This is a genomic window from Lysinibacillus sp. NPDC047702 (genome assembly GCF_050272555.1).
Classification (GTDB): Bacteria; Bacillota; Bacilli; order Bacillales_A; family Planococcaceae; genus Lysinibacillus.
Genome location: NZ_JBNNMG010000001.1, coordinates 122468 through 228406, shown reverse-complemented (window position 1 = coordinate 228406; position 105939 = coordinate 122468). Strand labels below are relative to the sequence as shown.

The window sequence follows — 105939 nt, the reverse complement described above, 5'->3', positions numbered from 1 at the left end:
GACCCTGGAGCGAGCAACGCGAGTGAAGCGGCTCATCGGACGCCCCCAGGAAAGCACTCAGTCGGAACGGAGATCAACCCCTCGTTTTGAAAAAGAGCTATATTTTTTTATTTGTCACCTTGATTTCATTGACATAATAGTATTTCAACAACATGAAAAATCGTATTTTCCCTAATGGAAAATACGATTTTTTAATACTAGATATGAAGCTGTAATTCAATTGGACAATGGTCGCTTCCTAAAATGTGCGCATGAATATTCGCCTCTTCTATGCTATCTTTTAATCTCTCAGAAACAATAAAATAATCAATGCGCCAGCCAATATTGCGTTCACGCACTTTATTCATATAAGACCACCAAGTATAGCGGTCTGTTGTATCACGATGTAGGTGACGGAAGGAATCGATAAAACCACTTGCTAAAAGCTCCGTCATTTTGGCACGTTCTTCATATGTAAAGCCAGAATTTCCAATATTCGATTTTGCATTTTTTAAATCAATTTCCATATGTGCAACATTTAAGTCTCCACAGTATACGATAGGCTTCTTGGCATTCAACTCCTGTAAATATAAAGCTACTCGGCTCTCCCACTCTAAACGAAAAGATAATCGAGCTAAATCACGCTGAGCGTTTTTGTACAGAAAGCGGCGTATGCTTTGTAAAAATAGCCGTTCCCGAGTAGCCCTTCTTCTGTGCGTAGTTCCAATATTGCTCATATCCTTCAAGAGATAGCTCAACTTGTCCTGCCTGACACTTCGTTTCTTGAATACAGAAAAAATCAGCATCCATGCTATTGAAAAAATCTAAAAAACCTTTGCCTATACAGGCTCTGATCCCATTGACATTCCAAGAAATAAATTTCATTTTCTTCTCTCCCTTCAAAAAAACGCCCCCCGCCATCAGCGAAGAGCGTAGTATGCTATAAGTCATCACCAACTATTTTTACTTCTGTCTCCAAATCAATACCGAACTTTTCCTTAACTACCCTCTGTACCATTTGGATTGTTGCGATATAATCAGAAGCTGTGGCAGTGCCTTTATTCACAATAAAGCCTGCATGCTTCGTTGAAACCTCTGCACCGCCTACACCCTTTCCTTGTAAGTCGCTATCTTGAATAAGCTTACCTGCAAAGTGACCTGGAGGGCGCTTAAAAACACTCCCAGCAGATGGGTATTCTAATGGCTGCTTAGATTCTCGTTGAAACGTTAAATCTGCAATTTTAGCATCAATTTCTTCCTGTACACCTTTAGCTAACTGAAATTCGGATGACAGTACATAGTAACCCTTTTTAGCAATTATACTTTTACGATAACCTAGTTCAAGCTCTTCTTTGTTTAATATTAAAACATCTCCTTCTTTAGTTAACACTTTAGAGGAAATAATAATATCCTTAATTTCTCCACCATAGGCTCCTGCATTCATAGCCATCGCTCCACCAATTGAGCCTGGAATACCACAAGCAAATTCAAAGCCTGTTAAAGTAGCAGCAGCAGCTAATTTAGATACGTCCTTTATGAGTGCACCGCTTTGCGCGTAAACATGGTCATCATCTATATGAATTTCATCTAAATATGAAAATGTAACAACAATCCCTCGATGTCCGCCATCACGAACGACCATATTGGACCCATTACCTAACATTAATAATGGAATATTATTTATGTGTGCATAGCGAATAACTGATATCGCTTCTTCTTCTGTTTCAGGTAAAACAAAAACATCTGCCTTACCGCCTAATTTAGTCATCGTATATTGCTGTAAAGATTCATTTAATTTAATATTGGCTGGATTTATGCTTTGTGCTAAATCCGATGCCCATTGTTCTTTTGTCATGAGAGCTAATTCCTTTCTAACATCCTTCTTACTCTACACTAGTATGGATTTAGAACCTCGATTTGACAAGTAAAATGAAGGGTATTTTATCTCGTTTTCATGGGTTGCAATACACCCTGTGCAGAGATGTTGAATATTATAAAGAAAATTCAAGACCATTCCAAGAAACATATTTAGCCAACTTCCCTTAAAGCCAACTTGTTGCCCATGATTCGATATTGCGAATAGCCCCTTCTAACGCCTTACCCTTATCAGTTAACGAATACTCAACACGTACTGGAACTTCTGAATAGACTTTTCGCTCCACCAGTCCTTCTTTTTCCAGCTCCTTTAAGCGTTCTGATAACAAACGACCACTTACTGGTAATGCAGACTCAATTTCATTAAATCGCTGCGGTCCATCTAATAGTTGATATAAAATTAGTCCTGTCCAGCGTTTTCCAATTAAATCCATTGCTTTAGCTAAACGAGGACATAAAGTTGTCTCATTCATTTTTTTCACCTCTTATGTATTCTATTGTAACGATTATTTTTACAAAAGTAAATTTGAAGTAACTTATTTACACCTAGTAATTTATTTACTGATATATATTTAATTACTAAAAGTAAGTTTAAGTTGAATTATGTATTATTTAAGTTAATGTACAGAAATTTACATTAACTTAAATGATTAACTATAACCTTCTCTTAACCCTGGTCTCAAATAAACGTTTAGTCACAGTAGTCGAAAAACAATCATGTACAAGACAACTCACTATATGCCTGCACTCTTCACAATATGAATATTTCAAAAGCCAAGACTTTCTCAATTAACGTCAAATAGAAAGCAGACATTCATACTTTCATGATTACTTTTCTTATAATAATTTTAAATATTCACAATTTACACGATTATTCATAGTATTTTTGCTAATTTTTACGAGTAATCCATTGAATCATTGAATTTTTTACTCTATCATTCGTTGTAAGATACTGTTTTTAGGGGGATTTTCCAGTGAAAAAGTATACAATTGATTTCAGCCATTCAACGATTGGTTTCTCAGTGAGACATATGATGATATCAAAAATACATGGTACATTTGAATCGTACAATGCAGAAATAGCATTACCAGATATTGAACAAGCAGAAGGTGGAAGCATTTCATTTACCATTGCAGTTGCTAGTGTTTCCACAAAAAATTTCGATCGAGATGTTCATCTTGTATCTCCTGACTTTTTCGATGCCGATGTTTATCCTAAAATATTATTTACATCTACAGAAATCAAAAAACTTGGAGAAAAAAAATATGCTATTCAAGGTGATTTAACTATTAAAAACATAACGAAGCCCATTATATTTACTACAGTATATACCGGAAAAGGCATAAATCCTTGGGCACAGGAAGTATATGGCTTCCAAGCAAAGGCACAAATTGACCGTCGAGAATTTAATTTAGTGTATAACACGTTACTTGAAACAGGTGGTGTATTAATAAGTGATGAGATTGATGTTGTTGTCGACCTTGAAATAAATCCTATATAACAATTTTGTTTTTTGTAACGAGGTAAGGAGGACCTTATGCTTTGGGTTAATGATTTTTCATTTGCGTCTATGTTTATTACAATAATTTTTATAATTGTTATTGGGGGTATCGTGTTCACTGTTTTTAACGGCATTTTACAATGGTCAAAAAACAATAATTCACCTGTTTTAACAGTACCAGCTCAAGTCGTTACGAAACGATCCAAAACTAGTGGAGGTTCTGGTAACTCTAGTGCCCATACATCCTATTATGTAACGTTTGAGGTACAAAGCGGTGATCGGCTAGAGTTAAAAATGAATGGTCGTGATTTCGGACTACTTGCAGATGGTGACTTTGGATTACTAACGTTTCAAGGCACACGATATCATACATTTGAACGGCAAAATAAGAAGAGCAGCGATTAACTCGCGCTCTTCTTTTCAATTTTATTATTGAATTAAATATTTACCGAAGCCGCCTTCAGTATCTCCTAGATATTTAATAGAGCTACCTACTGGGATAACCTTTTGAGCATCCTTAGCAGTTTGGTAAATAACCTTTGTATTTGCTGGGAATGGTACAAACGACCAGTTATTATCCGCAGCAGGATTAATTGTTTTATTGTCCATAATGTAATCAATAACAGCTTGGCGATTTTCATACGCATAGTTCGTTACATTAGAGCCGTTAGCATTTTTGAATGTTGCTCCATACGAGCCGCCAACACGGTAATTATTTGTAATAATGATGAATTCTTGTTTTAAATCAATCGGTTTACCAGCGTACTGTACATTTTTAATACGGTTTGCCTTTTCATCAGCAAGATTGCCACGACGGTCATATTTTGCTGGCGATGTCACATCAATTTGATAAGTTAAACCATCTAGCACATCGAAATTATAAGAACGTGCTTCTGAATCGATAATATTTTGCTCTTCCGTTTTATTTGGATCAATTGTTGCAAAAATACCTGCAGCCATCTCTAACCATTCAATGGCTTGAGCACCTGTCACTTTAATTGTTGCGACAGTGTTGTCATAATGGTAAATATCCGCCATATTTTTAATCGCAAGCGGACCTACGGGAATATTTGTATAATCGGCAGGATTATTACGAGAGCCTGCTTTGAAAGGTGCACCAGCAGAAAGCAGCGGTGTCTTTTCATCAGCAGTACCTTTTAATTCTTTTTCAATAAACCATTTTTGCGCTTGCGTAACAATTTGAATAGAAGGATCATCTTGTACCATTGAGAAGTAACTATGGATTGGTGCAGTTGTCTCACCAACAGGTTGACGAATATACTTTAATGTACCTTCATGGGCATCCTTAATCGCATTTAAAACTGTTTTAGATGGCTGTAATCCCTCTTTTTTAATAGAACGAATAGAACCTTGTCCATCCACAACAACCCATTTTGAGCCCTGTAGCTCTAGCTTTAAGTCAATAACACCAAGATGACTACCGTAGCTACCTGCCATAACAGTAGGTACACCATTAATTGTCCCTTTTTCTTGATCTACATTTTTTAAATCCTTATAGTCACCTGGGAAAGTTAAATGAGAGTGACCTGTAATTAAAGCATCAATTCCTTCGATATCAGCAATTTGATAACCAACGTTTTCCGCGCCCTCCACATACGTATCTTCACCAATACCTGAATGTGAAAGAACGACAATTACATCTGCGCCTGCTTTTTGCATTTCTGGCACAACTTCTTTTACCGCTTCAACAGGTTCTTGCATATCAACTTTACCTGCTAAATGAATCGCATCCCACTCAACAATTTTTGTAGGTACGATTCCTGTAACACCTATTTTAAGTGTGTGCTTTTTACCTGTATGATCAACAACCTCTTTATCTATAATGACATAAGGCGTATACATATGTTTTTTTGTTTTAGCATCATAAGTGTTTGCATTTATGACTGGATATTGTGCATCGTTTAATACTTCATCTAAAAACGCTAAACCGTAGTTAAATTCGTGGTTACCTAACGTACCGCCATCATATTTCAGTGCATTAAGTGCTGCGATAGCTGGATGAACTTCACCAGGCTTTAATACGTTTTCTAACGCCTTATAGGAGCCTAATGGCGTTCCTTGAATTAAATCACCATTATCGAACAATAATGTGTTTGGATTCTCAGCACGTGCTTGCTCAATTAATGCGGCAGTATTCGCTAATCCTACATCGGCTGATTCAGCATCTAAGTAATAATTATAATTAGCAAGGTTTGTATGGATATCTGTTGTCCCTAAAATTTGTAGATCCATGGTAGTCTTAGCTACCGGTAATTTATATTCAGCTGTAAAACGTTCTACGATACTTTGCATTTGCTCCGATGTCACATAGTCACGAGGGCGAATTGTATTATCATCGAAGCCTTGTAAAATATTTGCTGCAACAGCATTTGCTAAATCTTGTTTATGGGTCTTAGCAATCAAATGGGCATCCTTGAATTTATCCAACACCGAAAGTGAAGCGTTCTCATTAACTAGTCCACGGGCAGATATAACAAAAGCCTGTTGACGTGTTAATTTATCATTTGGTCCAAACGATGTGGCACTTTTACCCTTAATCAAGTTCAGTTCCACTGCTTTTTCCACATAAGGGGCTAAATCCTTTGGAACATCCGTGAAGGACAATTTAGAACCATCACTAAGCTCAACGTTTAATTTCTCTACTAATTCTTTCACATAGTCCCCACGTGTCACGTCATTTGATGCAGCATTTGCAGACAGCCCAAATGGTAGCAACGTGAATAGAATAAGTAACATCGGTAAGAATGTAGCCATTAATTTCTTATTCATGTAACAGCCTCCTTAAAAGTCTAATATTTTCCTACGATTTCTATTATATTATACTAATTAATATATTTACCGAATAAATAGACCTATTTGTATGTACTTTTGAATGATTAATAAGGAACTTTACTGAAAAAGCATAAATTAATACCACTATCACTTATTCTTCACCACATGATGTTATTTAATGTAAATTAAAAATAAGTGTATAGCATCAATATATCAGATCACTATACCACTACCATACCTCTGCTATACCAATAAAAAAAGTTCTCCCAGATTTGAGAGAACTTTTTTTAAAAACTAAATGATTATGCATGGACAGATTGTAAAGATTGAGCTACTTTTTTAACTTCTTCTAGACCATTTGCAATAATTTCTTGAGCTTTATCTGGTGAAGCATTGTGTCCTTCAATAACAACTTCTTCGATAATTTCCATACCAAATACACCGCCAGCAATATTTTTAATATAGTTAACTGCCATTTCCAATGGTTGAGCTTCTGGTGAAGAGTAGTAACCACCACGAGCATTTAAAATAATTGCTTTTTTGTCTGTCATTAAGCTGACCATTTGACCTTGCTCATTATATTTGAATGTGAATCCAGCTTGATATACATAATCAATGAAGGTTTGTAATGTAGCTGGAATTGTTAGGTTCCAAAGTGGGAAAGCAAATACAACTACATCAGCTGCAGTTAAAGCATCCATCGCTTTTTGCTTTGCAGCTAAAAGACGAGATTCGATGTCAGTTAACTCTCCACCATTTTGTACTTTACCAAAAGCATTGAAAAGATCTTGACCAAAATAAGGCATATCTTCTTTATACACGTCAAAAGTTGTGACATTAACACCTTGTACATTTTCCATAAATGTCTCATACATTTTTGTTGAAATACCATCTGGTCGATTGTTAGCTTTTACTACTAAAACGTTCATTATATAAAATCTCCCTTAAAAATCATAATTTAATATATCTTGATTTCGAGATATATGACTTCCTTAGTCTAAAAAAATTTCAGTCAAAAGTCAACACTAATAATCTCATACTTTTGACTGAAATATTTATATAGCATATTGATGTATGACTACCTTAATTTAAAACTTACAGCTTTCGTCTGTACATACACCAGTTTCGTCAGTGCTGGCCATTTTTAATGCCGGTTGTAAGCCCTCTTCCTGTGCTACTTTACGCAAAGTATCTTCAAATACTTCCTGAGGTTGTGCGCCAGAAATACCATACTTACGATTAAGAACGAAGAACGGAACACCACGTACACCAAGCTCTAGTCCTTCTTGAATGTCCGATTCAACCTCACTTTTATACTCATCAGTCACAAGAATCTTCGCAGCTTCATCACGATTCAGACCTATCTGTTCAGCAATATCGACTAATACATTATCCTGCCCAATCCGTTTTGCTTCGATAAAATAGCCATGTAAGAGTGCTTCCACAAGTGGTGTTGCATCTCCTTGCTGCTCCGCCCATTTCACTAGACGATGTGCCTTTAATGTATTTTCTTCCATTAGCTTATCGAAATTATAATTTAGACCAACCTCTTTTGCCCTAGTAGCCACACCTTGTGTCATTTCCTTTGCTTTTTCTAAAGACATCCCATATTTCTTCGCTAAAGCTTCATACGTGGATACATTTGTATCGACAGGTGTTGTTGGATCAAGTTGATAGCTTTTATATACAAGCTCCACCTGTCCTGCAAACCCTGTATCCTCTATTGCCTGCTCCAGCTGTTTTTTTCCAATATAACAAAATGGACATACATAATCTGACCATATTTCAATTTTCATAAACTAACACACTCCTTTTTGCTACATTGTAGCTATAGTCCTTACAGCAAGGCAATTTTTATGCTTCTTTGCATAAATTTTCAAACCAATCTACATACTGAACGTAAAAACAATGTGAGGGTTTTATGTATGACACAATCTCTTTGGCTCGCAACATCTGATTCCATCTCCTTAACATCTCTGAATGCTTCTACAACTTGTGATGTATGCATTATCGGCGGAGGCTTGACGGGTCTCTATACTGCCTATGTCTTAGCTAAATCGGGTGTTGACGTAGTCTTACTTGAAGCAAATACACATTTAGGCCATGGTACAACTGGTCATTCAACAGGTAAATTAACTGCTCAGCATAACTTAGTTTATTCGGAAATTATTGAAAAGCTATCAGTAGAAGAGGCCAAGCTTTATTACCAGCTCAATCAGTTGGCTATTGAAAAGGCGATGCAATTACTTCCAAAGAATAATGTTCAGCAAGTAGATTCATTACTCTATTGCCAAACAAAAACAGGATATGCACAGTTATTGAAAGAATGGAATGCCTATAAAGTTTTAAATATCAAAGCAAAGATTACTTCTGAAACAGAGCTTCCTTTCCCAATTACAAAAGCACTTAGTATGTCGCAGCAGGCACAAATAAATCCAGTGGAGGTCTGTAATTTCCTTACAAAAGAAGCAGTATCAATGGGTGCAAAACTATATACAAATACCCGTGTGCAACAATTAAACATATCACAAAATAATTTACATACCGAAAATAATATGTCGGTTCAATATAACAAACTTATTTTGTGTTCACACTACCCCATTGAAGCCTTTAAAGGGCTACAGCTTTTTAAGCTTTCAAATAGCCGTTCATATATGGCTGCTAGCAAAGTTAATGATACGATGCAAGGACAATATCTCAGCGTGGATTTCCCATCTCGTTCAATTCGTACCGCAACCATTAACAATGAGCATTATTTAGTGCTAGGTGGCGCTAACCATATTGCAGGTGGAACAGCGAATACAGAACCCTATTATGAGGCCATTGAAGGAGAAATGAAGGCACATTTCGATCAAGAACCAATCTACCGTTGGTCCGCTCAGGATATTGAAACACCTGACATGATTCCTTATGTAGGAAGAATTACAAAATCGTTGCCTAATGTCCTTATTGCAACGGGTTACCGTAAATGGGGGATCTCCAATTCATTTGTAGCTGGAGATATATTATCTTCCTTAATTACAGGTTCAAGGAGTGAAGACGGTGCAATTGCTCTCTATTCACCAGCACGTACAAAATTTGGTGCTCAATTTATGCAAATGCTTAAGGTAGGAGGATATGTAGCCAAGGAATTTGTCAGTGGCTATCTTAGACATGCCAATGCACCAACTTGCACGCATTTAGGCTGTAAAACAAAATGGAATGAAGCTGATGAAACTTGGGATTGCCCTTGTCATGGCTCCCGCTTTAGTGCCAAAGGAGATGTTCTTGAAGGTCCCGCTGTACAACCATTAAAATTAGAATAAAAGAGGCTGTCTTTTTTAAAGACAACCTCTTCATGTTGTTGAAATACTATTATGTCAATGACATCAAGGTGACAAATCAAAAAGTATAGCCCTTTTTCAAAACGAGGGGTTGATCTCCGTTCCGACTGAGTGCTTTCCTGGGGGCGTCCGATGAGCCGCTTCACTCGCGTTGCTCGCTCCAGGGTCTCATCTGTGACGCTGAATCCCCGAGGAGTCACTCAGTCTACACTCCAATCAACCGTTGCTCATAGTATTTTCTATTGGCAATTCACACAAATATATAGTGATAATAGTGATAAATTTGAAGTCTTAGCCATCATTTATATTGTGCACTTTTACTTCACTTTACTTTTGAGGGAAGAAAATATTTAAAGTTCTACACTATTGTGGGATAGCGAGACAGACAAGAAACTGAGGCCAACACGATGTTGGTCACGAAGGCGTTGTTGCTGTCGCTACGCTTTCGCACAGATAAATTGTCACAGGACGTGACGCATTTAGTCTTCGTTCCTCCAGCGCAGGAAGCGGCTCGTCGCTCGCCCACAGGAAGCCCTTGCTCTGCGCGAAAGCGAAGCGTCAGCGGCAAAGCGAGTAGCCTGGAACGGAAATCACCTTCATTTGAATTAGTAGTGTTCACAAAGAGTCCCTTGACCATTTAGTTTTTCAACACTATGAAAAGAGGCTGTCTTTTTTAAAGACAACCTCTTTTCTTTATTATTTCAATGCGTCCGTTAAAACTGGTACAATTTGTTTTTTACGAGATACTACACCTGGTAAAATAACACGATTACTTACTAGCTCAGCTCCAAATCCTTTTGCTGCTGCCTCCGCTACTTGTCCAATTGCAACTGCCGTTGAATCATTATTTAAAATATCTGTCACAACAAAGAAGAATAAATCTAATCCATTTTCTGCAACGTTTTTATTTAATAAAATTTCTAATTCCTCTTGGCGTCCAAGCACATCATTCATATCAACAGCGTTCACCTGAGCAACTACAGATTTATATTCCCCAAACTGGAACTCTTTCGCATCTAATGATAAAAGATCCTCTAATGATTTATCTGAAAGGTCAGCACCTGCTTTCAACATTGCTAATCCGTACTCCGCAATGTCAACTCCTGCAATCGCTGCTAATTCATTACCAGCTTTTATATCTTGCTCTGTGCAAGTAGGTGATTTGAATAGTAATGTGTCTGAAACAATAGCAGAAAGCATTAATCCTGCAATATTTGCAGGTATTTCAACACTGTTTTCCTTGAAGATTTTATTTAGAATTGTAGCAGTACAGCCAACAGGTTCTGCACGGTAGTATAAAGGATCAGCTGTTTGGAAGTTTGCAATACGGTGATGATCGATAACCTCTGTAATTTGCACTTCTTCAATGCCATCAGCAGATTGTTGGAATTCATTGTGGTCTACAAGAATTACTTGTTCTGCTTCTCCTACTACTGTTGAGATGGAACGCGGTGCCTCAAAGTCGAATTTATCTAAAGCAAACTGTGTTTCGTTATTTACTTCTCCTAGACGTACTGCTTCTGCATCTACCCCTATTTGTTGCTTTAAGTATGCATAGACAATAGCAGATGTAATTGTGTCTGTATCTGGATTTTTATGACCAAAAACTAAAACTTTACTCATTAAAATTACTCCTCCTAAATAGCAATAACATTTATTTTATTTTATCATACCCTATGAACTATCGTGATAGAAAGTAAAACTTTGTCTATCAGTGCTTGCAATATATTTGTATTAAAAATCCATCTGATATTTTTTGTATATTAAAATAGCTTCAATCCATCAAATATCATACTTTTCCCATAGGTTAAAGAAGATAAAACTATGCATCTATAAGGTAAATATTATCCTCAACAACTATATTATTATCTTTTTTTACCATCCTATTTTTAACATTTATTATTAATAATAAATACTTCATTAAAAATAATTGCAATAAATAGATATATAGTTGCGTTTTTATATTTAAGAAACCATAAATTTATGCTATTATCAGATAGTCTATATTTTAGGATATACAGGAAATGGGGATTACAATGACAAAGAAGATGGAAAAAAAGTATATTCCTTTAGCAAATTATTTTGAAGTAGCTTTACAACAAGAAATTACTTTATCCTTTAGCGAACTAGAAAATATTATGGGACAAGCCTTACCAAATGCAGCTTACCTGAATAAAAGCTGGTGGAAAAAAACAAAGCCTCCTCTTACACATTATTTGTCATGGACAAATGCAGGATACTACGTCATTGATATTAAACTTGGAACTAGTGTAACCTTCTCACGTACACAAATGAAGGCTACAGCAAATAATATCTCTAAAGATGAAGACATTCCATCTGCATACATAATCCGAGCAATAGAGGCTTCCGATGCTAGATCTTTTATACATCTACAGGAAGAGATTTTTGAGCAAACTGACTTTATGTATAACGTTCAAGATGAATTGGATTTAACTGTACAACAGCTTCGAAAAAACTTAACCTACTGGAAGCAACTAAGAAACAGAACAATTTTACTTTGTGTATTAAATGGCAGTTTTGCCGGCTATGCAGTTATCCATGGCTACAAGCATTCTAAAAATAAACACGTTGCATCTATTCACCTAGCTGTTAAGGAAGAGTATCAAGGAAAAGGGATTGGTTTGGCACTTATGGAGGCAGTTGAGAAATGGTCTAAACAGCGAGATATTTCACGCTTAGAGTTGTCCGTTATGGAGCATAATGATATTGCCTTAAATTTATTCAGAAAATTAGGTTTTCAGCAAGAAGGTATTCGAAAAAACGCCATTAAGTTAGATGGTCGCTACATGAACGAATACAGCTTAAGTAAAATTTTATAAGCTTCTTTTCAAGGTGTCTAAAACTTATTTGGGCATCTTTTTTTATCTCCTTTCTCAAAAAAAACGCATAGATCAGTAACAAATCTACGCGTTGTAAAGCCTTAGAAAACTTGCTTTTCTCTTGCAGCATCTAGGAATAATAAATTATTTTCTACTTGTTCATAGGATTGCTGATATTTCTCATACTGCACTTTATCTTGATTGACCATTTCCTCAATTAACGCATGTAGAAACGAAAATAAAACGGGAACAATATCCAGAGACGTTTGATTCTTCATACCAAGCGCAAATATTGCACTTGCATAATCACGAACAGGCGACAACGCTGATCCAGTAATAGCAATAATCTTTACCTTCTTCATCTTTGCAATTTCAACGATCGTTTTTATATCGTTTGTATGCTTATCACAAGAGAAAACGATTAACGTTGTATGCTCTCCCATACTATTAATTTGTTGAACAATATCATCGGAATCTGAACGAAGCTGCTTAACGTTAGAACGTAAAGTTCTTAGTGTGTATGATAGCCAGTTAGCAATAGATGCAGCTTGACGGGTGCCTAAAATATAAATATTATCAGCCTTATGCATCCATTTTGAACTTTTCTGTAACATACTATCATTAATTAGATGGATGGTATCTTGAATATTTTGACTATCACGTTGCATAACCTTGCCAAAGCTTGTGTTTTGTTGCTTATTTGAAGTATATGTAGGTTGAAGAGTTGTCCCATTTTGAGACATTAAATAACCTCTAATTTCTTCCTGAAGCTCTACATAACCCGATAAATCCATCGCATAGCAAAAACGGATAACAGTCGATTCACTGACATTTGCTTGCCTCCCGACCTCAGCGGCTCCGTTACCAATCACAGCTGTGGGGTTGTCCATAACAAATTGTGCAACTTTACGTTGTCCCTTTGATAGCCTTACAAACCTTCTTTTTATTTCTTCATTAATGCTCATCCCTAACAACCTTTCTTTCAATGAAATTATCACGAATGGAGATTGTTTACTACTGACTCTAAATTCGATTAAAAATACAGTATCACGATTACAATTTGAATACAATGACTTTTCAGAAAAATCTTTAGCGCTTCAACTTGCTAATATGATAGTTCGCAATAAATTGACATAAAATCGTTATATTTTCACTAACCCCAGAATCTTTATCAACTTAATTTATTGGAAGGAAATATATATTGATTTGTTATTTTAACAGATTCAAGAAAATAATTGTATAAAAATTAACAAAAACTAATTTTTATGTATTAAAAGAGCAATAATTAATAGCTTTTCGTTGCAAGATAGCACCACCTTACTTAACCAAAAATTAAATGTCTTGGACTATTATTAATCCAAGACATTCCTAATTTTATTAGTCTAATTCGATTTGTTTGGTTTCTTTTCCTAAAAATAGCACTCCTAGAACACCAATAATGATTGCTCCACAGAAAATTGTAAAAATAAAACCAATATCATAACCTGCTGTTAATAACGAACCTACAAGCAGAGGACCAAAAATACCACCGATACGACCAACAGCTGCTGCCATCCCTGCACCTGTACCACGAATCACAGCCGGATACTGCTCAGGGGTATAAGCATAAAGAGCACCCCATGCTCCTAAATTAAAGAACGATAAAAACATTCCAGACGTTAACAAGGCTGTCAGCGTCTCAGCATTCCCAAAAATGAAAGCACTTACAGCTGTTCCAATTAAATAGGAAACAAGTACAAATTTCCGACCAAATCTTTCTATAAACCACGCTGCTGTAAAATAACCTGGCAGCTGAGCAAGTGTCATAATTAGCACATACTTAAAGCTAGAGATCATATCAAAGCCTTTACCAACCATTACACTAGGGAGCCATAAAAACATTCCATAATATGAGAATACTACCGTGAACCATAGCACCCACAGCATAAAAGTGGAACGCGCATATTTCTTCGACCATACTTCCACAATATTTTGTCTTATACTACGTTTCTTCGATTCTGCTTTTACAGTAAACTGAGGTGAATCTGGTAAATGCCAGCGAAGATAAATTGCATATACTGCTGGAAGCGCTGTTAACAATAAAGCAACACGCCATCCCCATGTAGGAATAACAAAATATGATATCAATGCAGCAATTAACCATCCTGCTGCCCAGAAGCTTTCTAGTAAAACAACTACTCTTCCTCTTTCCTTAGCTTCAACACTCTCAGAGACTAATGTTGAGGCAACAGGAAGCTCTCCTCCAAGCCCCATGCCTACTAAAAAGCGCAAGGCCATAAATCCAAATAAAGTAGTTGTAAATGCGGACAGACCGCTTGCAATTGAAAACAATACCAATGTCCACATAAAGATTTGCTTTCTGCCCACTTTATCTGCAAATACACCGAAAACGAGTGCCCCTACAGCCATCCCAATAGAATTAATGCTGCCTATCCAACCTGATTGATTTGGTTCCAGCCCCCAATCAGCAGCTAAGGCTGCAATGACGAACGATAAAATTCCTACATCCATTGCATCGAAAAGCCAGCCAACGCCCGCTACCCCTAAAAGCTTGTTACGTGAGATAGATTGTTGAGGCTTATTTGTTGTAACCCCGTTTGTTGTCATTTAACCACCTGTCTTTACACTTGACTTTACATTATGTGTATACTATACAGTTGTTTCAAGAAAGTGACAAGCAATATTCAAATTACCGAATTGTTTCGACAATTTCTGAAATGCTATTGAAAATATAGTACGATTTGCGTTAAAATGTCTTTTATATAAAAACAACTGTTCTTTCTATAAGAACAAAAGGAGATCGTAAACGTTATGTGGAAAGGCCTAATTGAAGAATATAAACAATTTTTACCCGTAACAGAAAATACACCTGCCCTAACTTTAAATGAAGGTAATACACCTCTTATACATTTGGTAAACCTATCTAAAGAACTTGGGATTGAGCTTTATGGAAAAATCGAAGGGGCAAATCCAACAGGCTCATTTAAAGATAGAGGTATGGTATTTGCCGTTGCAAAGGCAATTGAAGATGGAAGCAAATGCGTAATTTGTGCGTCTACAGGTAACACTTCAGCCGCAGCTGCTGCTTATGCAACGCGTGCTGGAATCCAGTCTATTGTAGTTATTCCTAAGGGCAAAGTAGCTCTAGGTAAGCTGGCACAGGCAACAATGTATGGTGCAAAGATTATCGAAATCGACGGAAACTTTGACGATGCCTTAAACATTGTTCGTCAAGTAAGTGAAACTACTCCTGTAGCTCTTGTAAACTCAGTAAATCCATATCGCATTGAAGGGCAAAAAACAGCATCATTTGAAATAGTAGATGCTTTAGGTGCAGCACCAGATTATCTATGCATCCCTGTTGGTAACGCAGGTAACATTACTGCATACTGGAAAGGCTTTAAAGAATACAACAGTGCAAAAAACTGCGGTCTTCCAAAGATGTATGGCTTTGAAGCAGAAGGTGCCGCTGCCATTGTAAAAGGAGAACCAATTGCTGAACCAGAAACTGTGGCAACAGCAATTCGTATAGGAAATCCTGCAAGCTGGAAATTAGCAGAGGCGGCTCGGGATGAGTCTGGCGGCATTATTGATTCCGTAACAGACGAAGAAATTGTCGCAGCCTATAAATTAATTGCTGGTACAGAAGGCATTTTCGTTGAACCTGGTTCTGCTGCCTCTTTGGCCGGTGTTATTAAATCCGTTGAAAATGGTAAAATCGCTAAAGGCTCGAAGGTTGTTACAGTATTTACAGGTAATGGACTAAAAGATCCCGATACTGCCATGAATGTTTCAACAGTAGAGGTTGTTTCTCTTAAAAATAATGAAGAAGAAATTCGCCAATATATTGAGGGCGTACTATGAGTAAAATGTGGCAAATCTCAGTTCCTGGGAGCACAGCCAATCTAGGCCCTGGCTTTGATTCAATAGGACTTGGCTTGTCCCTTTACTTAAAACTAACTGTTTCTGTTCAAGAAAACTGGGAAATTATCCACCTCGATGATAATGGTCCTAAAGAGTTTGAGTTAGAAGAGCATTTACTATACGTAATTGCCAAAAAAATTGCTGATCAATTCGGTAAGCAGCTCCCTGCCTGTCGTGTAGAGATGGCAAGCGAGCTTCCATTAGCCCGTGGTTTAGGAAGCAGCGCGGCCGTTATAGTAGCTGGTATTGAGCTTGCTAACCAAGTTTGTGAGTTAGGCTTATCTGTACAGGATAAACTTAATTTATCCTCACAAATCGAAGGACACCCAGATAATGCAACTGCCTCAGTATTAGGCGGCTTAACCATTTCTTCAATGGATGAGAATGGCGTTGTCGATACATTCCATGTCAATGATATTGACACTGCCTTTGTTGTTTTTGTGCCTGATGTTGAACTAAAAACAAGTGAATCTCGTTCTGTGTTACCAGAGCAATTTGATCGCACATATGCAGTGCATGCTTCAGCAAATGCCAATATGTTAGCAGCTGCATTAATGGCACGTGATTTCGAGCGGGCAGGCCGCTATATGGAAGCTGACTTATTCCATGAGCCATTCCGTGCAAAATTAATTCCAAACTATACAGAAATTCATGAAGCGGCGAAGGCGAATGGTGCTTTTGGAACAGCATTAAGTGGGGCAGGACCAACGCTTATTTCTATTATTCCAACCACAATTGCTGACGATTTTGTAAAGATTATGAAAAATCAATTCCCAGAACATCAAATTATCTTAACAAAAGCCGATGAACATGGTATACAAGTAAAGTAATGTATTAAACGTCTACTGAAAAAGTAGACGTTTTTTCTTGAAGGAGGAAGTAGCTTGAAACCAATTATTTTCTGTGATTTCGATGGCACTATAACAGAAACTGATAATATCGTCTCACTTATGATTCAATTCGTACCAGAGGATTCTGAGAAAATCGCAAAAGCAATGATGGAACAAACCATATCCTTTAAAGAGGGTGTTTCAGCAATGTTCGAGCTATTGTCAAGTAACCAAAAAGAAGCTGTAATCGACTATTTATTAGATACGGTCGTTTTACGTGAGGGTTTTGGGGATTTTGTGAACTTTGCACAGGAAAATCAGATTCCATTTTATATCGTTAGTGGTGGAGTTGATTTTTTCATAGAACCACTGTTAGAAAAATATGGACCATTTTCAGGCATATATTGTAATAGCGCTGATTTTTCGGGGCAGCAAATCAAGCTCGTCTTTCCAAACAGTTGTGATGAGGATTGTTCTAAGTTTAATACGCAGGGTTGCGGCTGTTGTAAGCCAAGTGTCATGCGTAAGGTTACACAGAGTGATCATTTTAAAATTGTGATTGGAGACTCCCTATCTGACTTTGAAGCTGCTAAACAGGCAGATTTAGTACTTGCGAGAGATCATCTTATAACACGCTGTAAAGAGCTTGATCTTCCCTATAAACCATTCGAAACATTTCACGACTGCTTAAAGGTTGTAAAAAAGCTTATTGGGGTTGAACAAGCTGTTTCCTTATCATGAGCTGCTTAATTTCTATACAGCAAAGGGAGCTATGCTTGTTAAGCTAGCTCCCTTTTCTACATGTTATTTTTGATTTCTTTGAAAATATCGCTTACGACGTTCATACCAAAACATACAAATGATGAACCAAGTATAGCCCATGCTCCAGCCAGCTAACACATCAGAAGCAAAATGACGCGCACCAGCAACTCGAGACAAACCAATAAGAACAGTTAAAATGATTGCGCCAATCCAAAGCAATATTTTACGTCCTTTACTATTGTTTTCCGATAAAATATAGGCTGTTGTGAATAAATACAAAATTCCCGTCATAGAATGTCCAGATGGAAAACTGAAGGATGTTAGTTGATCCTCGATTTCAGGTCGGGGACGTTGCACCCATTTTTTTAAAATTTGATTCAGTACATTACCACCCGCTACCGTTAACAATACAAATAAAATCCCTCTATAATTTTTTGCCTGCCAGGCTAAATAAACAATTAAAACAAGGGCTACAGCAACTACAAATGCAGGCTCTCCAATATAATGAAAAAATTCAATAGGACGATTCCCGAAAAGTAGCTCTGCCATTTGTGTATCGAAATTTTCAATAGAATTACTTTGAAAAGTAGCTTGTAGCACACAGTAGATAATTAGTGTTAATAATGCTAATGGATATACCAAAGTTTTCATATCTTACTTCACCTCATATTGCTATTCCTGCTGTTTTATTTTCCACATCATATCATATTTTAATTAGCAAGAGGTGAATATCCATTTGTCTAAATCAATGAACAATTGCTTTCGTTTCTTGAACCATAACAAATGTTATTATATCAGTTTTATTGAGATAATTAGAAATAGCTAATGCAGCGATAAACAAGATTGCAATGATAGGTATTATTTTTCTAAACAAAATAAACACTTCCTCACCTTTATATCATTGTCAGAGAGCTTATTTTAATAGTACAGGGTCAAATAACCAATCTCTAGGTCCAAAGTTTTTATCCTTCTCGCCCCTTACCTCACGAGAAATATTGTTTTTAATAATAATTTCTCTGAACTTTCTACTAAACAAAGTTTTTCGGTACAAATATCTACCATCATGACTCCATTCTGCCGAGTAGAATATATCACCAGTCAGATCCTTCAAATCTTCATTCTTGTATATATCTGGACCATTAATAACTCCACTTAACCCACATCGACATGGAGGTTGCTCTGTTGCAAAATATAACTTCACTCTTTCATTACTACATTCAGGCAATACTTGTGTCGGAATAATTTGAAATGCCTTTTGCTTACCCTTCTCTGGTCCTTGATGAATTACCTCAAGAATCTCATAGCCTTGAATGTTCTCTTGCTTAATTAATGCTACTAATTCCTGTGAAGCTATCCAATATCCGCTCACATGTACAAGATGGCGATCTTTCATTTCTGTTGTATCAATAACAATTGGTGAAAGCTGCTCTTTTTCCATTAGCCCACAATGCTGGCAATGAGTACTTATAGAAAATAAAGTTCCCTTATCATCTAAAAACATATCAGGAGAATTGCCTGTTGAATTTAACGTAAACAATGGTGCTTGTTCATATTCACTATCTGAAAAATCAAAGTAAAAGCGTTCTCCGATAGAAACAATCCCTAATTCGCGCTCCAAAGATTTATATAATGCAGCCACCTGTTCATATGTCACTTCCTCATTTAACGTAAAAATAGGATTAAATGATGCCTTTAAATTTCTTTTTCTAATTTCAGGCGCACCGATAAAAATTCCATAGCGATTATAAACTTTAATGACTTGATCTTGATTAGATTCATCTATAGAAAATAAATTTTCAAGTTCTACTTTCAAAATACACGCCTACCTTTATATAAAGTTTTATGGTGAAGTACGTTGACTAGCTAGTAACTTTAAAAAATCTACAATTTCTACTTTATTTATAGATAGCAAGGTTACCTATTTTCACTAAATTTTCTCATCTATCATTACTTACTGCAGCAAAATTTACTTAACCACGATTAACTTAAGCGTACCAGTACTTATACCGCCATTTCAACGTTAGGTTTACGCCAATTTCATGGCGGTCTTTACTCAAATATTCGGCGTGATTTGGCGTATATATAAAAAACACCGCCATTTTTTGGCGGTGTCAATAGAAAAACATAGGCACTTAGCATTGTTTATAAGGAAATATTACCTAAGTTAATATATGGGAGTTTAAAACTACCTAATGTCTCCCTTTTTATTGAAATATATACCAGTACCATTTTAGTATAACATATAGTTGAACTAAAGTAAATTCATTCTTTCAGCAAGATTTACAGCCTCCGTACGCGAGTCAACATTTAGCAAAGAAAACAACTGTGTTAAATATCTTTCTGTTGTTCGCTGAGGGATATTTAACTCAATTGCTATTGCCTTATTCGTATGTCCTTCGGCAATTAATCGTAAAATTTTCTTTTCTTTTTCATTTAAATGAATATCAAGTTTAGCATCTTGCAATTTAAATCTATTATCAAGAAAGTCTAAGAAATTTTGAGGTAAGACGATTTCTCCATTTGCAATAGCTCGTATAGTTCGTAATATTTGTTCCTTGGATGCTGTTTTCGCCAAAATTCCTTCTATTTTCCGTTCTAAGATAAGTGGATAATAATCCGTAATATCATCACCAGTATAAAGAATAATTGAAGCTTTTGACTGAATAGCTTTAATGTTACGAGCTAAGTTTATACCATTTTCTAATGGCATATTAATATCTATTAAATAAATATCATGGGGATTATTTCTAATTCTCTGGATAACATTTGTTGCGTCGCATTCTGTATCAACGATAATGTCTTCATTTTCTTGAAATAAATTTTTTGTTCCCTCTAACACAATAGGGTGATCATCCACTATGAGCATCGTAATCAAGTGTGTCACTTCCTTCTTTTACTGTAATTCTAATCAACATCCCTTCTTCAATTTGCGAATCAATATAAAAATGCCCATTAAAGGCTTTTACACGCTCTTGCATACCCCGAATTCCCATTGACTCTGCAATAATAATATCATCAACATTGCATCCTACACCATCATCTTTGTAAAAAATTTCAAATCCATCGTTTGTCTCTTGAAGGTGGATTTCAACCGTTCTCGCATAGGAATGTTTTAAAGCGTTATTGAGTATTTCTTGGAAGAGTCGATAGATCATTAAATTCATGCGTTCATCCTCTAGGTAAAGGCGATCTATCGTATAAAGTAACATAAAATTAGCTCTCTCTGTTACTTTTCGAATCAGCTTCTCTAATGCCGCATTTAATCCTAATGTATCAAGTAATGGAGGCTTCAAATTTTCACAATAGGTTCTCAAATCATGTAAGGAACCAACCATTTGCTTATGAATCTTTGCAAGCTTTTGCTGAATATCTTCTGTCATATCCTTTGCATTGACAAGGACGTCAACCTCTCGAGCAATATGCAGCTGCTCTTGCAAATTGGTATCATGTAATTCCTGCGCTAATTGATATTTTTCTTCTTCAAAGCGTAGCCATAGTAGTTTGTTTAACCAAGGTAAATGACTATTGTCTGCCTGCTTCATATGCTTTAATTCCTCTATCAGTTCTTCCACCATCTTTGTATTTTCAATAAAATTATTTACATAGAGCAGTAGCAATTCAAGCCATAAAAGCTCTTCTTCCTTTAAATGAATCGAATTGTTATGTCCCAATACTAAGGCTCTTTTACAATGAGCATCCTGATGGAGAAAGGCTATATAGACTTTATCAATTTTTCTTATCTCTCCCAATTTTAAATCCTCTATGACTATAGGATCAAACGGAAGTCCTCCCTCAACTGTTGAAGTAAATTGATGTATGTCATAATCATAAGTTAGTACAAATACATGCTCTAGCTCAAGATGCAGCGAAATCTCTTGTGCAAATTTCTTTAACAATTCATCTATTTTAATAGTTTTACCAATTCGATCTACTGCAGTATATAGCTGATGTATGTAATCTCCTTTTGTTGAAAATAGGATTTTTCGTTTTCGATAATCAACCTTTTCTTTTATGTAAAAAAGTACAACTAAAGATACAAAGGTAAAGAATGAGACACCTGATATAACAGACATCGTTAAGTATTTACCAGCAATCCAGTATAAGCCAGCTGTAGACCACACAGTAAACAATAATGAAAAAATCACATAATAACGGAGTCTTGTAATATGGTATTCAATATCAAATAATCGTTCAGCTAGCTGTGTAAAGATAAAACTAAAAGGAATTAATAATAAAAATAGAGCACTAATTTCAGCTGAAAGAATGTATTTGTGAAATAGGATGTTAGGGAATGCATAGAAAAATAGGAATGGTAGAAAAGGAATCATTATACTACTCAGCAACATCTTCAACTGAGGCGATTTATATTTGAAATAGCTTAGCAATAATATACTAAGTATGGTAATAAGAAAAATGAAGAAAACAGCTAATACAACATTAGAAAGTAAATTATGAGTAGATGGATATACAATGCCTATACAACCCAAAACCATGGCTATCACGGGTAGTAAATAAAGTAATTTAATATTGTTAGAAAGCAACCAGTTGGTTTTTAAAAATGTATAATAATTTCTTAAAAAGTGTAGTAATAACACTAGGCATAGTAACATGCTTCCACGGTTAATGACGATTCCAAGCTTATTTAAACTACCAGAAGACCCTATGCTAACATAAGCCATTGAAACAGTTAGCATAAATAATGTAAGTAAGCTTAAAAGAAATGTATTCTTCTGTTTTTTAACTAAATAAATTACAATTATTAAAGTTAAGAAATAAAAACAGGCTGGTATTACTAGGACATAATATACTTGATCAGGAATATCTTTATTACTTATTGGTATTTCTATAATTTGCCCATCAGTTTTCTTAATGGTTAATAAGCTTGCTGCTCTAATTATAAAATCATGCTTAACATTTGGTACATCTTCGGTTGGAATGCCATCCACAGTTAAAACAATATCTCCTACCGAGATATTCTGCCCATTCCCCCATTGTTTATAGTACGAATTAGTAACAACCCAACTTCCACTATCCTCTTTTAAATCTATACCCAAATAAGGCTTGCTATAAGTAACATAGAGCAGGTAAAAACCTAGCCCTATGTAAGCACTTACAGCAAGCAGAAACCATTTACGTTTTATTAAACTTAATTCCAAAGGCCACTTTGTACGCATAAGTCTTCTTCAAATGAATCAAGTATTGCTTTTTGTTCCACAGCTGAAATTCCAATCAATGAGGCTTTCTGTTCCTTCAATAGTGTAACTAGGGATGGGTTTTGTTCTAGATACTGAATTACGTTCATCATAATAATCTCTCCTCATTTCATTAGTTTTTTTAGGTATTCTTTACCTACTTCGTTTATAGCTACATTTTCAAGATAACTCAATGCTTTAAACTTATAGACATTTTTAATGGTAATGGCATAACGTATTGCACCGCCATTTGTCAACTCGTTTTCTGTAGCATTATTATCCAAAACTGCAACTATATCATCATTATAATAGTTTTTTACAGATTTTGAAACATCATTTTTTTGTGATAAAAGATAAATAATAGGCAGTGAGTATCTTTTATTTAGCAGATCATTTTTTGGACCCCAAGTTTTTAAACCTTGAATATCATTTTTGATTTGTTGAATTATGCCTATGTATTTACTATATTCCTTCACCTGAGAAGTGATTTCGCCTTTCGCTAGCACTTCCCCTATTAAGCAGCTCAGTGCTGTTAATGAGCCTGATTTTTGTTCAATCATTTGTATATATGACTGCTCATCTCTACAACTATTGAGCAAGTCAAGCTGTTGTCCATTAATACTCCCTAATGCGTGCTCTTCAAGGATTTGATTAGCCTTATTTTTGTGTTCAAAAGAGGTTTCACGTATTATTTTAGAAGTCATAACTAACATAGCTAATGCAACATTTAATGATAACTCAGGTGTTTTACTCCAACTATTATCTGAATCCTTATCTTGCAAGTCATCTATAATATCAAAGGACAAAATTAGAAGCTCAATAGCTGCGGCTACTTTATATATGTCCTCATCGAAACAATCTGTAAATGCCTCATAATGCAAAACACAGAGTCTGCCAAATGAATAGCCTTCCGTTCTTTTTTCTTCTTTAAAGCTTTTTAGCATCGATTTTAAATCATAGCCCATCAAAGTCTCATTTTCCAAAAGAATGTCCAATGATTCATTAATATGTTCATCCAACCCCTTCAATAGTCCCTTCCCCCTTTAATTATATTACTAAATATTATACATTTAAATGGGAAATAATACTACACAGTTCAATTTTTATGAAATATTTTCCACTCTATTTTGATGTAAATACCGCCAAAAAATGGCGGTATTCGTAGAGACCACGCCATTTTTTTGTTAAGAATTAGTAAAAAAGTGGCGGTGTTGTATGATTGACCGCCATTTTTTGGCGTAAACTCACCATTGAAATGGCGTCCTTACTGATGTTACGCTTAAATTAAGCTACGATTAAACATTTGGGCATATGGTATGTAATTTTAAGTAATCAATATTTAAATAAAGGAAGAATTTAAGTCTATTGAAGATTCTCCGAAACTGGGAGTGATTGAAATGAAAAATGGAGTAAATGAAAATGTTTTAATCCTTACGGCTACTTTTTCTTGCGCAATTTCTGTCTCAGAAGAAGAAATTATCATCAAAAAACCTTCACATGAACAACACAGTATTGAACAGATTATCATTAAAGCCGAGCAACAAGCTTACCTGGAAACCTTGGCAGAATATAAAAATAATACTACATTATCAAATTTCATTAGTGAGATACCTGGATTTGAAGATACTTTTCAACAGAGGTTGGACATGTTTATCGAACCCTACGGAATTATAAGAGTTTTTGAAGAAGGCTCCTCCGTTTCACCTTTAGTCATTCCATTTACTTCTGGGCTGAATATTAATGCACCAATTCTATATACAACTGCATATTGCACCATTATTAATGCAAGAGGTGCATCTATGACTAGTGACGACTCCAATACTTCAATTATTGGCAAGGCGGAGAATTTAATTGGCTCCTCCATCTATCATAGTAATACTGATGTAGCAATCGACATCTCCTCTTCAGGGGATTTATCAACAGTGAAGGAAACGAATTGGACTAACTATCACTCTACTGCCAATTTAGCTGGCGTTTCCATTAATGATAGTGGTATTTCTTTTAATATTACTAAGGCCTTTAATACATGGAATAGAGCATCAATAAAACATTAATTTATTTCTAAATGCTAGATTGTACGATTCATCAAAAATCCGCAAATTCCTCGATCTCTTATCAGTCTATGGGAAGGAATCTTGTTGCCTTCCCTTTCTTCCCCTCTTTTACATCAAAAAAGGTGCCTCAAATTACTTTGAAGACACCTTTAAATATTAACCTTTTACATAGTAAACTTCTTGCCCGCTTTCAATAACGTATTCAGGCTTCGGCTTTCCTGCACTTGCCTTGTGACCTGCAATATGCTCGGGACTCTTCTCCCAATTTTTCCATGCTTCCTCTGATTCCCAACGAACCATGATTAGCACTTCCTCATCACCACGGCGCACTTTTTTAACAAGGACTTGCTTATCAACAAAGCCAGGTTGTCGCTCAAGCAATGATGGCCCGTCTGGTTTAACGCCAAAACGTTCCACAACCTTATCCGAATTCCCTTCCGTCACTACGATACGTTTAATTTGTACAAACATATTAATTAAACGCCTTTAAAACATCTTCTACTTTTTGTGTTTCAGAAGTTAATCCGCCACCTGATAAATACCATACTTGTGGATCAAGATAGAAGATTTTGCTGTTTTTCGCAGCGTTAGTAGCACTAACGATTTCGTTTTCAATTGCAGCTTTTGTACCTGACTCACCTTCTGGGTTAACTGCGGCGTCACGGTCAACTACAAATAAAATATCTGGGTTTGTATCACGAATATATTCAAAGCTTACATTGTCACCATGAGTATCAACTTTAATGTTTTCATCAGCAGCTTTTACACCAAATACATCATGAATCACACCAAAGCGTGAGCCAACACCATATGCAGATAATGAGCCTTCAGAACCTAAAACGATTAAAGCTTTCTCTTCTGATGCAGCAGTTTTTGCTTTTACTTCTTCTACTTTAGCTTGGTATGCAGCAAATGCATCAGCAGCTTCTTTTTCTTTACCAAAAATTTTACCAGCTAATTCAGTATTCGTTTTGAATGATTCTACAAAATTAGCGTTATCTACACCAACAAATACTGTAGGTGCGATTTTAGAAAGTTCCTCATAAGCTGAAGCTTGACGACCAGAAATGAAAATAATATCAGGAGCCATTGAAGAAATCGCTTCGAAATCAGGCTCTTTTAAAGAACCAACGTTTACGTAAGTTGTATCAGTATATTTGCTTAGATAGCCAGGAACTGATTGTTGAGGAAGACCTGCAACTTCTACTCCTAAAGCATCTAAAGTATCAAGGAAACCGTAGTCAAATACTACAACGTTTTTTGGTTGTTCTTTAAGTGTTACTTCTTCAAATGTACTTTCTCCACTTGTGCTACCTGGAATTGTGATTGGGTAAGCTGAAGCTTCTCCTTTTTGTTCTTCCGCTGGTTTATCAGTTGTCGTACCTTTATCTTCTTCTTTAGCTTCTTCCTTAGAACTACAAGCAGCTAATACTAATAGCATCATCGCCATTAATACAGTAAGTAATTTCCAATTCTTCATTGTAAAATTGCTCCTTTAAAATTATAATTTATAGTTTAATGATGGTTGAACCATCTATTACTACTAAGAGTTAAAATACACGCATATACGACAGCCATTCTGCTCTTGAACAGGGATATCCATATCATAGATTTCCTTCAAAGCGTCTGAGTTGATGATGTCGTTTGTTGGTCCGTCTTTCACAACACGTCCATTTTTTAAAGCTACGATATGATCGGAATATACAGATGCAAAGTTAATATCATGCAATACAATAACAACCGTTTTACCTAGCTCATCCACTAGCTTTCGTAAAATTTTCATGATTTGCACAGAGTGCTTCATATCTAAATTGTTAAGTGGTTCGTCAAGTAATATATAGTCTGTATCCTGAGCAATAACCATAGCAATAAATGCACGCTGACGTTGACCACCTGATAATTCATCTAAATAATTGTGCTGCATATCATCTAAATTCATATATTGAATAGCTTCATCTACCTTTTGCTCATCCTCTGGCTTTAAATTTCCTTTTGAATAAGGGAAACGACCAAATGATACAAGCTCACGAATGGTTAGACGTACATTCATATAGTTTGATTGCTTCAAAATAGAAACACGTTTCGCAAAGTCATCTGATTTCCAACGACGTACATCTGATTTATCGAGTAATACTTCTCCAGTATCTGCATTTAGTAAACGGCTTACCATTGAAAGTAATGTTGATTTACCTGCACCATTCGGTCCAATAAATGATGTAATCTTCCCTGGTGCAACGTCGACACTGACATCTTGAATGACCGGTTTTTTACCAAAAAACTTGGAGAGTTCCTTTACTTGGATCATCCTGCTGACCTACTTTCCTTCAATAATAAGTAGATGAAGTACACGCCACCTACAAAGTTTATAATAACGCTAAGTGTTGTATCAAAGTTGAAAATACGTTCGACCATCCACTGACCACCGACTAAAGCAACAATACTCATCACACAAGAACCCGCTATTAACACAGAGTGCTTGTACGTTTTGAAAAATTGATACGATAAATTCGCTACGATTAAACCAAAGAATGTAATGGGTCCAACAAGAGCAGTAGATACTGCAATTAATACCGAGGACAGTATAAGCATACGCTGTACAAGCTTATCGTATGGCACTCCCAAGTTAATAGCTGTATCACGACCAAGGGACATCACGTCTAATTGGCTCACATGACGCCAGCCATAGATAAAGGCAAGGACAATTGCAATAGCTGCAAGCCACACTAAATCCGAATTCACATTATTGAAGCTTGCAAACATTTTACTTTGTAAGCTTAAAAATTCATTCGGATCAATTAATACTTGGAAGAACGTTGTAACGCTGCCTAAAAACGTTCCTACTATCATACCAACAAGCAGCAAAAAGTAAATTGGACGCTTTCCCTCTTTGAACAATACACGATAGAAAATTAACGCAAAGACAACCATTGCTGAAACAGCAAGTAAAAAATTGTATTGAGCGCTAATCACAAATATTGACATTGAACCAAAGAAATAGTAGATGATTGTTTGAACCATCATATATAACGCATCGAGTCCCATTACACTTGGCGTTAAAATACGGTTATGTGTAATGGTTTGAAAAACTACTGTAGAATATGCAATAGCTATTCCTGTTAATGACATCGCTACAACCTTAATAAGGCGGCGAGGGAACGCATAATGATAGTTTCCATTTAGTTCATAAAATACATACAGTAAGATAGAGGCTACTGCAAGACCAATTAAAATCAACATCTTTGTATGGTTACGCATATGCTTTCCCCCTAAACAACATAATTAGGAAGATCGCACTTCCGATGACACCAACTGTCATACTAATTGGAATTTCATAAGGGAAAATTAGCACACGCCCTAAAATGTCGCATAATAATAAGAACGACATCCCTAGCAAAGCTGTATGTGGTAATGTTTTAGCAAGATTATCCCCCTTGAACAGCGAAATGATATTTGGAATGATTAAACCAAGGAAAGGAATCACACCAACGGTAAGCACCACAGTTGTTGAAATAAGGGCTACTAGCACTAAACCAAAATTCACTACGAACTTGTAGGAGAGACCAAGGTTTTTAGCAAAGTCCTCACCCATACCAGCCACTGTGAAACGGTTTGCATAAATGTAAGCTAAAATCAGCACGGGTACACTTATGTATAAAAGTTCATAACGACCTTTCATCATTAATGAGAAATCTCCTTGTAACCATGCAGAAATGTTTTGGATAATATCTGCCTTATACGCAAAGAATGTCGTAATAGACGAAAGGATATTCCCAAACATCAAGCCAATAAGCGGTATAAAGATTGCATCTTTAAATTTTATTCGATTTAATATTTGCATAAATAGTAGTGTGCCGGCTAAAGCAAATATGAAAGCGAAGGAAATTTTTTGAAAGTACGTGACATTCGTAAAAAACATCATCGAAATCAGCACACCCAGCTTTGTGGCATCTAAAGTACCTGCTGTTGTGGGTGACACAAACTTATTCCTACTTAAGCTTTGCATAATTAAACCAGCAATACTCATACCTGCACCTGCCAGTAAAATGGCTACAAGTCTTGGTACACGACTAATTAAAAATAGTCTAGTTTCTTCTGATTGGAAGTCTAATAGATCACTCGGTTTAATATTCACTACCCCGATAAACAGTGACACAATTGACAACACTACAGTTGCTGTTAAAAGATATCTTATTTTCATTGTAATCCCCGGTAGATTCATTTTAGCTCGTAATCCATTCTCTAGTGAAAATGATTATCATTACTCACGATTCTCATTATAAGTGTGTTTTCATTCTCAGTCAACCTATAAATGAGAATTGTTCTCGTTTTTATGAGAATCCTTTAAAAGCGAGCATAAATAACAAAATAGCAACGCCTTCTACTATTTCACAAATTAGAAACTTTCAATTATTCTTCAAATTTCTTATACAAAGTAAAAAGGTAATTGAGAATAAAATACTTATCTTCCCTCAATCACCTTTTTAATTAAGCTATACGTTGATTTCTTCTGAGCCATGCAAAAATAATAAAAATCACTAATATAAAACCAACATATCCCATTACAGCATATAGCTTTGCCACAAGTGTCGTAAATCCAGCAAGGCTTGCAAAAAAGCCCAAGATGCCAATAATGATGCTTGCTACCTTAAAACTTGGCATGTTAGGTTTAAAAAAACGTACCATGAAGGAATAGAACATTCCTACTGCAGTATTATAAATCATTCCTAATAGAGAGAAGGACATTAGAAGACCAACGAATGGGTGAATTTCATTTGCCAATGCTAGCATCGGTATGTCAATTCCTACTATGACATTCATTTTGGCAAGCAGAGAAAGATTAATTAGCAATATTAAAGCTCCTAGTAAAATCCCTCCAATAATACCTCCCATACCCGCAACCTTTTCATTACGAATAGCACCACACATAACTGTTAACAGTGAAAAACAAACACCGATATTAAAAGACATATAGAGTAAAGCTGTCATCCACCAGCTTTTAGTACTTATTTGTACCTGCTGAGCGATAACAGCTTGTTCTACAAAGGTAAAATCCATAGTGGCTAATGAATAGACTGCTATTACGGATACAATGATGAGCAGATAAGGTGTAGCAATTGCAATGATATTGATGATGCTTTTCACATTCATCATGACTGTTGCTATCGTCAGAACAATCATGCAAATGCTTCCCAGCCAAACAGGCAGCCCAAACATTTGCTGTAATGTGGCACCTGCTCCGGCAAACATGATAACCGCTACACCAAATAAGAAGAGCGACAGTAAATAATCCATCACAAAACCCATAGATTGTCCAGATATTTGATAAATCAAATCCTTATGTGATGTTGTACGGTATCTTGAGCTAATCTGAGCAATGCACATGCCTACTAAAGCAAACCCAAAAGTAGCAATAAATGCACCGTAAATTCCTTTAAAGCCATAGCTCGTAAAATATAGTACAATCTCCTGCCCTGATGCAAATCCTGCACCAACGATAATCCCGACATAGGCACCACCGATTTGCAAGCTTTTCTTCAAACAGTCCTCTCCTCGTTTATGATGTTAAAGTCACTAATTCAAGAGATGCATACCATCAAAAAGACTATGGGATTTTGAAAATTCAATCGCCCCACATTATTTTTTGTAAATCTTCTTGCTAAGTGTTAGCTTCTCAATTACTTTCATATTAGGTATATATCCTATTCCTATAGTCTGCGGCACATTTATATAGCCATCTTCCACAAATACTTCAGGACAAATGATATCCTCATACCAATAATGACTAGAGCCTGCAGTATCTCCAGGCAATATGAAATTGCTGAGCGATGTTAATGCAATATTATGGGCTCGTCCGATTCCTGCTTCTAGCATACCGCCACACCAAACTGGAATATTATTGTCTTTACATAAATCATGGATTCTCTTGGCTTCGGTTAATCCGCCAACCCGTCCGATTTTGATATTTATAACACCACAACTACCAAGCTCTATTGCTTTTCGTGCATCCTCATAGCAAGTAATGCTTTCGTCTAAGCAAATAGGTGTTGTTAACTTACCTTGCAGCTTTGCATGATCCACAATATCATCTACAGCTAACGGCTGCTCAATCATTAACAGATTATATGCATCAAGTTGCTTCAATACATCTAAATCGTTTAATGTATAAGCTGAATTAGCATCTACCATCAAGGCTAAATCAGGCATCTCAGAACGAATAGCACGTACCACTTCAACGTCATGACCCGGCTTAATTTTCACTTTCACTCGTTTATAACCCTTCTCAAGATGGTTTTGTATGACATTCAGTAATATTTCCTTTGAAGGCTGAATGCCCACACTAACGCCTACCTCTATTCGTTCCTTCTCGCCACCTAAGGCTCTAGCCAACGATTGATTTGTTTGCTGTGCATAAATATCCCATACAGCACCTTCAATTGATGCCTTTGCCATGCAATTACGTCGGATCGAGGAAAATAAAGTTCTTACCTCATCTGGGTGCTCAATCTCCTTATGTAACAAAATAGGTATCAAAAAGTCATCCAGCATATGCCATGTTGTTTTTAATGTTTCCTCCGTATACCAAGGTGCTACAAAGGCAACTGCTTCTCCCCATCCTATCGTGCCTAATTGATCTTTTGCTTCTATCAGTAGTAATTCTTTTTCGTCAATGGTGCCAAAGCTCGTTGTAAAAGGTGCTTTCATCGGCATTTTTATATGTCTAACGATAATTTCTTCTAGTTTCACAATTATTCACTCCTTAACCTTATTATAAAGCTAATAAGGAGCGTCTTACTAATAGATAACTATGCACATATTCCTTGTTTTTTTTCATTCTTACAATGGCATAATCTTGTTCAAATAATGTTGTTAAGATTGTTCGAACTTTATAACGCCAGTCCTCTGCAAGCTTAGGACTTTCCACTTTCATCTTTTGTAAATATTGAGGGATAGGTAATAAATAGGCATCTTTTAAAAAGGATTGTTCTCGCTGGAATTTACCATCGATATCTAGCACAGGTAAGCCATCTACCGTCAAAGACCACGGTACAATTTCTTCAGCCCCCTCTTCCAGCTCATCCAAACTATCCTCTACTCGATCACGTTCAATCCACCATTCTACAACAATTCGATCTGATGGCAGCCCCTCGTTAAAATCATCTTGGAGCGCACCATAATAATCATTTTCATACTGATAACTAAAAGCATTCAGCTTCAAAAACGACAAATTAGCCATGCGTGCTTCCAATGGTTCAAATAGCCAATGCACTAGCTTAAACCCATGATCCTTGGCATATTCCTGTTGTGCGTGCTTTAATAATTCTCCTACACCTTGTTCACGATATGTTTTTTCCACTCCAATCATGTGTGAGTGCAAATACATTAACCCTTCTCGATAACCTACAAAACAATAGTTAAAGCCAATAAGCTTTTCCTCTAAATAAGCTCCTAGTACTAGTCCACCATTTTGTACAACTGCCAATAATTGATGCGAGGGGATAGCCTGAGTTCCCCAAATCTCCGCATTTAAACTCTGCACTTCTGCAACCTCAGTAGGTGTCATTATTTTTTGAATTCGCACTCTTTCTAACATTATGCTGATGCCTCCTTTGTATTCCCCGACTCCAAAGCTAACAATACAGCTCTTGTCAGGATTTCAACTCCCGTTACAAGTCTCGCCTGTTTAAATCTCATCTTTGGATGGTGTAGCCCTGGTGTTAATCCACAGCCTAAACCTAACATACTTGTTTTTATATGGGGTCGTTGCACTGCATAGTGATGAAAATCCTCTCCCCCCGGTGTACGAACTGGTTTTCTTAAATTCGACAATCCGGTCGCTTTGACGATCGCCTGTTCCATAATGTATTGAGCAGTAGTGTCTACCTCAGCCGCGACTATATTCGCAACCGTTCTTAATTCAATTTGTACTTTATGCAAGATTTTAGAGGAATCAATCACTCGCTTTACACCTTGTGCAAGTGCATCCATAACATCATTTTGCTGTGCACGAATATCGATCGTGAAGGACGCATTTCCCGGAATAATATTGCCAGAATCCCCCCCTGCATGGAATTTAGTCATCTTGATGGATACAGGAACCATTGGATCTGTATGAATCGTTCTCAAATCTTCAATAATTGTTGCTCCTACCTCAATGGCATTTACACCAAGATGTGGTCTTGCTGCATGTGCATCTTCACCAATAATTTCTCCCTCCATTAATCGTGAAGCACCATGATACAATGCAGCACAATATGTACCATCTTCAAGTTCATGCACTGGTCTTACATGGACACCGAATAAAAAGTCTAAATCATCAATAACTCCCTCCTTTAGAACAGATAAGGCGCCTGTCCCTTTTTCTTCAGCGGGCTGAAATATTACACGAATAGTACCCTTAAATGACTGGGCCTGCTCTTTCAAAAGCAATAAAGCACCAATAGCCATCGTCATATGTCCATCATGCCCACAGGAGTGATTTGCTCGAAATACACCATCTACCTCCTGCCATAATGCATCTATGTCTGTACGCAAGCCAACCTTAGGACTGCCTTTTCCTACGTCAACATAAAGCCCTGTACTGTTTTTAAAGCGTATAGGTGAAAATCCTTCATTTGTTAATAAATCAAAAATATAATTGGTAGTTTCAACCTCATGCCAGCTTACTTCTGGGTTTGCATGTAAATACGTGAAAATCTCCATTAATCTTGGCCTCAAACGATCCAATGCTTCCTTCATAGCAACCAGCTCCTTTAATTTTCATACTAGTAAGATTATTATAACTAAAATAAAATCTTTTCATAGAAGCTTATACCCATATTTAGCAAATAAAACGACAGCTAAAGCTCTAATTGTTGCGACAGCTCTTCCTATCAAGCATTTTATATCTTCTATCCCCCACTTTGTTAATTCTATCCTTCACTTCAGCTCCCCTATCAATCATTTCATTAATTCTATCCATCGTTTTTAAAATCAAAAAAAAAGATGTAAGTACAGCCATCGATAAACTGTACTTACATCCTTTAATTTAGTTAATACCTCGCATAGCTTTTGAAATGATTGGCGAAAGTACTAATAAAATAATCCCGATAAAAATTGATAAAGAACCTAAGAAGCCGAAATATGTGAATTCGCTTACAACTTCATATACTCTAACAAGTTGCGCATTAATTGCTTGCGCTGCAGCACTAGTTAAAAACCATAGAGACATCGTTTGTGCAGCAAAAGCCTTTGGTGCTAATTTTGTCGTAGCTGACAACCCTACTGGCGATAACAAAAGCTCTCCGACAACGACTAAAAAGAATGATAAGACTAACCACCATGGACTTACTAATGCTTCTCCACCTGATAAATATGCCGGAATCATCATTACTAGGAATGATAGTCCTGCAAAGAATAACGAATAGGCAAATTTTCGAGGTGTAGTTGGTTGTTTATCTCCCCATTTAAGCCATAGCATTGCAAATAACGGAGCCATTGTAATAACGAATAATGGGTTTAATGACTGGAACCATGAAGATTGAATGTGAAAACCACCAATATTCAACTGTGTACGTGAATCTGCATACGTTGCTAAAATAGTAGCACCTTGTTCCTGAATTGCCCAAAACATAACAGCAGATAAAAACAGCGGAATATAGGCAAGTAGACGAGATTTCTCATCCTGTGTAGTTTTTTTACTACGATACATAAAGATAAAGAACAGCGTTGGAATAATAATCCCTAAAGCTGTAATGATTAAACTGAATACATTCATTGTCAGTACGCCCGTTTTAATACCGATTGCACCTAAAATGATAATAACTAATGTAGCTATACCGAATTGTGTAAAGACTTTTTTACGCTCTTCTGGCTTTAAAGGATTATTGACTTGTAAGCCTGCTAATCCTAAATATTTTTTCTCTGTTAATTTGTAAACAATTAAACCAATTAGCATACCTAACCCTGCAAATCCGAAGCCCAGGTGGAAACTAAATTTTTGTCCAATTGTTCCGACAATAAATGGTGCAATGAATGCCCCCATATTAATACCCATATAGAAAATTGAAAACCCTGCATCACGACGGCTATCTGTTTCAGCATAAATATCACCAACGATACTTGAAACGTTTGGCTTTAATAAACCTGTCCCCATAACAATAAAGGCCATTGAAGTAAATAACATGCCTATACCACCAGGTAAAGCTAGCAGTAAATGACCGATCATGATTAACACGCCACCATAAAAGATCGTTTTACGTGTACCTAACAATCGATCGGCAATCCAGCCTCCAATGATTCCTGACATATACACGAGTGACCCATAAATCGCCATAATAGAGTTTGCTGTTCCACGATCTAAACCAAGTCCGCCTTGATTCAATTCATAATACATAAAGAAAATCAGAATCGCTCGCATACCATAGTAGGAGAATCGTTCCCAAAATTCTGTAAAAAATAATGTAAAGAGCCCTTTAGGATGTCCAACAAAGCCATTTTGAGGGACGGATTTTACAATTTCATCTTTAGTAGACATAACAATTACCCTCTCCCAATTTCATTATTCAATAAAAATATTATTACCCATTCTCATGGATAAAAAACTTTGTTTCAACATACTAAAGTGTTTTAAAAACTTTATCAAGAGTTATAAAAAATGTTGAAATTTTATCATTTTTCTATAAATTATGACTTAATTTTATATAATAATATCAAATCCTTTGATATATCTAAGTTTTCTCACTCTTTCACCACAATGTAATCACTAATGAACATTAAATTATTCTAAAATACTTTATAGTCAGATTATTTATAGTATTAACATATACGCTAGGATTATCCACAAAGGCTTTCAAACGCGCCATGAAAAAAAAGCATGCTAGAAATTCATCTAGCATGCTTTTAAATCAGGAAATTACATATCCCTCATATTTCGTATAATCAGCTTCCTTGACTTCGAGAGTGAGCAGTGTGCCATTTTCTTCATATTCTGTGTCATAAACAGAAGCATGCTCATTTAAATAGGACACAATAGTTCCTTGTTCATAGGGTATGAGCATTTTACACGTCACATAGTTAGCAAATATATGTTGACGTATCAATTGTAGTAATTCTTCCAAACCTACTCCCTGCTTTGCAGAGATCCAAATATTATCTCCACTTACAACAGGGTATGGAACGTTTGCCAAATCAGCTTTATTGTAAACATAAATAGTTGGTATTCCTTCAACACCTACTGCTTTAAGTGTTTCATTCGTTACATCCATCATAAAACCATGCTCAGCATTTGACACATCTACAACATGCAGTAACAAATCCGCATCACGAGCTTCCTCTAGCGTAGAACGGAATGCCTTTACTAAATGATGTGGTAATTTACTAACAAATCCAACTGTATCCGTTAATAAAAAACTCTTTTTATCAGGTAGTTCTATTTGGCGGACAGATGTTTCGAGTGTGGCAAATAGCATATCCTTTTCAAACACTTGTTTATGATCTTCCTGCCCGATTTTAGCAAGCAGTTGATTCATAATAGTGGACTTACCAGCATTCGTATAGCCAACAATAGAAACGACAGGGACGGCATTTTTGCGTCGTTGTTTACGCTGTGTTTCTCGTTGTTCCTTTACTTGCTCTAGCTCTTTCTTAATTTTGGCAATTTGATCCTCGATTTTTCGACGGTCCAGCTCTAGCTTTGTTTCCCCAGCTCCACGGTTTTTAAAGCCGCCACCTGTGCCTCCTCCTTGACGGCTCAAAGAGGCGTGCAAGCCAACTAATCGAGGCAGCATATATTGTAACTGCGCTAACTCTACTTGTAGCTGTGATTCTCGTGTTTTAGCTCGACGTCCAAAAATATCTAAAATCAACATCGTCCGATCTATGACCTTTGTCTCCAAATCACGCTCTAAATTACGAATTTGTGAAGGAGACAATTCATCATTGAAAATGATTAGATTGGCCTTTGCTTCATCATAAAAGTTTTTTATTTCTTGAATTTTGCCTGTACCCACATAATGAGATGGCGTAATACGCTCTAAATTTTGAGTAACAACCCCTACTACCTCCACATTTAAAGCTTCTGCTAAATTTTTTAGCTCCTCCACCGAATAATCAAAATGCTCATCATTTCGTAAATTGACGCCAACTAATATGGCCTTTTCTAACAATATATCGACATCCTTGATTCTATTCATCCACAATCCTCCCACCAATACTTGGTGTTTCTTACGACAAATTTTCTTCATCTTACCATATAATGCCCTAAATCGTGCCGTTTAAAAGTTGATTTTTCATAGTGTTGAAAAACTAAATGGTTAAGGGACTCTTTGTGAACACTACTAAGTCAAATGAAGGTGATTTCCGTTCCAGTCTACTCGCGAGTGACGAGCCGCTTCCTGCGCTGACGCTCCGTGCAGGGTCTCGTCTGTCTCAACGTGAGTGAAGCGGCTCATCTGACACTCGCAGGAAAGCACTCAGTCGGAACGGAGATCAGCCCCTCGTTTCGAAAAAGGGCTATACTTTTTTTATTTGTCACCTTGATGTCATTGACATAATAGTGTTCCAACAACATGAAAATGCGCCCTCCTGTAAAAGGCGCATTTTATTTATTTCTCTTCCTTTAACAATTTTTCCGTACGTTCAAATTCTTCTTCTATTTCTTTATTCGGTCTATATGTCACAATACTGACAATTACAGCAACGATTAAACAAACAACGAAGCCTGGTACAATCTCATACAGTGCATCAGCTAAAACTTTAATCTTACCCCAAATAAAGGCTGTTACAGCTCCTGTTATCATCCCACTGAGTGCCCCTATATTTGTGAGCTTTCTCCAATATAATGACAATAGTATGATTGGACCAAATGCGGCACCAAAGCCGGCCCATGCGAAGCCAACTAAGTCTAATATAGATCTGTCTGGATTCCAGGCTAAAATGGCTGCTATAATGGCTACAACTAATACAGCGATACGCCCAACGAATACATAATGCTTATCGTCTGCTGTTTTATTAAATAATGCTTTATAAATATCTTCTACAAGTGCTGAAGAAGTAACAATTAATTGCGATGAAATTGTACTCATTACCGCAGCTAATATGGCTGCTAGCATAATCCCTGCAATAAAGGGATGGAATAAAATTTGACCAAGCACAATAAATACCGTTTCAGCATCCTTTAACTCACTTGCATTTTGTTCAAAATAGGCTACACCAACCAATGCTGTCCCAATTGCACCAAATAGACTAAGCATCATCCAGCCAATACCAATACGTCGAGCCTGCTTCGTCTCCTTCACTGAGCTGATTGCCATAAAACGAACAATAATATGTGGCTGTCCAAAATAGCCTAATCCCCATGCGATGGAAGATATAATTCCTGCTGCTGTTGCAGTAGCTGGCAATATATTTAAGTGCTCAGGATTAACTGCCTTAATAGAGGCTATCGTATCCCCTATACCACCCGTTAAAAACAAACCAAATAATGGTACAGTTACAAGTGCAAAAAACATTATAAGTCCTTGTAAAAAATCGGTATAACTAACCGCTAAAAAACCACCGAATAGTGTATACGCCACAACAACTGCTGACACAATTAATAACCCCGTATGATAGTCATAGCCGAATGAACTATCAAAAAATTTGCCTCCTGCTACCATTCCCGATGATACATAAAATGTAAAAAAGATTAAAATAATAATACCAGATGCAATTCTTATCAACTTTGTATTGTCACGTAAACGATTATCCAAATAGCTTGGAATGGTGATGGAGTCATTCGTTACCTGTGTATAAACACGCAGTCGTGGTGCAACAACTAACCAGTTCAAATAGGCTCCTATGGTTAACCCAACCGCAATCCAAGCTTCCACCAAGCCTGATAAATATATGGCTCCTGGCAAACCCATTAAGAGCCAGCCAGACATATCCGCCGCTCCCGCACTAAGGGCTGTTACAGCCGGGCCAAGTGATCGACCACCAAGCATATAATCTGTTAAATTAGATGTTTTAACAAATGCATACCAGCCAATTCCTAGCATCGCGACCATGTAAATAACAATCGCCAGTAATTGATACATGTTAGCTGACATATTTTCTCCTCCTTGTCGCTTTTTCAACTATTCCGCTTAAATATACCATAAATATACTTTTATACCTATATTTTGTATAATCATTAAAGTATCATCGCTCTATATAAACTGTGTTAAACTAGTGCCATCTATTACAGAATAAAGAAGGCGAAAAAGTATGATATTTGAAGAAATGAAAACTCAACTGACAGAGAGAATTTTACAACAGCAACTTGTTACCGCGACCATTAGTCAACCACGAATGAAATCAAATGAAGTTAAGCGCATCAAGCTAAAGCCTATTTTGCTTAAGGATGTTTATCATATACAAATTGAATACCAATTTGAACGAATTTTAAAACATGAAAATGTCCTTCTAGAAGATTTTCCAGAAAGGCTTGCATTATTTTTTGATGATTACCGTCAAGCGCATATTGATTTTATAGACGAAAAAGTACAAATCCAACTATCCAAAAAGAATAAAGTACTATGGAAATCCGATAAAGCAGTCGCCCCCAAGCAAATTAATTTAGCGCATAATCGCCAAAAAAACTATCTTCTTAAAGAGGATCAACCATATCCATTTTTAATTCGTCTTGGTGTGCAAACAGAAGAAGGAAAAGTTAAAAAACAAAAATATGATAAATTTAAACAAATTAATCGCTTCATTGAATTTATTGATGATGCCCTTGCTTATTTACCAAAGGATCGTCAGGTTCGTATCTTAGATTTTGGCTCAGGAAAGTCCTATCTAACCTTTGCGCTTTACCATTATTTAAAAGTTGAAAAGGGTTTAGATATTCGTGTTACAGGCTTAGATTTAAAAAAAGAAGTAATTGAAGAATGCTCCAAAATCGCAACTGATTTAGGTTACGAGCAGCTTGAGTTTTTAGTAGGGGATATTAACGATTATAATAGTGAGTCAAATGTAGATATGGTAGTGACATTACACGCATGTGATGTTGCTACAGATATGGCATTAGCACGTGCTGTGAAATGGGGAGCAAGGGTTATCTTAAGCGTTCCTTGCTGTCAGCATGAGTTAAATCGCCAATTAAATACACCAGCACTTGACATCATGCTTCAGCACGGGCTTGTACGTGAACGATTTGCCGCACTTGCTACCGATGCTATTCGAGCTGAAATTTTATCTCTTGTTGGCTATGAGGCACAATTGCTGGAGTTTATCGACATGGAAAATACACCAAAAAACATTCTTATCCGTGCTTATCACACAGGTAAAAAACCGAGCTCTGAGCAGCGTACCCGTTACGATAATTTTTTAACCTCGCTAAATGCCCAGCCATTCTTAGCAAAGGAGTTAGAAACATATCTGTAAGTTTTTTGTATTTGTAAGGGAAAAAGGCGGCCCAAAACATTTGGATCGCCTTCTCTATTATAGTTCTTGTCGTAACGCTTGGATTACATCGATTTTAGTAGCTTTACGGGCTGGACGATAGCCTGAAATCATAGCCACTCCAATACTGATAGCTGCTGCAATAACAACAAGCTGCCAAGGGATCAAGGAAAATGTAATATCGTTATTTCTAAAACCTTCTTCACCTGTTGCAGCCTGTAAAATTAATGGTAATGCGGCATTAGCTACGAAGCTAATAGCATATGATATTATTACTGCGATAACAGTACCGAGGATACCAATGAACGTACTTTCCATTAAAAATAATCGTTGAATAAGCTTAGGACTTGCGCCAATAGCCTTTAACACACCAATTTCACGAGTACGCTCTGTTACTGCCATTGTCATTGTATTGAAAATACCGATTGATGCAATTAACACAGCAATTGTGCCAACAAATATAAGACCTATTTTTAGCACAAGGAAAAATACATTCATTTGATCTAATTGTTCAGTAATGGAATACACGCTATAACCTTTATCTTTAAGCTTATCTAATATAGGCTTCACATTTTCTAACGTATCAGCGAAAATATTAAATTCTGAATAAAACATTTCATCCTCTTTAACATCCGTTGCTGAAGCAAAATTAGAGGTTAAAGCTGGCTTTTGTTTTATATCCATATAAACAACGTTATTAATCATCCAATCATAGGTAGGTTCCTTCATCACACCCACAATTGTATAGTTCATTTTCTCTGTCTCTTTAGCTGCACTAATGTTAGGAGCTAATGACAGTTCGATTTCTTTGCCAATTAAAGATTCCTTATACCCTTCTTTTTTACCATCGTAATATGTGCCTTCTGCATCGGCCTTTTTATTTTTTTCTTCAATAATTTTGCGCTCAGCATCATTTAATAAGGTTTGAGCAAAATGATAGCCGACTATGATTTCATTTGGCTTAGATGGATACTTCCCTTCTGCAAGCTTGCCATTTACTTGCTCAAAATCCTGCATATTCGCAACATAGAGATTAGAGCTTGTATCCCTTCCATCAAAAAATGAATGTGCAGATGCATTCACTGTAATTGTTTCAAGTACGGTTTCTACGTGCTCAATTCCTTTTATTTCCTGTATTTGTTCGTCCGTAAACTGCTCATTACCGAACACTTGAATTTTCGTTACTTTTTCATTTGATAGTATTTCATTGCGTAATGAATCCTGTAGACCAAATCCAACAGATGCAAGGACAATTAAAAATGCACAGCCCATTGTTGCTGCTAACACTGTCATAAAGACACGTAGCTTATTTTTCTTGATATGTTGTGTAACAAAATCGAGTTGATCTTTAAATAACATATTATGCTTCCTCCTTAACAAGTTCCCCATCATACATACGGAAACGTCGATGCGCAATGGTTGCTACTTCTTCATCGTGAGTAATGATGACAAATGTTAAACCAAGCTCACGATTTAAGCTTTGAATAAGTAGCAAAATATCTTGTTCAGTTTCTGAATCAAGACTCCCTGTGGGTTCATCTGCCAACAGTATAGGTGGATTAGTTATCAAGGCTCTAGCAATACTAACACGCTGTTGCTGTCCACCAGACAATTCATTTGGATAATGGTCTGATACCTCTGATAGGCCAACCTTGTCCATTATTTTTTTGACCTTTTCTTTTCGCACAGCTTTCCCAACACCCTGTAATTTTAATGGAAGCTCAATATTTTCAGATGCTGATAAACCAGGCATGAGTTGAAAGTTTTGGAAAATAAAGCCGAATTGTTCCAAACGAAAAGCTGCACTTTCTGTTTCTGTAAGATGAGCCGTTTCTTTTCCATTGATTTTGATGGATCCTTGCTCAGATTTCATGAAACCTGCTAAAACTTGTAATAAAGTTGATTTTCCAGAGCCACTTTTGCCGACAATCGCAACAATCTCTCCTTGCTTTACCTCAAAGTTAACTCCTTTCAATACGGGAATTTGTTTTTCCTTCCCTTTTTTCCCTATTAAAAATGTATGTTGTAAGTTCTCGACTTGAATCATTTTCCTTTAACGCCCCTTTCTCATTCTTTCTCTATTGTAGAAAAGAATTCTTAAAAAAGTTAAAGGATAAAAATGAAGATATTCTTAAGAAAAAGGGCACACTTAATAAAAAGTAATTCTTTACATTATCTTTACAATTTATATTGAATGACTGAGAACTTTTTGGCTATTTCACTCTTTGCAAATCCCCTATTTAAAGCTCTTTTAATACTATTTCAAGCTTCCACATGATATTTTGTGAACAATTTGTATATTACAAGAATGTAAAGTTTTATGTAGAATGTATGAATTTTATGTAGATAAATTAAAGATTTTGTTATGATAGTAAAGTTTAGAGATCGATTAATTTATTTATATCCAGGAGGATTCGATTTGCATGCTTAACTCAAAAAAACAAGACCCTTTCTTTATTGCCTTGCATAAAATTGCTGAAAATATGAGAGAGGCCGTACATTACGCAAATGATTTTCGTATCAACAGTGTAGCTGACCTGAAAGAGATTAGCATTACTATGAAAAATTACGAAACGGCTGGCGATAAGCTCATTCACGATCTAATCGTAATGCTAAATAAATCATTTATGACACCTATCGAGCGTGAAGACATCTTAGAATTTGCGATTCGTATGGATGATGTATTAGATGGTACGGAGCATTGTATCGCTCATTTTGAAATGTTCTCCCTAACAGAAGTCGATGAATCAATGCGCATCTTCTTAGGCTACATCTCAAAAAGTGCTGATGAAATTGTTAAAGCAACAGAAGAGTTAAAGAAAAAGAATCTGATTGGTATGCGTCCACACGCAATTCTAATTAAAGATTACGAGCGTGAGTGTGATGAGGTACAACGTTCATCCATTAAGCAATTATTTTTAAATGAAAAAGATCCAATTCGAATTATTAAATTTAAAGATATATACGAACAATTAGAAGATATCGCAGATTATTGCCAAAATGTTGCCAACACAATGGAAACAATTATCATGCGTAACGCGTAATTAGGAGATGGGCACTTACAATGAACACAATCATTATACTAACCGTACTGGTCGTCATCTTTGCCCTAACATTTGACTTTATCAATGGCTTCCATGATACAGCAAATGCTATCGCAACTTCGGTTTCCACTAGAGCATTGCCACCACGAGCAGCCATATTAATGGCAGCGACGATGAATTTTATCGGAGCTATTACTTTTGTTGGTGTGGCAAAGGCCCTTACAAAAGACATTGTAGATCCATTCTCTTTAAATGCCTTTCAAGGAGACACAACAGGCTCAATTGTTATTTTAGCCGCATTAATTTCGGCAATTATTTGGAATTTACTAACATGGTATTTCGGGATTCCTTCTAGTTCATCACACACATTGATCGGTTCCATTGCAGGAGCTGCTGTGGCATCTGCTGGTTTCAGTGTTTTAAACTATGGCGGCTTTACTAAAATCATTATGGCGTTAGTGATTTCACCGCTCCTTGCTATCTGTGCCGGTTTTCTGATGATGACACTATTTAAATTATTATTTAAAAATTTAAATTTATATCGTACAAATAAAGGATTCCGTACAATGCAAATTTTCACAGCAGCTATTCAATCATTTACGCACGGTACAAACGACGCCCAAAAAGCAATGGGGATTATGACCATGGCGTTAATCGCTGGGGGCTTGCATACAGGAGATGAAATTCCTTTTTGGATACGTGCTGCCGCAGCAACTGCAATGGGTCTTGGTACCTCTATAGGCGGTTATAAAATTATTAAAACAGTCGGCGGTAAAATTATGAAAATCCGCCCTGTAAACGGAGTAGCTGCAGACTTAGCTTCTGCCTCTGTAATTTTCGGTGCGACTTTAATCCATCTGCCAGTATCAACAACACACGTTATTTCTTCTTCAATTATGGGTGTAGGTTCTGCACAACGTGTACGTGGTGTAAACTGGGGAATGGCTCGTAAAATAGTCACTACTTGGATTATTACAATGCCAATTTCTGCAGTAATGGCTGCTGTTATTTACTTCTTATTATCATTATTCTTTTAAAATACATCTAAGACTCCTGTTCAATTAGTGGGCAGGAGTCTTAACATTGTCACACGACAAATTGTGACACATCCTTTACACTATTTGAAAAGGGGGATGCTACACGACTATGAAAACTTTATCAGCTTTTATAACAGCACATGCTAAAGCTATCGTAGCTATTTGGCTAGTAATTTTTATTGCTATGGCTGTGTTTGCCATACAACTTCCAAGTAAGTTGCAAGGAGATGGTTTTTTTGTGGAAGGAGATCATACCTATGTCACAAAAGAGCTAGCCAAAAATTTTGATTTACCTTCAGAGACTATTTTGGTTGTTTTTGATCCAGCTAAGGATAAAGAAATTCAAGATACTTTGAAAAAGTTAGATAACATTAAGGAAATCCACTCCATTCAGTCACCGCTCGATGATGCCTCTTTACAAAAGAATGGCATTGCCTATGCTATGATTCATCTAAAAAATGATGTTGATAATCTAACTGATATTGTGAAGGATATTCGTTCTTTAATTGAAAAAGATGGCGTGACTGTAACAGGTGGACCTGTTATTTCGGCAGATATTAATACAGCAAGTCAAAAGGATTTAGCATCAGCAGAAGCAATAGGCTTGCCGATTGCCATTATAGTCCTATTACTCGCATTTGGAACTGTTGTAGCCTCTGTACTACCAATTATTATTGGGGTTGTTACAGTTGTAACTGCGTTTGGCGTTATGACATTGCTTAGCGGTAATGTTAATTTATCAATCTTTGTATTAAATATTGTACCGATGCTTGGACTAGCATTAAGTATTGACTTTGCCCTATTGTTTATTAACCGTTATCGTGAAGAACGTGCCCATACATCTATCCCTGAGGCCATACAAATCGCTATACAAACCGCTGGAAGATCTATTATTTTTTCTGCCGTTTGTGTGATGATTGGTTTGGGCGCAATGATAGTCATTGGCGTTGAAATATTCCATAATATTGCATTAGGTGGCACTATTGTGGTATTACTGGCAGTGCTTTCTGGCCTTACGCTACTACCTGCTACGATGATGCTATTAGGAGATCGTCTAAATAAATGGCGTTTAATACGCGTTAAGCCTGGTGGAGCAAATCGCTGGCGTGGCTTTGCAGGCTTTGTTATGAAATATCCAGTCACGATTGTTATTGTCGCACTACTACTATTAGGCATTGGCATGATTCCATTGAAGGATATCCAACTTAAAATACCTCAGGTGGACTCATTACCGACTAAATATGATGCACGTACTGCCTATGATAAATTAGATGATACATTTGGGCTTGGCGAAACCTCAACATTATACTTGCTTGCTGAACGAAAGGAAGGCTGGGAGGATAATGAGGCAAGAGAGCTTATATATACTATTCAGGAAAAACTACTTGCTGATCCATTAGTGACAAATGTGTCAACCATTTATACAGCTGCTAAAATTAAAACACCTGAGGAGCTAAATGCTTCCTTAGAAATTCCACAGGTAGCAGAACAATTACAGCCCGTTCTAAGTACGTTTACTAAAGAAACTCAGTTATTTATCCCAATTACATTAGATGCAGCCGGTTCTTCATCTACTGCCCAAAAATTCGCTAGAGCTTGGAAAGATAAGAATCTAGGTGTCGATTTTGCACTCGGAGGGCAGGCAAAGTTCAATCAAGAAATCTTTGATGAAATTGCCAATAAAATTGTATTGGCTATATCTATTATTCTCATTTCGACATTCTTTATTTTAATGCTCGCTTTCCGATCCGTGTTAATTCCATTAAAGGCAATTATTATGAATATTATTGGTCTTTCTTCTGCCTTCGGAATTCTCGTCTATATTTTCCAATATGGACATTTTGGTATCGATGCTGGTTCAATTGTCCTGATTATTCCAGTTATTGTTTTCTGTCTTGTGTTCGGCTTAAGTATGGACTATGAAGTTTTTTTAATTTCACGTATCCAAGAGGAATATTTAAAAGGGGCAGATAATACACGCGCCACAATTGATGGACTTACTTCTACCAGCCGTATTATTACATCAGCTGCCCTTATTATGATTGTTATTACAGGTGCCTTTGCCTTCACGGATGTGATGCCTGTTAAGCAAATTGGTGTAGGTATAGCCATTGCCGTTGCTATCGATGCAACCATTATCCGTCTCATGCTCGTACCTAGCCTTATGAAGCTGTTTGGTGATTGGAACTGGTGGCTACCCTTTGCTAGAAAAAATAAATAATAGTTATAAAAAATCCGCTTCCTTTTAAAGGCTGCGGATTTTTCCTATTATGCATAAATATTGTTATACCATTCTTTTGCTGCTACTACCTCAGGCATAGTTAGCTGGTGGCCAAAATTAAACCATTTAGTCATCACATTTGCACCCGCTGAAGTTAAAAGTGTCTCTAAATCCTCTGATTCCTGCGCAGTACACATCGGATCATTCGTACCAGCACTGATAAAGACAGGAATAGATGAAAGCTTCGGTAGTTCTATACCTCGTCTTGGTACCATCGGATGATGTAAAATAGCACCTGCTAAAGCATCCTCATAATGGAATAATAGGCTTGCTGCAATATTTGCACCATTTGAATAGCCAATAGCTACAACTCGGCTGCGATCAAATTCATGCTGCTGTGCTGCCTCTGATAAAAAGTCATATAATTCCTTTGTACGGAAGATTAAATCCTCTATATCAAAAACACCCTCCGCTAAACGACGAAAGAAGCGAGGCATGCCATTCTCTAACACATTCCCGCGAACGCTTAAAATGCTTGCAGTTTCATCAATTTCCTTTGAAAGACCAATTAGGCTTTCTTCATTCCCACCTGTACCATGTAATAACAACAATACAGGCTTTGTTTCATCTGTTCCTTTATAAAAAACGTGCTGCATAAACAGTCCACCTCTCAATTATCTTGAATTCGAGATAATTGTAGCCTGTGGTAAAATTAAATTCAAGCTCTTTGACTTATTTATTTCACGATTTTCACTATTTGGCTGTTCCTCGTGGTCTTTATAAAATTTAGTAATCGTGAAAACTGAAAATAAACATGCCGCTATAACAACTACAATAACGATTCCCACTAATTTTTTCCCATTCATCGACCATGTTCCCCCGAACTACTTATTTCTTTGTACGAAAGCCTTCTTCTAGTAAATATTCTTTCGCAGCATCATACGTACCAAAAGCTTCCTCTAAATTTTCTCCATGATAGACATTCCAAGAGCGTTGCTCAAAGGCCAGCTTTAATTGTACATTGTCTCTGCTTTGCCATATCTCAACAATCGGCTCTTGTTCGTCTTCTTCCTCTGATAAATATTGAATAGCATCTTCAATAATTTCACGAAGTTGTTGCTCATCATAATCACGAATATTCACTAAACCTTTATCATTCGCCTCTGCCTCATAACGCAATAAATCTCCAACAAAGACAAAGCCGTTGCCATTTGGATGAAGCTTTTCTACAACAATGGTCTTTTCATAAAGGCTGTCCATAAAATGATAATTTAAGCGCTTTAAGGAAACCTCTTTCTTTGTAAGCCCAGAAAATGATTCGATGATTATTTGTTTTTGTTCAAATGTTAGCATATAAAAATGCTCCTTTTCTATACAATCTCCCTACAGTATAACTTATTTTTTCTGTTATAACGAAGTAAAATAGGACAAGCACTATTAATGGCTTGTCCTACAATATTTATGTTGTTTTATTAAACATTTTATCTTTTACAAACTGAATAACATGTGCTACGTATAGTTCTCTATATGGAACAAACTGTGCAGTACTAACTGGACGCACAATTTTTGCTCGTTGACCGTCAGGGAAGTATTCATAGCCTTCAATATTAAGAGTGGCTGTTTTTCCTAAAAAGAAGGCCTCTGCCTCATTTAAATCGGCTCTCACAACTCCTGACACTTCCTCATATTGAAGATCAAAAGAATCCCAATCATGTTTGAATGGATATATGTAAACATGGCAAAATTCATTGTCGATCATATTTTTCGAAACTATACTACAGGATGTCATGCCCATTTTTACAACATCATCTACATTGATAGCAAGACCCAGCTCTTCCTTTACTTCACGAATTCCTGATTCAACTGTCTCAACGGCTAATAAATGCCCAGCTGCTGTTATATCCAACAAGCCTGGATAGTCCTTTTTTTGTGCACTACGGATTTGAAAATAGATATAGTTCTCATTGACAAGCCAACAGTGGAATGTTTCATGCCAGAGCCCTTTTTCATGCACCTCAGCTCTCGTTGCTGTCCCAATTTGTTCATGCTGCTCATTAAAAACCTTCACAATTTCTTGTTCCATTTTTTCGACTCCTATACTGACTTCGTAGCCCTTTTCTTAATTGCGTTACGTTGATCATAAATATTGGATACGATAACCTTTAATACGGCATAAAATGGCACAGCAATAATAATTCCGATAAAGCCCGCAATATTACCTGCTGCTAAAATTATCGTAATAACTGTTAAAGGATGTATATCTAGTGTTTTTCCCATAACATTTGGTGTTATAAAGTTACTATCAATTTGCTGCGCAACTAGTGTTACAACTGATACCCATATTACAAGAACTGGATCCTGTATTACTGCAACAATTAAAGCTGGTGTAAAGGCAATCCAAGGTCCAATAAACGGAATCATATTCATAAAGAAAGCGAATATGACAAGGAGCAACGAATACTCTAAACCAATAATTAAATATCCAACGTACATAATAAGCGCTAATAAAAAGCTAATTTGCAGTTGTCCTTGAATATAGCTACGTAGAACATCATCAATTTCACTTAACGTTTTTTTAATCCATTCACGACGTTCACCACTGAAATATTTATATATCGAAGGCGCAAATTTTTCGTGATCCTTCAACATAAAAATAAAGAAGAATGGAATTAAAATAGCTAATAAGGAGACAGACACTATAGATTGTAAGAAGGAGACAAGCCCTTTACTCGCAACCACAGCAATATCCTGCACAGAATTTGCCATCTTATCAATAATATCTTTTAACTGTGTTGGGAAGTTATCCTTATTTTGCAACAGATAGTCCGTTGCATCTTGAATACTCATACTAATACTTGCACTTATATTCGCACTAATCATAGGTGCATTCTTTACTAATTTATTGACCTGCTCTGCAATCGGATTTCCTACAATCCATCCAAAGATACCTGCAATAGCAATCAATCCTATAATAATTGTTAATATACTTGCCCACCGCGGGAATTTACGTTTTTCCAAAAATCGCTGAATTGGCTCTGTCACGTAGTATAAAACACCACCAAGTAATAGAGGCACAAAAATCGCTTTTAATAGGATGACTAGCGGTGAAAAAATCCATTGAATCTCCACAAAATATTTAATGATTAGTAGTGTTAATAATATCCCTACGCCTACTTGAAACCAAACTTTTCTTGTCACTCTCATTCACTTCCTTTTTTCACAGTTACTGAAAATACTACTGATATATTAACCATTTCGCAAGTATCCTAGTATTGATTGTCAAAATAAAATTTACTATCCATTCGCAACTAAAAAATCCGCACACTTTCACAAGTATTTATCCAGTGAAAGTGTCACGAATTTAAATAGTTAATTGTATAAGATTTATAGTGCCGCGTCGTCTACAGAATTTAGGTATGCCTTAATTTCACCAATTACTGATTCAACACATCCATCCTCAAATGGCGATATTAAGCCAGCCTCTTTTACAAGCTTCGTGAAGGACATAGAACCACCTAATCCACATAAATGAATATAGTCCTTCCAAGCTTCCTCAAACTCTTCTCTTGAGCGTTTCCAGAACTGGAAGGCACAAATTTGTGCTAGCGTGTAGTCAATATAATAGAACGGGCTTGCATAAATGTGACCCTGACGCTGCCAAATTCCTCCTGCCTCAAGGTAGCTGTTATGATCATAGTCACGATGAGGTAAATAGGTTTCCTCAATTTTCTTCCATGCTGCCTTACGCTCAGCTGGAGTCATTGTTGGATTTTCGTATATAACATGTTGGAATTCATCTACCGCTACACCGTATGGTAAAAATAATAGACCGCTACTTAAATGTGTAAATTTATATTTCTCTGTATCCTCTTTAAAGAACAGCTCCATCCAAGGCCATGTGAAAAACTCCATACTCATTGAGTGAATTTCACAAGATTCAAATGTTGGCCATAAGTATTCTGGGATACCGATGTCACGGCTCGAATACACTTGGAAGGCATGTCCTGCTTCATGTGTTAATACATCTATATCACCTGAAGTACCATTAAAGTTTGAGAAGATAAATGGTGAATGATAGTTTTCGATAAATGTACAATATCCTCCGCTTTCTTTCCCCTTCTTCGCTACTAAGTCCATTAATTCATGATCAATCATGAAATTGAAGAATTCACCCGTTTCAGGTGATAACTCCTCATACATTTTTTTGCCGTTCTCAACAATCCAAGCTGGATCACCTTTTGGAGTTGCATTTCCAGATAAAAAGTTTAACGCTTCATCATAGAATTTAAAATCAGAAATACCGATACGCTTTGCCTGACGTTCATACAGCTCTGAAGCTACTGGTACAATTAAATCACGAACCTGATCTCGGAATTTCTTTACCATATCTGCATTATAATCAATACGGTTCATGCGAACATAGCCTAGTTCCACATAATTTTTATAGCCTAATTTAACGGCAATTTCATGACGTACCTTTACAAGCTCGTCATAGAGTCGATCAAATTCTTCTTCATGCTCAGCAAAAAAGCCAAAGCGTGCATCTGTTGCTGATTTACGTATTTCACGATCAGTAGACTCTGCATATGGTCCAAGCTGAGCAAGTGTTAATGTCTCCCCATTAAAATCAATCTGTGCAGAAGCTACTAGTTTATTATATTCTGATACAAGCTTGTTCTCCTTTTGCATTAAATCAATCACTATTGGTGAAAAGCCTTTAATTTGATAAGTTGCTAAGTCGAATAGCTGCTGTCCCCATTTATCCTCTAATTGTTCACGGAATGGAGAAGCAATCAATGCTTTATAATATTCTGTAGTTACCTCTTCTAGCTCGGGACCCACCTCATCGAAATAATCACGCTCCGCTTGATAAAATTCTTCATTTGTATCAATTGATGCATGAATATACACTAAATTCGCCATTGTAGCATAATCATTACTTAAAGTGTTTAATTGTTGAATGATGCTGCTTTGCTCATCCATCGTCTGCGCATGTTTAAATTGCTCAATTAAAGATAATTGCTGCTCTTTCATTTCTTCAATATTTGGACGACGATATTCATAGTCTTTAAACGTTTTCATAGAAGTCCTCACTTTCTGTCGCATCCACCGTTATATTTCTATTATATGCCAAATATCTAGTATTAAGAAACAATTTAATTGCCAATTATATATGTTTTTAATAGTGCTGCTCTTTCTCGTAGCTTTAACTTTGCTTCTACTGATTTTGGTGTTTTGGCTGCCACAACATCTACCTCTAAACCTAATGTTTCAGCTAAATATTTTGCTCGCTTTAAATGAAAATCATTTGAGACAATCGTAATATGCTTCGTTTCCTTCGGCAGTAGTTCTTTTGAAAATAGTAAATTCTCATAGGTTGATGTAGATTGATCTTCCATTATTATCCTACTAGCTTCAATGCCATTGCGTAGTAAATATTCAAGCATAACTGAAGCCTCTGCCTGATCTTCATCCGGCCCTTGTCCGCCAGAAACAATTACTTTGACATGAGGGTATTTCTTTAGATACTTCACAGCCTCTTCCAATCTATTTTTCAATGAAAGCGATGGAACGCCCCCTGGTTTTACCTTTGCTCCTAGTACAATCATGTATGCGGCTTTTCCGTTCGCAGCTGGCTGAACACCTTCTTTCATCTCTTCACCCAGCCAAATATAAATGCCAATACATATGACAACGCTTAGTATTCCTAGTCTTATCACCCATTTTTTCATATTATTTTCCTCCCTTACCTTTTAATAACGTTAGGTAAAGAAAAAAGGATGCCTGTACTATGCTACGGTACAAACATCCTGTTAAATTATCTTAATATGAAGCGTTTAATCGATTCTTGTAATGCCGTTATTTCATCTGTTAAATCATTCGAAGATTCACTAACCAGTTGAATTGCACGCTGTTGCTCATCGACGGAGGCTGTTACCTCCTCTGATGCAGCAGCATTTTTCTCACTGATCATGGCAATACTTTCAATAGAGTGCATAATGTGATTTTTCGAGTTATTCAAGTATGCTACACCCTCAGTCATATCCCCAATGACTGCAATAATTTTCTCTACTGCTAATTCAATTTCCTTAAATGAGGATTCAGTAATAGCCACAGAGTCGTTTTGCTGACGAACAATTACATTTGTTTTCTTCATCTCGTCGTTTACTAAATTGGTTTCGCTTTCAATTCCCTTTAGTGTTGTTCGAACTAGTTCTGTTGCAACAGATGTTTGGTCAGCAAGCTTCCTTACCTCCTCTGCCACAACGGCAAATCCCTTACCATGTTCACCAGCTCTAGCTGCCTCAATGGATGCATTTAATGCAAGAAGATTTGTTTGATCCGAAATTTCAGTAATCGTACCGACAATCCCTTCAATTTCTCTTACCTTCTCAATTAAACTGCTGAATACTGATTGAACTGTATGAATTAATGCAGAAGATTCTTGTGATTTCTCTTTTAAACCGTTTAAGTTGACAAGCCCTTCCAGATTAGATTGTTTCATATGTTGAGAGGCGTCGAGTATTAATTCATTTTTATCATGCAGTACTTCAATCTGTTGCGCAAAATTAATAGCCGTTCGATTTGTATCCTCAGAATCTGAAGCTTGCTTTACAGCCCCTTTTGAAACCTCATTTATTGCCTTTACTATTTCATCCCCATAAGCATTTGTTTCCTCAGCCACAGATGTTAAATTAGACGACGTTGATTGAATCTCAACAATGGCTTCCTCTACATCCGTAATTAATGTTTTTAATTGATCAACCATTTCATTAAAGCCTTCATTTAGCTGCCCAATTTCATCTGAGCGTTGTAGATTTTCAATTTCAACAGTTAGATTCCCTTTAGCTACTTCACGCACACGTTTAGATAACTTTTGAACAGGTACAGCCAAATGTCTAGAGACCATTATAACAACTACTGTTCCAATAATGGCGGCTCCTAATAACGTAATGCCAATAACAAATAATAATGAATTAGCTTCCTTATTAAAGTCTTGCATATATGTACCTGATGCTATGATCCATCCCCAGTTAGGATCCTTCGCAGAATAAATAATTTTATCAGCTAATACATCTTGACCAGGCAGCTGGAATTCATACTCCGTGAAACCTCCTCCCGCAAGTGCTTTTTCTGTTACTTCACGAATAAAATATTTACCGCTGCTATCCTGATCACCCCACAGATTATCCCCTTCTCTAGTTGGATGAGTTGTTAATGTCCCCTTGTCATCTAAGACATAAATATAGCCGTACTCTCCTAAGTCTCCAGGATAATTAATCGGCCGCTTTCCTTCACTATCCTTTGGTCCGAGAAATGCCTCACGCACTCGCTCCTGTGCCTCCCCTAAAGGGATGTCCCCTTTTTCTACACTTTCATTTGCGAGCTCGATTAATTGCAAAGCAGATTCAACACTATTTTTAATAACTTGCTCCCCAATATCTTCCATACCATTTTTTGCTTTACCGTAACTAACTAAACCAATAATTAAACTAGGTATTATTAATAATGCTAGTGAAATGATAATCAGTTTCCCCTGTATCGAACGTAAAAACTTCATGCTTTGACCCCCTTTTTTTCTCGTTCAACAAATGTATTATTATATATTATGTTATGGTTTGAAAATTTTCACAATGGGTAAAACACATTTATGCACGAATTATTTGATTATTTACACAAATATGCTTATATTCATACTTTTATGCTTAACAAAAAAGCTATCTTTCTACAGGGTAAGCCCTCATTGAAAAATAGTTTTTTGACTTTTATCCTAATTTAAATGTATTGATTGCCTTTATAACTTCCTTAGATGTTCTATTGAGTTATTTTTTCAACTATTTCGACTTCATTTCTATGATATTAGAGTTATCCAAGCAACTAATGCTAGTAAAGTAGCGAAAAGAGTCGGGATTGTTAGAATTATACCTATTTTCATATACTGCACCCAGCTTATTTGAATATCCTTCTGCGCCAATATATGTAGCCATAACAATGTTGCAAGTGAGCCGATGGGTGTCATTTTGGGACCTAAATTGGAGCCAATGATATTCGCATAAATTAGCCCTTCTTTTATAATCCCTGTAGCATTAGTCTCTGCAATGGCTAACGCATCAATCATGACAGTAGGTAAGTTATTCATGACAGCTGACAATATTGCGGCAGCAAACCCCATCGTAATTGTCGAGACAACTAATCCGTGTTGAACAGCATGCTCTAATAGATCTGCAAGTAACCCCGTCATCCCAACATTTTTCAAGCCATAAACCACCACATACATCCCAATAGAAAAGAACACAATATTCCATGGTGCTCCTTTCACAACCCGCTTTGTATCGACCGTATCACTTTTGCGCGCAAGCCAGAAAAAGATTGCCGCTACACCACATAAAATAAAGGATACTGGGATTGTTAAAAGCTCACTTGTAAAGAAACCAAGTAATAGAATAGCTATCACATACCAAGAAAGTGAAAATAATTTTTGATCACGAATTGCTAGTTTCGGGTTTTCAACTGCCTCTAATGAATAGACTTTGGGAATTGAACGATGAAAAACTATATAAAGTACAATAATGCTTATCAATAAAGAAATAATATTTGGTAGAAACATATGAAGGGCATACTCCATAAAACCTATATCAAAATAATCTGCTGACACAATGTTTGTTAAATTACTAATAACTAAGGGTAATGAAGTGGTGTCTGCTATAAAGCCACTCGCAATAATGAATGGAAAAATCATTTTTTCAGTTAAATGTAGCTTACGAACCATAGCTAAAACAATTGGAGTTAGTATCAATGCTGCTCCATCATTTGCAAATAAAGCTGCAACAATAGCTCCAAGGCAGGCAATATAAATAAACAACCGAATACCGCTGCCCTTAGCGAGTCGTGCCATATGTAGAGCTGCCCACTCAAAAAAACCGATTTCATCTAAAATAAGGGAGATTAAAATAATTCCAATAAATGATAATGTAGCATTCCAAACTATGCCTGTAACCTCTAAAACATCATGCCAAGTAACAATCTTTAGTACCAATGCAAGTAGAGCCCCTATACAGGCAGACCAACCTATAGATAATTGACGTGGCTGCACTATTACAAAAAATAATGTTGCTATAAATAAAACAATTGCTAAAAAAGTTTGCACAGGTCTCCCCCTAATTAAAAACCAGTAGCGTTTATGCTACTGGTTTTCTTAATTATTCGCCTAAATCTGCATTATGGAAAACATTTTGTACGTCTTCTAAATCTTCTAATGCATCAATTAATTTTTCGAATTTAACTATATCGTCACCTGTTAATTCTACCTCTGTTTGTGGAAGCATGGATAGCTCTGCTACAGTGAATTCCTGTACACCAGCAGCTTTTAAAGCTTCTTGTGCAGCAAAGAATTGATCTGGCTCTGCATAAATAATAACTGTATCCTCTTCTTCTAGAATATCACGTGCATCAACATCCGCTTCCATTAAAATTTCAAGAACTTCATCTGCTGACTTGCCCTCTAAACCGATTACTGCTGTAGAATCAAACATGTAAGCAACCGACCCACTTACACCCATGTTCCCATTATTTTTACCAAATGCTGCACGTACATCTGAAGCTGTACGATTAACATTATTAGTTAAAGCATCGACGATAATCATTGTGCCTGCTGGTCCGAATCCTTCATAACGTAATTCATCATAGTTTTCATCACCAGCGCCCTTTGCCTTTTCAATTGCTTTTTCAATAATATGCTTAGGAACACTGTATGTTTTTGCTCGTTCAAGAACAACTTTAAGCGCACGGTTTGATTCAGGATCTGGTTCGCCCGATTTAGCTGCCACATAAATTTCGCGTCCAAATTTTGCATAGATGCGACTTGTACTTTGGTCTTTAGACGCTTTCTTTTCTTTAATATTGTTCCACTTACGACCCATTGTTTCCACTCTCTTTCAACTTGTAAGTTTATCAAAATCATAGATGCAAAATTACACATCTGTATATGGTAATTAAATACTTATCGTATCTTTACTCTGCAAATAATAACATAAAATACGCTTACAAAGCTAGGTATACCAATGTTTAACACAAAAAATAAATTGTGAAATTTTGCGTTATTAAGGCGCCTGACCATCAATTTCCTACAGTTTTTGTTCTCCTTTGATTTTTTCTAGCAAAGCATAGCAGCCCTCTAAAACTAAATCATAGGTTTCTTGAAAATTCCTCGTATAGTATGGATCAGGTACATCTTTTTGATGGACAGTTAAATCTAAAAAACGAAAAATCTTTGGAGAATCTGGATTACCTAGCATTTCTCGAATATTGCGTATATTACTTTCATCCATACCAATAATGTAATCAAATTTTTCAAAGTCTGTCTTGTGCAATTGGCGGCCTTGTATTCCTTTTATCGAGATGCCGTATTCTTTAAGCTTCTCTTGAGTTCCTTTGTGAGGAGGTTCACCAATATGCCAAGAGCTTGTAGCGGCTGAATCCACTGCTATTTTATGAGTCAAGCTCTCTTTCCCAACTAAATTACGCATAACTGCTTCCGCCATTGGTGAGCGACAAATATTACCCAAACATACAAAAAGTACATGAATCATTTTCCGTATCCTCCTACAGCAAAGCACCCAAAATCAAATGTGATTCTGAGTGCCTTTTTATTTGAATCTACTAACGTTCAGTGAATCTTCTCAAAATAACGGTGATTTTATCTTTTCCCTGCTGCAATGCGCTGTTCTAATTCCTCTGTTAGAGACATTAGTTCATGCTCTAATCGATGAGTAAATTCATCGCGTCCTTCTTTGCCTTTCCCTGTTACATAAAAGGGTTCACCATAAATTAGATAACCTTTTCCACGTTTAAAAACGTCACCAACATTACGCGCACCAACATAAGCAGCTGGTACAATTTGCGCTTTGGACAGCTGTGCTATTGTAATGGCACCCTGCTTTAAATCTTTTCCTTCTGTACTCCTAGTACCTGAAGGGAATATGCCCACAATTTTACCCTCTTTCAATAACTGTGAAGGAATTTTAATAACACTAGGGCCAGGATTATCACGATCCACGGGGAAGGCATTTAAACGATTAACAAGCCAGCCAAGTCCCTTCATTTCAAATAATTGCTTTTTAGCCATAAAATGAATTTCTTTAGGATACATCGCAACCCCTAAATTTAAAATATCAACATAACCTGTATGGGTACATGCAATAATATACCCGCCTTCTTTTGGTAAGTTTTCTTCCCCATATACGCGAGCCTTTGAGCCCATTAATTTTAAAAATACTTTGACAACATTTGCTGCTAATTTATACACTGTTTCATTCCTACCTTATTTCAATAGTTATCCCCATTGTAATCGAAAAGACCAGTATACTGCAATTGCATAAGTTCTTTCGAAGTTATCCGCTATAACTATCTTTATTATCTATCGTCCTTCTTGTCAGAACAATTTCATCAAAGTATTGTGTATAGGCAGAATCACCTGAATAGGATAAACATAAATATTGCTTTGCACGTGTCATACCAATATAGAGACGTGAAGCTTCCTGTTCTAAATCTTCCTCTAGATACCAAGGAGTATTGTCAAGATTCACGATAAATACTACTTGAAAATCCAAGCCTTTACTGCTATCAATTGTACTAATTTTGACCGATTCTTCATTGCGCTCAAATGCACGTTTGCTGTCAGCTGATTCTGCAATCCAATAATACGGAATATTTATTTCCCGTAGCTTCTGCTGTAAAATGGCTACATAATCCTGTCCCTTACTCTTTCGTACCCTGTATAAAATAAGGATTTCATGATATGGAATTTTCTTTTCAATATGCAATTTTCGAATTTGTAATGCTACAATTTGAGCCTCTTCAAAGAAATTATTGCGACGAATTATTGCTGGTTCTTCTCCTTTACGTCTTGTACTTTGCGGGGCAATAATTTCGCCCTCCATCTCCTTTGACACAACCTTATTTTTAAGTACTGAGAAATGTTGATAAAAATCCCAGGCAAACTTCACAATTTGAGCTGTATTACGATAATTAATACTTAATACTCTTGATCGACCCTGGAAGCTTAAACCTGTATCTTGAATATAAGAGCGCGCTCGTTTATATATTGATTGGGCACGGTCCTCAACTAAGAGTAGTGACATGGTATCAGGATTTAATAAATTTGCCACTAGTTTAAACCATTCACCTTCAAAATCCTGCCCCTCATCAATCATAATAGCATCGTATTTTGGTAAGATAGCTTCTCCCTTCTCTAGCTTTTCTAGTAAAAGTGGTATTCTTTCTTCAGAAGTTTTTAAATCCTTTCTTAAAAATGCATGAAAATTGCGGACTTGTATTTGATGTGATTTCTCTTGGAAGCCATCTGTTCCTTGAGAAAAATCAAAATCAAACAAACTATCAGGGGTGTGCATCATATGAAAAATCATTTGCTCTATTGCCCTAGCGAGAGAAATATTGTAGCACAAAATCAGTATTTTCCAATCAGGATGCTGCTTAGCTAAAATTTTGGCTCTAGCTGCCAAAATTAAGGTTTTACCACTCCCAGCCACTCCACGGATTAGTCGATTTTTATCTCCAATCTGCTTTGCTAATTTTTCCTGATGTAAATCCATTGTTTTTATATCATGTAATGACAGCAATAATTGATCTTGATAAGGGACAGGTGCTTTAAATTCCGCACTTATTCTGACCTCTGGGAATAGGTGATAGCGTATTCTATTGATATCCTCTGGAGATAGTGGTTCTTTTAATCGGAATGGCATACTGAACATATCTATAATCTTTTCAAAGAGATTTTCCTCTGAAAAACCTTCATAGTCTGGATCAATTTCATCTCTAGTTAAACAGAAGTTGGGCTCCACTATACTATAAAGATCATGTTCAATAAAATCACTTTGTGTCATTCTTTTAAATACTGCACCTGCTCCACATGGGAATTTAAGTTTAAATTGATATTTACCTTCCAACTGTACAAGACCTTTATCCTTTTTAAGTGCATCACATATATGGAACATATAGTCTTTTGCTTGCTTATATGGACTTTTTACCGTTGTTTGATTCCCTTTAGCAGAACGAATCATCCAAGTATCCTGGTTTACATGCAATAAGGTATGCTTAGTGTAATCCTTCACCTCAAGTACAATTAACCCTAAATCAGGACCTAAAATAACAAAATCCGGTCTTCTACCTAAAATTTCAGGCTCATAGTAAACAACATAATCATCAGGCAGAAATTCCTTCAATGTTCGAAAAAGTAAGCGCTCACCAGTTGTTGCAGTGGAACGTATTGTTTCCGGCATGGTCATTGCCATACGCACACCTCCATCTTCTATTACCTTACTTACTTCTTCTCCAGAAACGACAAAACTCCTGTTTTTTTCACAGGAGTTTCCAAATTTCTTTATAATTATACACGGCCCACTAATATATCAACATCAATCGTGATTTCATGTAAATGGATAGCAGCACCTTCTTTTTTATGCCACCCCATTGGCGTCATTTCAAGCAATGCTGGAACCAGTTCAGTAGCGAGTGGTGTCGTATAGGTAATTCGCTTAACACTTACATCCATAAAGCTTTCTGTAAAACGAGCAACTATTTGGTCATTTGAATAGGACTCCTTGTCCGAATCCGCATATAATTGTGCTCGAAGCTCATGTAAATACTTACTTTGAGGGACAACTTTTACTACGCAACCACCCGGAGCTAGTAAACGTTTAAATTCTTCGTAATTTGCAGGTGATAGAATATTTAAAATGGCATCAAAGCTCGATTTTGCAAATGGACTTCTCGCCAAATCACCCACACACCAAATCTGCTCTGGATAATGTCTAGATGCAGCAAGTATGCCTTCCTTCGCAATATCAATACCCACACCAATGCCTTTTTTATCATACATTATACGGGCTAAATGTGAGCCCTCCCCACAGCCAGTATCAAGCACGGTTTGTGCAGGAGCTATTAATTCTATAATTTTATCTTCAACCTCATCATACATACCACTATCAATAACCTTCTTCCGAGACTCAAAGAGCTCCTTGCTATATTTTGAAGCAGCTCCATGTGTCAGCATATTAATGTAGCCTTGCTTGGCAATATCAAAAGAATGATTGGCTGAACAAACCATTCTCCCTTGCTCCTGTATCGTCATGGACTCCTGACAAATCGGACAAGCAAAAAGTGATAGATTATTATTCATTAAAGCCGCTCCAGCAGCTCGTTTAGAAAGTGCCCCCATTTAATGTGCCTCCTTCTGTTCTGTTGGCGAAACAAGTGCATAACGCTCCCATTTACGACTTTTCCATCTAAAGTATACGATAATTGCTCGCATCCATTCATCTGCTGATATCGCTAGCCAAATGCCTACTAGACCCCAATCTAAAACAAAGACGAAAAAATAGCCCAATGGAAGACTCATACAAACCATTGATAAAAAGCCAATCTTCACAGGAAATCTAGCATCACCAGAGGCACGTAATGAGTTAATAACCACGATATTCATCGTACGCCCCGTCTCAAGCAGAATACTTAATGCTAGTACAGAAGCTCCAATAGCAATAACCTCTGAATTATTCGTAAAAACATGCATTAATGGCTTACGGAATATTGTCACAACAGCCACCATTACAAATGTAAATATAAAAGCTGCACGAACACTTTTCCAAAGCTGTCGATAGGCCTGGTCTTTATTGCCAGCACCAACATTACGACCAATAATAATGGCTGTTCCTGTACCAATTGCAATGGCAAATAAATACGTAAACATTGAAATATTCATTGCATATTGTCTTGCTGCCAGTGTCTCTGCCCCTAAATACGTTGCATAGTATAAGAAGACGATTTGACAGAACTGATAAAGCACCTGCTCAAATGCAGATGGCAGACCGATGTTTAATATTTTTCGAATATACTCCTTTGAATACTCAAAATAATATTCAAGCTTCACTCTTACCTCCATCACCTGATACAGCAGCCAGAAAAACACGAGTACTGCTAATCCACGGCTGACAACGGAGGAAATAGCTGCTCCCTTTACACCTAGTTCTGGTAATCCTAAGTTACCAAAGATTAAACCGTAATTTAATATAACATGCAGCACATTCATCCCTAATGATACATACATTGTTTGTTTCGTCCAACCATGCACACGAATTATTGCTGCTAACGCATTGATAATTGCCTGTAAAAAAATAAAGCTTCCTATGATGACTAAATAGCTTTGTGCATATTTAAGTACTTCTCCCTGTAAGTTCATCATTGTCATTAAATGACTTGCAAAGAAGAAGAAAAGTACACTCATGATAATTCCTACAATCATGTTCATCGTAACTGCTAAAGCTGATATTTTCGCAGCTTCAAAAAAACGCTTTGAACCTAAATATTGAGATACAACAATTGATGCACCATTACCAACTACTTCAAGTATTAAAATCGCAATATGAATATATTGATTTGCTGCGCCAACCCCTGATACAGCATTATCAGATAAAGCGCTGAGCATAAAAGTATCGGCAAGTCCCATTAACATAAATAAAAATACTTCTAAGAAAATTGGCCAAGTTAAATGAAATAAGCTTAACTTGTTTGTGTCTTTACTATCACTTTCTTTTACTGTTGCTGCCAATACATTTCACTTCTCCTATTTCCATTAAAATAAATAGTATCTTATCATAGATTTCGTGACTGTAAAGAATTTTCTAAAGTAGTTGAAAAATAAAACAGCCTATTCCACTCAAAAACCCCTCTCACCATACCATGTGAAAGGGGTTCCTATCATGTTAAACAATTGGCCTGTAATTGCTTACGTTTATCCGCTGTTAAACCGAATTCCTGCTCTAAAAAGTCCTCCTTTGAACCATACCGTCTATCCATTGCATCAAATGCTGCCTGTAAATAATCCTCACGAGCTGACATCAATGCGTAAAATTGCTGTAATTCTTGATCATTATAATGTTGTTGAATGTTCTGAGCCATTCTTTCAACCATTGGACGTAAATGAATATTTGTATCTAAATAGTCCTCCATAATCGATTCCTCTGGTACATCTAAGGCCAGTAAAATAAGTGCACCACCGATGCCTGTTCGATCCTTTCCTACTGCACAATGATGAACTAGCCCAAGATTATTCGGATTTTGAATAATCGTCATTAACTCTTTAAAAGAAGCATTATTAAAGGGCATCTGTGCATAAAATTCTTGGAACATCTCTGGACTAACAACTTTATAAAAATCTTTCCCACCAGTGTTTGTTGGCATTTCAAAAGCATGGTTACCCTTTGCTGGTATTTGAATATAGTGAGCCTGCGGAAAAATGGGATTAGGATTGTTTTGAGCTTCATGGTTGTCACGATAGTCAAATATCGTTTTCACACCTAATGTATCAAAAAGCTGCTTATCTGCTGGCGTCATCTTACCAAGAGCTGCTGAACGAAAAAACATACGATTCTTTACGACACGACCATCTCTTGCTTTATACCCGCCCATATCACGAAAATTATAGACTGCTTCAAATGGAATAACCTTCACATCAAACTGTTTCATTCATTACCCCTCCCATAATTGCAAGCATTATTATCTTTATTTTATAGAACGAATCGCAAGAATACCAATTTTTGCACTATGAATTCAAAGATTTATTCACTACATTAAAATAAAACTCCAACAATCATCCTTTAAAATGATGTTGGAGTTTTAATTTGCCAATTACGCTCGCGTCATAAATTTTTCTGATTTTCACTTTTTTTATAAAAACCTTCTATAAATTTCATTAATTTTCCAAACTCCACCGAAAAAATATCCTGTATACCGAAATATCCATCACTGTTCCCTATTATATTAGCGAATTTTTTATAGAGTCGATGGATATATTCATGGTGACGATAAGCATAAAATTGAACTTCCTTTACATCCTTATGTTCTTCTAAAATATGCTTTAGCATTTGTGAAAAACCCTTAACAAAGGAACGGCTATTTTGATATTCTCTCTTTAATAGAGCACAATCAATAAAGACAATTTCTTTATTTTTAAAATGATCCTCCCGTAATCCCAACGTATAGCTAGCTGCCGCGATTACTTCCTGTTGGCTATTATAAAAGAGCAGTAGATTTGTCTCTTCTATCATGATTGATAAGCTTCCTAGAGTCTCCAAAATGGGATACATATCATCAAACATATTTCTGTTTTGCAAAAAGAAAATCGCAAACTTCTCATAATCCTCTTCTGTCTTACATTTCATTATATGCATACATGTCAACCTCCTTCTAAACAGTAAATTTAGATACCCATTTCCCATGCATTAATATTGGTTCCACTGAGCCGTCATCATAGACACCATTCACTTGTAAATGCTCGGAGCCAATCATAAAATCAACATGGATTATACTAGAATTAATACTATTTTCATGATCTACTCTATCTTCCTCTTTCAAGCCTGATGTATATGCCTGCCCAATCGCTAAATGACAGGATGCATTCTCATCCAATAAAGCATGGTAAAAAATAAGATTACTTGCTGAGATAACAGAGTCATGGGGTACTAATGCAACCTCACCAATATATTTTGCTCCCTCATCCTTATGCAAAATTCCATTTAACGCATCCAGCCCTTTTTCAGCACTGCAATCAATAATTTTCCCATCTTTAAAAGTAAGGGTAAAATCATCAATTATCTGCCCTTCATAAACTAATGGCCTTGTATTTTTAACGACCCCATTAACACCCGTTTTAAGCGGTGTTGTATAAATCTCTTCTGTTGGCATATTACAAATAAATGGTGTTCCATTGTTATTTGTTTCTAAGCCATTCAACCAATGATGATTGTTTGGTAATTCGATTTTTAAGTCTGTGCCTTCACTGATAAAATGTAAATATTGGAAATGCTTATCGTTTAATAATGCTGCCCTTTTATTTAATCCTTCTGTATGCCGCTCCCATGCTGCTATTGGATTTTCATCCTCCAATTTCATTATCTTAAAAAGCTCCTCCCATAGCTGCTCTAGTCTATCCTTTGGCGCCATATGTGGAAAAATGGACTCAGCCCATTTTTCCGTGGGATAAGCGATAACAGTCCAGCTCACTTGCATGTTGATCAATTTTTCAGTAAAGGAACGGAAGGCAATTGCCAAAGCATATTCAGCTTTTTCTACTTTATCGGGATCGATTCCCTCCATGTTTTGTAGATGAGGTGAAATAATATAAAGAAAGGCAGCACCATCACTCGCCATCTCTTCGTAACCTTTTACAAGCCAATCTGGTGTATACCTCAACCCCTGCTCTGACATTAATTCGCACTCTATGCGAGCTAGCTCTTCGTCAATCCATTTTACATAAACAAATTGTGCGCCATTGAGATAAGCATATCGACAAATTCTTCTAACAAAATCAGCAGCAGTAATAGATGCAGAAATGACTAATGTCTGCCCTTGTTGAATATTTATTCCTACTTTTATGACCAACTCCGCATACTGCTCTACCTTATGTTCAAACGTTTTCATTTTATATTAACTCCCTATTATTTATTGAACGCGCCAATGTATTTTTTTACTTATCAATAGATAGGAAATACATGAAAAAATGATTAAAATAAATACTTCTTTAAATAAAGATGCTGTCCATCCTACAGTAAGCATCTCATGAAGGATATTCGCTACATACGTTGTCGGTAGCACATAGGAAATCCATTGAAGAATCCTAGGTAAATCCGTTATTTCTATCATAACTGGAGTTAAAAAAGTGACAAACATCAGTAAAAATTGAGCGACAATATTTGTGAATTGCGGATTTGGCGATAAAAATCCCATTAATACACCAATCCCTACTACACTAAAGATCGCCAATAATGCTACTGGCAGTAGAAGCCACTCGAAATGAAGACTCACACCATAAATACGCTGGCCTAAAATAAATACGATGATAAAGGATGGTAGGGAGGTTAAAATTCCGTAAAATAACAAGGATAATATGAAACTTACTTTACGAATGGGAAGTGATGAGTAATATGTAAAATAGCCTCCAAATTTTTGATAGGAGATATCCTGTCCTAAAATATTCATCCCCATTAACAGAATACTAAAAACCATATTTCCGATAATTAATCGTGCCAACTGTTCTTGACTGGATTCCCCTAGTAGAAAGTTAAGGAAAACTAGTGTAACTACTGGAAAGATTGCAGACATAGCAATAATCCACCATAATTGGTGGCGCACAATGGCGATTTGTATTCGAAAGAGGATGATTAATTCAATAAAAAATTGAGTGAAGGGGTTTGCTCTCAATCGCTATTCACTCCTCTGTTGCCCTTGAAGCATAGAATAGACATCCTCTAGACTTGGTGGTAGCAATGAGTATTGGCTAATGTTTAATGTCTCGTCCTGTATCAAATCAATAACTGTACGAATAGTATTTTTTTCAATAAGCATTGTGAGCTTGATATCCTCTACTAATTCTATTTTCCCGAAAATTTCAAGACTGTCTTGGACCTTTTGAATAGAAGCTTCCTGCGCATAAATTTCTAAACGCATTCTTTGATCCACCCTTCTCTTCAGCTTCTCCACATAATCAATGGCTAAAAGCCTTCCATTATCTATAACAGCTACACGATGTACAACCTTTTCAGCTTCCAAAATATTATGAGTCACTAAAATAATTGTTGTGCCCCTGTGATTAAGCTCACGAATGATCTCCCACACTAATTTCCGTTTTAATGGATCTAGCTCATTTGTAGGTTCATCCAGAATGATGACCGATGCCTGCCCAATCAAAGTCGTTCCCAAGCTAATAAGTCTTCTTTGTCCTCCAGAAAGTTTAGATACTAGCTTATTTCGATATGTCTCCATGCCTAAACGCAGCAGGATTGCCTCCGTCTGCTGCTTCGCTTCCTTTTTAGATAAGCCCTTTAATCTTCCCGTAAAATAAATGGCTTCCCATGTTTTTAAAAATGATAACGCAAAGGTCTCTTGTGAGTAATAAGCGATTTGCTGAATGACGTCCTTTGTATTTCTGGAAACTTCCTGTCCCTGAAATTTCACTGATCCTTCTACAGGTGCTAATTGACCAATCATTTGCTTTATCAAAGTTGTTTTTCCTGCCCCATTTGGTCCTAGAATTCCAATGATTTCTCCTTTATATATGGTCAGTGAAATGCCATCATTCGCTTTATACCTTCCTTTTTTGTAGTAGAAAGTTACATTTTCTAACTCATACACTGGTTCAAGCATACTAAACAGCCTTCCCTGTTAAAATTTTAATAGATGGAGGCCTGACTAAATAAGCCAGACCTTCAAACAAATTATCTACCTATAGGTACTCTATCGCCCGTCCGAGTGGGAGATGCTGTTGGTGGAAACATCATTACTTTTCACCTCACCTTCTATTGAAGAATTAAGAAGGTCAACCACAGATTTTCATGTTAAAAAACCCTCTACTTCAAAATACATTCTGAAGGTTAAAATTAGGTTAAAAAATACAGTTTTTTTATTCAAAAAATACAAAAAAGCTGCCCCTATTTAGAACAGCTTGCTGGTTTAATATTTTTATTTAAATAGCTCAGGATAAACTGATTTTGCCACTAGCTTAGAGACTTCGTACTTGCCGCATCCTCCTGCTTCAGAAGAGTAGTTATATGTTCAAATAAAGGTCGATCTCCTGGCTTGTACAGCTCCATCTTACATAATATGTTATTAAAAAACCCTTCACTACTTGACAATAGGCTACCATTATAATTCCTATACTTACAATTTCTCTCCGAATTCCCAATCATGCTATCTTTAGTAACACATATTATTAAATAAATATTTATAGGATTTTTTCAATAGCCTGCTCGATATCAAGCTGAGAATCTGTAGGCTCAAAGCGTGATACTGTTTTGCCATTTACATCGATTAAGAATTTTGTAAAGTTCCAACGGATATTACGGCCTTCTAAAAAACTAGGCGCTATTTGAAGTATTGCTTCTGCAAGCATTTTTTCCTGCATGCTTGCTTTTCCAAATGAGCGATAATCGACCTCATGCTTCAAATAATTAAACAGTGGATGTGTTGCATCTCCATTGACCTGTACTAACTCAAAAATCGGAAATGTTACACCATAGTTAACCTGACAAAGATGTGTAGTTTGCTCACCATCCTCAGGGTTTTGATTCCCAAATTGATCGCAAGGGAAGCCTAATACAACAAAATTCTCCTTGCCATATTTGTCGTACATTTTTTGTAAGTCTTCGAACTGATATGTAAAACGACATTGATTAGCTGTATTGACAATTAACAGTGTTTTTCCACGGTAGGTCTCCATTGATAAAATCTCACCATTTGGCTTCTTTACTAAATAATTATAAATACTCATGTTTTAATCCCCTTACTTTTTTCCTACATTATAGTAAACTTCCTTCTACTCACAAAAGGATTTGCATTAAAAAAAGCCATTCCATTACTTTTAACGGATGGCTGCCCTATATTTCTTTTTATTTTTCATATCTTGCTCTTCCTCAATTAAACGTTTCACAATGTCCAGCACCTTTGGATTATTCGTGGCATCATATAATTTCTTAAAAGATACTACGATATCATATCGTATTAATGTTGAATGTTTTTCATCTAGACATGTCTGAAACCTTTTAGCCAAATAGGAAACGACTAAATCCCGTTGTACCTGCCCTGCTAAACCTATTTTCCAGATGGCCTGTAGAGTATGCCTTACCGTTTCGATTTTTTCATCATATGTTACAGCCCAAATCTTTAAGAAGTCTTCCAATACCCTTTCTTCTGGATCACTTTTCGCTGCTAATGCACATAAAAACTGTGCTGCAAGCGCGCGCATATGACCATCTTTATATGTAAGAGCTTGAACAAGTTGTTCCCAAACTGCATATGTCCAATCAACTGGTTCCTGCATAATTTTCATCAATTCTTCGTAAGATGCATATTGAATTTCATGGTCACGCTCTGTTAAATTACTAAAAAGCTGCAAAATTTCTTTTTCCATCATTCATCCCTACCTTTATTGTGTCAGAACGTAAAATTTTTATGGTACACTTATCTTAATTTGCGTAAAGAAGGTGAATATATGAATAAATTAAATACTAGGAAACTGATTTTTAGATTGATAATGATTATTTCTATAATCGTAGCTGCATATTTTATTATCCCTGTTTCCGTACCAATCATCTTAGCTGGTGTCACCGCATTTTTTTTAGAGCCAATTGTTATGTTCTTTAAACGGCAATGGAAAATGTCACGGAAAATTGCAGTTGCTGTTATTTACATAGTGAGTGTCATCCTAATTACTGTTATTTGTTACTTTACGATTACACAACTTATGTCTCAAATAATATTAGTTTCAAAGCAAGCTCCATACTATATTTCAAAGCTATCAGAAATGTGGCTTACTATGCAAGAAAACATTTCTAAATACACTGAAGACTTTCCACCTGAAGTAAGTGCCTCGCTTCAAAATACAACGATGGATTTCATTAAGAAAATTGAAGAATCTTTTTTGAATTTCTTTAATTATACCAAAGTTACAGCCTTCTTTTCAGAAATTCCAAGCCTATTCATTAGTCTTCTGGTATATATGATTGCTCTCTTTCTATTTATGCTAGATCTGCCTAAATTAAAACAGATCACTTATAAATATTTGAAGCCTAGCACTGCAAACAAATTAAAGATTATTTTAAATCGCTTAAAGGATGCTATTTTTGGTTATATGAAGGCACATTTATTTGTTAGTTTTATCATTGGTGGCGTCACACTAATTGGCCTTTTATTAATTCAGCCTAAATATGCTGTGACAATGACTATCATTATATGGATCATTGACATTATTCCTTTCCTTGGTTCCATTATTATATTGGCACCATGGGCACTGTATCACCTGCTGATAGGAAATATATCTATCGCTGTAAAATTATTCATCTTAGCAGCTATTTTACTCATTATTCGACGAGTAGTCGAGCCTAAATTAATGGGAGACCATATTGGGTTATCCACTTTACCAACATTAATAGCTATGTTTATCGGTCTACAATTATTTGGTGTTATAGGGTTACTTGCTGGACCCTTCGTTATTATTTTCTTCGTTGCATTAAAAGAAACAGGTATTATCAAATTGAATTTTAAAATTTAATCATGTGAAAGAAATAATGTATCAAAAAAAGGTCATCTTTGTAATAAACAAAGATGACCTTTTTGTTAATTCAATCGTCTATATATTAATTGAGCTTATTGAATACGACCAAAGCCAACTAAATACTGATTCCACCAATCAAGTGATTCAACAACAACACCCTTATTTTGAGCATCAATCATAGTGTTGTTTCCTAAGTAGATACCTACATGCGCTACACCAGAGCCGTAGCTGAAGAATACAAGGTCACCTACACGTGCTTCACTTGCTGAAATACGTTGAGTTGCTAGATATTGTTGTGATGCTGTACGTGGTAAAGATACACCAGCTTGTTTGTAAGACCATTGTACAAGACCTGAACAGTCAAATCCTGTCGATGGGTTACTTCCACCCCAAACATAACTACGGCCTAGGAATTGCTTTGCAGTTGAAATAGCATCACCTGAAGATGCCGTACCTGAACCTGAACCGAAAACAATTTTGCCTCCGTTATTTGAAGCTTGTACAGCCGGAGTAGCTGCTTGAAGTGCACGTAAACGAGCTGCTTCTTCCTCTGCTGCTTTACGTTCTGCTTCTAACCGTTCTTCCTCTTGTTTTGTTGCAATCTGTGCTTTTAATGCAAGTGACTTAGCTTCGCTTTCAGCCTTTTTCACTTCCATTTCGCTTTCCTTTTGTTGAAGCTCTTGGAATTGTTTTTGAAGCTCTTTTTGTTTTTCATCTAATGTTGCCTTTTGTTGCTCTAGGCTGGCCTTATCTGCTTCCTGTTGATCAACTAGTTCTTGGTCAGCGTCCATTAATGTTTTAACCGCTACGACACGGTCCATTAAATCAGCAAAGCTTTTTGCTTCAAGGACAACGCTTAAATAGACACCCACTGTGTTATCCTGTGCTTGGTATGCAGCCATACGCTCGCTTAAAATTGCTGAACGTTGCTCAATACGTTTTTCTGTCTCAGCAATACTTGCATCTATTTCTTTAATGTCTGCCTGAACCTGATTAAATACTTTTACTTTTTCATCGATCTCTTGTTGTAGTTTTGTTAAATCTTCTTGAAGTTTTTTAATTTCTGCATCTATTTTAGCTTTTTTCTCGATCATTTGTTGAGAAGTTTCTTCTGCATGCACTTCTGTTGGTTGTACTGTATTAAATAATAAGCCGCCAGCTAGTGCCAGTGCTAGTACCATCGACTTACGCCATTTATTGCGCTTACCCACGTTAACTTCTTTCCCTTCATCTCATCAATTTCGTTTTTCGTGTTCTATGTAGTCACTCGAACGATGTATATTTGTAAATTTATTCTTATATTTTCATTAGCCTTTTAAAGTTTAGCATTAATAGCATAACTTTTATACTATTTCGCGTCTTTTTAATACTTTAGTAAAACTCGAAATAATTCTGTAACATTCGATAAAATGACCACAAAATCTACTTAACGCTATTTTTTTCTACAAATTACACATTTTTAATTTTGCTCTATTTGACCTATTTCGAAATTTGTAATGTTTCTGTAATATTTCTTGCACAAAAAAGGGTAAGGGATTTTTCCCTTACCTATTGCTTCATAGACCGTAATGCTTGTATGGAAAGTCGTACTAATAAAATTGCACATAAAAATAAACCTAAGTATGCTGCTGTATTCAGATAAACAGCATAAGAATCATGAATAAATTGTGAGATAGCTAACAGTGCTACTGAAATGATTCCAAAGGTGATGCCAACGAGAAGCAAGACAAAACGTGAAAACAAATTGGTTACAAAGCGAGCATTGTGTTCATCTGAAAAAATATCATGGTGTAAAATAATTTTTCCACTCTCTACTCGTTGAATAAGCTGATCAACCCGTCTTGGCATTTTGCGCAATGTCGGGATAAGCATTGATAACTCTTCTTGTAAGCGCTCCTTTGTGGCCATTGGTTCTTTAAATGGCTTGAGGAATGATGCCCGCATATAAGAAGCAGAAAAATCTTTGGATTCAGTGAAAATATCAAAACTCGGATCGATTACTCTTAATGTTCCATCTAATGTTACTAGCGAACGAAGCGCTAAACCAACTGCAGGATAAAAAGCAAGTCCAAAATCACGAACAACCGTAAACAATGCATGTATTAATTCTTCAGTTGGAATTCGATCTACATAAGAAATTTTCAACAAAATTTGGTCGATTGCCTGTTCCATTCTCGCACGCTCAGCATGATCTGCATGTTCAACCAACAGTGTTAAGCCGTCGTATAAAATACTTGAATCATTTAACTGTATGCCCATTAAAAATAGCTTCAAGCCCTCTTGCTGAGTTGCTCCTAGGCGACCAACTGCTCCAAAATCAAGCAGGATTGGAATACCATCAGTCTCATCGATATGAATATTTCCTGGATGTGGATCTGCATGGAAGATACCTGAAAAAAGCATCTGCTCAAAGAAGGAATATAAAACGGTACGTGCAAATTGCCTACGATCAATTTTTAAACGTTTAAATTCTGCCGCTCCACTCGCCACACTTTTTCCTCGCACATACTCCATAACAATTATATTTTCAGTACAGTAATCCATGTAGATTTTAGGAATCCTTACCTTGTAATCACTTTTAGAAAGAGCATTTGTCACCTGTAATGTATTTCGGACCTCAATATCTAAATGAATTTCCTCACGTAATCCATCCGCAAAACCGCCAGCTAATTCCCGAAATCCTAATGATTCAGCCCATGTAGACTTATTTGTCAGCCAATTGGCAAATTCCTCTAAAATATCAAGATCATCTCGCATAATCCCCTTCACCTCTGGACGCAGTAGCTTTACCACGACTTCATCATAATTCTTCAATCGTGCTTTATGTACCTGTCCAATAGATGCTGCTGCGATTGGTTCCATTTGAAAGCTTGCAAACACCTCATTTACGGGCTTTGGAAGTGAATTTTCTAAAATTTGAGTCACCTGCTCTGGTCGCAGAGGCTTTACATTATGCTGTAGCCTTTCCAGCTCATCAATAAATATTGGAGAGAATAATTCCTTACGCGTAGAAAGGACTTGACCAAATTTAATGAATATCCCACCACATTGCTCCAATGTAGCCCTTAAAGCTATAGCCAGTTCCTTTTCATTTTCCCGTTGTCTCGCATATTTGATGGTTTGTACAACACCATTCGTTACAGCGATTTTTAACACCTGTCGTAAACGCTTTTGCTGCCGCCAATAGCTGCGAAGACGTAACACTAAGGTTTTTTGACCATTTCGCCGATCTCCAGCTGTAATACCGCTTGAGTCAAAAAGCTCAAAGACAAGATAAAGCAGCATAGAAATTAGTAGCATGCTTCCTATCCAAATAAGTGTACTAACCTCTGTTACTGTTTGCATCATCGTTTCGGATAAAAAATCCGTATGACGCAAATAGGAGTACCAGTAAACAAAGGACGTTAGCGTTACACTAATAAGTACTGAAAGAAATCTGCGTACAAAGTTAATATTTGAACCAATTAAGCGCCCGCTGACAAAATAAATAAGCCCTGATACAACAATAATTTGGATTAAAAACTTTAAAAAAATCAACAGTGTCACCCCCAATGCTACTTCCTAATACTGCTAGTATAACAAATTTAGGCACTTATTTTCTTTTACTAGGTTTCTCTTTCCCCTTCACCTTCCGATTTAAAGAATTTTATATTTCTATTGATGAAATACCATGCAGGGTATATAATTTACTTATAGCAACGTTTCTTAAATTTTTAACGCTAATTTATCGTTATAAATCTTTATTTTAGACCTACATACCCATATACGTATAAAAAGAAAAGGATGTGTCTGTAAATGCGTAAAAAATTTTTAGTAGTCGGTGGTGTAGCAGGAGGAGCCTCTGCTGCAGCACGAATTCGCCGTCTTGATGAGCACGCTGAAATTATTATGTTTGAAAAAGGACCAAATGTTTCATTTTCCAACTGTTCTTTACCCTTTCACTTAAGTGGTATTGTTGAAAAAAGTGACAAATTGATTTTAATGTCACCGCAGACCTTTCAAACGAAATATAACATTGAAGCACGTGTTCTTCACGAAGTGATACGTATTCACCGACTAGAAAAAACAATTACGGTAAAGGATTTACACACAGGTAATGAATATGAGGAAAACTACGATACGTTAGTGTTATCCCCTGGAGCAATTCCAATCGTCCCTAACTTAGATGGCATTCATTCTTCTCACGTTTTTACTGTTCGCAATGTCTCAGATATAGACCGTTTGAATCGTTATATACAGAGCGATGATATACAAGATATCGCCGTGATTGGCGGTGGATTTATCGGCGTAGAGGTTGCAGAAAATTTGCAGCTTGCTGGCTTTAATGTCTCGCTCGTTGAATTTAGTCAGCAAATTATGATGCCCTTTGATTTTGATATGGCTCAAATTTTACAAAAAGAGATGAAGGATCGAGGAGTTAATGTCATTGTCAATGATGGTTTAGCCAAGGTTGCCGCTGATTATGTAGAACTAAATTCTGGCAAACAAGTAAAGGCACAAGCTGTCGTTTTAGCAATTGGTGTCCGTCCTGAAACATTTTTAGCGCAAGATGCTGGGCTGGCAATAGGTGAACTTGGCGGAATTAAGGTAGATGCTAATTATGTCACATCTGACCCATCTATTTATGCTGTTGGTGATGCCATAGAAGTATTTCATCAATTGACTCATAAACAAACACGTCTGGCACTAGCTGGTCCTGCACTACGACAGGCACGGGCAGCAGCAAACCATATGTTCAATATGCCTCAGCAAAATAAAGGTGTTATCGGTTCCTCAAGTGTGCAAATTTTCGATCTTACATGTGCTTCTACTGGCTTAAATGAAAAAACTGCACTAGCACAAGGCTTTCAAGCTAAGAGTGTGTATCTGATTGCACCAGATAAAGTCGGTTTAATGCCAAATAGTCATCCACTCCACTTCAAGCTTGTTTTTGAAGAACCTACTGGAAGAATTCTTGGGGCACAAGCGATTGGAAAAGGTAGTGCAGAGAAACGTATTGATGTTATAGCAACTATGATTACAATGGGTGGAACAATAGAGGACTTAAAGGAATTAGAACTTACTTATTCCCCAATGTTTAGCACTGCCCGGGATATTGTCAATTTAGCTGCACTAGTCGCTCAAAATCAGTTATACGGTACCTACAAGCAGATAAAAGTTGATGAGGTTAGAGATCTTGTCGAAAATAATGTCTATTTTTTAGATGTGCGAGAAAAAAATGAATATGATGCTGGCCATCTCATCCATGCACATAATATTCCGTTAAGTGAGATACGTAACCGGTTGAATGAGATTCCACAAGATATTCCCGTTTACGTTCATTGTCGTTCTGGACAACGAAGCTACAATGCAGTAATGACCCTACAGAATAACGGATTCTCCAATGTTTTTAATGTAGCAGGCTCCTTCCTAGGTATTTGTCTATATGAATACTTTACAGATGTCACTACAAACAGAGAAAAAATTGTGACAGCCTACAACTTTAATTAAGCTAAAAGGGATGCCGCCAAATTGCAGCATCCCCTATTTTTAATTAGTGGAAAGCACTTGCTCCCAATCTATTGTGCCGTTTTTTACTTGGTCACGTTTTTCTTTAACCATAATATCATTTGGACGTCCACCCTTAGGCCAGTCTTTATCATGATTCGCCCACTCAGGTCGGTCCTGCGATAAAATAAAGGCAGCTAAATCAGCAGCGTCTTGATCAGTCAATGATCCAATTGCTCCAACTGGCATATTATTTTTTATGTAACCAGCCATTTTTGACATACGTGCAATACCTGCCCCATCATTAAATGAATTTTCACCCCATAATGCAGGTCCTGTATTAGCACCAGTACCAGCGCCATCCGCTGCATGACAGGCTATACAAGATTGTCCATATAATGTTTCACCATTTGCGACATCTGGTATTGGAACATTTTTCATATTACTTGTGCCTGCCCATTCACGTTCAGCTCCAATCGGAACCCCTTCTGAGATATAAGCGAAATAAGATACCATTGCCTCTAATTCCTTGCTATTCATGTCAAATTTTTTACCATTCATACTACGAACCATACAACCATTAATACGCTCTTCTATTGTCACAATATCACCAGAACGGGCAATATATTGCGGATAATTTGCCATAACGCCAACTAATGACGATGCTTGCTCATCATACCCCGCTCCTGCATGACAGCTTGTACAGGACAATTGGTTTCCAACATATTCTTCTGCAGCAACATGTGTATTATTAACTAGCTCATAGCCGTACAAGATGGCTTCCTTCATAGGTCCCTCTGGTACTTCCTCAATACTTGGCGGTGCATAGACAACTGACTGCGCAGCTGCTGATGTTGGTATTTTTGATTGTGTTGCTGCTTCTTCAGTTTCTCCATTAGCACCACCTAAAATTTTGTCACTAATGGCTGCTCCTATAAAGAGCGTGCCTGCTAACAGCACTGTTCCTGCTACTCCTGCTACGATAGGTTTCATCTATAATACCCCCCTTTGTATAATCACCTATATTTTAGCAGAATAATGTATTTCTAGATGTGATTTTTCTCACACCTGGCTAAAATAGAACCATTCAGATGATAAAAATGGATAAATTATGAAATGAATATTGTTCTATAACACAATAAACACGACTTAATACCTCTTGTAGTATATGGATCTTTCTGAAATAAAAATGCCAAGTACAAATAGTACTCGGCACCTTATCCATTGTTATATTTTACACTCACCAGCAGCACAGGAAGCTTCTCCATCACCTGTCATCTTTAAAACAGGTTGAATACCTGCTATCTCTGCTGCTTGATGCAACGTTCGGACGAAAACCTCATTCGGCTCTGCCCCTTTAATACCGTAACGATTTTCAAAAACAAAGAATGGCACACTTTGTACACCAAGCTGCTTTGCATCATAGCGATCTTTATCTAAAGCTTCACTAAAATCATTGGACTCTATAACTTCCTTTGCAAGATTGACATCTAAGTCAAGCGCTTCAATAACTGTTAATAGAAAATTAGAATCGTTTACATCTTCACCCTCTAAAAAGTATCCTCTCATCAGTGCTTCTGTATACTCCGAGTCTTTACCGAACTGTCTTACCCACTTTGCTAATCGATGTGCTGTTTCAGTATGAGCTGTTTTCATTTCTTCGAAGTTGTAGTGAAGCCCCACCTCCGTTGCTCGCATGGCTATGTTCATTGTCATTTTCTTTACTTCTTCTAGCGTTGAGTCAAATTTCGCTACCATTCCCTCATATAACATAGGTGCATTCTCCCTAGGTGTATCTGGCGCTATTTGAAATGCTTTATACTCAATCTCTACTTGCCCAGTATATCCAGCCGAATCGATGGCACGTTCCAATTCACGTTTACCGATATAACAGAACGGACAAGTAAAATCTGAGAAAATTTCAATTTTCATTTTCTACAGCCCTCCCTATCAATTACGCCCTAGCGTAATTGCGTCCGGATTTTTTTCGAGCTCGCTCGAAAAGCTCCTCTTTAAAATCCGTGACATCCGCCAGGGGCTTTATCTTGATTCAGCGGGCGTTTGTACACCCACTGAATAGGAAGAAAATTGCATTCCTATAGAGGTGGGAGTCTTCTGTATCTGTCGATATGCTTTCGATACAAAAAAACATTTGCTGAATCAAGATAAAATATCTATCCAAATTTTAATGGCAGTTGCTAAAATTAGCACTGCTAAAATAGCTTGTAAAACTTTTGTATTTAATTTTTTTCCTGCTCGTGCACCAAGAGGAGCTGCTATAAGACTTGCCACAATCATAATGATTGCAGGATAATAATCAACCTGCCCTGTCATCAGCTTTCCAATTGTTCCACCGATTGAGGATATAAAGGTAATGGCAAGGCTAGAGGCAATCGTCATACGGGTTGGTATACCTAGTATCACCAGCATAATAGGGACTAATAAAAAGCCACCAGCTGCTCCAACAATTCCAGAGCCAATACCAACAATAAATGCTAATATGGCAGCTACTAGTTTATTAAATGTCACCTCGTGCAATGGTTTGTCATCAATCTGCTTCTTAGGAATAAACATCATCACTGCGGCAATCAATGCCAATATGCCATAAACAATGTTAACGCCTGCCTCTGACAAAAATTTGGAGCCGAAGCTGCCGACGAAACTACCAACTAATATAGCACCACCCATATTAATAATAAGGGATTTATTCAAAAAACCTCCTTTACGATAAGCCCATACTCCAGCTATAGAGGCAAAAAACACTTGTACTGCACTTATTCCCGATACCTCATGTGCTGAAAATGCTGCGAATCCAAACAAAGGCGGAATATATAGTAACATTGGATATTTAATAATTGAACCGCCAATACCTAGCATCCCTGATATATATGAACCGATAAAACCAATCAAAAATATTGTTATGATCCATGTAATATCCATTTATTTTCCTTCTTTCTGTCAAATCCACTAAAGATAAAGCCAATATTTCAACTGCAAGTTTTCCACTTCCACACAGAATGTTTACTACGTTAAACAAATTATATTCCACCTGATAACAGAAGGGCTGCTCTATTCTTCTAGATAGACAGCCCTCACAAACCTTAAACTTTCTGAATTAAAAATGTCATGATACCAGCTTCTTCAGATTGACCTAGTATCGTATGACCACCAGCTTTAGCCCAAGCAGGAATATCTGCAAGAGCCCCTTTATCTGTTACTTGAACCTCTAAAATTTCACCTGAAGCTAAAGTATCCATAGCCTTTTTTGTCTTCACGATTGGCATAGGGCAGGATAAGCCCTTTGCATCTAGTTGTAAATTTGATTTCATATTTTTCTCCTTCAGATCGGCAAAGGTTGTAAGCGATTTTACCGATTGTCCTTGTTTTTTCATGACTGTACGAAGAATGAGCGCCTTCACTTCACGATATTTACATGCCACAAACATACATGCATACTCATTGCATTTCACCATGGTTGAACGATGGCCTTATCGAACTGCGCAGCGATTAGGTCCTATCTCCATCTCAGTTTGCTCGTCTAGCTCCGGTGTGATTTTCCCCATGTTTACCTGACGGATTTCTTGATAGGCATTAGGCTGCGGCGGCAATTGCTCTGTGACAATACTTCGGAATTCTGCTTCATCCTCAATATTTAATCCATGATTTTCTACGAATAACTGCCCTAGACGTTTAGCAACTGTCCCATCTTCATTTAACTCATCAATAATCATAAAATGTGCTGGTAAGACTACGAGATCATCAGAAAGTTCACGATAGCGCTTGTAAAGTGTATTACGTAAATCTCCTACCCAATCAGCAGCGAGCCCAGCTAAATCGGGACGACCAATTGAATCGATAAATAAAATATCACCCGTTAATAAATACTTGCTGTCCACTACAAAAGATGTTGAGCCAATTGTATGTCCTGGCGAATAAATGGCTCCTACATCTATGTTAGATGCACCAATTTGAACAGTCGTGCCATCGACTAAAGGTGTATAGTCAAAGACAACCTCCTCTGCATCTTTTGGTGGTAAATAATACACAGCACCTGTAGCTGCCGCGATATGACGCCCACCTGAAATATGGTCAGCATGTAAATGTGTATCCAAAACATATTTGATTGTCACGTTTTTCTCTTTCGCAAAATTTATAAATACATCAGTAAATCGAACGGCATCAATAATAGCAGCCTCTCCCTCAGAGATCACCATATAAGAAAGGCAGCCCTTCCCTAAACGCACAAACTGGTAAAGCTCTCCTCCACCTGTTAAATCACCTACTTTAATGGGTTCTAAATATTCACTCCACGTTTTCATTCCCCCATCTAAATAAGCAACATCACGACCCGCTTCCGATAGCATTTCTGCGACCATCACCGATGACCCCTCTTTGGCACAAACGACTAAAATATCCTTATTAGTCGGGATCTTTGGCAAAATATCCTCAATACCATCTAACAGTTCAAAATATGGGATATTCAGATACTCAAATCTATGACCGTCAATTTTCCAGTCTTCAAATGCATCTACATTACGTACATCTAAAATAAATAACTCTTCGTTATCAATTACTTTTTTAGCCACTTGTGCTGCGTTCCATTTTAGAACTGACATTCCTTTTACCCCCTAAGGTATTATTTTATTGAATTTTTTAGCGGAAAGGATATCCCTCTCCGCTTTTTCTTTGTTTTTTGCAGACAATTAGAATGACAATGACGGTGCAGCGTCCTTCGCAAACTCTAAGAATGTAACAGCTCCACCAACTTCAATACCATCAATAAAATCATCAGTTGTTAAACCCATTACATCCATTGTCATTTGACATGCGATAAATTTCACACCTAGTTCCTGCGCCATTTCCACTAATTGTGGGATGGCTGGCACATTAGCATTGGCAAAGCCCTGTGCAAAATGTTCCGCTCCAGCAGGCATCGGTAATGCATGCATACCTTGCTTATGAATAAAATTTAACCCTTCAAATGTGAAGAAGATGGCTACCTCTTTCTCCGAAGCTGCTGCTGCTGTTGCGATATTGAACACCTTATAAGCATCGAAAAGCCCACCATTACTCGCAATAATTGCTACTTTGTTTGACATCATAAATTCCTCCTAAATTGTTTTTATTAAATCGCCTTTCCAAGAAGTCATACCCGGCAAGACGTTAAATACCTTTGAGAATCCATGTGCGGCAAGTTTTTGTGCAGCAAAATCACTGCGCTTCCCTGTGCGGCAAATAACATAAATCTCCTGATCTTGATCAAGCTCGGAAAGACGTGACTCTAGCTCACCCATCGGTATAGATTTAGCCCCTTCAATATGTCCAAAGGCAAATTCTGCTTCTTCACGCACATCAAGAATTAATCCTTCTTTACCTATAATTTGCTCTATATCAATTGTCTGCGGAAATGTTTTTTCCTCCATGACTTCATTTGAGCATTTACGAATATAATGCTTAAGCACATTTTCTTCTTCCGTAGTCCCAATATATTGGTGCCCCACAGTTTCAGCCCAAGCGGCAATATCAGCCTTTGACCCCTTATCTGTTGCCGATATTTCTAATATTTGCCCTTCCACTAGATCAGCCATTGCCTTTTTCGCCCTTACAATCGGCATTGGACAAGAAAGTCCTTTAGCATCTAGCTGAAAATCCACCTTAATACTCATAATTCTCCTCCTTATACCTATAAGGGTATTATTTTATTCAAAAAAATATAACACTTTTTTTACTTCACTTCACCATTCCAAGCAAGCATACCACCAACCATATTCGCAACATCAAAGCCATAGCTTTCTAAAAATTGAGCAGCTTGCCCACTACGACCACCTGAGCGACAAATCACAACATACGATTCATGTTTATTTAGCTCATGCATTCGAAATTCAAGTAAACCAAGTGGGATATGAATAATACCTGGAATATGTCCAGCCTCCACCTCATCTACTTCACGTACATCAATTAAATGGATTGGCTGACCTTGCTCTAATACCAGTTGCACTTCTTTTGCTGGAATCTCCTTCATGCTTCGTCTCCTCCTAATAGGCACTCATGCCACCACGGACATTTGTAACGCGTTCAAAGCCTTGTTTTTTTAATTGCTTACACGCCTGACTACTGCGCATGCCACTTTGACAAATGACAACTATTTCTTTACCCTTTGGCAATTGATTAAAACTAGAACCTAGCGGAATATTTTTAAACTGAGGGATATTACGCCCCTTATATTCAGCCGGTGTTCGTACATCGATAAAAACTTTATCTTTATCATGTAGAATATTTTTTAGTTGTGTCGCTGAGATTGATTGCACGCCTTTTACAGGCATCATTCTCCAGACTAAAAATGCAATAACAATTGCAATAATAAACCAAGTCTCCAAATCTAACTGCCTCCTTTTATACTATAAAGGGTATATTAATTACGCCCCAGCGTAATTGTGTCCGGATTTTTTTCGAGCTCGCTCGAAAAGTTCATCTTCAAAATCTATGACATTCGCCAGGGGCTTTATCTACTTTTCACCACTAAATCCATTGCCTCTTGGATAGCCATATTCATCTTTCCAGCATCTCCTTCAGCAGTCGTTACACAGTCTAATAAATTTTCACTAACAATAACGCCAATTGTTCGATCAACCGCAGAACGTACGGCAGATAGCTGTGTAATCACATCTTTACAGTGTTGTTCTTCCTCCATCATGCGCAATACACCACGTAACTGACCCTCGATTCGCTTCACACGATTTGCTGTTTTTGGACCATATGCCACTCCGTTCATACCCCCTTTTCATTTGATTGACAGAACCTGCTTACGAGATTCATATTATACCCCACAAGGTATATTGTCAACACAAAAGTTTTTTCTATATTCCCTCAAGGTTCTATCCGTCATTTCAGGATTTCAATCCATCAGTTTTAGAATTCTATCCGCCACTTAATGGTTCCTATCCATCTCAGCTACAGAAAAATCCCCGCTATGAGCCGTTACTCATAGCAGGGATTTCCGGTATTTTTATTTTGCTAATTGCATGGCTGGACCAAAGAATTCATAGTGAATCTTTTCATCTTTCACGCCAATTTCTTGTAAATGTTTAATAACAGCTTCCATAAAGCCAACAGGTCCACATACATAAACATCTGTGTTATCTGCTACTTTTTCCGCTAATATTTCTTTTGTGATTTGCTTATCTTCGTCAGAGTATAACGCTGTATAAGTCGCATTAGGAAGTGCATCCACTTTCCCTTGAATATCATCGCTAAATGCTACAACTTTTTCATTACGTGCACATTGGATAAAGTTTACTTCATTTGCAGCATCATTTTTCAGTGATTGCAACATACTGTTTAATGGCGTTACACCGATACCACCGCTGACAAATGTAATTGGAGCCGTAGTTTCTTCTAAAACAAATAACCCAGCTGGAACACTTACATCCACTAAATCCCCAACTTGTAAGTTATCGTGAATAAAGTTCGAAACTTTACCATTTGGCGTTTGATCACTTTCACGCTTCACCGAAATGCGATAACCATCTTCTGCGCTCGCCTGTGAAAGCGTGTATTGACGATTCATTAAATACTCTTCACCTGGTACTGTCACACGAATGCTAATGTATTGACCTGGTTCATAAACTGGTAGTGGTGAGCCATCTTCATTTTCAAAGTAAACAGAAGTAACAAGATCACTTTCTACTACTTTTTTCGCTACTTTTAATGGTTTAAATAAACGCCAACCACCATTACCTTCAGCTTTTTGGTATAACTCTTCTTCTACTTGAATGAAAACATCTGCGATTACACCATAAGCCTCAGCCCATGCATTAATAATGTCATCTGTTGCCGCATCACCAAGCACTTCTTTAATGGCTTTTAATAAATATTCGCCAACAATGGGATAATGCTCAGGTAAAATACCTAAACTACGATGCTTATGTGCGATTAACATCACTGCTGGCAAAATTGCCCCTAAATTCTCAATATGAACAGCAGCAGCATAAACTGTGTTTGCTAACGCTGTTTGTTGACGACCTTTTTCTTGGTTTGTGTGATTAAAGATATTTAATAATTCCGGATGAGCTTGAAACATATTTTTGTAAAACGTCTTTGTAATTTCAACACCATGAACTTCTAATACAGGAACCGTCGCTTTAATAATTTGTACTGTTTCTTGTTTTAACATATCGCATACCATCCTTTCGTGATTACAATATATCGCTTTCATTCTTCAAAAGCAATATCTAAAATACATCTTTAACAAAATGGACATAATTAATGTATTTTAAATACATCTTAAAAAAAGTATTGAATTTATTATACTTCAAAGTAAAAATGCTATAATTATTGTGAACTACAGAAAGTAGGGTGTTCTTATGCGTCTAACTTTATACACAGATTACTCTCTTCGAACACTTATTTACCTAGGTGCGAAGGAAGACGGTGAATTATCAACCATTCAAGAAATTTCGGATGCTTATAATATATCAAAAAACCATTTAATGAAAGTTACCCATCAGCTCGGATTACTTGGCTACATTGAAACAATTCGTGGGCGAGGTGGAGGTATACGACTAGCAATTGATCCTAAAACTATCACAATTGGTGCAATAGTGCGTCAAACAGAAGAGGATTTTCATCTAGTGGAATGCTTTGATAAAGAAAATAATCTATGTAAGATTGCACCAGAATGTCAGCTAAAAGGTGTCTTAAATGAAGCATTACAAGCCTATTTAGCCGTTTTAGATCGCTATACTCTTGATGATTTTTTACATTCGAAAGAAAAGTTGATGGCACTGTTGCTTGGCAAATAAAATACCCGCTCAACATAAGTTGGACGGGTATTTCTTTATAATCTATAATTTTTTTGAAAAGAAAATCATGTCTAATGCACGTATGCCATTTTCATAGATAGGCTCTGAATAAGAACTAAAAAAGTCCTTTTCGATTGCTTCCATACGAAAGCCTGCCTTTTGATAGAATGCAATATTATCTATACTTGAATTGGCAGTACCAACTAAAATTGTTTGATATCCTTTAGAGTGACAAATGCTAGTTATTTGTCGCAATGCTTCCTTGCCAAGCCCCTTCCCCTGATAATTTGGTACAATCGCAATATTTTTCAACTCCACTGCCTTGTCAGACTGTGCAAGAAGTAATGCTACGCCGGCTAATTGCTCACCACATCTAATTTCATACAAGTCACCGTCATTTACATATTTCCTTACAGCTTCTTCACTTTCATCCGCTAATAATAGTTGTGGTAAATAGCTCTCTCGTGAGCCTTCCACCTCTACTAAGGCTGTACAATAACGGACAAAATCTGCACGTTCAAAAACATTTAAAACACATGGTTGCTTTTCTTTTACCTCTAACCATGCATGCTCCTCTGGAAATTCATTTTCTACGTCTAATCGGATAAATGGCAATTTTTCCTGTGCCTTTTGAGAACGAATATTGACCTGTCTAGCTCCTGCAAAAACCCGTTCAAGCCCTAACTCAAAAAATGCAATATCTAAAATGGCCGTTTTCGCCTCTATATTATAGCCCTTTCCCCAAAATTCATAGCCAAGCCACGAACCAATGTGACAGCTTTTTTTAGTGTGATCGATAAACATTAATGCTGTCACACCAATGAACTGTCCTTCTTCATTTAGGACAACCCGAGGAACAGTCTTTCCATCCTCTTCATCCACACATTCTCGTTTAATAAAGTTTATTGTGTCTTCTACTTTACCAGCAGGTAACCCTAGTGCATCTCTCACCTGTGGCATGGAAGACAATGCATGCATTGCTTCAGCATATTTAATATCATGTCTCACTAAAGTTACTGCCATTCTCTTTCTCCTTTTAGTTCATTCACCGTTGTATTTATGCCAGATATGCATCGGATTTTTTTCATCATCCTTTACTGGCATATGAATCATTTGAAACGAACGTTCATTTTCTAATTTTAATAAATCTACATATACCTCACTAGATCGACTTAAGCCAACCGAAATAGCATCCTCTAAAGAATTTGCGAAATATGCCCTATCTACTCCCGCCATTGCCATCGCGCCAAAACACATTGGACAAGGAGCCCCGCTAGCATACATAACAGTCCCTGTTAAATCCATTGATTGTAACTTTTCCTGTGCACGTCGAACAGCTAAAAGCTCCGCATGACCAGTACTATCTGGGCGAAGATGTAACTCATTGACGCCTTCGCCTATAATTTCTTCATCCTTTACTAATATGGCCCCAAACGGTTGTCCACCTTGTTCTATGTTCACTAGAGCAAGTTCTACAGCTCGCTGCATCCACTTATTCATATATACTCTCCTTTAAAATCAATTATACGTAAGCTGCCAAGATACTCCAAAACGATCCTCAATCCATGTAAATCGCTTAGAAAAGCCATAATTATCAAGAGGCATTAACGCCTTTCCACCCTCTAGCATTTGAGCCGCGAGATGATTGATTTCTTCCACAGATTCACACTCTAGAAAAATAGAGACGGATGGTGTAAAAGTAAAATTATGCTGTATAACACTATCATTGACCATAATTTTCAGACTTTTCAAATCGAGTATAGCCATTGCTATTTGCTACGAGTTTTCCATATATGTTAAGCTCTTGATTTCTAAATCCGAAAACCATTGTTGATATTGATGAATAGCTTCATTTGCTTGTCCCTGAAACATTAAAAAGGTAGTGGCACTTTTCATTTTGTCAACTCTCCTTCATATTTTGTAATCCATTGCATCGGTGTCATTTTCGCAACCAGTTCTCCAATTAAATCGTACGGAATATTTTTTGTATTTGTAAAACGAATACAGCTCTTTCCCATATTGAGTTTTGTTGATACACGCCTTGCATACTCTTCTTGAAACCAAGACAATAACACCTTATCTGTATAAAGACCCATATGATAAACAGCTAAATGACGTTTTTGTGCGGCAAGGCTAATGAAAGGAAGTGGTGTATTTGGTGTAACATGATAACCCTTAGGATACGTTGATAATGGGACAACATAGCTAATCATGTCATAATTCATTGTGCGTTCAAAGCCTTCAGGTAAATTTGTTTCCACCACATCTGCTAGCTTTGCAAAGCTTTCACGCCATTTTTCATCCACTTGCTCGATATATGTGTGCGTCATGCTCAGCCTCCTTTCTAATATAGTTATTTTGTACACAAACGTCTCGCTCAATCAATGCAAATTTGAAAAATCCCATAAAAGATATCATTTCGAGTCGCACTTCTTTATTACCCTTTGTGGATAAATTTAAAATGAAATATATTTTGTAAATACGATACCATTTTATTACTAGAAATGACAAAAGAAATAGTACGATTATATGGTGCACCTCTAACTTTCCACGCCATTTTTTATCTCTTATAATTTGCATACAAAAAAACGCTCGGATTATTCCACAAGCGTTTGAGTGCATATACTATTTTATTTTAAAAGTCGCTACTATGCTCTTAATTATCGGTATAGCTGTTCCCAATAACACAATCGGAAGGAACCACCAGCCAAGAGTTTCTATCTCCCCAATAGCAATTCGAACCATCTGAAATGATATTGCAGCAAAGATAATTAAACAAATGTTTTTTATTTCATTTAAAGTCTTACGGCTATTTAAATAAAATGCCTCAACATTATTTTCGTTTAAACGTGCTGGGTAATTGTGCATATGCGGAGCCCTTTCAAGCAGACTCAATAATATCCAGAGGAATATTCCAATAAACGGAAGAATAAACAGTTCTATTTTTGAGCCCCAACGATCCACTTCTCCTGCACCATTAAAATGGCCTGGAATCTCTTCAGGTATTTCACCCCACATGATAAAAATATAAAGGATGGACAGTACAAATATTCCACAACCAATAGAGTCCCATAGCTTTTCAAACTTTGTTTTTGGCAATTTCAAAATTGGTCTATACACCTTCTCACATCCCTAGTCGATTCTTTATTGATTCTACGTCACTACAGCACATTAAGTTTCAAATTTATGAGGATTGTCGTATTTGTTTATGTTCTATCATTAACTATCCGCTTTTGATACAAGTTAAGTACGTATTATTTCTATATTTTTTATCATTTTCTCTACAAATTACTTCCTTATTAGTTTTATTAATTAACGTGAAAATACTCTTAATACTTTGTAAAATTCATATAATCTGATATAAATGGTATATATACATATTTCATTTTTTTGTAACATTTATACTAAATTACTGAGAAAGGAAACTTCAACTATGCGATTTACTATCTACAAGAAATTAATACTCGGTTTTTTTATTGTTATTTTGGTTTTAGTTGGCACAATCGGGTTAAACATTAAACAGCTTAATTCCGTTAATCAAACATATCGTGTGTTACTTGAAGAACAAACTACTAGATCTATCAGTATTCAGGAGCTTCGAGCGATTGCGAAGCAAGAAATTGTAAGCCTAAGAGGGTATTTATTACTTGGAGATAAACAAAATCTTCAAGGCAACAATGAATCACGGGAAGAATTCAAAAAGAAATCAGAAGAGTTAATGGCATCTTTCTATACTAATGAATCTATTGAATTATTAGAGGCTATCAATAAAAGTGAGCAAAATGTCCAGCAATTCGCAGATCGCATGTTTTCCTTAAAGGCTGCTGGAGAAACAGAACAATACGAAAAGCTTGATAGTACACAGGGACGACTGATTATTAAGCAATTCGATGCACGCGTAGAAAACCTTGCCAATTATCAAAGTGAGTATATAGATGGTAAAATCGCTGCGACAACTAAAGAAATTCAATCGATTAAATTTCAAATGATTATACTTGGGGTGTTTGCTGTTGTCATTAGTCTGATAATTGCTATTACCATGGGTAGTCTTATTTCTCGACCTATTAAAGGGATGGCTAGAGCAGCACAAAAAATTGCCGAGGGTGATTTAACGGCAGAGCAAATTCGTATAAAGAATCGTGATGAGGTTGGTGATTTAGCACTTGCCTTCAATCAAATGGCTCTAAATTTAAAGGAACTCATTACAAATGTTCGTCACAATACTGTACAGGTAAGTGGCTCTGCTGCTGAATTAACAGCAAGTGCAGATCAAACAATCCAAGCAACAGAGCAGATTACTTCCTCGATACAGGAGGTAGCAAGTGGCTCTGAAGCTCAAGGTAAAAATGCTACTGAAAGCTCTGAAGCTATGAAAAATATGACAAGAGGCATTCAGCAATTGGCAACGACTACAGCTGCTGTTTCTGAGCTTGCAATGAAAACGAATGCTGAGGCTAACAAAGGTAATGATTCGTTACTCCGTGTTATTACACAAATGGATACAATTCAAACAGCCGTTTTAGAATCTGCGGGCGTTGTCAAAAACTTAGGGAACCACTCTGTAGAAATAGGTAATATTATTGATCTTATTACAGATATTGCAGAGCAAACAAATTTACTGGCATTAAATGCTGCAATTGAGGCAGCTCGTGCAGGAGATCATGGTCGCGGATTTGCTGTTGTTGCGGATGAAGTAAAAAAATTAGCAGAGCAATCTAAGCAATCTGCTGAACAAATTGCTAGCCTCATTTCCGAAATTCAGCATGATACAAATCGTGCGGTGTCTGTTATGGATACTGGTACACAAGAGGTTCAAACCGGCATACAAGTTGTAAAGGTAGCTGAGGAGGGCTTTTCAAAAATTGTTGAATTGATTGAACAGGTTTCCAAGCAAATTCAAGAAGCAACGACCGTTTCAGAAGAAATGTCTTCAAGTGCGGAGCAGATTTATACATCCTTCGACGAAATAGCAACAATTGCACAGATGTCTTCTTCTAACTTACAAAATGTAGCCTCTGCCTCTGAAGAACAGTTAGCCACAATTGAAGAGGTTGCTGCCTCTGCCGCTACACTTTCAAATATGGCTGAGGAATTACAAACTCAAGTTTCACGCTTTAAAATAGAATAAAATACCAAAAGAATCTGCCCGTTTTCTACATTGGTAAGTTGAAATATCTACTTCCCATAGAAAACTAGCAGATTCTTATCATTTATTATCTGCCTGAATTTTTTCTACTCCTTCTGCCTCAATGATATCTTTTAACTCGTCTAACACATCATCAAATTCTGTATGTCTACGTAGTAAAAATACCATTTCACGCTCAATCGGTAACCACGTTTCGATAGCAGCTTCATTGTGCTGAATTTGCGCTTCAAGTTTATCTAAAGCATTTGCTACTTTTGCTTCATACGTTTTCTTATGCTCAAATTCAAACCACAAATCATAAAATTGCTGACCTGTATCATTGCCTAGCAAACTTCTAATTTTTTCGATTGCTTTGATTTCATTTTCTCTCTTTTGTTCCTTTGCCCTTATATCATTCATCGTATCAAAGGCGGGAATATCGGTTGCATACACCTCCACTAAATCATGAATAATAATCATTTTTAATAAACGTTCGCTATTCACTTTTTGCGGTAAGTGTTCCTCAATAGCCATTGCCATTAATGCTACCCGCCATGTATGCTCGGCTACACTTTCCTGTCTCCCATCTGAAAGCCAGCTATGACGCAGCTCGCGCTTTAAGCCTTCTGCTACATGCAAAAATTTTAATGTGTTCTGTAAATCCATTAATGTATCCCCCTTTTGTACTTTATCCCTATATTTCTATAGCATATATTAGAATTTTTATTAACTCACGTAAATGGCCGTTCATAATGGAAATAAACCATTTCGCTTTATTCTAAAATAGGGATATTTCGAAAACGATTAGACAGAAAAAAATTAATTTTTAGAATATTATTGACAGATTCACAATATCCAAGTATGATTGCTTTCAACAACACATTGTAGGCCAAGATTGGAAATAGTAGAAGTGCCTGTGTACTTGTAGAGAGCCGATGGTTGGTGAAAATCGGTAGACACACATTTTGAACTCGTCCATGAGCTACTCCCTGAACTTAAGTAAGGGATGTCGGTTTCCTCCGTTATTGGGATAGACAGTGATAGCTGTCGATAAGGGGACTTTTTCTGTAAAGAGAAGGTCAATTAGAGTGGTACCGCGAGCATAAACTCGTCTCTATTTTTAAATAGAGACGGGTTTTTTTATTTTGATTTAAACGATTTTTGGCCTAAATGTAGCTTTTTGAAAAAGACAATAACAAAAGGAGTGTTTGAAAATGGGAAGAAAAATTTGGGTGTTTGATACAACTTTACGTGATGGCGAGCAAGTGCCAGGTGCAAAATTGAATTTATATGAGAAAGTAGAGATTGCACAGCAGCTCAAAAAATTAGGCGTCGATATTATCGAGGCTGGTTTCCCTGCTTCATCACAAGGTGATTTTGATGCAGTAAAAGCTGTTGCACAAAAGGTAGGAAATACAAATGACATTATGATAACGGCCTTAGCACGTGCTGTACAGGCAGATATTGATGCTGTTTATAATGCTGTCAAATATGCTGAAAACCCTATGATTCATATGGTGCTTGGAACTTCAGATATTCACGTAGAGAAAAAGTTTAGTAAATCCAAGGATCAAATACTACAAATTGGTGTAGATGCTGTCAAATATGCAAAAACTCTTTTACCACAAGTTCAATATTCAACAGAAGACGCTTCTCGCTCAGATTTCGAGTATCTTTGGAAAACAATCGAGGCTGTAATGAAGGCCGGTGCAACGATGATTAATGTACCAGATACAGTTGGCTTTGCAGAGCCCGAAGAATTTGGTGCAATGATTTATAAGTTAAATGATCGTATGAAAAACTTAGACGATAGCGTTTTACTAAGTGTACATTGTCATAATGATCTTGGGATGGCAACAGCTAATACACTTGCTGCCATTAAAAATGGTGCAGATAAAGTAGAATGTACAATTAACGGTATCGGTGAACGTGCTGGTAATGCTGCATTAGAAGAAGTTGTTATGGCACTAAAAACACGCAGCGCTGTTTACAATGCTGAAACACGTATTAACACAAAAGAAATTATGAATACATCTCGTCTTGTTTCAAGCTTTATGGGCTTAGACGTCCAAGTGAACAAAGCGATTACTGGGGACAATGCTTTTGCTCATTCATCTGGTATTCACCAAGACGGTTTGCTAAAATCCCGTGATGCTTACGAAATTGTCCATCCAGAAGATGTAGGCCTTGATGATATGGAATTAGTCCTTACAGCTCGCTCTGGGCGTCATGCGGTGAAAAATGCACTTGAAAAGCTTGGTTTCTCAAATCTTTCCACGGATGAATTTGAAGGAATCTTCGAAGGCTTCTTGAAGCTTGCTGATGCGAAAAAAGAAGTCTATGATCACGATTTATATGTAATTGTTGAAAGCTACTATGAAAAGCATGACGCAAACAATGCGAATGCCACTCATTATAGCGAGCAGTTCTTCGACTTTGACGATTTACAAGTCGTCAGCAATGCAAACTTCCCTTCAGCAAGTGTGAAGATTCGTAAAGGTAGCGAAGTATTTAAAGCGAGCGCAGTAGGCTCAGGTCCAATTGATGCCTTATATTCAGCCATTGCAGAAATTACAAATATTGATGTAAAGCTTGTAGAATATAATATCAACAGTGTATCTCGTGGGAAAGAGGCACTTGGTAAAGTAAAAATCACAATCGAGCACGAGGGTGAAAAATATATTGCCAAAGCCGCAGATACAGATATATTAAAAGCAAGTGCACTGGCATACATCAATGCTATTAACAGTGTTGTTGTAGCTAAATTAACACCCGTGATGAACTAATTGTCAAAAGCAGTATGACAAACTTTCTGTCGTACTGCTTTTGTATTTTTTATTGACTGTCCTTCACAAGCTTTTGAAATTCTTCTTCTATCAGCTCAACATCAAGACGTTCAAACAGTGGTGTCACCTCGCTAATGAATGCTGGAAGCTCTACCTGCTCGTACCACATTAGCTCACGTATACCTAACATTTTTCTTACCTTTTCAGCCGAAAATGGTAAAAAGGGATGTAATAGCTGACCGAGATTCGCAATAATATAGACACATGTTGCAAGTGTTTGATTTCCTGCTTCTACATTGTCCTTCACCTGAAGCCAAGGTTGCTGTTCGTCAAAATAGCGATTGGCTGCACGAATATATTCGAAAATAGCCTCTAATGCTAGTTTGAAATGCCCCGCCTCAATAAGGTTGCTCACCTCATTAAACAATTGAATTGTTTGCTTTCGAACGTTGCCATCTACCTCAGCTTGTGGCACCTGCCCTTCAAAGGATTTTTCAATAAACTTCAACGTACGATTAACAAAATTGCCATATGCACCAAGCAGCTCTCCATTATGGCTATAAATAAATTCCCGCCAAGAGAAATCCGTATCACGGTTTTCTGGAGCATTCATTGTTAAAAAGTAACGAATCGAATCCGCATCATATCGACTTAAAATATAAGGCACCCATACCGCCCAATTTTGACTGGTTGATAATTTTCGTTTTTCTAGCGTCAAATATTCATTCGACACAATATGTGTTGGTAATGCCTTTGCCCCTATTCCCATTAGAATGGCTGGCCAAATAACAGTATGGAATGGGATATTATCCTTACCATGTACATAATATGAGATTGTTTCTTCATTCCATAAATCCTCAATAGCTATTTGATGCTGCTTTGCCCATTCAATGCTTGCAGTTAAATAACCTGCAACCGCTTCAATCCATACATATATTTTTTTACCTTCAAAGCCCGGAACTGGAACATCAATGCCATTTGGTAAATCTCTCGTCACTGCACGGTCCGGAACGCCTTCAGCCAAGTAGCGCTCTGTTAGCCCAAGGGCATTATCACGCCAGCGTTTTTCAGCCTTCGCCTCTGCTAAATATGTGTCCAATCTTCCTTGAAATTGACTAAAGGCAAAATAAAAATGCTCTGTTTCTCTAATAATTGGCTCATTGCCACAAATTTTACAACGTTTATCGATTAAATCGAGAGGATCTAAAATTGTGGAACAGTTATCGCACTGATCGCCACGTGCCTTTGCACCACAGTTTGGACAAACTCCCTCTACAAACCGATCTGGCAAGAATTGTTTGTCTGTTTCACAATAAGCCTGCTCAATTTTCTTTTTATATAAAAAATTATTTGCAAGTAGCTGTAAAAAAATGGCTTGTACAGAGTTATGATGATGCTTAGCATCTGTACGGGTATACAAATCATAGGTAAATCCTAAATCATTAAAGCATCGTGTAAATTCCTCATGATAATGATTAGCGATAGCCTCAGTAGTTGTGTTCTCCTGTGCAGCGCGAATAGAAATTGGTGTGCCATTACAATCACTCCCTGACACATATAAAACCCTTTCGCCCTTTTGTCGGTAATATCTAGCCAAAATATCACCTGGTAATAGTGCAGCAACATGCCCTAAATGCAAAGAACCATTTGCATATGGCCAAGCGCCTCCAATAACAATTGTCATTCTAAATTGCTCCCCTCACATAAATAAAAATGGATAAAAAAAACGCCCTAATCAAAACTGATTAGGACGAGTATACCCGTGTTACCACCTATATTTACAAATAGCTCACACTATTTGCCTCTATCAGTACGTCTCATCTATGAGAGATACTGCTGCTGTTATAACGAGTGCCTATCTCGTCGTAATCTACTTGCCAAATGCTTTCGGTACGAAGCTCAAAGGTCATTTTCAAAAGGGTTCATTTACCTCATTTCCACCAACAGAGGCTCTCTATATAATGCTGATCCAATTTACTTTTCCTTCTCAATGCTTTTCTATTAGGTTGGCACCATTTTACGCTTTCTTCTTTAGAAATGCAATAAATGTCGAGAAATGACTGAAAATTTTCGATAAATCGTTTATTTTTCTCGATAAAATGAAAATATTGGGCGATAAAAATTTATTACTTAAGCTAATTGAACTTGTAATAAATCTTTTAGGTCATCAATGACAATATCCGCCCTTTGTAGCTCTTTCTCCTGGGCGAAATCAAAACGTACCCCAATTGAGAGCAGCTGATTATCATGGGCAGCCTGAATATCAGAAGAACGATCTCCGACAACCGCTCCTTGCTGAATACTATTTTCTACAATTACTTTTCTTACCAAATCTGATTTATGACCACTTGCAATAGACTGGATACTGTATGTACCTTTGATAAAACGCTCCAATTGATAGGTTTCCACTATTGCTTGTAAGTACTCCTTCTGTCCATTGCTGGCTATGTATATCTTATAGTGCTCTGCCAAAGCAGTAAGTGTTTGCTCTGCATTTGGATATAATGCACCCTTATTATTCCGTATTTGCTCAATCAACTTAACATGGAATAATGCATTGCTCTCTTCACGTATTGCCAAAGAGTGCATTGGACATAACGTTTCCCATACAACAGGTAATGGCACTCCCATAATTTCTCGATATTTTTCAATTGGCGTATCTCCCTGCCACACGCCCTTATCTCGTAACACATCAAACGTCGCAGCAAGTGCAGGCTCTAAAATTAAATTGGTTTGAAATAAAGTTCCGTCCATATCAAAAATAATAGCTTTTGTCATAAAGCCACCCCCTATAATATTATGAACGATTTCTCCACTTATTTTGTTTCGCTTTAATATTATATAATCCCCCTCTAGTTCTCTAAAAACTAAAGGAGGATCATTTTTTTAAGGTTCTAGGGGTACGATCATTTCTAATTCCTTTATTTGTCTCCAATAACCTTGCTCATCATTCTTACCTGGTTTAAGTGTAAATGATTTTGGCATTTTTTCCATAGGAGGCAGTACAAGAATAATATGATGTCCATAATCCTTGGTCGCCCCCATTTGCATATTCGCCCTATCGTATAACTTCCCTTCACTATCTGTTACCTCAAACTCAAAAAATGGCCATTGATCATTTCTATCTAATTCACCTGGATAATCTACTAGAACATCTATACGTGTCGATAGTGGTGTAAATGATATCTGTGCAACGTTTAACTTATATAGTCCATCATAAGTATTAGATTTTATATTTGGAGAGAAAGTGATAACTTCTTCCTTTAATTTTTCAAGTGTAAAATCCACATGCCAATTACCTTTGTAGCCAAATAAATCGTTACCATCTAATGCAACTTCAATTTTATCCCCATATATATCTGCATTGGATAAAGTTAATTCATGATGCTCAATAATTGTGTTTTTATCAATATCATTTTGACCTGTAGAGCCCATTGCAACATCTATTGGCTCCCCATTGACAGTTAGCGTATTGGTACCTACAACCTCCTCTTGTAAAGAAACACCATTCTGCCCTGTATATGTGACCGTAACTAATAATCTATTCCCATCATATACCGCTTCTTTAACAGTCATTGTAAGGCCTCCATGCGTATCCTCTTTACCTATTGTTGTCATCAAGTGTTCTTGTTCAATCTTTTTAGCTGCAATATCCCCAAATTCAGCATAAATGGCTCCAATATAAGGTACATTAGCTAATGCAGTCGCTATTGTGGGAGAGAAAAATCCCGAACCTAGTAATGCTATACATAATCCACAGGCAATAAGGAGAGGTTTTAGAATTCTAATATTCAGCTTCTTCCTTTTTGCTGCTCTTATTGCCGCCTGCTCTCTCATCATCAATTGTTGAAGTGGAATATTGATACGATTATTATCCTTACTCATACAAGTAGCCCTCCCTTAAAATTGGTTTTAACTCTTTTTTAGCTCTGTTAATATAGGACTTCACTGTTCCTTCAGGACACCCCAGCATTTTTGCAATCTCTTTGATAGTAAAATCATGATAGAAGCGTAACCACATAATTGTTTTATATTTGGCATCTAATGTATCAATTGCCTCTTTTACATCTAATGAATATGCAATGTTCTTCATATTTTGATTACCAGCTATCTCTGCAAAAAACTCCTCATCTCCTGAAGTGAATTTCCTTGCATCTTTTCTAATAAAATCAATAGATTTATAAACCGCAATCTTAATAATCCATCCTGGAAAACTGTTTGGATTCTTTAATGTTTTCAATGTTGTATAGGCTTTATAAATAGACTCTTGATAAATATCAAGCGCATCCTGCTCATTTCGAACATACGAGTAGGCAGTACGATATAATTTTTCACGCATGAAAGCAATCAACTGCTCAAATGCTTCATCATTCCCCCTTTTTGCGCTCTTAACCAATTTTTCTATATCCACCTAATCTCCTCCTTTTGGCTACACTTTAAAGTCGTTTGAGAAAAGGGAAACGTTGCAAAAAAAATAGATGCCCTCTTCTTACAGAGAGACATCTATTTAATCAAAAAATTCCATATGCAGCTTTTCCATCTTATAGTAATTCAATCGATCCTGTAAAGTTCCTGTATGAAATTCAAATTTATGACCATCTGGATCTGTGAAATAAATCGACTTTTTATCTCTGTCATCTCGTTCTCTGCCCTGTAAAATATTCACCTGATAGCTTACTAGCTTTTCATACATTTTTTCAAAATCAGCCTCTTCAATAGAAAAGGCTATATGTGTATAGGATTGATGGATTTCCTGTCGTGGTATATCTTTTTCTACATTCAGAGCAAGCCAAAGCCCATTCAAATCAAAATAAGCAGTGCTGTTTCCTTTAACTAATAACTTAGCATCGAAAATAGTTTCATAGAACGCGATTGACTGCTCTAAATTCGACACCGAAAATAATAAATGATTAATGCCTTGTATAGTCATAATTAAGCCCTCACTCCATGGTTGACAAAAGTTTAGCACAATGACAAATATGTGCGATACTCTCCTCATCAGTTGTATGTAGTTTTCTTTCAAAGCCTTTTAACGAACCCTCTACTTTATATGTATCAGCATGCACATCTACACTAACAGTCATATATGTCTTACCTTTAGCGTGTATAACTCCTAGCACCTTGCCTGCTTCAGCATCTATTACTGGAAAAGCATACTTTGCACCCTTTGAAACAAAAAGCGTTTTGCCAGCAGTTACTTTTTTTGCTCGTCCTAATAATACTGTACCAATAATGGTAATGATGACTGCTCCTCGAAACCATTTTTTCTGACTCAACCTTATTCCCTCCTAAAAAACGGAACACAGATACATCAAAAACTATCTGTGTCCCTCTAAAATTATTTCTTTTTTCCCTTTTTTAAACCCTTCGCAATTTGCTTCCATTTTCGTTGCTCATCAAGCCTAGCCTGTGTATTTGTCTTGCGCTCCATAAAGGCAAGCTCCTTCTGCAACTTAAAGTAGCTTTGAAGTCGAGATTGCTCAAGCTCCCCATCTGCTATCGCCTGCTGTACAGCACAATTTGGCTCCTTTTGATGTGTGCAATCTCGATAATGACAAGCTGCTGAAAGCTGTTCTATGTCCTGAAAACTAGAAGCGAGACTATCTCCTTGATCCCATAATTGTAGTTCACGCATTCCCGGCGTATCAATTAAACACCCACCACCAGGTAGTACCACTAACTCACGATGTGTTGTCGTATGACGCCCTTTAGCATCATCCTCACGAATGCCAGATACTTTCATAAGCTCTTCGCCACTCAGCATATTTGTCAGTGTAGATTTTCCTGCACCTGAAGAACCAAGCAAAGCTCCTGTCACACCATCTGTAAATAATGCACGAATATCCATTAACCCCTCACCTGAATAGGCACTTGTTACAAAAATATCTACACCGAACGCTACAGACTCAACATCTCTTACCTTGTCTGAAACATCAGCACATAAATCAGCTTTTGTTAGTACAATAATCGGTTTTGCTCCTGAATCCCAAGCAGCTACTAAATAGCGTTCTAAACGTCGAATATTAAAATCTGCATTTAAGCTCATAACAAGCAGCACAATATCTACGTTTGATGCTACAAGCTGTTCCTGTATTTCCTGCCCCGCCACCTTACGTGAAAAGACAGATTTCCGTTTAAATAATTGATGAATAATAGCCTTTTCTTCACCAGGCATTTTTTCTACTAGAACCCAATCGCCCACTGCTGGAAAATCCTCGCGTGCTAATGAAGTATACGCAAAATGTCCTGCAACTGTTGCTAGCCACTCGCCTTCCTCTGCTAATACACGATATGAATGCTTATGCTCTAATGTAACCCTTGCTGGTGTACAATTCTCTAGCTTAGCCTGCTTCTTATATTCAATCATTTGCTCTTCAAAATATGTGTTAAAACCTAATGCTGTTAAATTCAATTTAGTTTCCTCCTAAAAGTGCATATCAATTTCACCTTGGCCTAATTACGTCCAGATTTTGAAAATCGGTGACATCCACCAAGTGAAGATAAAAAAACCTTGTATCTGCGCAATTCGGCAGTTACAAGGTTTCACAGACACATTTAAGAGATACACAAATAACCCTTATAATAAAAAGGTCACATTGTATAATTTAGGCGTGTGAAATTGAACAAACCGAATTGCAGTTCGCTAAAAACAGATCTATTCATCATGTCACATCACCTACTTCCAATTTAATTGTTTTTAATATAGCGGAATCTTCCGAAAATGTCAAATGCAATCTAATAAGCATGTATCCCCTTCCTCCTTGCATACAATGAACAAAACCACTATTAACAAAGGAGTTGTTGAATTGTCAAAAGTCATTTCTATCAGTACATACCAACCACCGTACACATTACAACAGACAAACGCGGAGGAATTAACGAAGGAGCTTTTTTATGCGAAAATCCCAAAATTAGAAAGATATTTAAAAGTATTTGAGAATGGTGGTATTGCAACACGTCATTTTTGTGTACCGCCAGAATGGCATAGGACTGATCATACCTTTGAAGAACGCAACGATTTATATATTGAGCTGGCAACACAATATAGTGTATCTGTTATTCAAGCATGCTTACAGAATGAAAAATTTTTAAAAACGCCCATTTCGCCAGAGGACATTGATGCTATCATTTTCGTCAGTAGTACAGGCATTTCAACACCAAGTATTGATGCTCGAGTGATGAATCAGCTACCTTTTTCAGACAGACTTAAGCGTATACCACTTTGGGGACTTGGCTGTGCTGGTGGTGCCGCTGGTGTTAGTAGAGCCTATGATTTTTGTCTTGCCCATCCAAAAGCAAAAGTTCTTGTCGTTTGTGTGGAGCTTTGCAGTTTAACCTTCCAGCCAAATGATTTTTCAAAAAGTAATTTAGTCGGTGCCTCACTTTTTGCAGATGGCGCAGCATGTATCCTTGTCTGCGGAGATGATGCGAAAATTGAAACAAGAATGCCGACACCTGCTATCATAGCAACCGGCTCCAAATGGATGCCAGATTCAGAGAATGTTATGGGCTGGGATATTAAAAATAACGGCCTGCATGTTGTTTTCCAAAAAAGTATCCCCGCTATTATCACTAATTGGCTTGGTCCATTCATTGAGCAATTTTTAATGGATCAGGAACTTTATAGTGAACAGCTTAATCACTTCATTGCACATCCTGGCGGTAAAAAAGTTTTAAAGGCTTATGAAGATACACTTTATTTAGCACCTCAAAAAACCGACATTTCTCGGGAAATATTAAAAAAACATGGAAATATGTCATCTCCTACGGTGCTATATGTATTGGAGCAATTTATGTTAAATGAAGGACAAGTGGAGGATACTGGTTTGCTCGTCGCTCTCGGCCCTGGCTTCTGTGCTGAAGCTGTATTACTAAAATGGAGGGAGTAGCATGATTTTTTATATTATCCTGATTATCGTTATTCTACAAAGATTGACAGAGATTTTTATTGCTAAGCGCAATGAAAAATGGATGTTGTCACAAGGTGCATATGAAGTCGGTGCCTCTCATTATCCCTATATGGTTACAATGCACATCAGTTTTTTCCTATTTTTAATAGTAGAAGTCGTCACCAATAATAGTGGTATATCGCCCTTATTTCCGTTATTTTTCTTATTATTTATTGCTGTGCAGACATTACGTATTTGGTGTATTCATTCACTGGGTGCTTTTTGGAACACAAAAATTCTAATCCTTCCTGATGCTCAAGTTGTACGCAAAGGACCTTATACATTTATGCGTCATCCAAACTACGCGGTTGTTTGTTTAGAGATTCTGCTGCTACCTATTATGTTTAAAGCCTATTTTACAGCGTTTTGTTTTACACTTTTAAATATCACTATGCTATCAGTACGCATTCCCATTGAGGAAAAAGCATTAAGAGATGCAACAAATTATAATCATGTATTTGAAAAGAAGATTTCGGAGCCCTAGCCGAAATCTTCTTTTTTTTGTTTATTGCCATTCCCAATTAAAGGGGTCCTGTAAATTTTCCCATGGTTTATTAAGCTCGTCCTCCGTTAATAAACAAGCATCTAACTCTGAAATAATCGTCTCTTTATCTAAATCAATCCCAATAATCACAAGCTGTGTCATGCGATCTCCAAACTCATCATCCCAATCCTTTAGAACCTCAGGACTTTGAGAGAATACATCCTGTTGCTGCTCCTTTGATAAAGCGGCTACCCAATAGGAAACCGGCTCTATCTTTGCTGATGACCCAGCCTGTGACAGCAATAATGCTACATCCTGATGTCTAGCACTCCAAATAATTCCCTTTGCTCGTACAATCGATTGTGGCATATGATCACACCACTCGACAAAACGCATTGGATGGAAAGGCCTTCTACGATTATAGGTGAAAGAAGAGATGCCGTATTCCTCTGTCTCAGGTGTATGATTTTCATGACCAAGCTCCAATTCCTTTAACCACCCAGCAGACTCTGAAACCCTCTCAAAATCAAAGCGTCCTGTATTGAGAATTTCTGCTGGCTCTATTACACCATTCACTGTACGAATTAGCTTAGCTTCAGGTTGTAAAACACGTAAAATGTGCTCTAATCTTTCAAGCTCAGCCTCTGATACTAAATCACATTTATTTAGAATAAGGACATCACAAAACTCAATTTGATCAATGAGCAAATCCGCTACATCTCGGTCATCTAATTCTCCCACTGCCTCCTTTCGCTCTAAAAGACTTTCACCTGACTGAAAATCATGCCAGAATCGATTAGCATCAACAACAGTCACCATCGTATCAAGCTGGCAAAATTTTGTTAAATCAATGCCTAGTTCCTCGTCCAAATAGCTGAATGTTTGAGCAACTGGTATTGGTTCACTAATTCCTGTAGATTCAATTAAAATATAATCAATATTGCCGAGCTTCGCGAGACGCTCAACCTCCTGCAATAGATCTTCACGCAATGTACAGCAAATGCACCCATTGGATAACTCAACAAATTTTTCCTCTGTACGTGAAATACCACTTCCATTTGCAATTAATTCAGCATCAATATTGATTTCACTCATATCATTTACGATAACAGCTACACGCATATTTTTTTCATTTTGCAGGACATGATTCATCATTGTCGTTTTACCAGAACCTAAATATCCACTTAAAACAGTGACAGGGATTTTTTTTGTCATTTATACAACTCCTTAAATCGTAATCATTACTATTTGTATTTTGTAATTAAACCATAGTGAAACAGAAATTGCAATTCTTAAAATTTCATGGAGATCCATTATTGACATACATACTAAAAAATTATATTGTATAAAGCGTAATAATTACGATTTAAAAGGAGGCAATTTTATGCGTGTACAAATAACATTAGCCTGTACCGAAACAGGTGATAAAAATTATATCACTACAAAAAACAAACGAAATAATCCTGAAAGATTGGAGCTTAAAAAATATTCACCTCGTTTGAAAAGAGTTACATTGCATAGAGAAACGAAATAATATAAAAGACTGTTTCAAAAGTAATTACTTCCTTCTTTTGAAACAGTCAAGCAAGCCTATTATAGATTAAATCTCCTCCCTATTGCTTAATTTCATTCAATTTTATTTCTGTAGCGAGCTCATTCAATTTCTGCTCTAGGTCATCAAGAATGCGTAATTTATGCTCCACCTGATCTTCAAAATCAATAGATTGAGCCAATACTTTATTTACCTGAGCATCTAAATGTATAAGAGCATCGTTCTTCATCATCGTTCTTTCTTCTAGTAGATTAGTAGTCGAATTATGTCTATTTATATGGTCTAATTTTTCCTCAATCTCTTTCATTAAATACTGATTAAGATTATCAGCATGAGCTTGCTCTAAACGTGAATTTTCAATTGCTTCAATGGCTTTTTGTATTTGTTGACTGATACCTTTTGCAAAATCACTCAACTTATTTTCTAGCCCATTCGCCGAATTTACAGACAATAATTCATCTTGTTTGTCTTTTAATGATTCCTTTAGTACCTTATTTTCCGCACGTAGTTCCTCTTTTTCCTTTAATAATGCTTCAATTGAAGATATTTGTTTTTTCTTATGCTTTTCTATTGTTTGAACATGATCATAGTAGTTCTTTTTTGCTTTCTCAAAGTCTCTCTTCAGCTTTAATAGCTCCATCGACAGTTCCTTTTTTTGATTTGTTAATAGGACATTTTCTCGTTCAAATCTTAGTACTAATGAATAATAATCACTATCTCTCAGTCTTTTAACCTCATTTTTATATTTTGCTAAATCAGCCCTTAAAAAAACAATCATTTTCTGGAGCTGAATGGGATCATTGTTTTCCACAATATCATTCTCCACATTTGGTTCTCCTTTCATGAAAATTTTCCAAGCAAACTCATTACCTCCTCAAATTGCTTCTTACTTTCTTCTAAAATTTCATCAAGCAGCTTAACCAAATGTATGCCAAATTCATCACTTTTCAATTCTTCCTTTTTTGGTTTTTCCCCAGATAATAAATAGGCAATAAGTAGATTTAACGTTCCTTTTTCAAGGAAAGCAAAGCTATTATTTTTGTCACTATTATAACTAGATAGATTTGCTAGTTGTTCCTTTATAAATTGTTGTGTGACATGCTCTATTTTTTCGAATTCACTCATTATTCTCCTCCTGTGTTCGGCTTATTCCATTAAGATTAATAGGGTTTAACACAACCGCACCATCTTGTAACTGATCACAATAGGTAAAACCCATAATACTTCCTGAATAAGATAGGTTATGTGACCATTTAATTTGAAAATTGGTAAAGGATAATGTTTCATTTGGCTCTAATGTTGTTTTCCCTATTGGTCTAAGCCAAAATTCTTCTTTGCTGGCTTGATCATTGATTCGCTCCCAGCTACTATTTCCTTTTAAATTTGGAGCAAAATGTTCATATACGTACCTACCGGAGAAGGAAAATGGAGAGTCTTCGGGTAGCTTTATGCACAAATATGGATTTGTAATAGGCTGATTGCCTATATTACGAATATGATAGGAGCCCAAACATAAACTTTCCTGTTCAGTATCATAAGAAATATTGAATGAAGAAGTAAAATAGCTTATGACATTGACAGGTTCTAGAATTGTAAGCTTCTCAACCATTTTTTTAATCTCATGAACATAATGAGTCGTCTGTTCTTTGAGCTCATTTATTTTTTCTTCCACCTGATTGACACCTGTCATAATTTTTGTCCTCCCGTTTTAAATATGTAATAAGCAAATTCTGTTGCCTCTAAATCAATTACACCTCGGCAAAATGTGATATCCACTAAACAAAAAAAAAGAGAGGATTACCCTCTCTTCAAGATATGTGTTTTTCTTTTTTATTAGTACTATTATCCACCTGTTGGGAAAATAATAGGGCATTGCTGTGGACGAACTACACCCGGACATGTGAACGGTAATTCTGCTCTTGGCTCGCAGAAAGTCGCTAAGAATTCCACAGTAACTGGGAATGTAGATTGAATACTTTGGCATACAGATACAGTAATAGTTAATGCAGAAAACGTAATTGCACCTGCACCAGCTGTTAATGTTCCAGTTGTACATACGAAACAATCTAAATCTGTGAATAAAATTTCTACATCTGTACCTTTTGGTGCACATAATGTAACTTGTTCACAACGAGAAAGCGGAATATTATTGCTTGTAAACATAGTGCCGTTCGGTAAACAAACAACTAACGTAAGAACAAAATTCTTTTGAATATTTAAATGTTGAAGACATACAGTTGAACCATCAATGGAGAATTGGCGATTCTCACGGTTCAGGATAACTATAGGGTTAGTTGCTGATGGAACTACCTTACATGTAACTACAGCACCTGTTAAATTAGTCGTTGGCGTTACTCCTGGAAAAGTAATTGGTCCAGTAGGGGAAAAATCAAATGACATTTCCTTTACAATCCAGTCAAATACCTTATCGACGTTTATACAAATTAGTTCCTGCGCCTGGGATGGCATAATATCTTGCATCCTATTGACACCTCCATAAAATTTTTATCTTTCGTTTGTAGCATATGTTTTTCAGCTATAAGTGTATGGGCTAAATTAATAGTTCAACTCCATATTTAATAAAAATTTACGTATTCAGATACATCATTTTATTCAAAGCCCATTTATTCAGGGATATTTTAAAATGTTTGGGAGGACCGGTATATTTGTAACAGAAAGTAAATATTTTTAATAAAATATTAATGGACTGAAAGGGGTGAACTACATGGAAAACTCAAAATTGTACTCCACTCAAGACATTGCAAAACTGAAGGAAAAGATTGAAACCTATAGAGAAACGTTAACTTCATTAAAAATGGGAACTTCTATAGAAGATTATCTCTTTATGAAAAAGGAATTTGATGGGTTAAAAACACAAATTGCACATTTAGAGGGACTAACAGAGACATTAGATGATAGGCAAAATTCACAAATCAAAGGCTATGAAGAACAAATAAAACAACTCTCCACTCAAATTGAGCTTCTAAATCGAACTATTGAAGAAATGAATCAAGAAATATTAATCGTTTTAAAAAAGCTACTTACAATGGAAGTTAATGAAGCTCCAGCACCTACAACTACACCCAGTATTGAAAAACATTCTCCTTTAATATCTAATGTTGTACAAAGACAGCCTAGAATTGCAATGGCTCAAGATCAATCGACATCTACCTCGAAACAACCATCTTATAGGTTACTACAAAATCTGGCAGGAAAAGCGACCAATAAGCAATTAGATTTGAATCATAACATCCTATCTTCTGGAGCTGAACATCAAAGAAATATACCTGAAGAACGCCATTTTAATCAACATTATTTTCAATCCGTGAACACGCATCCGGGCCAAATATATAATGGTCTTTATCGAAATACCAACACAGAATCAACCTTCCATTTTAAAAATGCTTCTGATACAAAGCAAATTCCGGTAAGTATTTATGACTCTACTACCATCAATTCTTCTATTATAGATGAAACAAAACCTGAAATAATAAATCAGCCTGTCGTCTTGGAAACACCTGAAGTGATGACTGCATCTGAAACTCTTAAAGCATCTCAAGAAGTAAATGAGTCAGTTACTCTTGAACGACCTAACGTAATAAATGAGGAACCTGTTATTCTTTATCCATCTCAAACAAGGAATGAACCTGTTGTTGTCAATTCTCCTGAAACTATGAAAGAGAAGCCTTTAGTTCTCTATTCATCTGAAGCTGAGAATAAGGAGCCTATCGTTTGCGATTCTTCTGAGACAGTGAATAAGGAAACGGTTGTTCTCGATTCTTCTGAAACAGTGAATAAGGAAACGGTTGTTCTCGATTCTTCCGAAACAGTAAATAAGGAAACGGTTGTTCTCGATTA

At 36.7% G+C, this 105939-nt stretch carries 103 protein-coding genes, 1 pseudogene and 2 other annotated features; of the genes and pseudogenes, 22 read left to right on the top strand and 82 right to left on the bottom strand.

Going from position 1 to position 105939, the window contains the following annotated elements; genetic code table 11:
• Nucleotides 1-197 precede the first annotated feature (197 nt).
• The 3 genes and pseudogenes from ACQKIM_RS01185 to ACQKIM_RS01175 all read right to left on the bottom strand — a co-directional run bounded on the left by ACQKIM_RS01185 (nt 198) and on the right by ACQKIM_RS01175 (nt 2327).
• Nucleotides 198-864: pseudogene (locus tag ACQKIM_RS01185) on the bottom strand (exodeoxyribonuclease III).
• Nucleotides 865-919: 55 nt separating this feature from the next.
• Complete coding sequence (gene murB / locus ACQKIM_RS01180) at nt 920-1834, bottom strand: UDP-N-acetylmuramate dehydrogenase (RefSeq protein WP_427537813.1); 915 nt, start codon at nt 1832-1834, stop codon at nt 920-922.
• Between the two features lie 187 nt (nt 1835-2021).
• Nucleotides 2022-2327 carry a winged helix-turn-helix transcriptional regulator gene (locus ACQKIM_RS01175; RefSeq protein ID WP_054771027.1) on the bottom strand — a complete coding sequence of 102 codons (306 nt, stop codon included), beginning with the start codon at nt 2325-2327 and terminating at the stop codon, nt 2022-2024.
• Between the two features lie 501 nt (nt 2328-2828).
• Between ACQKIM_RS01175 and ACQKIM_RS01170 the strand changes: the two genes are divergently transcribed.
• Nucleotides 2829-3356, top strand: a complete 528-nt coding sequence (locus tag ACQKIM_RS01170; protein ID WP_427537810.1) for a YceI family protein — start codon at nt 2829-2831, stop codon at nt 3354-3356.
• 36 nt (nt 3357-3392) lie between these two features.
• Nucleotides 3393-3761 (top strand): DUF2500 domain-containing protein, encoded by a 369-nt coding sequence (locus tag ACQKIM_RS01165; protein WP_427537807.1) that lies wholly within the window; start codon nt 3393-3395, stop codon nt 3759-3761.
• 24 nt (nt 3762-3785) lie between these two features.
• On the opposite strand, the gene ACQKIM_RS01160 is transcribed toward ACQKIM_RS01165, so the two are convergent.
• From ACQKIM_RS01160 to ACQKIM_RS01150, 3 genes are all read right to left on the bottom strand, one after another.
• A complete protein-coding gene (locus ACQKIM_RS01160; protein ID WP_427537804.1) occupies nt 3786-6146 on the bottom strand; it encodes a bifunctional 2',3'-cyclic-nucleotide 2'-phosphodiesterase/3'-nucleotidase in 2361 nt (786 codons plus the stop codon).
• A 305-nt stretch (nt 6147-6451) separates the two neighbouring features.
• The gene (locus tag ACQKIM_RS01155) at nt 6452-7078 is read right to left on the bottom strand and encodes an FMN-dependent NADH-azoreductase (RefSeq protein ID WP_427537801.1); all 627 of its coding nucleotides are present in this window, start codon (nt 7076-7078) and stop codon (nt 6452-6454) included.
• Between the two features lie 159 nt (nt 7079-7237).
• Nucleotides 7238-7945, bottom strand: a complete 708-nt coding sequence (locus ACQKIM_RS01150; RefSeq protein ID WP_427537798.1) for a DsbA family oxidoreductase — start codon at nt 7943-7945, stop codon at nt 7238-7240.
• A 129-nt stretch (nt 7946-8074) separates the two neighbouring features.
• Between ACQKIM_RS01150 and ACQKIM_RS01145 the strand changes: the two genes are divergently transcribed.
• Both ACQKIM_RS01145 and ACQKIM_RS01140 read left to right on the top strand, forming a co-directional pair.
• On the top strand, nt 8075-9454 hold the full coding sequence (locus tag ACQKIM_RS01145) for an FAD-dependent oxidoreductase (protein ID WP_427537795.1): 1380 nt from the start codon (nt 8075-8077) through the stop codon (nt 9452-9454).
• A gap of 150 nt (nt 9455-9604) precedes the next feature.
• Nucleotides 9605-9826, top strand: a complete 222-nt coding sequence (locus ACQKIM_RS01140; RefSeq protein WP_427537792.1) for a hypothetical protein — start codon at nt 9605-9607, stop codon at nt 9824-9826.
• 342 nt (nt 9827-10168) lie between these two features.
• Here ACQKIM_RS01140 and ACQKIM_RS01135 read toward each other — a convergent pair whose 3' ends face one another.
• Nucleotides 10169-11095 carry a manganese-dependent inorganic pyrophosphatase gene (locus tag ACQKIM_RS01135; protein WP_427537789.1) on the bottom strand — a complete coding sequence of 309 codons (927 nt, stop codon included), beginning with the start codon at nt 11093-11095 and terminating at the stop codon, nt 10169-10171.
• Nucleotides 11096-11508: 413 nt separating this feature from the next.
• Between ACQKIM_RS01135 and ACQKIM_RS01130 the strand changes: the two genes are divergently transcribed.
• The gene (locus tag ACQKIM_RS01130) at nt 11509-12312 is read left to right on the top strand and encodes an N-acetyltransferase family protein (RefSeq protein WP_427537786.1); all 804 of its coding nucleotides are present in this window, start codon (nt 11509-11511) and stop codon (nt 12310-12312) included.
• A 101-nt stretch (nt 12313-12413) separates the two neighbouring features.
• On the opposite strand, the gene ACQKIM_RS01125 is transcribed toward ACQKIM_RS01130, so the two are convergent.
• A complete protein-coding gene (locus tag ACQKIM_RS01125) occupies nt 12414-13277 on the bottom strand; it encodes a MurR/RpiR family transcriptional regulator (RefSeq protein ID WP_427537783.1) in 864 nt (287 codons plus the stop codon).
• Between the two features lie 412 nt (nt 13278-13689).
• Nucleotides 13690-14919, bottom strand: a complete 1230-nt coding sequence (locus ACQKIM_RS01120; RefSeq protein WP_427537780.1) for an MFS transporter — start codon at nt 14917-14919, stop codon at nt 13690-13692.
• 204 nt (nt 14920-15123) lie between these two features.
• Here ACQKIM_RS01120 and thrC point away from each other — a divergent pair, with 204 nt between their 5' ends.
• From thrC to ACQKIM_RS01105, 3 genes are read left to right on the top strand one after another with little or no spacing between them, the layout of a single operon-like run.
• Nucleotides 15124-16176 carry a threonine synthase gene (gene thrC, locus ACQKIM_RS01115; protein ID WP_427537777.1) on the top strand — a complete coding sequence of 351 codons (1053 nt, stop codon included), beginning with the start codon at nt 15124-15126 and terminating at the stop codon, nt 16174-16176.
• On the top strand, nt 16173-17066 hold the full coding sequence (gene thrB / locus ACQKIM_RS01110; RefSeq protein ID WP_427537774.1) for a homoserine kinase: 894 nt from the start codon (nt 16173-16175) through the stop codon (nt 17064-17066). The genes thrC and thrB overlap by 4 nt, the downstream gene beginning before the upstream one ends.
• 54 nt (nt 17067-17120) lie before the next feature.
• Nucleotides 17121-17807, top strand: a complete 687-nt coding sequence (locus ACQKIM_RS01105) for a 2-hydroxy-3-keto-5-methylthiopentenyl-1-phosphate phosphatase (RefSeq protein ID WP_427537771.1) — start codon at nt 17121-17123, stop codon at nt 17805-17807.
• A 63-nt stretch (nt 17808-17870) separates the two neighbouring features.
• Here ACQKIM_RS01105 and ACQKIM_RS01100 read toward each other — a convergent pair whose 3' ends face one another.
• The 6 genes from ACQKIM_RS01100 to ACQKIM_RS01075 all read right to left on the bottom strand — a co-directional run bounded on the left by ACQKIM_RS01100 (nt 17871) and on the right by ACQKIM_RS01075 (nt 24048).
• Entirely contained in the window at nt 17871-18479 is a 609-nt protein-coding gene (locus ACQKIM_RS01100) for a phosphatase PAP2 family protein (RefSeq protein WP_427537768.1), read from the bottom strand.
• Between the two features lie 262 nt (nt 18480-18741).
• Nucleotides 18742-19641, bottom strand: a complete 900-nt coding sequence (locus tag ACQKIM_RS01095; protein ID WP_427537765.1) for a hypothetical protein — start codon at nt 19639-19641, stop codon at nt 18742-18744.
• Nucleotides 19642-20079: 438 nt separating this feature from the next.
• Nucleotides 20080-20694: a response regulator gene (locus tag ACQKIM_RS01090; protein WP_427537825.1), complete on the bottom strand. Its 615-nt coding sequence runs from the start codon at nt 20692-20694 to the stop codon at nt 20080-20082.
• Nucleotides 20678-23002, bottom strand: a complete 2325-nt coding sequence (locus tag ACQKIM_RS01085; protein ID WP_427537762.1) for an ATP-binding protein — start codon at nt 23000-23002, stop codon at nt 20678-20680. Before ACQKIM_RS01085 ends, ACQKIM_RS01090 begins: the two co-directional genes overlap by 17 nt.
• Nucleotides 22975-23133, bottom strand: a complete 159-nt coding sequence (comX, locus tag ACQKIM_RS01080; protein ID WP_427537759.1) for a competence pheromone ComX — start codon at nt 23131-23133, stop codon at nt 22975-22977. The genes ACQKIM_RS01085 and comX overlap by 28 nt, the downstream gene beginning before the upstream one ends.
• Nucleotides 23134-23145: 12 nt before the next feature.
• The gene (locus tag ACQKIM_RS01075) at nt 23146-24048 is read right to left on the bottom strand and encodes a polyprenyl synthetase family protein (protein ID WP_427537756.1); all 903 of its coding nucleotides are present in this window, start codon (nt 24046-24048) and stop codon (nt 23146-23148) included.
• A 369-nt stretch (nt 24049-24417) separates the two neighbouring features.
• On the opposite strand from ACQKIM_RS01075, the gene ACQKIM_RS01070 reads away from it, so the two are divergent.
• Nucleotides 24418-25074 carry a hypothetical protein gene (locus ACQKIM_RS01070; protein ID WP_427537753.1) on the top strand — a complete coding sequence of 219 codons (657 nt, stop codon included), beginning with the start codon at nt 24418-24420 and terminating at the stop codon, nt 25072-25074.
• A gap of 156 nt (nt 25075-25230) precedes the next feature.
• On the opposite strand, the gene ACQKIM_RS01065 is transcribed toward ACQKIM_RS01070, so the two are convergent.
• From ACQKIM_RS01065 to putP, 12 genes are all read right to left on the bottom strand, one after another.
• A complete protein-coding gene (locus tag ACQKIM_RS01065) occupies nt 25231-25545 on the bottom strand; it encodes an antibiotic biosynthesis monooxygenase family protein (protein WP_427537750.1) in 315 nt (104 codons plus the stop codon).
• 1 nt (nt 25546) lies between these two features.
• Nucleotides 25547-26554 carry a siderophore ABC transporter substrate-binding protein gene (locus ACQKIM_RS01060; RefSeq protein ID WP_427537747.1) on the bottom strand — a complete coding sequence of 336 codons (1008 nt, stop codon included), beginning with the start codon at nt 26552-26554 and terminating at the stop codon, nt 25547-25549.
• 63 nt (nt 26555-26617) lie between these two features.
• Nucleotides 26618-27379 carry an ABC transporter ATP-binding protein gene (locus ACQKIM_RS01055; protein WP_427537744.1) on the bottom strand — a complete coding sequence of 254 codons (762 nt, stop codon included), beginning with the start codon at nt 27377-27379 and terminating at the stop codon, nt 26618-26620.
• Nucleotides 27376-28329, bottom strand: a complete 954-nt coding sequence (locus ACQKIM_RS01050; RefSeq protein ID WP_427537741.1) for an iron chelate uptake ABC transporter family permease subunit — start codon at nt 28327-28329, stop codon at nt 27376-27378. The genes ACQKIM_RS01055 and ACQKIM_RS01050 overlap by 4 nt, the downstream gene beginning before the upstream one ends.
• Nucleotides 28322-29272 (bottom strand): ABC transporter permease, encoded by a 951-nt coding sequence (locus tag ACQKIM_RS01045; protein ID WP_427537738.1) that lies wholly within the window; start codon nt 29270-29272, stop codon nt 28322-28324. The genes ACQKIM_RS01050 and ACQKIM_RS01045 overlap by 8 nt, the downstream gene beginning before the upstream one ends.
• Before the next feature lie 287 nt (nt 29273-29559).
• Entirely contained in the window at nt 29560-30612 is a 1053-nt protein-coding gene (locus ACQKIM_RS01040) for a YkvI family membrane protein (RefSeq protein ID WP_427537735.1), read from the bottom strand.
• A 96-nt stretch (nt 30613-30708) separates the two neighbouring features.
• Entirely contained in the window at nt 30709-31818 is a 1110-nt protein-coding gene (gene menC, locus ACQKIM_RS01035; protein ID WP_427537732.1) for an o-succinylbenzoate synthase, read from the bottom strand.
• Between the two features lie 22 nt (nt 31819-31840).
• A complete protein-coding gene (locus ACQKIM_RS01030) occupies nt 31841-32665 on the bottom strand; it encodes a GNAT family N-acetyltransferase (RefSeq protein WP_427537730.1) in 825 nt (274 codons plus the stop codon).
• Nucleotides 32665-33810: a M20 peptidase aminoacylase family protein gene (locus ACQKIM_RS01025; RefSeq protein WP_427537727.1), complete on the bottom strand. Its 1146-nt coding sequence runs from the start codon at nt 33808-33810 to the stop codon at nt 32665-32667. The genes ACQKIM_RS01030 and ACQKIM_RS01025 overlap by 1 nt, the downstream gene beginning before the upstream one ends.
• Before the next feature lie 289 nt (nt 33811-34099).
• Nucleotides 34100-35587 carry a peptide MFS transporter gene (locus ACQKIM_RS01020; RefSeq protein ID WP_427537724.1) on the bottom strand — a complete coding sequence of 496 codons (1488 nt, stop codon included), beginning with the start codon at nt 35585-35587 and terminating at the stop codon, nt 34100-34102.
• 370 nt (nt 35588-35957) lie between these two features.
• Nucleotides 35958-37244 (bottom strand): GTPase HflX, encoded by a 1287-nt coding sequence (gene hflX, locus ACQKIM_RS01015; RefSeq protein ID WP_427537721.1) that lies wholly within the window; start codon nt 37242-37244, stop codon nt 35958-35960.
• Between the two features lie 411 nt (nt 37245-37655).
• Nucleotides 37656-39140, bottom strand: a complete 1485-nt coding sequence (gene putP, locus ACQKIM_RS01010; RefSeq protein WP_427537718.1) for a sodium/proline symporter PutP — start codon at nt 39138-39140, stop codon at nt 37656-37658.
• 157 nt (nt 39141-39297) lie between these two features.
• On the opposite strand from putP, the gene ACQKIM_RS01005 reads away from it, so the two are divergent.
• A complete protein-coding gene (locus ACQKIM_RS01005) occupies nt 39298-40458 on the top strand; it encodes a class I SAM-dependent methyltransferase (protein WP_427537715.1) in 1161 nt (386 codons plus the stop codon).
• Nucleotides 40459-40515: 57 nt separating this feature from the next.
• Here the strand turns inward: ACQKIM_RS01005 and ACQKIM_RS01000 are convergent, their stop codons facing one another.
• Together ACQKIM_RS01000 and ACQKIM_RS00995 are read right to left on the bottom strand one after the other, a co-directional pair.
• A complete protein-coding gene (locus tag ACQKIM_RS01000) occupies nt 40516-41835 on the bottom strand; it encodes an ABC transporter permease (protein ID WP_427537712.1) in 1320 nt (439 codons plus the stop codon).
• Between the two features lies 1 nt (nt 41836).
• Entirely contained in the window at nt 41837-42523 is a 687-nt protein-coding gene (locus ACQKIM_RS00995) for an ABC transporter ATP-binding protein (protein WP_427537710.1), read from the bottom strand.
• 376 nt (nt 42524-42899) lie between these two features.
• Between ACQKIM_RS00995 and ACQKIM_RS00990 the strand changes: the two genes are divergently transcribed.
• The 3 genes from ACQKIM_RS00990 to ACQKIM_RS00980 all read left to right on the top strand — a co-directional run bounded on the left by ACQKIM_RS00990 (nt 42900) and on the right by ACQKIM_RS00980 (nt 46778).
• Nucleotides 42900-43520 (top strand): DUF47 domain-containing protein, encoded by a 621-nt coding sequence (locus tag ACQKIM_RS00990; protein WP_283869854.1) that lies wholly within the window; start codon nt 42900-42902, stop codon nt 43518-43520.
• Nucleotides 43521-43540: 20 nt separating this feature from the next.
• Nucleotides 43541-44557, top strand: coding sequence for an inorganic phosphate transporter (locus ACQKIM_RS00985; RefSeq protein WP_427537706.1), 1017 nt, complete (start codon nt 43541-43543; stop codon nt 44555-44557).
• 109 nt (nt 44558-44666) lie between these two features.
• Complete coding sequence (locus ACQKIM_RS00980) at nt 44667-46778, top strand: MMPL family transporter (protein WP_427537703.1); 2112 nt, start codon at nt 44667-44669, stop codon at nt 46776-46778.
• A 47-nt stretch (nt 46779-46825) separates the two neighbouring features.
• On the opposite strand, the gene ACQKIM_RS00975 is transcribed toward ACQKIM_RS00980, so the two are convergent.
• The 22 genes from ACQKIM_RS00975 to ACQKIM_RS00870 all read right to left on the bottom strand — a co-directional run bounded on the left by ACQKIM_RS00975 (nt 46826) and on the right by ACQKIM_RS00870 (nt 68754).
• Complete coding sequence (locus tag ACQKIM_RS00975; RefSeq protein ID WP_427537700.1) at nt 46826-47434, bottom strand: alpha/beta hydrolase; 609 nt, start codon at nt 47432-47434, stop codon at nt 46826-46828.
• Nucleotides 47435-47452: 18 nt separating this feature from the next.
• Entirely contained in the window at nt 47453-47644 is a 192-nt protein-coding gene (locus ACQKIM_RS00970) for a hypothetical protein (protein ID WP_427537697.1), read from the bottom strand.
• Between the two features lie 22 nt (nt 47645-47666).
• Nucleotides 47667-48131, bottom strand: coding sequence for a hypothetical protein (locus ACQKIM_RS00965; RefSeq protein WP_427537694.1), 465 nt, complete (start codon nt 48129-48131; stop codon nt 47667-47669).
• A gap of 106 nt (nt 48132-48237) precedes the next feature.
• A complete protein-coding gene (locus ACQKIM_RS00960) occupies nt 48238-48861 on the bottom strand; it encodes an NUDIX hydrolase (RefSeq protein WP_427537691.1) in 624 nt (207 codons plus the stop codon).
• Nucleotides 48862-48872: 11 nt separating this feature from the next.
• The gene (locus tag ACQKIM_RS00955) at nt 48873-49982 is read right to left on the bottom strand and encodes an AI-2E family transporter (protein WP_427537688.1); all 1110 of its coding nucleotides are present in this window, start codon (nt 49980-49982) and stop codon (nt 48873-48875) included.
• A gap of 180 nt (nt 49983-50162) precedes the next feature.
• Nucleotides 50163-51860 carry a M3 family oligoendopeptidase gene (locus ACQKIM_RS00950; RefSeq protein WP_427537686.1) on the bottom strand — a complete coding sequence of 566 codons (1698 nt, stop codon included), beginning with the start codon at nt 51858-51860 and terminating at the stop codon, nt 50163-50165.
• 74 nt (nt 51861-51934) lie between these two features.
• Nucleotides 51935-52510 (bottom strand): YdcF family protein, encoded by a 576-nt coding sequence (locus tag ACQKIM_RS00945; protein WP_427537683.1) that lies wholly within the window; start codon nt 52508-52510, stop codon nt 51935-51937.
• A gap of 86 nt (nt 52511-52596) precedes the next feature.
• Nucleotides 52597-54339 (bottom strand): methyl-accepting chemotaxis protein, encoded by a 1743-nt coding sequence (locus ACQKIM_RS00940; protein WP_427537680.1) that lies wholly within the window; start codon nt 54337-54339, stop codon nt 52597-52599.
• Between the two features lie 291 nt (nt 54340-54630).
• Nucleotides 54631-55926, bottom strand: coding sequence for an arsenic transporter (locus ACQKIM_RS00935; protein ID WP_427537677.1), 1296 nt, complete (start codon nt 55924-55926; stop codon nt 54631-54633).
• 52 nt (nt 55927-55978) lie between these two features.
• The gene (locus ACQKIM_RS00930) at nt 55979-56698 is read right to left on the bottom strand and encodes a YebC/PmpR family DNA-binding transcriptional regulator (RefSeq protein ID WP_427537674.1); all 720 of its coding nucleotides are present in this window, start codon (nt 56696-56698) and stop codon (nt 55979-55981) included.
• A 204-nt stretch (nt 56699-56902) separates the two neighbouring features.
• The gene (locus ACQKIM_RS00925; protein ID WP_427537671.1) at nt 56903-57367 is read right to left on the bottom strand and encodes a low molecular weight protein-tyrosine-phosphatase; all 465 of its coding nucleotides are present in this window, start codon (nt 57365-57367) and stop codon (nt 56903-56905) included.
• 107 nt (nt 57368-57474) lie between these two features.
• A complete protein-coding gene (locus ACQKIM_RS00920; protein ID WP_427537668.1) occupies nt 57475-58083 on the bottom strand; it encodes a lysophospholipid acyltransferase family protein in 609 nt (202 codons plus the stop codon).
• Between the two features lie 85 nt (nt 58084-58168).
• Complete coding sequence (locus ACQKIM_RS00915) at nt 58169-60088, bottom strand: 3'-5' exonuclease (RefSeq protein WP_427537665.1); 1920 nt, start codon at nt 60086-60088, stop codon at nt 58169-58171.
• 95 nt (nt 60089-60183) lie between these two features.
• Complete coding sequence (locus ACQKIM_RS00910) at nt 60184-61014, bottom strand: putative RNA methyltransferase (protein ID WP_427537662.1); 831 nt, start codon at nt 61012-61014, stop codon at nt 60184-60186.
• On the bottom strand, nt 61015-62400 hold the full coding sequence (locus ACQKIM_RS00905) for an MATE family efflux transporter (RefSeq protein ID WP_427537659.1): 1386 nt from the start codon (nt 62398-62400) through the stop codon (nt 61015-61017).
• A gap of 149 nt (nt 62401-62549) precedes the next feature.
• Nucleotides 62550-63317: a tyrosine-protein phosphatase gene (locus ACQKIM_RS00900; RefSeq protein WP_427537656.1), complete on the bottom strand. Its 768-nt coding sequence runs from the start codon at nt 63315-63317 to the stop codon at nt 62550-62552.
• A 173-nt stretch (nt 63318-63490) separates the two neighbouring features.
• Complete coding sequence (locus ACQKIM_RS00895; protein ID WP_427537653.1) at nt 63491-64021, bottom strand: hypothetical protein; 531 nt, start codon at nt 64019-64021, stop codon at nt 63491-63493.
• A 16-nt stretch (nt 64022-64037) separates the two neighbouring features.
• Complete coding sequence (locus ACQKIM_RS00890) at nt 64038-65270, bottom strand: aminopeptidase (RefSeq protein WP_427537650.1); 1233 nt, start codon at nt 65268-65270, stop codon at nt 64038-64040.
• Between the two features lie 21 nt (nt 65271-65291).
• Nucleotides 65292-65951, bottom strand: a complete 660-nt coding sequence (locus ACQKIM_RS00885) for an ABC transporter permease (RefSeq protein WP_427537647.1) — start codon at nt 65949-65951, stop codon at nt 65292-65294.
• Nucleotides 65952-66053: 102 nt separating this feature from the next.
• Nucleotides 66054-66992, bottom strand: a complete 939-nt coding sequence (locus ACQKIM_RS00880) for an ABC transporter ATP-binding protein (RefSeq protein WP_427537644.1) — start codon at nt 66990-66992, stop codon at nt 66054-66056.
• A gap of 577 nt (nt 66993-67569) precedes the next feature.
• Nucleotides 67570-68115 carry a glutathione peroxidase gene (locus tag ACQKIM_RS00875; protein WP_427537641.1) on the bottom strand — a complete coding sequence of 182 codons (546 nt, stop codon included), beginning with the start codon at nt 68113-68115 and terminating at the stop codon, nt 67570-67572.
• Between the two features lie 90 nt (nt 68116-68205).
• Nucleotides 68206-68754, bottom strand: a complete 549-nt coding sequence (locus ACQKIM_RS00870; protein WP_427537638.1) for a hypothetical protein — start codon at nt 68752-68754, stop codon at nt 68206-68208.
• A gap of 81 nt (nt 68755-68835) precedes the next feature.
• On the opposite strand from ACQKIM_RS00870, the gene ytvI reads away from it, so the two are divergent.
• Complete coding sequence (ytvI, locus tag ACQKIM_RS00865; RefSeq protein ID WP_427537635.1) at nt 68836-69894, top strand: sporulation integral membrane protein YtvI; 1059 nt, start codon at nt 68836-68838, stop codon at nt 69892-69894.
• A gap of 95 nt (nt 69895-69989) precedes the next feature.
• On the opposite strand, the gene ACQKIM_RS00860 is transcribed toward ytvI, so the two are convergent.
• Both ACQKIM_RS00860 and ACQKIM_RS00855 read right to left on the bottom strand, forming a co-directional pair.
• Entirely contained in the window at nt 69990-71108 is a 1119-nt protein-coding gene (locus tag ACQKIM_RS00860; protein WP_427537632.1) for an NlpC/P60 family protein, read from the bottom strand.
• A gap of 337 nt (nt 71109-71445) precedes the next feature.
• A complete protein-coding gene (locus tag ACQKIM_RS00855; protein WP_427537629.1) occupies nt 71446-73434 on the bottom strand; it encodes an ABC1 kinase family protein in 1989 nt (662 codons plus the stop codon).
• Nucleotides 73435-73692: 258 nt separating this feature from the next.
• Here ACQKIM_RS00855 and ACQKIM_RS00850 point away from each other — a divergent pair, with 258 nt between their 5' ends.
• Entirely contained in the window at nt 73693-75387 is a 1695-nt protein-coding gene (locus tag ACQKIM_RS00850) for an FAD-dependent oxidoreductase (RefSeq protein WP_427537626.1), read from the top strand.
• A 39-nt stretch (nt 75388-75426) separates the two neighbouring features.
• Here the strand turns inward: ACQKIM_RS00850 and ACQKIM_RS00845 are convergent, their stop codons facing one another.
• From ACQKIM_RS00845 to hmpA, 11 genes are all read right to left on the bottom strand, one after another.
• Nucleotides 75427-76377 (bottom strand): c-type cytochrome, encoded by a 951-nt coding sequence (locus ACQKIM_RS00845; RefSeq protein ID WP_427537623.1) that lies wholly within the window; start codon nt 76375-76377, stop codon nt 75427-75429.
• 234 nt (nt 76378-76611) lie between these two features.
• A complete protein-coding gene (locus tag ACQKIM_RS00840; RefSeq protein WP_427537620.1) occupies nt 76612-77316 on the bottom strand; it encodes a DsbA family oxidoreductase in 705 nt (234 codons plus the stop codon).
• A 228-nt stretch (nt 77317-77544) separates the two neighbouring features.
• Nucleotides 77545-78324 carry a sulfite exporter TauE/SafE family protein gene (locus ACQKIM_RS00835; protein ID WP_427537617.1) on the bottom strand — a complete coding sequence of 260 codons (780 nt, stop codon included), beginning with the start codon at nt 78322-78324 and terminating at the stop codon, nt 77545-77547.
• A 161-nt stretch (nt 78325-78485) separates the two neighbouring features.
• Nucleotides 78486-78713 (bottom strand): sulfurtransferase TusA family protein, encoded by a 228-nt coding sequence (locus ACQKIM_RS00830; protein ID WP_427537822.1) that lies wholly within the window; start codon nt 78711-78713, stop codon nt 78486-78488.
• A 159-nt stretch (nt 78714-78872) separates the two neighbouring features.
• On the bottom strand, nt 78873-80000 hold the full coding sequence (locus tag ACQKIM_RS00825; protein ID WP_427537614.1) for an MBL fold metallo-hydrolase: 1128 nt from the start codon (nt 79998-80000) through the stop codon (nt 78873-78875).
• An 87-nt stretch (nt 80001-80087) separates the two neighbouring features.
• Nucleotides 80088-80483 (bottom strand): DsrE/DsrF/DrsH-like family protein, encoded by a 396-nt coding sequence (locus tag ACQKIM_RS00820; RefSeq protein ID WP_427537611.1) that lies wholly within the window; start codon nt 80481-80483, stop codon nt 80088-80090.
• Nucleotides 80484-80495: 12 nt separating this feature from the next.
• Nucleotides 80496-81050 carry a sulfurtransferase TusA family protein gene (locus ACQKIM_RS00815; RefSeq protein ID WP_427537608.1) on the bottom strand — a complete coding sequence of 185 codons (555 nt, stop codon included), beginning with the start codon at nt 81048-81050 and terminating at the stop codon, nt 80496-80498.
• Nucleotides 81051-81109: 59 nt separating this feature from the next.
• Entirely contained in the window at nt 81110-81406 is a 297-nt protein-coding gene (locus ACQKIM_RS00810; RefSeq protein ID WP_427537605.1) for a rhodanese-like domain-containing protein, read from the bottom strand.
• A gap of 13 nt (nt 81407-81419) precedes the next feature.
• Complete coding sequence (locus ACQKIM_RS00805; protein ID WP_427537602.1) at nt 81420-81761, bottom strand: rhodanese-like domain-containing protein; 342 nt, start codon at nt 81759-81761, stop codon at nt 81420-81422.
• A gap of 125 nt (nt 81762-81886) precedes the next feature.
• Nucleotides 81887-82147 (bottom strand): metal-sensitive transcriptional regulator, encoded by a 261-nt coding sequence (locus tag ACQKIM_RS00800; RefSeq protein WP_427537599.1) that lies wholly within the window; start codon nt 82145-82147, stop codon nt 81887-81889.
• A 243-nt stretch (nt 82148-82390) separates the two neighbouring features.
• The gene (hmpA, locus tag ACQKIM_RS00795) at nt 82391-83557 is read right to left on the bottom strand and encodes an NO-inducible flavohemoprotein (protein WP_427537596.1); all 1167 of its coding nucleotides are present in this window, start codon (nt 83555-83557) and stop codon (nt 82391-82393) included.
• 190 nt (nt 83558-83747) lie between these two features.
• On the opposite strand from hmpA, the gene ACQKIM_RS00790 reads away from it, so the two are divergent.
• The gene (locus ACQKIM_RS00790; RefSeq protein WP_054771049.1) at nt 83748-84185 is read left to right on the top strand and encodes an Rrf2 family transcriptional regulator; all 438 of its coding nucleotides are present in this window, start codon (nt 83748-83750) and stop codon (nt 84183-84185) included.
• A 42-nt stretch (nt 84186-84227) separates the two neighbouring features.
• Here the strand turns inward: ACQKIM_RS00790 and ACQKIM_RS00785 are convergent, their stop codons facing one another.
• The 5 genes from ACQKIM_RS00785 to ACQKIM_RS00765 form a co-directional block, all read right to left on the bottom strand.
• Nucleotides 84228-85208, bottom strand: coding sequence for a GNAT family N-acetyltransferase (locus ACQKIM_RS00785; RefSeq protein WP_427537593.1), 981 nt, complete (start codon nt 85206-85208; stop codon nt 84228-84230).
• 18 nt (nt 85209-85226) lie between these two features.
• A complete protein-coding gene (locus ACQKIM_RS00780) occupies nt 85227-85685 on the bottom strand; it encodes a nucleoside deaminase (RefSeq protein ID WP_427537590.1) in 459 nt (152 codons plus the stop codon).
• Nucleotides 85686-85703: 18 nt separating this feature from the next.
• Nucleotides 85704-85952 (bottom strand): VOC family protein, encoded by a 249-nt coding sequence (locus ACQKIM_RS00775; protein ID WP_427537587.1) that lies wholly within the window; start codon nt 85950-85952, stop codon nt 85704-85706.
• Between the two features lie 125 nt (nt 85953-86077).
• The gene (locus tag ACQKIM_RS00770; protein WP_427537584.1) at nt 86078-86515 is read right to left on the bottom strand and encodes a DUF1801 domain-containing protein; all 438 of its coding nucleotides are present in this window, start codon (nt 86513-86515) and stop codon (nt 86078-86080) included.
• Nucleotides 86516-86810: 295 nt separating this feature from the next.
• A complete protein-coding gene (locus tag ACQKIM_RS00765) occupies nt 86811-87305 on the bottom strand; it encodes a DUF1648 domain-containing protein (protein WP_427537581.1) in 495 nt (164 codons plus the stop codon).
• A gap of 313 nt (nt 87306-87618) precedes the next feature.
• Here ACQKIM_RS00765 and ACQKIM_RS00760 point away from each other — a divergent pair, with 313 nt between their 5' ends.
• Nucleotides 87619-89313: a methyl-accepting chemotaxis protein gene (locus tag ACQKIM_RS00760; RefSeq protein ID WP_427537578.1), complete on the top strand. Its 1695-nt coding sequence runs from the start codon at nt 87619-87621 to the stop codon at nt 89311-89313.
• Nucleotides 89314-89391: 78 nt separating this feature from the next.
• Here ACQKIM_RS00760 and ACQKIM_RS00755 read toward each other — a convergent pair whose 3' ends face one another.
• Nucleotides 89392-89976: an HD domain-containing protein gene (locus tag ACQKIM_RS00755; protein WP_427537575.1), complete on the bottom strand. Its 585-nt coding sequence runs from the start codon at nt 89974-89976 to the stop codon at nt 89392-89394.
• A 216-nt stretch (nt 89977-90192) separates the two neighbouring features.
• Nucleotides 90193-90429: a binding site (T-box leader), on the top strand.
• Nucleotides 90430-90524: 95 nt separating this feature from the next.
• On the opposite strand from ACQKIM_RS00755, the gene ACQKIM_RS00750 reads away from it, so the two are divergent.
• Nucleotides 90525-92096: a 2-isopropylmalate synthase gene (locus ACQKIM_RS00750; RefSeq protein ID WP_427537572.1), complete on the top strand. Its 1572-nt coding sequence runs from the start codon at nt 90525-90527 to the stop codon at nt 92094-92096.
• A gap of 49 nt (nt 92097-92145) precedes the next feature.
• Here ACQKIM_RS00750 and metG read toward each other — a convergent pair whose 3' ends face one another.
• The 7 genes from metG to rsgA form a co-directional block, all read right to left on the bottom strand.
• Complete coding sequence (metG, locus tag ACQKIM_RS00745; protein ID WP_427537569.1) at nt 92146-93780, bottom strand: methionine--tRNA ligase; 1635 nt, start codon at nt 93778-93780, stop codon at nt 92146-92148.
• 59 nt (nt 93781-93839) lie between these two features.
• Nucleotides 93840-94096: a binding site (T-box leader), on the bottom strand.
• Nucleotides 94097-94226: 130 nt separating this feature from the next.
• A complete protein-coding gene (locus tag ACQKIM_RS00740) occupies nt 94227-94874 on the bottom strand; it encodes an NIF family HAD-type phosphatase (RefSeq protein ID WP_427537566.1) in 648 nt (215 codons plus the stop codon).
• A 108-nt stretch (nt 94875-94982) separates the two neighbouring features.
• A complete protein-coding gene (locus ACQKIM_RS00735) occupies nt 94983-95981 on the bottom strand; it encodes a DUF4179 domain-containing protein (RefSeq protein WP_427537563.1) in 999 nt (332 codons plus the stop codon).
• On the bottom strand, nt 95974-96507 hold the full coding sequence (locus ACQKIM_RS00730) for a sigma-70 family RNA polymerase sigma factor (RefSeq protein ID WP_427537560.1): 534 nt from the start codon (nt 96505-96507) through the stop codon (nt 95974-95976). The genes ACQKIM_RS00735 and ACQKIM_RS00730 overlap by 8 nt, the downstream gene beginning before the upstream one ends.
• Before the next feature lie 96 nt (nt 96508-96603).
• Nucleotides 96604-97026 (bottom strand): FosM family fosfomycin resistance protein, encoded by a 423-nt coding sequence (fosM, locus tag ACQKIM_RS00725; protein ID WP_427537557.1) that lies wholly within the window; start codon nt 97024-97026, stop codon nt 96604-96606.
• Nucleotides 97027-97036: 10 nt separating this feature from the next.
• Complete coding sequence (locus tag ACQKIM_RS00720; RefSeq protein WP_427537554.1) at nt 97037-97372, bottom strand: hypothetical protein; 336 nt, start codon at nt 97370-97372, stop codon at nt 97037-97039.
• Between the two features lie 62 nt (nt 97373-97434).
• Nucleotides 97435-98508, bottom strand: coding sequence for a ribosome small subunit-dependent GTPase A (gene rsgA, locus ACQKIM_RS00715; protein ID WP_427537551.1), 1074 nt, complete (start codon nt 98506-98508; stop codon nt 97435-97437).
• A gap of 394 nt (nt 98509-98902) precedes the next feature.
• On the opposite strand from rsgA, the gene ACQKIM_RS00710 reads away from it, so the two are divergent.
• Both ACQKIM_RS00710 and ACQKIM_RS00705 read left to right on the top strand, forming a co-directional pair.
• Entirely contained in the window at nt 98903-99985 is a 1083-nt protein-coding gene (locus ACQKIM_RS00710; RefSeq protein WP_427537548.1) for a type III polyketide synthase, read from the top strand.
• A gap of 1 nt (nt 99986) precedes the next feature.
• The gene (locus ACQKIM_RS00705) at nt 99987-100529 is read left to right on the top strand and encodes an isoprenylcysteine carboxyl methyltransferase family protein (protein ID WP_427537545.1); all 543 of its coding nucleotides are present in this window, start codon (nt 99987-99989) and stop codon (nt 100527-100529) included.
• 21 nt (nt 100530-100550) lie between these two features.
• Here the strand turns inward: ACQKIM_RS00705 and ACQKIM_RS00700 are convergent, their stop codons facing one another.
• Entirely contained in the window at nt 100551-101744 is a 1194-nt protein-coding gene (locus tag ACQKIM_RS00700; protein ID WP_427537542.1) for a GTP-binding protein, read from the bottom strand.
• Between the two features lie 169 nt (nt 101745-101913).
• Between ACQKIM_RS00700 and rpmG the strand changes: the two genes are divergently transcribed.
• Entirely contained in the window at nt 101914-102063 is a 150-nt protein-coding gene (gene rpmG, locus ACQKIM_RS00695) for a 50S ribosomal protein L33 (protein WP_025113659.1), read from the top strand.
• A gap of 79 nt (nt 102064-102142) precedes the next feature.
• Here the strand turns inward: rpmG and ACQKIM_RS00690 are convergent, their stop codons facing one another.
• From ACQKIM_RS00690 to ACQKIM_RS00675, 4 genes are all read right to left on the bottom strand, one after another.
• Entirely contained in the window at nt 102143-102907 is a 765-nt protein-coding gene (locus tag ACQKIM_RS00690; RefSeq protein WP_427537539.1) for a hypothetical protein, read from the bottom strand.
• A gap of 14 nt (nt 102908-102921) precedes the next feature.
• Nucleotides 102922-103206, bottom strand: a complete 285-nt coding sequence (locus tag ACQKIM_RS00685) for a hypothetical protein (RefSeq protein WP_427537536.1) — start codon at nt 103204-103206, stop codon at nt 102922-102924.
• Nucleotides 103199-103771, bottom strand: a complete 573-nt coding sequence (locus ACQKIM_RS00680; protein WP_427537533.1) for a hypothetical protein — start codon at nt 103769-103771, stop codon at nt 103199-103201. Before ACQKIM_RS00680 ends, ACQKIM_RS00685 begins: the two co-directional genes overlap by 8 nt.
• A 152-nt stretch (nt 103772-103923) precedes the next feature.
• Nucleotides 103924-104562: a hypothetical protein gene (locus ACQKIM_RS00675; RefSeq protein WP_427537531.1), complete on the bottom strand. Its 639-nt coding sequence runs from the start codon at nt 104560-104562 to the stop codon at nt 103924-103926.
• Between the two features lie 244 nt (nt 104563-104806).
• Between ACQKIM_RS00675 and ACQKIM_RS00670 the strand changes: the two genes are divergently transcribed.
• The coding region (locus ACQKIM_RS00670) for a hypothetical protein (RefSeq protein WP_427537528.1) at nt 104807-105939 on the top strand (1133 nt) is incomplete at its 3' end.

Bases quoted from the DNA above. Each gene is read 5' to 3' on its own strand.
- murB (WP_427537813.1), bottom strand. From the start codon at position 1,834: ATGACAAAAGAACAATGGGCATCGGATTTAGCACAAAGCATAAATCCA.
- ACQKIM_RS01175 (WP_054771027.1), bottom strand. From the start codon at position 2,327: ATGAATGAGACAACTTTATGTCCTCGTTTAGCTAAAGCAATGGATTTA.
- ACQKIM_RS01165 (WP_427537807.1), top strand. From the start codon at position 3,393: ATGCTTTGGGTTAATGATTTTTCATTTGCGTCTATGTTTATTACAATA.
- ACQKIM_RS01160 (WP_427537804.1), bottom strand. From the start codon at position 6,146: ATGAATAAGAAATTAATGGCTACATTCTTACCGATGTTACTTATTCTA.
- ACQKIM_RS01155 (WP_427537801.1), bottom strand. From the start codon at position 7,078: ATGAACGTTTTAGTAGTAAAAGCTAACAATCGACCAGATGGTATTTCA.
- ACQKIM_RS01150 (WP_427537798.1), bottom strand. From the start codon at position 7,945: ATGAAAATTGAAATATGGTCAGATTATGTATGTCCATTTTGTTATATT.
- ACQKIM_RS01145 (WP_427537795.1), top strand. From the start codon at position 8,075: ATGACACAATCTCTTTGGCTCGCAACATCTGATTCCATCTCCTTAACA.
- ACQKIM_RS01140 (WP_427537792.1), top strand. From the start codon at position 9,605: ATGAGCCGCTTCACTCGCGTTGCTCGCTCCAGGGTCTCATCTGTGACG.
- ACQKIM_RS01135 (WP_427537789.1), bottom strand. From the start codon at position 11,095: ATGAGTAAAGTTTTAGTTTTTGGTCATAAAAATCCAGATACAGACACA.
- ACQKIM_RS01130 (WP_427537786.1), top strand. From the start codon at position 11,509: ATGACAAAGAAGATGGAAAAAAAGTATATTCCTTTAGCAAATTATTTT.
- ACQKIM_RS01125 (WP_427537783.1), bottom strand. From the start codon at position 13,277: ATGAGCATTAATGAAGAAATAAAAAGAAGGTTTGTAAGGCTATCAAAG.
- ACQKIM_RS01120 (WP_427537780.1), bottom strand. From the start codon at position 14,919: ATGACAACAAACGGGGTTACAACAAATAAGCCTCAACAATCTATCTCA.
- thrC (WP_427537777.1), top strand. From the start codon at position 15,124: ATGTGGAAAGGCCTAATTGAAGAATATAAACAATTTTTACCCGTAACA.
- thrB (WP_427537774.1), top strand. From the start codon at position 16,173: ATGAGTAAAATGTGGCAAATCTCAGTTCCTGGGAGCACAGCCAATCTA.
- ACQKIM_RS01100 (WP_427537768.1), bottom strand. From the start codon at position 18,479: ATGAAAACTTTGGTATATCCATTAGCATTATTAACACTAATTATCTAC.
- ACQKIM_RS01090 (WP_427537825.1), bottom strand. From the start codon at position 20,694: ATGCTCATAGTGGATGATCACCCTATTGTGTTAGAGGGAACAAAAAAT.
- ACQKIM_RS01085 (WP_427537762.1), bottom strand. From the start codon at position 23,002: ATGCGTACAAAGTGGCCTTTGGAATTAAGTTTAATAAAACGTAAATGG.
- comX (WP_427537759.1), bottom strand. From the start codon at position 23,133: ATGATGAACGTAATTCAGTATCTAGAACAAAACCCATCCCTAGTTACA.
- ACQKIM_RS01070 (WP_427537753.1), top strand. From the start codon at position 24,418: ATGAAAAATGGAGTAAATGAAAATGTTTTAATCCTTACGGCTACTTTT.
- ACQKIM_RS01065 (WP_427537750.1), bottom strand. From the start codon at position 25,545: ATGTTTGTACAAATTAAACGTATCGTAGTGACGGAAGGGAATTCGGAT.
- ACQKIM_RS01060 (WP_427537747.1), bottom strand. From the start codon at position 26,554: ATGAAGAATTGGAAATTACTTACTGTATTAATGGCGATGATGCTATTA.
- ACQKIM_RS01055 (WP_427537744.1), bottom strand. From the start codon at position 27,379: ATGATCCAAGTAAAGGAACTCTCCAAGTTTTTTGGTAAAAAACCGGTC.
- ACQKIM_RS01050 (WP_427537741.1), bottom strand. From the start codon at position 28,329: ATGCGTAACCATACAAAGATGTTGATTTTAATTGGTCTTGCAGTAGCC.
- ACQKIM_RS01045 (WP_427537738.1), bottom strand. From the start codon at position 29,272: ATGAAAATAAGATATCTTTTAACAGCAACTGTAGTGTTGTCAATTGTG.
- ACQKIM_RS01030 (WP_427537730.1), bottom strand. From the start codon at position 32,665: ATGTTAGAAAGAGTGCGAATTCAAAAAATAATGACACCTACTGAGGTT.
- ACQKIM_RS01025 (WP_427537727.1), bottom strand. From the start codon at position 33,810: ATGAAGGAAGCATTGGATCGTTTGAGGCCAAGATTAATGGAGATTTTC.
- ACQKIM_RS01020 (WP_427537724.1), bottom strand. From the start codon at position 35,587: ATGTCTACTAAAGATGAAATTGTAAAATCCGTCCCTCAAAATGGCTTT.
- hflX (WP_427537721.1), bottom strand. From the start codon at position 37,244: ATGAATAGAATCAAGGATGTCGATATATTGTTAGAAAAGGCCATATTA.
- putP (WP_427537718.1), bottom strand. From the start codon at position 39,140: ATGTCAGCTAACATGTATCAATTACTGGCGATTGTTATTTACATGGTC.
- ACQKIM_RS01005 (WP_427537715.1), top strand. From the start codon at position 39,298: ATGATATTTGAAGAAATGAAAACTCAACTGACAGAGAGAATTTTACAA.
- ACQKIM_RS01000 (WP_427537712.1), bottom strand. From the start codon at position 41,835: ATGTTATTTAAAGATCAACTCGATTTTGTTACACAACATATCAAGAAA.
- ACQKIM_RS00995 (WP_427537710.1), bottom strand. From the start codon at position 42,523: ATGATTCAAGTCGAGAACTTACAACATACATTTTTAATAGGGAAAAAA.
- ACQKIM_RS00990 (WP_283869854.1), top strand. From the start codon at position 42,900: ATGCTTAACTCAAAAAAACAAGACCCTTTCTTTATTGCCTTGCATAAA.
- ACQKIM_RS00985 (WP_427537706.1), top strand. From the start codon at position 43,541: ATGAACACAATCATTATACTAACCGTACTGGTCGTCATCTTTGCCCTA.
- ACQKIM_RS00980 (WP_427537703.1), top strand. From the start codon at position 44,667: ATGAAAACTTTATCAGCTTTTATAACAGCACATGCTAAAGCTATCGTA.
- ACQKIM_RS00975 (WP_427537700.1), bottom strand. From the start codon at position 47,434: ATGCAGCACGTTTTTTATAAAGGAACAGATGAAACAAAGCCTGTATTG.
- ACQKIM_RS00970 (WP_427537697.1), bottom strand. From the start codon at position 47,644: ATGAATGGGAAAAAATTAGTGGGAATCGTTATTGTAGTTGTTATAGCG.
- ACQKIM_RS00965 (WP_427537694.1), bottom strand. From the start codon at position 48,131: ATGCTAACATTTGAACAAAAACAAATAATCATCGAATCATTTTCTGGG.
- ACQKIM_RS00960 (WP_427537691.1), bottom strand. From the start codon at position 48,861: ATGGAACAAGAAATTGTGAAGGTTTTTAATGAGCAGCATGAACAAATT.
- ACQKIM_RS00955 (WP_427537688.1), bottom strand. From the start codon at position 49,982: ATGAGAGTGACAAGAAAAGTTTGGTTTCAAGTAGGCGTAGGGATATTA.
- ACQKIM_RS00950 (WP_427537686.1), bottom strand. From the start codon at position 51,860: ATGAAAACGTTTAAAGACTATGAATATCGTCGTCCAAATATTGAAGAA.
- ACQKIM_RS00945 (WP_427537683.1), bottom strand. From the start codon at position 52,510: ATGAAAAAATGGGTGATAAGACTAGGAATACTAAGCGTTGTCATATGT.
- ACQKIM_RS00940 (WP_427537680.1), bottom strand. From the start codon at position 54,339: ATGAAGTTTTTACGTTCGATACAGGGGAAACTGATTATCATTTCACTA.
- ACQKIM_RS00930 (WP_427537674.1), bottom strand. From the start codon at position 56,698: ATGGGTCGTAAGTGGAACAATATTAAAGAAAAGAAAGCGTCTAAAGAC.
- ACQKIM_RS00925 (WP_427537671.1), bottom strand. From the start codon at position 57,367: ATGATTCATGTACTTTTTGTATGTTTGGGTAATATTTGTCGCTCACCA.
- ACQKIM_RS00915 (WP_427537665.1), bottom strand. From the start codon at position 60,088: ATGGCAATGACCATGCCGGAAACAATACGTTCCACTGCAACAACTGGT.
- ACQKIM_RS00910 (WP_427537662.1), bottom strand. From the start codon at position 61,014: ATGGGGGCACTTTCTAAACGAGCTGCTGGAGCGGCTTTAATGAATAAT.
- ACQKIM_RS00900 (WP_427537656.1), bottom strand. From the start codon at position 63,317: ATGAAACAGTTTGATGTGAAGGTTATTCCATTTGAAGCAGTCTATAAT.
- ACQKIM_RS00895 (WP_427537653.1), bottom strand. From the start codon at position 64,021: ATGCATATAATGAAATGTAAGACAGAAGAGGATTATGAGAAGTTTGCG.
- ACQKIM_RS00890 (WP_427537650.1), bottom strand. From the start codon at position 65,270: ATGAAAACGTTTGAACATAAGGTAGAGCAGTATGCGGAGTTGGTCATA.
- ACQKIM_RS00885 (WP_427537647.1), bottom strand. From the start codon at position 65,951: ATGTCTGCAATCTTTCCAGTAGTTACACTAGTTTTCCTTAACTTTCTA.
- ACQKIM_RS00880 (WP_427537644.1), bottom strand. From the start codon at position 66,992: ATGCTTGAACCAGTGTATGAGTTAGAAAATGTAACTTTCTACTACAAA.
- ACQKIM_RS00875 (WP_427537641.1), bottom strand. From the start codon at position 68,115: ATGAGTATTTATAATTATTTAGTAAAGAAGCCAAATGGTGAGATTTTA.
- ACQKIM_RS00870 (WP_427537638.1), bottom strand. From the start codon at position 68,754: ATGGAAAAAGAAATTTTGCAGCTTTTTAGTAATTTAACAGAGCGTGAC.
- ytvI (WP_427537635.1), top strand. From the start codon at position 68,836: ATGAATAAATTAAATACTAGGAAACTGATTTTTAGATTGATAATGATT.
- ACQKIM_RS00850 (WP_427537626.1), top strand. From the start codon at position 73,693: ATGCGTAAAAAATTTTTAGTAGTCGGTGGTGTAGCAGGAGGAGCCTCT.
- ACQKIM_RS00845 (WP_427537623.1), bottom strand. From the start codon at position 76,377: ATGAAACCTATCGTAGCAGGAGTAGCAGGAACAGTGCTGTTAGCAGGC.
- ACQKIM_RS00840 (WP_427537620.1), bottom strand. From the start codon at position 77,316: ATGAAAATTGAAATTTTCTCAGATTTTACTTGTCCGTTCTGTTATATC.
- ACQKIM_RS00835 (WP_427537617.1), bottom strand. From the start codon at position 78,324: ATGGATATTACATGGATCATAACAATATTTTTGATTGGTTTTATCGGT.
- ACQKIM_RS00830 (WP_427537822.1), bottom strand. From the start codon at position 78,713: ATGAAATCAAATTTACAACTAGATGCAAAGGGCTTATCCTGCCCTATG.
- ACQKIM_RS00825 (WP_427537614.1), bottom strand. From the start codon at position 80,000: ATGTCAGTTCTAAAATGGAACGCAGCACAAGTGGCTAAAAAAGTAATT.
- ACQKIM_RS00820 (WP_427537611.1), bottom strand. From the start codon at position 80,483: ATGTCAAACAAAGTAGCAATTATTGCGAGTAATGGTGGGCTTTTCGAT.
- ACQKIM_RS00815 (WP_427537608.1), bottom strand. From the start codon at position 81,050: ATGAGTATTAAGGTGGATTTTCAGCTAGATGCTAAAGGACTTTCTTGT.
- ACQKIM_RS00810 (WP_427537605.1), bottom strand. From the start codon at position 81,406: ATGAAGGAGATTCCAGCAAAAGAAGTGCAACTGGTATTAGAGCAAGGT.
- hmpA (WP_427537596.1), bottom strand. From the start codon at position 83,557: ATGTTAAAACAAGAAACAGTACAAATTATTAAAGCGACGGTTCCTGTA.
- ACQKIM_RS00790 (WP_054771049.1), top strand. From the start codon at position 83,748: ATGCGTCTAACTTTATACACAGATTACTCTCTTCGAACACTTATTTAC.
- ACQKIM_RS00785 (WP_427537593.1), bottom strand. From the start codon at position 85,208: ATGGCAGTAACTTTAGTGAGACATGATATTAAATATGCTGAAGCAATG.
- ACQKIM_RS00780 (WP_427537590.1), bottom strand. From the start codon at position 85,685: ATGAATAAGTGGATGCAGCGAGCTGTAGAACTTGCTCTAGTGAACATA.
- ACQKIM_RS00775 (WP_427537587.1), bottom strand. From the start codon at position 85,952: ATGGCTATACTCGATTTGAAAAGTCTGAAAATTATGGTCAATGATAGT.
- ACQKIM_RS00770 (WP_427537584.1), bottom strand. From the start codon at position 86,515: ATGACGCACACATATATCGAGCAAGTGGATGAAAAATGGCGTGAAAGC.
- ACQKIM_RS00760 (WP_427537578.1), top strand. From the start codon at position 87,619: ATGCGATTTACTATCTACAAGAAATTAATACTCGGTTTTTTTATTGTT.
- ACQKIM_RS00755 (WP_427537575.1), bottom strand. From the start codon at position 89,976: ATGGATTTACAGAACACATTAAAATTTTTGCATGTAGCAGAAGGCTTA.
- ACQKIM_RS00750 (WP_427537572.1), top strand. From the start codon at position 90,525: ATGGGAAGAAAAATTTGGGTGTTTGATACAACTTTACGTGATGGCGAG.
- metG (WP_427537569.1), bottom strand. From the start codon at position 93,780: ATGACAATTGTTATTGGAGGCGCTTGGCCATATGCAAATGGTTCTTTG.
- ACQKIM_RS00740 (WP_427537566.1), bottom strand. From the start codon at position 94,874: ATGACAAAAGCTATTATTTTTGATATGGACGGAACTTTATTTCAAACC.
- ACQKIM_RS00735 (WP_427537563.1), bottom strand. From the start codon at position 95,981: ATGAGTAAGGATAATAATCGTATCAATATTCCACTTCAACAATTGATG.
- fosM (WP_427537557.1), bottom strand. From the start codon at position 97,026: ATGACTATACAAGGCATTAATCATTTATTATTTTCGGTGTCGAATTTA.
- ACQKIM_RS00705 (WP_427537545.1), top strand. From the start codon at position 99,987: ATGATTTTTTATATTATCCTGATTATCGTTATTCTACAAAGATTGACA.
- ACQKIM_RS00700 (WP_427537542.1), bottom strand. From the start codon at position 101,744: ATGACAAAAAAAATCCCTGTCACTGTTTTAAGTGGATATTTAGGTTCT.
- rpmG (WP_025113659.1), top strand. From the start codon at position 101,914: ATGCGTGTACAAATAACATTAGCCTGTACCGAAACAGGTGATAAAAAT.
- ACQKIM_RS00685 (WP_427537536.1), bottom strand. From the start codon at position 103,206: ATGAGTGAATTCGAAAAAATAGAGCATGTCACACAACAATTTATAAAG.
- ACQKIM_RS00680 (WP_427537533.1), bottom strand. From the start codon at position 103,771: ATGACAGGTGTCAATCAGGTGGAAGAAAAAATAAATGAGCTCAAAGAA.
- ACQKIM_RS00675 (WP_427537531.1), bottom strand. From the start codon at position 104,562: ATGCAAGATATTATGCCATCCCAGGCGCAGGAACTAATTTGTATAAAC.